Raw genomic sequence first — 114366 nt, 5'->3', positions numbered from 1 at the left:
AGGGAGCGCCCGAGAAGGGGCCCGAGGAACTGGACGCCGGGGAGCTGGTCCGCCGGGTGCGGGTGCGCGAGGAGGCGGGGGAGCGGCGCAAGGAGGCGATCGCTGCCGTCGCCGCCGAGGCCGGGCTGCCCAAGCGGACGGTGTTCGACGCGGTTGTGGCTGCGAAGAACGCCGCTGCCGCAAGTGGTTCGTGAGGGGCGTGTGAGGGGCTCGTACCGCCTCTGAGCACCGCGCATATCCGCTGAGCGCGCGCCCCGCGGGCAGGCAAAGGACTATCGTGGAGTGCAAAGCGCAGACCCCCTGACCGGGGCCGTTTTGGCAAGGAAAGTCCAAATCGGCTCCAACAGTCGACAGGCCTGATGCATTCGCGCCGGTAGAAGCGTCCACTGGACACAGGGACGCACCCGTCCCTGTGTCCAGCGGACAAGAGGAGCTGGCATGAGCGAGATCGCAGGGCAGCCCGGCCTCCGCGGTGCGGCGACCGCAGTCGTGCACGAGTCGTATTCCTTCGCCTGCATGCGCTGCGGGCACGGCTGGGAACAGTCGTACGAGATAGAGCACCACAAGGACGCCGACGGCCACGAGTTCGTGCTGTACGTCGCCGGCAACCGGATCGTCCCCTCCCCGCTGTCCAAGCCCACCTGCCAGAACTGCGACGGGCACAGCGTGCGGATCATGCGGGCGGGACAGGTCTCGTCGGCCCGCGACGCGGAGCTACGGCAGTACCACCGCACACCGCCGGCCCGGCCTGCCGAGATGCCGAAGACGCGGCGGTCGGCCAAGGAGGCGGCGGCCGCGGAGGGCGGCGGGACGGCCGGGGCGGCACGAACTCCTGAGGCCACGGGGGCCTCCCAGACGGCCGAGGCTTCCCCGGCGGCCGGGGCTTCTCAGGCCGCCGAGCCCGAGCGGCAGGGCCACCACTGGCACCTGTCCGATCTCTGGCACCCCTTCCACCACAAGGCGGGCTGACCGCTCCTGCGGTCCGGGCATGCCCCTTTCGTAGGATCGGGGCATGCCTTCGAACAGCTCCGGCCCCCGTGAGAAGAACGCGGCACCGCCGCTCCCCGAACCCCTGCGGGTGGCCGTCGCCGACTCCCACACCCACCTCGACATGCAGTCCGGCACGGTGGAGGAGGGGCTCGCGAAGGCCGCCTCGGTCGGCGTGACGACCGTCGTGCAGGTCGGCTGCGACGTCCGGGGATCGCGGTGGGCGGCCGAGACGGCGGAGGCGTACGACTCCGTGCACGCGACCGTGGCCCTGCACCCGAACGAGGCGCCCCGCATCGTGCACGGCGACCCCGACGGCTGGTCCCGGCAGGGCGCGCGCGAGCCGGGGGGTACGGCGGCGCTCGACGAGGCGCTCGACGAGATCGCGCGCCTGGCCGCGCTCCCGCAGGTCAAGGGCGTCGGCGAGACCGGCCTCGACTTCTTCCGCACCGGGCCCGAGGGCAAGGACGCCCAGGAGGCCTCCTTCCGCGCCCACATCGAGATCGCCAAGCGGTACGGCAAGGCCCTGGTCATCCACGACCGCGACGCCCACGCGGACGTGCTGCGCGTGCTCAAGGAGGAGGGCGCCCCCGAGCGGACGGTGTTCCACTGCTACTCCGGCGACGCCGAGATGGCCGAGGTGTGCGCCCGCGCGGGATACTTCATGTCCTTCGCCGGCAACGTCACCTTCAAGAACGCCCAGAATCTGCGGGACGCGCTCGCCGTGGCCCCCCTGGAACTGGTCCTCGTGGAGACCGACGCGCCCTTCCTGACGCCCGCGCCGTACCGCGGACGGCCCAATGCGCCGTATCTCATTCCGGTCACGGTGCGCGCCATGGCGGCCGTGCGCGGCATCGACGAGGACGCGCTGGCGACAGCCCTCGCGGCGAACACGGCCCGCGCCTTCGGCTACTGAGGGTGGATGGTTCATAACCCTCCGATAACACTGATGGGGTTCGATCCTGGGCCCCGTCACCACCCTGTGTAGTTGCGCGGCTTTGGAGAGTGACGCACCCTCCGCTAGGTTCTGGTGGCCCGATTCCGGACCCTTCTGGACCCCTTGGCCCCTGGAGCGTGTCGGCGTGAGCAAGTCGCAGTACGAGACGTACGAGATGTACGAGGCGATGTACGAGGCACAGGGCCCGGACCCGGCGTACCGGCCGCCGGAGTACGAGGGGTTCGACGTGCACAGCGCACGGACGCTGGGGTACGGGGTGTCGGGGGCGTACGACGACACCTACCGGCCCGCCTACGAGGCTGCGACCACGCCCGCCGGGGCGCCGGTCGGTGAGGGGGCGCCTGTCGGTGAGGGGGTGCCCGGTGGTGAGGGGGTGCCCGGTGGTGAGGGGGTGCCCGGCGGTGAGGGAATGCCCGCGGACGTCACGCGGGACGGGACCGGCCGCCGGGGCGCGCGGCGCCGCAAGGCGCGCTACGGCGAGCGCACGGACCGCCCTGTGCGCCGGCTGTTGCCGCAGGCGCTGGTCGTCGCGTTCCTCGCCGGCGGCACCACCGCGTTCGTCGCCAAGGACAAGGCGATCGAGCTGACCGTCGACGGCAAGCCGCGCACGCTGCACACCTTCGCCGACGACGTGACCGAACTGCTCGCGCAGGAGAGCGTCGAGGTGGGCGCGCACGACGTGGTCGTACCGGCACCCGGCACGGAACTCGCCAGCGGTGACGAGGTCGCCGTGCACTACGGGCGGCCCGTCCGGCTCACCCTGGACGGGCAGCGGCACGAGGTGTGGACCACGGCGCACACCGTGCAGGGGGCGCTCGAAGAGCTGGGGGTGCGTGCGCAGGGCGCATATCTGTCCACCTCGCGCTCGCTGCCCATCGGGCGCCACGGGCTCGCGCTCGACGTGCGCACCGAGCGCTCCGTGACGGTCATGGCCGACGGGCGCACCCGTACCGTCCGCACCAACGCGGCGACCGTGCGGGAGGTCGTCGAGGAGGCCGGGATCACCCTGCACGGCCAGGACACCACCTCCGTCCCGGCGGACAGCTTCCCGCGCGACGGGCAGACGGTCACCGTGCTGAGGATCCGGGGCAGCAAGGAGGTCCGCGAGGAGGCGATCCCGTACGACGTGGAGCGCACCGAGGACCCCTCGCTGTTCAAGGGCACGGAGGTCGTCGAGCGGGCGGGCCGACCGGGGCTGCGGCGGGTCACGTACCTGCTGCGCACCGTCAACGGCGTGCAGCAGAAGCCGCGCAGGACCCACTCGGAGCTGGTGCGCGAACCGAGGACCCAGGTCGTCAAGGTGGGCACCAAGCCGATGCCGACCTCCGTACACGGCGCCGACCACCTGAACTGGCGCGGCCTCGCAGCCTGCGAATCGGGCGGCCGCCCCGACGCCGTGGACCCCTCCGGCACCTACGGCGGCCTCTACCAACTCGACTCCCGCACCTGGCACACCCTCGGCGGCACCGGCCGCCCCGAGAACGCCTCGGCCGAAGAACAGACCCTGCGCGCCAAGAAGCTGTACGTCCGCCGGGGGGCGGGGCCCTGGCCGCATTGCGGGGCACGACTGCACGGGTGAGCGGTGCCTGGGCGCGGCGGGTCGCCGGTGACCCGAGCCGGGCGATGCCTGGCCCTTGCGCCCCGGCGGCGCTTGTCGGCTGTTGCCTGGCTTTCGGGTTCCGACCCCGGCCCGAGTGGCCTTGTCGCCCGGCGCCCGGCGCTCGGGTCTCGGCCCCGACCCGTTGACGCTGTCGACCGGCATCTGGCGCCCGGGTACCAGCCCCGGCCCTGGTCGTGCCGTCGGTCGGCGTCTGGCGGCCCCGGCCCGGCCCCGATGGCGTCCGTCGTCGATGTCCGGCGCTCGTGCCGGGCGCCAGCCGTAGCGGCGGCTGTCGACCGACCCCCGGTACTCGGGTCCGGGGCGAGCCCCGGTAGCGCCCGGCGGCCGACGTCCCACCCCCCATTGTCGCCCCGTACCCTTGACGCGTGAGTAGCAGCCCCGTTCCCGACGCCCTTCTGGGTCCCGCCGATGTTCGTGAGCTTGCGGCGGTTCTTGGTGTTCGGCCGACCAAGCAGCGTGGTCAGAACTTCGTGATCGACGCGAACACGGTCCGGCGGATCGTGCGGACCGCGGATGTGCGGCCGGACGACGTGGTGGTGGAGGTCGGGCCGGGGCTCGGTTCCCTCACCCTGGCGCTGCTGGAGGCCGCCGACCGTGTCGTCGCCGTGGAGATCGACGACGTCCTGGCGGCGGCGCTGCCCGCCACCGTCGCGGCCCGGATGCCGCAGCGGGCGGAGCGCTTCGCGCTGGTGCACTCCGACGCGATGCAGGTGACCGAGCTGCCGGGCCCCGCCCCGACGGCGCTGGTCGCGAACCTCCCCTACAACGTCGCCGTGCCCGTCCTGCTGCACATGCTCGACACCTTCCCGACCATCGAGCGCACCCTCGTCATGGTCCAGTCCGAGGTCGCCGACCGCCTCGCCGCGGCGCCCGGCTCGAAGGTGTACGGCGTCCCCTCCGTGAAGGCCAACTGGTACGCCGAGGTCAAGCGGGCCGGCGCCATCGGACGCAACGTCTTCTGGCCCGCCCCGAACGTCGACAGCGGGCTCGTCTCGCTCGTCCGCCGGACCGAACCGATCAAGACCACCGCCACGCGCCGCGAGGTCTTCGCCGTCGTGGACGCCGCGTTCGCCCAGCGCCGCAAGACGCTGCGGGCCGCCCTCGCCGGATGGGCCGGTTCGGCCGCGGCGGCGGAGGAGGCCCTGGTGGCCGCCGGGGTGTCGCCGCAGGCGCGGGGCGAGGCCCTGGGCGTCGAGGAGTTCGTGCGCATCGCGGAGCACGCCCGGCACACCGGGAACCACGCCGAGACGGCTGAGATCGCCGAGAACGCCGAGAACAAGGAGCCCGGTCCCCAGTGAGCGTCACCGTACGCGTCCCCGCCAAGGTCAACGTCCAGCTCGCTGTGGGTGCCGCCCGCCCCTACGGCTTCCACGACCTGGCCAACATCTTCCTGGCGGTCGGCCTTTACGACGAGGTCACCGTGACGCCCGCCGACGCACTGCGCGTCACCTGCGAGGGCCCCGACGCCGACCAGGTGCCCCTGGACACCAGCAACCTGGCGGCCCGCGCGGCCCTCGCGCTCGCCGAGCGGCGCGGCTTCGAGCCGAACGTCCACATCCACATCGCCAAGGACATCCCCGTCGCCGGCGGCATGGCGGGCGGCAGCGCGGACGGCGCGGGCGCCCTGCTGGCCTGCAACACGCTCTGGCAGACGGGCGCCTCCCGGGCCGAACTCCTCTCCATCTGCGCCGAGTTGGGCAGCGACGTCCCCTTCAGCCTGGTCGGCGGGGCGGCCCTCGGCACCGGGCGCGGCGAGAAGCTGCGCACCCTCGACGTCGGTGGAACCTTCCACTGGGTCTTCGCGATGGCGGGGCGCGGGCTGTCGACCCCGGCCGTCTTCCGTGAGTTCGACCGCCTCGGCGAGGGCACCGACATCCCCGAGCCCGTCGCCTCGCAGGAGATCGTCGAGGCGCTCGCCAAGGGCGACGCGGACGCGCTCGCCGCGTCCGTCTCCAACGACCTGCAGCCCGCCGCCCTCTCCCTTTTCCCGGAACTGGCGGACACCCTCGCGGCAGGTCGCGCCGCCGGCGCCCTCGCCGCCGTGGTCTCCGGCTCCGGCCCGACTACGGCTTTCCTCGCACGGGACAAGGAGTCGGCAGCGAAAGTGGCCCAGGCCCTGGAGACCTCGGGCACCTGCCAAAAAGTGCGCGCCGCCTCGAGTCCGGCGCCGGGGGCGACGGTTCTCTGAGGAGCTCAGCCCTTGACGATCGCGGTCAGGTCGATGTCGACGGGGTAGGGCTTGTCAACCGTGATCCGCTCGCGGTGGATGCCCATGTGCACGTAGGAGCTGCTGAGTTGTTCGAGCTCGTAGACGTGGATGATGGGCCCGCCCGTGGTTCCGTCCTGCTCGACGCGCCAGTAGTTGGGGATCCCGGCGGCGGCGTATTTGTGCGGCTTGGTCGTACGGTCGCGGGACTCGGAGTCCGGGGACACGACCTCGACGGTGAGCAGTACGTCCTCCGCCTGGAACCTGGTCTGCTCCAGCCCGGTGACCGCGTCGGCCCGTACCACGCTGACATCGGGTTCAGGGCCGTTGCGCTTGTCGAGGACGACGGTCATCTCCCGTTCGACATTGAACTCCGGCGTGAGCGAGCTGCGAAGCCCGTTGAACAGCAGGTCGATCACAAGGTAGTGGAAACGGCGCTGCGGACTCACGAAAACCAGGCTCCCGTCGATCAGCTCGGTGTGCGGCGGGAGATCAGGCAGCGTGAACAGGTCGTCCACGGTGTATCCGTCCAGCGGCGGCACCGGCCAGCGCACGTGGTGCCCTGCGGACTCGGCGGTCATCGTTCCTCCCATGGACGGGATCCTGCTGCCTGCCCTTCACGGTAGCCGTCCGTTCCCGATCACGTCATCACAAAGAGTGACAACCCCCTCGCGCCCCGCTCTCACCCCCGCAGGCCCTAGGCTAGAAGGCTGACCGACCCCCGTACGCAGGAGAGTAATGGCCGTCAACCTGGTCAATGTCGAGAACGTCAGCAAGGTGTACGGCACCCGTGCCCTCCTCGACGGCGTGTCCCTCGGCGTCTCCGAAGGTGACCGGATCGGGGTGGTCGGGCGCAACGGCGACGGCAAGACGACCCTCATCCGGATGCTGGCGAAGCTGGAGGAGGCCGACTCCGGGCGGGTCACCCACTCCGGCGGGCTGCGCGCGGGTGTGCTCACCCAGCACGACTCGCTCGACCCCGCCGCCACCGTCCGTCACGAGGTCATCCGGGACCTGGCCGACCACGAGTGGGCGGGCAACGCCAAGATCCGCGACGTCCTCACCGGACTGTTCGGCGGCCTCGACCTGCCCGGCTTCCCGCAGGGCCTGGACACCGTCATCGGCCCCCTGTCCGGCGGCGAGCGGCGTCGTATCGCGCTCGCCAAGCTGCTCATCGAGGAGCAGGACCTGCTCGTCCTGGACGAGCCCACCAACCATCTCGACGTCGAGGGCATCGCCTGGCTCGCCCGGCATCTGCGCGAGCGCCGCTCGGCGCTCGTCTGCGTCACCCACGACCGCTGGTTCCTCGACCAGGTCTGCACCCGCATGTGGGACGTGCAGCGCGGCGCGGTCTACGAGTACGAGGGCGGCTACTCCGACTACGTCTTCGCCCGCGCCGAGCGCGAGCGCATCGCCGCCACCGAGGAGACCAAGCGGCAGAACCTCGTGCGCAAGGAGCTGGCCTGGCTGCGCCGCGGTGCTCCGGCCCGTACGTCCAAGCCCCGCTTCCGGGTCGAGGCCGCCAACGAACTGATCAAGGACGTACCGCCGCCCCGGGACAGCAGCGAGCTGATGCGGTTCGCCTCCACGCGGCTCGGCAAGACCGTCTTCGACCTGGAGGACGTCACCGTCCAGGCGGGCCCCAAGGTGCTGCTCAAGCACGTCACCTGGCAGCTGGGCCCCGGCGACCGGATCGGTCTGGTCGGGGTCAACGGCGCGGGCAAGACCTCCCTGCTGCGCGCGATGGCGGACGCGGCCCGCAGTGAGGGCGAGACCCAGCCGGCCGGCGGGCGGATCGCCGTCGGCAAGACCGTCAAGCTCGCCTACCTCTCCCAGGAGGTCGCCGAACTCAGCCCGCAGCTGCGGGTGTTGGAGGCCGTCCAGCAGGTGCGCGAGCGCGTCGACCTCGGCAAGGGCCGGGAGATGACCGCCGGGCAGCTGTGCGAGACGTTCGGGTTCAACAAGGAGAAGCAGTGGACGCCGGTCGGGGACCTCTCCGGCGGTGAGCGGCGCAGGCTCCAGCTGCTGCGGCTGCTGATGGACGAGCCCAACGTCCTCTTCCTCGACGAGCCCACCAACGACCTCGACATCGAGACCCTGACGCAGCTGGAGGACGTCCTCGACGGCTGGCCCGGCTCGATGATCGTCATCTCCCACGACCGCTTCTTCGTCGAGCGCACCACCGACCGGGTGTTCGCGCTGCTGGGCGACGCCACCCTGCGGATGCTGCCGCGCGGCATCGACGAGTACCTGGAGCGGCGCCGGCGGATGGAGGAGGCGGTCGCGGCCGCCGCGGCGCCCGTCGCGCAGAAGGCCGTGCCCGACAGGAGCGCGGCGGACCAGCGTGCCGCGAAGAAGGAGCTGCAGAAGATCGAGCGCCGGCTCGACAAGATCTCCGAGCGGGAGACGACGCTGCACGCGCAGATCGCCGAGAACGCCACGGACTTCGCGAAGGTCGGGGAACTGGACGCGGAGCTGCGGGAGCTGGCCGGCGAGCGCGAGGAACTGGAGCTGCGCTGGCTGGAACTCGCCGAGGACGCGTGAAGGGTGCGTGAAGGCGCATAACGGGGGCGTCACGGCCCGGTCCTCCCTTGGGAACAGGGAGTGACACGGCTCGGTGGGCTGCCGGGCCCGAGTGATAGAAAGAGCCGTCTGAGAACTTTCTGAGTACGACTCTGGGTCCGTCACACAGCTCAGGGCGTGGCTAAAAATCAGTGAACGAGGGGGAGACGCGCTGATGACTCAGCCGCCCAGTCAGCCGCCCAACCAGCCGCCGCAGCAGCAGCCGCAGGGCGGTTTCGGAGCTCCACAGACTCCGCCGCCGCCCCAGGGTCCGCCCCAGACGCCGCCGCCACCGCAGTCCCCGCCGTCCGGCGCCCCGCAGCCCGGCTACGGCTACCCGCAGGCGCCCCAGCAGCCGGGCCCCTACGGCCAGCAGCCCGGCCCGTACGCCCAGCCCGGACCCTACGGTCAGCAGCCCGGACCCTACGGCCAGCCGCAGCAGCCGGGTCCGTACGGCCAGCAGCCGGGTTACGGCTACCCCCAGCCCCAGTACCCGGGCGGCCCCGGCACCCCGCCGCCCGGCTCCGGCTCCAAGAACCCCTTCAAGGGCAAGCCGGGCCTCGCCATCGGTGCGGCCGTCGTCGCGCTGGCCGTCATCGGCGGCACCGTCTTCGCCCTGACCAGCGGTGGCGACGACGACAAGAAGCCGGTGGCCGACAAGAGCGACGACCCCAAGCCCACCGCCAGCGCCCCGGTCAACCCCGGTGACGGCAGCGGCGACGGCGGCGAGGACCCCGAGGACCTCAACTCCGGCCGCCAGCCCGGCGAGGCGAAGGTGCTCTGGTACAAGGAGGCGCCGGACGCGCCCGGTTCGGGAGCCGACGCCCCCGGTATGTGGATCACCGACAAGACGGCGGTGAAGGCGGCGTACAAGCAGCTCTTCGCCTACAACACCGGCGACGGCAACCCCACCTGGGACCCGATCACCTTCCCGCAGAAGATCTGCGCGGTCACCCCGCAGCAGACGGCCGACGACAAGGTCGTGGTGGCCTACGAGAGCGGCACCAGCGACCGCGCCAAGTGCAACCAGCTGCAGCAGATCGACCTCAACACCGGTGAGAAGGGCTGGAAGACGGAGCTCGCCGACGGCGCGCTGTTCGACAGCGCCATCACGATCTCCATGTCGATCACCGGCAAGACGCTGATGGTCGGGCGCTCGCAGTCCGGTGTGGCCTACAACGTCGACTCCGGCAAGAAGCTCTTCGACAAGAAGAAGTACGGCGACGCCTGCTTCCCGACCGCGTTCGCGGGCGGCAGCAAGCTGATCGCCGTGTCCTCCTGCGACGCCACCGGGTCGAACGAGCACGACGAGATGCAGGAGCTCGACCCCACCACCGGCAAGGCCAAGTGGACGCAGAAGTTCGACAAGGGCTGGTCGGTCGCGCGGACGTACTCCCTCGACCCGCTGGTGGTCTACAGCACGAACGAGGACAAGAAAGCGTGGAACATCTCCACCTTCGGCTCCGACGGCAAGTACAAGTCGCAGGTGAGCTTCGACGAGGACTTCGCCCCCCAGTGCGGCTGGGCGATCCTCCAGCGTGATCTGCAGGGCTGCAAGGGCGTCGCCGCGGACTCGACCACGCTCTATCTGCCGACCGAGGCCACCAGCGGCGCGAACGAGGTCGTCGCGATCAACCTCGCCAACGGCAAGGAGAAGTGGCGGGTGAAGTCCCCGGCGGACGAGTCGATGCTGCCCATCAGGACCGAGGGCGGCAAGCTCATCGCCTATGTGGAGCCGTCGTACGACGCGGGCGGCCAGGTCGTGTCGATCCCGACCGGCGGCTCGTCCCACAAGCCGGTGAAGCTGCTGCAGAACCCCGCCGGTGCGGCGGAGGTCGAGAACGGCTTCTTCTCCAAGGACTTCGACTGGGTCGACGGACGCTTCTACCTCTCGACCACCCGGCTCAACGGCAACGACGACACGAAGGAGAAGTTGATGCTCGCCTACGGCAAGTGACTCCTCCTCCGCCCCTGTCCACCCCGTCGTCCGTCCCCGAGGTAGTGAAGCCATGACCCAGCCGCCGCCCCCGCCGCCCAACCAGCCTCCGCAGCAGGGGGGTTTCGGTCCGCCGCAGGACCCGCCGCCGTCCCTGGACAAGCCCGGGGCCCCGCAGCCGCCGCCCACCCCGCCGCAGCAGCCCGGCTTCGGCGCCCCGCAGCAGCCGGGCTACGGCTACCCCCAGGCGCCCCAGGCCCCGCAGACACCCCCGGGCTACGGCTACCCGAACCAGCAGCCGAACCAGCCGAACCCGTACGCCCAGAGCCCGAACCCCTATGGCCAGCAGCCCGGTTACGGCTACCCGCAGGGGACCATGCCGCTGCAGCCGCAGCCCGCGCCGCCCGCCGGCCGCAAGGGCATCAACGCGCAGCTGGCCATCATCGTGTCCGCGGTCGTCGCGATCGCGCTGATCGTCGGCGGCGGCATCTGGTACGCCAACTCCGGCAAGGGCGACGACAAGAAGGACGACACCGCCAGCTCCAGCGGCGGCACCGGCGGCAAGGACGGCAAGGGCGACACCGGCGGCACCTCCACCAAGGGCGAGGAGAAGGTGCCCTCGGACCCCGCCTCCCACGTCCTGTACCAGGTGCCGGAGCCCAAGGTCGACGACAGCACCGTCGTGTCCGGCTCCTGGCTCACCGACAAGGCGTACGTCAAGGCCGGTGTCGCCGAGATCAACGGCTACGACCCCGACAAGGGCACCAAGCTGTGGACCATCAAGCTGTCCGGGCCGGTCTGCGAGGCCAGTTCGCACACCACCTCGGACAACAAGACAGCGGTCGTCTACCAGCCGAAGATGCCGGCGAAGAACAGCTCGGCGGGCTGCAGCAAGGTCTCCGCGATCGACCTGAACGCGGGCAAGATGCTGTGGACGAAGTCGGTCAACTCCGGTGACCGGCCGATCAGCCTGGACAATGTCACGGTCAGCGCGAACACCGTCGCCGCGGGCAGCACCAGCGGCGGCGCGGCCTGGGACATCACCTCCGGCAAGTCCCTGTGGGCGCCCAAGCCCACCGACACCTGCTACGACGCCGGCTACGGCGGCGGCGAGAAGCTGGTCGCGGTGCGCAAGTGCGGCTCCTACGACCAGCGTCAGCTGCACATCCAGACCATCGACCCGAAGTCCGGGAAGGTGATCTCGGAGTACAAGATGACCTCGGGCATCGAGTACGCCTCCGTGGTGTCGACGAACCCGCTGGTGGTGGCCGCCGACGTGGGCGACAGCGCGGGCGACGGCAGCGGCATCTCGGACTTCTTCTCCATCGACAACAAGACCGGCAAGCTGATCACCCGGATCTCCGCGCCGGGCGACCAGTTCGCGGCCAAGTGCGACGGCATCACGAAGATCGAGGCCTGCACCGGCCTGGCGGTCGGCAAGGACCGGCTGTACGTCCCGACCGAGGAGCACGACGGCACCGGGGAGTACAGCCAGACCAACGAGATCGTCGCGTTCGACCTGGCCACCGGCAAGCAGACCGGGCAGCGCGCGGACGCCGGCGACGGCTACACGATCTACCCGCTGCGCATGGACGGCGCCAACGTGATCGCGTACAAGCGCCCGCCGTACGACAAGGGCGGACAGGTCGTCAGCATCGACGGCGGCTCGTTCAAGGAGACCAAGCTGCTGGAGAACCCGGCGACGGAGCAGGTGCGGGACGCGGAGACCAGCATGTCCCCGGAGTACTCCGAGCTGCTCTACAGCCAGGGCCACCTGTACATGTCCGGGGTCTACGCGGACAAGCCGTCCGGCGCCGGCGACAAGGAGTATCTGGCGATCGCCTTCGGCACCGGCGCCTGAGTCCGCCCAGCGTTCGCCGTCACGGCCCCGCCCCTGCTCAGGGGCGGGGCCGTGCGCATACCGCCCGGCGTCCCCGCAGGCCAGAAATTCCGCCGATCCGGGGCACTTCTCACCGGTAGGGGGAGCGCAACGTCGAACAAGCGTGTAGCTTCCGGGGGCATGAAGAGCGGGGGAGCCGGGTGGGGGCTTTCGTCCGCGCGGACCAGTGGGCACGCATAGTGGTGCATTCACGGGGATCCATTGGGGGGACTGGGGGGTTGCTCGATGGGAGTGCGGCTCATGGTGGTCGACGACCACCGACTGCTCGCCGAGGCGCTCGCCTCGGCGCTGAAGCTGCGCGGGCACCGGGTGCTCGCGGCGGCGGCGCCCGCCGCGGGGGCGGCGGAGCTGGTGATCACGCGCGCACCCGAGGTGTGCCTGCTGGGTACGGCGACACCGGCGGAGCCGGGCATCTTCGACCCGGTGGTGAAGATCAAACGGGAGCGCCCGCAGGTGGCGGTGCTGGTGCTGGGCCCGGTGCCGAGCCCGCGCGGCATCGCCGCCGCCTTCGCCTCCGGGGCGTCGGGCTACGTACGTCATGACGAACGCATAGAGGGCGTGGAGCGCGCCATCATGAAGGCCCGGGCGGGCGAGGCGGCGGTGGCGCCGCAGCTGCTGCAGGGAGCCTTCAGTGAACTGCTCAACCCCGCGGCCCAGCCCGACGACGAGGGGCAGCGCCTGCTGCAGATGCTCACCCCGCGCGAGGTCGAGGTCCTGGTCAGGGTGGCCGACGGCGAGGACACCCGGCTGATAGCGGCCGGGATGGGCATAGCCCCGTCCACCGCCCGCACCCATGTCCAGCGTGTCCTGATGAAGCTGGGCGTCGGCTCCCGGCTGGAGGCGGCGGCCCTGGCCGCGCGCACGGGGCTGCTGGACAGAGCGGGCCCGGTGCCGAACGCGAAGCCTGTGGAGATGGAACCGGGGCCGGAGGCGTCATAGCCTCCGCCCCCGGGGCCGTCAGTGCGCCGGTCCGGCCGGCTCGTCCTCCGCTCCCGGAGCGGTGTCCGGGGTCGGGGGCGGTGTCGGCCGCAGCTTCAGCCAGGCCAGGAAGAAGACGCCGAGGACCAGCATGGCGATGCCGGTCCACAGGTTGATGTTGACGCCCTGGGCCTTGTCGATGGCGGCCTGGTCGTCGGTGATGCCGGTGATGGTGACGATGATCCCGTACAGCACGAACAGGCCGCCGATGATGCGGCGGAGGTCGAAGATGCGGGCCGCGGTCGCGGACTTCTCCTGCAGCTCGGTGACCTCGCGGTGGACGTCCTTCTCGGAGTATCCGGAGGGTCCGGGGTACTGATCGGACATGGTGGTTCGAACTCCTCAGTCGGCCGTCAGAACGAGAACGGGATGTAGCAGGCGGCGGCGATGATCACGGCACCCCAGCCCAGCAGGGCGGGCTTGCGGTACCAGGCGTCGTCGCCCGCGGCGGGCGGCTCGTCCATGCCGGGGGAGCGGGTGCCGTAGACCAGGCCCTGCAGTTCCTCGGTCGGCTTGGGCTTGGTGAACAGGGACACGGCGACCATCACCACGGCGCCGGCCACGAAGCCGACGATCGCGGAGACGAAGTTGGCGCCCTGGTCGGAGGGGATGTCGATGATGCCCTCCTTGTAGATGACGAAGTAGTTCACCATCGCGGCCACGGTGCCGGCGAGCAGGCCCCAGAAGCCGGACTTGGCGGACGCACGCTTCCAGAACATGCCGACGATGAAGACCACGAACATCGGCACGTTGAAGAAGGAGAACAGCGTCTGCAGGTAGCTCATGATGTTGGAGAACGACGACGCCAGGAAGGCCGTGCCGACCGAGGCGCAGACGCCGATCACCGTGATCAGGCGGCCGAAGCGGACGTAGTACTCGTCCTCGCGGCCCTTGACGATGTACCGGGCCCAGATGTCGTTGGTGAACACCGTGTTGAACGACGACACGTTGGCCGCCATGCCCGCCATGAACGCGGCCAGCAGACCGGTCACGGCGATGCCGAGGACGCCGTTGGGCAGCAGTTCCTGCATCAGGTAGGGGATGGCGTCGTTGTACTGGTAGCCCGACTTGGCGGTGCCGAAGTTCGGCACGAGGGCCGCGGCGACCAGGCCCGGGATCATCACCAGGAAGACGATGAAGATCTTCGGGTACGCGGCGATCAGCGGGGTGCGCTGACCCGCGGAGAGGTTCTTCGCGGACAGGGCGCGCTGCACCTCGGCGAAGTTGGTGGTCCAGTAGCCGAAGGACAGCACGAAGCCGAGGCCGAGCACGATGGTCAGCCAGTTGGCGCCCAGCGGGTTGGAGCTGCCGATGCCGGTGCCGCCCCAGGCGGTGGTGAAGTTCGCTCCGTGTGTCGCGGTGAGCTTGTCGGTCAGACCGCCCCAGCCGCCGACCTTCTTCAGGCCCAGCACCACGATCGGGATGAGCGCCGCGAGGATCACGAAGAACTGCAGCACCTCGTTGTAGATCGCGGAGGAGAGACCGCCGAGGGTGATGTACGCCAGCACGAACGCGCCCGCGACCACGATCGCCACCCACTGCGGCCAGCCCAGCAGGGCCTCGACCACGATCGCGAGGGCGTACAGGTTCACACCGGCGATCAGAACCGCGGCGAAGGCGAACAGGATCGAACTCAGCAGATGTGCCCACTTGTCGAAGCGCAGCAGCAGCATCTCGGGGACCGAGCGCACCTTGCTTCCGTAGTAGAAGGGCATCATGACCAGGCCGAGGAAGACCATGGCCGGGATGGCGCCGATCCAGTACCAGTGCACGGTGTACGCGCCGTACTGTGCGCTGTTGGCCGCCATGCCCAGGATCTCGGTGGCGGCGAGGTTGGCCGAGATGAACGCGAGCCCGGTGATCCAGGCGGGCAGTGACCGCCCGGAGAGGAAGAAGTCGAGGCTGGTCTTCACCGATCTACGGGCGGCGAAGCCGATGCCGAGGACCACGGCGAAGTAGATGCCGAGGATCGTGTAGTCGAGCCCGTTCGTGGGGAGACGTAGCTCGGCGGCCAGCTGCATGGCTGGGTATGTGGGGGTTTGCATAAAAGCTCGCTTCGTCGCGTGAACTGTCCAGAGCGGAACCTACGCCTGCGCCTTCAGGAATTGAACACTTCTGTTGATGCTCTTTGTTGGATTGTGATGTTGACGAGTGTGGGTGCGCATGTTCCAATGTGTTCGGTTATGTTTGATGGTTGAGTGGCTCGAATAGGGAGTCCGCAGTGAAGAAGACCTCGACCCGCCTGGCCGACGGTCGCGAACTGATCTACTACGACCTGCGCGACGACCATGTGCGCGACGCGGTGGACCGCCGTCCCCTGGAGCGGACCGTCACGACCTCCGAGATCCGCCGTGACCCGCTGCTCGGCGACGCGATCGCCGTGGCCTCGCACCGCCAGGGCCGCACCTACCACCCGCCGGCCGACGAGTGCCCGCTGTGCCCCTCCAAGGGCGACCGGCTGAGCGAGATCCCGGACTCCTCGTACGACGTGGTCGTCTTCGAGAACCGCTTCCCCTCCCTGGCCGGCGACTCCGGCCGCTGCGAGGTCGTCTGCTTCACCTCCGACCACAACGCCTCCTTCGCGGATCTCTCCGAGGAGCAGGCGCGCCTGGTCCTGGAGGCCTGGACGGACCGGACATCCGAGCTGTCGCATCTCCCCTCCGTGGAGCAGGTGTTCTGCTTCGAGAACCGTGGCGAGGAGATCGGCGTGACGCTCGGTCACCCGCACGGCCAGATCTACGCCTACCCCTTCACCACCCCGCGCACCGCGCTGATGCTCCGTTCGCTCGCGGCCCACAAGGAGGCGACGGGCGGCGAGAACCTCTTCGACGCCGTCCTGGAGCGTGAGCTCGCCGGTGAGCGGGTCGTCCTGGAGGGTGAACACTGGGCGGCCTTCGTGCCGTACGCGGCGCACTGGCCCTACGAGGTCCACCTGTACCCCAAGCGCCGGGTGCCCGATCTGCTCGGGCTCGACGAGGCCGCGCGCACAGAGTTCCCCCAGGTCTATCTGGAACTGTTGAGGCGCTTCGACCGGATCTTCGGCGAAGGTGAACCGCCGACGCCGTACATCTCGGCCTGGCACCAGGCACCGTTCGGCGCGCTGGAGGACTTCGAGGGCGTCAACCGCGACGACTTCGCGCTCCACCTCGAGCTTTTCACCATCCGCCGAACCTCCGGCAAGCTGAAGTTCCTCGCGGGTTCCGAGTCCGGCATGAGTGTGTTCATCAACGACGTGCCGCCGGAGCGCGCGGCCGAGCGACTGCGAGAGGTAGCGAGTTGATGAGCGGTAAGTACCTGGTGACGGGCGGGGCGGGCTACGTCGGCAGTGTGGTCGCCCAGCACCTGCTGGAGGCAGGGCACGAGGTCGTCGTGCTCGACAACCTCTCCACCGGCTTCCGGGAGGGCGTCCCGGCCGGCGCCGCCTTCATCGAGGGCGACATCCGCGACGCCGCCAAGTGGCTGGACGCCTCCTTCGACGCCGTCCTGCACTTCGCCGCGTTCTCGCAGGTCGGCGAGTCCGTCGTCAAGCCCGAGAAGTACTGGGACAACAACGTCGCCGGCACCATGGCGCTGCTCGGCGCGATGCGCGAGGCGGGCGTGCGCACGCTGGTCTTCTCCTCCACCGCGGCCACCTACGGCGAGCCGCAGCAGGTCCCGATCACCGAGTCCGCGCCGACCGCCCCGACCAACCCCTACGGCGCCTCCAAGCTCGCCGTGGACCACATGATCTCCGGCGAGGCGGCGGCGCACGGCCTGGGCGCGGTCTCGCTGCGCTACTTCAACGTGGCGGGCGCCTACGGCAAGCAGGGCGAGCGGCACGACCCCGAGTCGCACCTGATCCCGCTGGTGCTGCAGGTCGCCCAGGGCAGGCGGGACGCGATCTCCGTCTACGGCGACGACTACCCGACCCCGGACGGCACCTGCGTACGCGACTACATCCACGTCGCGGACCTCGCCGAGGCGCACCTGCTCGCGCTGAAGGCCGCCACCCCGGGCGAGCACCTCATCTGCAACCTCGGCAACGGCGAGGGCTTCTCGGTCCGCGAGGTCATCGAGACCGTCCGCCGGGTCACCGGCCACCCGATCCCGGAGGTCGTGGCCCCGCGCCGCGGCGGCGACCCGGCCGTCCTGGTGGCGTCGGCGGCCGCCGCCCGCGAGAAGCTGGGCTGGAACCCGTCCCGCGCGGACCTCGCGGGGATCGTCGCGGACGCGTGGGAGTTCGCGCAGAACATCACAAGGGAGCACTAGTGGCGGCACAGCAGGTGCAAGGCGGTTTCCAGGAGCTGTACGGAGCCGCCCCCGAGGGTGTCTGGTCGGCGCCGGGCCGCGTCAACCTCATCGGTGAGCACACCGACTACAACGACGGCTTCGTGATGCCCTTCGCGCTGCCGCACACCACCGTCGCGGCCGTCTCCCGGCGCACCGACGGCCGTCTGCGCCTGCACTCGGCGGACGTCGAGGGCGGTGTCGAGGAGTTGCGCCTGGACGAGCTGGCGCCCGAGTCGGACCGGAACTGGACGGCGTACCCGGCGGGTGTCGTGTGGGCCCTGCGCGAGGCCGGTCACGCGGTGACCGGCGCGGACGTCCACCTCGCCTCGACGGTCCCCTCCGGCGCGGGCCTGTCCTCGTCGGCGGCGCTGGAGGTCGTGATCGCGCTCGCGCTGAACGACCTCTACGAACTCGGCCTGCAGCGCTGGCAGCTGGCCCGGCTGTGCCAGCGCGCCGAGAACGTCTACGTCGGCGCCCCCACCGGCATCATGGACCAGACGGCCTCCGCCTGCTGCGAGGAGGGCCACGCGCTCTTCCTCGACACCCGGGACCTCTCCCAGCAGCAGATCCCCTTCGACCTGGCCGCCGAGGGCATGCGGCTGCTGGTGGTGGACACCCGCGTCAAGCACGCCCACAGCGACGGCGAGTACGGCAAGCGGCGCGCGGGCTGCGAGCGCGGCGCGGCGCTGCTCGGCGTCGACGCGCTGCGGGACATCCCCTACGACGGGCTCGACGCGGCGCTCGCGCGGCTGGGCGACGACGAGGAGGCGGTCCGCCTGGTCCGCCACATCGTCACCGAGGACGAGCGGGTGGAGCGGACCGTCGCCCTGCTGAGGGCGGGCGAGACCCGGGCGATCGGCCCGGTCCTGGTGGCCGGCCACGCCTCCCTGCGCGACGACTTCCGTATCTCCTGCCCGGAGCTGGACCTGGTCGTCGACACCGCGCTGGCCTCCGGCGCGCTCGGCGCGCGGATGACCGGCGGCGGCTTCGGCGGCTCCGCGATCGTCCTGGTGGAGGCGTCCGACGTGGACACCGTCACCAAGGCGGTCGAGGAGGCCTTCGCCGGGGCGGGCTTCACCGCTCCGCGGGTGTTCGAGGCGGTGCCGTCGGCGGGCGCGCGCAGGCTCAGCTGAGCCGCTTGGTCAGCGTGTACTCCGTGATCCCCGGCGGATAGTCGGGGATCACGCACACCACGTCGTACCCCTGCTTCTTGTAGAAGCCGGGCGCCTGGAAGTCCCAGGTCTCCAGCCGGACCGCGGTGCAGCCGCGTTCGCGGGCGCGGCGCTCCGCCTCCGCGAGCAGTTGCGAACCGAGGCCCGCGCCGCGGTGGCGTTCGTGCACCCACAGATAGGTCACGTGCAGCCACGACGTCCAGGTGTGACCGACCAGTCCGGCGACCAGTTCACCGCTGTCGTCCAACACCCACAGATGGAGCGGAACTTCGCGTTCACCTGGGGTTCCGCGCAGGGCGCGCAGCACGGGTGAGGCCGCTGTGTTCGCCTCCCGCAGCCGCCTCCGGAGAAGATCGCACCGGGCTTTGTCGACTTCTGTCTCCAGACGAAACATGGGGCTCACGATAAACGCGCTGGACTGCCAGTTCTGCAAATAACCTTCCGCTCCTGCCCCCCGGCCGTACCCTGATGAACAGCACCGGTGGGGGCCGGTGCCGATCAGGGGGCGAGACAGTCGGGTACGACGCCCGAAGTGGGGGTAGCAGATTCCGCATGGCGGCGGCCGTGCGGTGTGCCGTTCCGGTCCCGGGTGGTTCCACGCGATCCGGGACACTTCGGGCGCCGTACCTGCGCCTGTGACGTCTCCCGACGATGGGGTATCCCCTGCTCTTCGAGAGCTTGGGGAAGGGGGTTTCGTGGTTCGCATCCGAGTCCTGGTCGTGGACGACCATCGCATCTTCGCCGAGTCCCTCGCCGCGGCGCTCGCGGCCGAGCCCGACGTCGACGTCTCCGCGGCCGGCAGCGGTCCCGCCGCACTGCGCAGCCTGGAGCGCGCGGCAGCCGAGGGACGGCGGTTCGACGTGCTGCTCGTCGACTCCGACCTGGGCGGCAACGTGCCCGGGGTCCGGCCCGCCCTGCCCGTCCAGGAGGTGGGAGAGGACGGACTCGTCGACGGGATCTCGCTGGTCGCGGGCGTGCGCACCGCACAGCCGGGCGTACGGATCGTCGTGCTGGCCGAGAAGGACGATCCGCGGCGCGCGGCCCTGGCCCTGCAGGCCGGGGCGTCCGGCTGGGTGGCCAAGGACTGCTCGCTGTCCCGGCTGCTCAATGTCATACGGGGAGTGCTGCGCGACGAGACGCATCTGCCGCCGGCCCTGCTCACCGGTGTGCTCAGGGAACTGACCGCCGCCCGCAAGCACCGCACCGAGAGCGAGCGGCTGGTGGAGTCCCTGACGCCGCGGGAGCGGGAGGTGCTGCGCTGCATGGTCGCGGGACTCGGCAGAAAGGCGGTCGCGGAGCGGCTGTTCCTCTCGCCCCACACCGTGCGCACCCATATGCAGAACGTCCTGGGCAAGCTCGGGGTCCACTCGACCCTCGCCGCGGTCGCGCTCGCGCGCCGGGCGGGCGTCGGACCCGTCGACCTAGCCGGGGATGTTGTCGAACGGGGCGGTCAACTGGCGTAGCAGCGCGGCGAGTTCACCCCGCTGGGCGCGCGAGAGCTCGGCGAGGATGGCCCGCTCCTGGTCCAGCAGTCCGGCCAGGGCCTGGTCCGCGCGGTCCTGGCCCTCGTCCGTGAGCCGCACCAGCACACCGCGCCGGTCGCTCGGGTCGGGCAGCCGCTCCACCAGGCCCTTCTTGGTCAGGCGGTCGATGCGGTTCGTCATCGTGCCCGAGGTGACCAGGGTCTGCGTCAGCAGCTGCCCCGGCGAGAGCTGGTACGGCGTGCCCGCGCGTCTGAGCGCGGTGAGCACGTCGAACTCCCAGGGCTCCAGGCTGTGTTCGGCGAAGGCCAGCCGGCGTGCCCGGTCCAGGTGCCGGGCCAGTCTGCTGACCCGGCTGAGGACCTCGAGCGGTTCCACGTCGAGGTCCGGGCGCTCCCGGCGCCACGCAGCGACCAGCCGATCGACCTCGTCCTCCATGGCGATCAGTGTAGTGGTTGTGTCGATGTGAAGTCTCTTGATGTCGAGTTTCTTGACATCGAGGCATTATGCGGGCCAGGGTGGACAGCAGTCCAGTACGCCGAGGAGGCCTGCCATGTCCGCCGCCCCCACCTGGGACCCCGCCCAGTACCTGCGTCACGCCGATCACCGCGCCCGCCCCTTCGCCGACCTCGTGGCCCGCATCCCCGAGCTGCCCGGGCGCCCGCCGCGCATCGCCGACCTCGGCTGCGGGCCCGGCAACGTCACGGCCCTCCTCGCCGACCGCTGGCCCACCGCGCACATCACCGGGTACGACAACTCGTCCGAGATGCTGGACAAGGCGCACGTCGACCACGCGGGACCCACACCCGGCGGCGGCCGGCTCGACTTCGACCACGGCGACGCACGCACCTGGACGCCCGGGCAGCCGCACGACCTGATCGTCAGCAACGCCACCCTGCAGTGGGTGCCCGGGCACGCCGAGCGGTTCGCCGACTGGATCGCGGGCCTCGCGCCCGGCGGCACCTTCGCCTTCCAGGTGCCCGGGAACTTCGGCGCCCCCAGCCATGTGCTGATGCGCGAACTCGCCGACTCCGCCCGCTGGAAGGACCGCCTCGGCGGTCTGCTGCGCCACGACGACGCCGTCCTCGCACCCGGCGCCTACCTGGAGCGCCTGGCCTCGCTCGGCTGCACGGTGGACGTGTGGGAGACGACCTATCTGCATCTGCTCACCGGCGAGGACCCGGTGCTGGACTGGGTGAAGGGGACCGGGCTGCGGCCCGTCCTGACCGCCCTCGCCGACGACCCGCCGGCCCGCGATGACTTCATCCACGAGTACCGCACCGCCCTGCGCGAGGCCTACCCCGCCACCGGACACGGCACCCCGTTCCCCTTCCGCCGCATCTTCGCCGTCGCCCGCAAGGAGGCGTAGCCAGATGATCACGGCAGTCGACCACGTCCAACTGGCCGCACCGCCCGGCTCGGAGGACCGGCTGCGGGCGTACTACGTCGACGTCCTCGCCATGAGCGAGCTGCCCAAGCCGCATCCGCTCGCGGCCCGCGGAGGCTGCTGGTTCCAGTCGGGCACCGCGCAGGTCCACCTGGGGGTCGAGGAGGACTTCCGCCCGACGAGAAAGGCCCACCCGGGGCTGCGCGTCACCGGCATCGAGCACTACGCCGCCCGGCTCCGGGCCCATGGGGCGCCGGTGCAGTGGGACGAGAACCTGCCCGGGTACCGGCGGTTCTACTCCTACGACCCGGTCGGCAACCGCCTGGAGTTCCTGGAGCCGCTGGGCGCGGCCTGAACGGCGCGGTTTGAGGGGGCGTCGGCCGGTCACCCGTTGCGGTGAGACCGACATCTAGCCTCTTGGGGAGTTGAGCGACGTGGCGAAGGAAGAAAAGGGCCGGGCCAAGAAGGAACAGATGAAGGGCAAGGCCAAGGAAGCCATGGGCAAGATGGTCGGCAACGAGCGGATGACCGCCGAAGGCAAGGCCGACCAGATGAAGGGCGACGCCCGCCAGGCCAAGGAGAAGGGGAAGGACACCTTCAAGCACTGAGCGGCACTGAACGTGTTACTGCCCGAGGGCGCCGGAATCAGTTCTTCCGGCGCCCTATCAGATGCGGCTTCGCCTCCAGCCCGTCCAGCCCGTGCCACGCCAGGTTCACCAGGTGCGCGGCGACCTCCGCCTTCTTCGGCCGGCGCACGTCCAGCCACCACTGACCGGTCAGGGCCACCATGCCCACCAGCGCCTGCGCGTACAGCGGCGCCAGCTTGGGATCGAAGCCGCGGCTCTTGAACTCACGGCCCAGAATGTCCTCCACCTGGGTCGCGATGTCCGAGATCAGCGACGCGAAGGACCCCGTCGACTGCGGGATGGGCGAGTCACGGACCAGGATGCGGAAGCCGTCCGTGGACTCCTCGATGTAGTCCAGCAGCGCGAACGCCGCCTGCTCGCACAGCTCGCGGGGGTGCCCGGCGGTCAGCGAACTGGTCACCATGTCCAGCAGGCGCCGCATCTCACGGTCCACCACCACCGCGTACAGCCCCTCCTTGCCGCCGAAGTGCTCGTAGACCACCGGCTTGGAGACCCCGGCCTTCGCCGCGATCTCCTCCACCGACGTGCCCTCGAACCCCTTGGCGGCGAACAGGGTGCGACCGATCTCCAGCAGCTGCTGGCGTCGCTCGGCGCCCGTCATCCGGGTACGGCGCGCCCGCCTCGGCTTCTCATTGCTCGGGGTGCTGCTCGGATCGGTCGCCACGGCGTCAATCATGCCGCCTCGGCGGTCTCCTTCCGGCGCCCTGAGCCCTCTTCGCCGGTCTTACGGCGTGAATCGATACGTGAGCGTGACGGCCAGCGCACGTCGTACGCCCAGCCGAGCTGCTCGCACCAGCGGATGATCCGCGCCGAGGAGTCCAGCTGCCAGCGCTCCACACCGTGCCGCGCGGAGGTCGGGTCGGCGTGGTGCAGGTTGTGCCAGGACTCGCCGCAGGAGAGCACGGCCAGCCACCACACGTTGCCCGAGCGGTCCCGCGACTTGAAGGGCCGCTTGCCGACCGCGTGGCAGATCGAGTTGATCGACCACGTCACATGGTGCAGCAGAGCCACCCGGACGAGGGACCCCCAGAAGAACCCGGTGAACGCACCCCACCACGACCAGGTGACCAGACCGCCGATCAGGGCGGGCAGGGCCAGCGAGAGGCTCGTCCAGTAGACGAACTGCCGGGAGATCGCGCGGATCGCCGGATCCTTGATCAGGTCCGGGGCGTACTTGTCCTGAGGCGTCTGCTCCTCGTCGAACATCCAGCCGATGTGCGCCCACCACAGGCCCTTCATCAGCGCCGGGAGGGTCTCGCCGAACCGCCACGGGGAGTGCGGGTCGCCCTCCGCGTCGGAGAACTTGTGGTGCTTGCGGTGATCGGCCACCCACCGCACGATCGGCCCCTCCACGGCCATGGAGCCCGCGATCGCCAGCGCGATCCTGAGCGGCCGCTTCGCCTTGAACGAGCCATGGGTGAAGTAGCGGTGGAAACCGATCGTGATGCCGTGACAGCCGAGGTAGTAGAAGAACACCAGCAGGCCCAGGTCGAGCCAGCTCACGCCCCAGCCCCAGGCCAGTGGAACCGCGGCGACGAGTGCGATGAACGGGACGACGATGAAGAGCAGGAGCGCGAGCTGTTCGATCGACCGCTTCTTCTCGCCGCCCAGGGTGGCCGAGGCGACCGAGGTGTCGTTCGCCTGCGGGGCGTCGTCGATCACATCGGAACTTGTGGTCATGGGCGTCCCCTGTGGGGTCGAGGGTGGAGGCAGATGCCGGGTCGGCTGCGGGAACCGTGCCCAGGTCCCGTTACAACGGTCCCTACGGTTCCGTAACCTACGGCGTCGTAAGTATGGCAGCGAGTCGCCCGACGGCAAGAGCCCAAAATTCTGCGCGTCCGCATGGACACCTATCCTGGAGTTGGTCGGACAGCGCGGTCCGCTCTGATTCATTTCCCGGATGACAGGGTCGTATGCGGCGCTCGCCGCGCGGCCCGCAGTGCCGGGTTCCCCCTCCGGACGAGCTTCAACACTGCAAGGAGCCGCACCTGTGAGCAGTGCCGACGACCAGACTGTGCCGCAGACGATGTCCGGCAGCGAGCTTCGCGCCGACATCAGGCGCCTCGGCGACCTCCTCGGCGAGACCCTCGTACGCCAGGAGGGCCCCGAGCTCCTCGACCTCGTCGAGAAGGTCCGCCGCCTCACCCGCGAGGACGGAGAGGCCGCCGCCGAACTGCTGCGCGGCACCGAACTGGAGACCGCGGCCAAGCTGGTCCGCGCCTTCTCCACCTACTTCCACCTGGCCAACGTCACCGAACAGGTCCACCGCGGCCGCGAACTGCGCGAGCGGCGCGCCGCCGAGGGCGGACTGCTCGCCCGCACCGCCGACCGGCTCAAGGACGCCGACCCCGAGCACCTGCGCCAGACCGTCCGGCACCTCAACGTCCGGCCCGTCTTCACCGCACACCCCACCGAGGCAGCACGCCGCTCGGTCCTCAACAAGCTCAGGCGCATCGCCGCACTCCTGGAGACCCCGGTCATCGAGGCCGACCGGCGCCGCCACGACACCCGGCTGGCCGAGAACATCGACCTCGTCTGGCAGACCGACGAACTGCGCGTCGTACGCCCCGAACCCGCCGACGAGGCCCGCAACGCCATCTACTACCTCGACGAACTGCACGCCGGCGCCGTCGGCGACGTCCTGGAGGACCTGACCGCCGAACTGGAACGCGTCGGCGTCCACATCCCCGACGACACCCGCCCCCTCACCTTCGGCACCTGGATCGGCGGCGACCGCGACGGCAACCCGAACGTCACCCCCCAGGTCACCTGGGACGTCCTGATCCTCCAGCACGAGCACGGCATCAACGACGCGCTGGAGATGATCGACGAACTGCGCGGCTTCCTCTCCAACTCCATCCGCTACACCGGCGCCACCGAGGAACTCCTCACCTCCCTGCGCACCGACCTGGACAACCTCCCCGAGATCAGCCCCCGCTACAAGCGCCTCAACGCCGAGGAGCCCTACCGCCTCAAGGCCACCTGCATCCGGCAGAAGCTGGAGAACACCAAGCAGCGCCTGGCCAAGGGCACCCCGCACGAGCCGGGCCGCGACTACCTCGGCACCGGCGAGCTGCTCAAGGACCTCACCCTCATCCAGACCTCCCTGCGCGAACACCGCGGCGGGCTCTTCGCCGACGGCCGGATGAACCGCACCATCCGCACCCTGGCCGCCTTCGGCCTCCAGCTCGCCACCATGGACGTACGCGAACACGCCGACGCCCACCACCACGCCCTCGGCCAGCTCTTCGACCGCCTCGGCGAGGAGTCCTGGCGCTACGTCGACATGCCCCGCGAATACCGCGCCAAGCTCCTCGCCAAGGAGCTGCGCTCGCGCAGGCCGCTCGCCCCCACCCCGGCGCCCGTGGACGCCGCCGGAGAGAAGACCCTCGGCGTCTTCGAGACCGTCAAGCGGGCCCTCGCCGTCTTCGGACCCGAGGTCGTGGAGTCGTACATCATCTCCATGTGCCAGGGCGCCGACGACGTCTTCGCCGCCGCCGTCCTCGCCCGCGAGGCCGGCCTCATCGACCTGCACGCCGGCTGGGCGAAGATCGGCATCGTGCCCCTCCTGGAGACCACCGACGAGCTCAAGGCCGCCGACACCATCCTCGAGGACATGCTCGCCGACCCGTCCTACCGGCGCCTCGTCGCCCTGCGCGGCGACGTCCAGGAGGTCATGCTCGGCTACTCCGACTCCTCCAAGTTCGGCGGCATCACCACCTCCCAGTGGGAGATCCACCGCGCCCAGCGCCGGCTGCGCGACGTCGCCCACCGCTACGGCGTCCGGCTGCGGCTCTTCCACGGCCGCGGCGGCACCGTCGGCCGCGGCGGCGGCCCCTCCCACGACGCGATCCTCGCCCAGCCCTGGGGCACCCTGGAGGGCGAGATCAAGGTCACCGAGCAGGGCGAGGTCATCTCCGACAAGTACCTCGTGCCGTCGCTGGCCCGCGAAAACCTGGAACTGACCGTCGCGGCCACACTGCAGGCCTCCGCCCTGCACACCGCCCCGCGCCAGTCCGTCGAGGCCCTCGCCCGCTGGGACGCCGCCATGGACGTCGTCTCCGACGCCGCCCACGCCGCCTACCGCAGGCTCGTCGAGGACCCCGACCTGCCCACGTACTTCCTCGCCTCCACACCCGTCGACCAGCTCGCCGACCTGCACCTGGGCTCACGGCCCTCCCGCCGCCCCGGCTCCGGCGTCTCGCTCGACGGACTGCGCGCCATCCCCTGGGTGTTCGGCTGGACCCAGTCCCGGCAGATCGTCCCCGGCTGGTTCGGCGTCGGCTCCGGCCTCAAGGCGCTGCGCGAAGCGGGCCTCGACACCGTGCTCGACGAGATGCACGAACAGTGGCACTTCTTCCGCAACTTCATCTCCAACGTCGAGATGACGCTCGCCAAGACCGACCTGCGCATCGCCGCCCACTACGTCGACACCCTCGTCCCCGACGAGCTCAGGCACATCTTCGACACCATCAAGGCCGAGCACGAGCTCACCGTGCGCGAGGTGCTGAAGGTGACCGGCGAGGACGAACTCCTCGACGCCCAGCCCGTGCTGAAGCAGACCTTCGCCATCCGCGACGCCTACCTGGACCCGATCTCCTACCTCCAGGTGACCCTCCTCAAGCGCCAGCGCGACGCCGCGGCCGCAGGCCAGGAGCCCGACCCCCTGCTCGCCCGCGCCCTGCTCCTGACGGTCAACGGCGTGGCGGCCGGCCTGCGCAACACCGGCTGACACCCCCGCACACACGGGTGCCCCCGGGCTTCGTACGAGCCCGGGGGCACCCCTGTGTGGTGCGCTGGATACGTCAGGCCCGGCGCCGCCTGGCCACCAGGTAGCCGCCGCCCGCCACCAGCGCGGCCGCCAGCCCGGCCAGCAGACCCACCGGGGCGCCGTTGCCCGTCTCGGCGAGATCACCGGAGCCACCGCCCTGGGCCGACGGCGAGGCGGACGCAGACGCGGAGGGTGCGGGCGCCTCGGACCCCTGGGCGGACGGGGACGGCGCCGACGCGGACGGCGCGGGCGTCGAGCCGCCGCCCTGCGAGGTGCCGCAGTCCGTCCAGAAGACCTTGTGCTTGGCGGACCCCTTCTCACCATCGAAGTTCCAGAACAGCTTGTAGTGGCCGTCGGGCAGCGACAGGTTCTCCGTACGGCCGTGGCCCTCGGCGTCGAGCGTGAGGGCGCCGGTCTTCACCGTCTCGCCCTTGGTGTGGGCGGTCGGCGCCCAGGCCTCGATGTGCCAGTCGACCTGCTGGACGCCGTCGAAGCCGAAGGCGTCCAGGTAGAACGTGCAGACGTGCGGCTCGTTGCGCCGCAGCTCGTCGCCGGTCTTCGCGTCGTGGATCTTCACCGTGCCGTTGTCACCGGGCGCGGTGGCGTGAGCGGCGACGGGGGCGCAGAGCAGCGCGGCCGCGGCGACGGCGGACAGGGCGCCGAAGCGAGAGAGGGTACGCATGGGGTAGTCCATCTTCGAGTGCCGAAAGGGAAGATGTGGAGGGGGCGGCTCAGCTTCCAGCCGGCACTGACCAAAGGTCAATCACGAACGGAGAACACTCAGTTTCTCCGCGAACGTGGAGAACGGAGAAAGACATCACAGCGCCGCAAAAGCCGCCGTGAGCAGCGCCGCACCGGACAACGCCATCACCCACGCGACCCGCGTCCTGCGCAGCCCGCCCGCCACGACCACCGACGCGAGCAGCAGCGCACCGCCCATCGGCACCCACGCGTACAGCACCCCGGCCGGACCCGACCGGACGGCCACCTCACCGCCCGGCTTCATCACCACCGCGTACGTCCGCCCCTTGCGCACCGCGACCGTCTTCTCGATGACGACCCGGTCGGGAACCGAAGCGCCGGGCGAGGACGGGGTGAACGGGCCCGTGCAGACGTCACCCTCGCACCGGGTCACCTCGATCGTGCCGCGCTCCCGCCCCTTGGTGAGCATCACGTACGGCGCCGTCTTCCACGACCCCCACACCCCGGCGATCAGAATCAGCGCCGCCACCGCACCCATCGCCGCGAGCCGCCCGAACCGCAGCGCGGCGACCGAGGCCTGGCGGGAGGAACGGGCAGAGGCGGACATGGCCGGGATCATTGGCCATGCCCCTGCGAACGGTCAACTCGACCGGGCGACAAGTCAGGAGTTGTACGTGCTTTGCGCCCGCTCCAACCCCTCGATCACCAGACACTCCACCGCATCCGCCGCCCGGTCCACGAAATAGTCCAGCTCCTTGCGCTCCGCGGCCGAGAAATCCTTCAGCACGAAGTCCGCCACCTGCATCCGCCCCGGCGGCCGCCCGATCCCGAACCGCACCCGGTGATAGTCCGCGCCCATCGCCTTCGTCATCGACTTCAGACCGTTGTGCCCGTTGTCCCCACCACCGAGCTTCAGCCGCAACGTGCCGTAGTCGATGTCCAGTTCGTCATGCACGGCCACGACATTCGCCACCGGCACCTTGTAGAAGTCCCGCAGCGCGTTCACCGGACCACCGGACAGATTCATGTACGACATCGGCTTGGCGAGCACCACACGCCGGTTCGCCGGCCCCGGCGGCCCGATCCGCCCCTCCACGACCTGCGCCTGCGCCTTGCCCGCACGCTTGAACCTCCCCCCGATCCGCTCGGCCAGCAGATCGGCCACCATGAACCCGACGTTGTGCCGGTTCCGGGCGTACTCGGGCCCCGGATTACCGAGACCGACGACCAGCCAGGGGCCGCCCACGGGGGTGCTCACGTCCATGTCTCCTTGATACGCGCCAGCCGCCGCCCCGGCCATGAACGACCGGAAGCAGCGGCTGACGAACGACGAAACGGGTGAGGATCAGGCCTCGGCGACCTCGTCGCCCTCCGCGGCCTCCTCGCCCTCGCCGGCCTCCTCGGCCTGCGCGGCCAGAACCTGCAGCACGACGGCGTCCTCGTCCACGGCCAGCGTCGCGCCGGACGGCAGCGTGATGTCCTTGGCGTGGATGGAGGCACCCGCCTCCAGGCCCTCGATGGAGACCGTGACGGACTCGGGGATGTGCGTGGCCTCGGCCTCGACCGGCAGCGCGTTCAGGACGTGCTCCAGCAGGTAGCCACCCGGGGCCAGCTCGCCCTCGGTGTGCACCGGGATCTCGACCGTGACCTTCTCGCCGCGCTTGACCAGCAGCAGGTCCACGTGCTCCAGGAAGCCCTTGATCGGGTCGCGCTGCACGGACTTCGGGATCGCCAGCTCGTTGGTCTTGCCGTCGATGTCCAGGGAGATCAGGACGTTCGGCGTACGCAGCGCGAGCAGCAGGTCGTGACCCGGAAGGGTCAGGTGCAGCGGGTCGGAACCGTGGCCGTACAGCACACCGGGCACCTTGCTGTCACGGCGGATACGGCGGGCGGCACCCTTGCCGAACTCGGTGCGCGTCTCGGCGGTGAGCTTCACCTCGGACATGATCACTCCTCGTAGAAAAATCAGGAACGGACGTGGTCACCCGGCCACGAACGGCCTGCTACGAAGAGCGCGTCGATAACGGACAGCCGACCTCGCGGAACGAGACGGCCTCCCTCGCCGAGCAACTGGGGAAGTCTACTCGGCGCGGGAGGCCACAGAAAAATCGATCATGCAGAAGCGTTAAACCGCATGCGGCGGCTCACTGCTCGTCGAACAGGCTCGTCACCGAACCATCCTCGAACACCTCACGCACCGCACTCGCGATCGTCGGAGCGATCGACAACACCGTGATCTTGTCCAGCTCCAGCTCACTCGGCGTCGGCAGCGTATTGGTGAAGACGAACTCGCTCACCTTCGAGTTCTTGAGCCGATCCGCCGCCGGACCCGACAGCACACCATGCGTCGCCGTCACGATCACGTCCTCCGCACCATGCGCGAAAAGGGCGTCCGCGGCCGCACAGATCGTGCCACCCGTGTCGATCATGTCGTCGACCAGGACGCACACACGCCCCTTCACCTCACCGACCACCTCATGCACGGTGACCTGGTTCGCGATGTCCTTGTCCCGGCGCTTGTGCACGATCGCCAGCGGCGCACCCAACCGGTCGCACCAGCGGTCCGCGACCCGCACCCGACCCGCGTCCGGCGACACCACCGTCAACTTGTCCCGGTCGACCTTCGCCCCCACATAGTCCGCCAGCAGCGGCAGCGCGAAGAGATGATCCACCGGACCGTCGAAGAAACCCTGAATCTGATCCGTGTGCAGATCCACCGTCAAAATCCGGTCCGCACCCGCCGTCTTCATCAGATCCGCGACCAGACGCGCCGAAATCGGTTCACGACCACGGTGCTTCTTGTCCTGCCGCGCGTAACCGTAGAACGGCACGATGACCGTGATGGAGCGCGCCGACGCACGCTTCAACGCGTCGATCATGATCAACTGCTCCATGATCCACTTGTTGATCGGAGCCGTATGGCTCTGGATCAGGAAACAGTCCGCACCACGCGCCGACTCCTGATACCGCACATAGATCTCACCGTTGGCGAAGTCGAAGGCCTTCGTCGGAACGACCCCGACACCCAGCTGGTGGGCGACCTCCTCGGCAAGCTCGGGGTGGGCGCGGCCGGAGAAGAACATCATCTTCTTCTCGCCGGTCGTCTTGATCCCGGTCACAGCACTGTCTCCTCAGAGGTGTCTCAGCTGGGGGCCGTACGCGATGTCACAGCTGGTGGCGGTACGGCTGTGTGCAGATATCACGGTACGCCGACTTTGACGCACCCGAATCCGGTCAGTCTTCGCTCTCGCCCTGCCGGGCCGTCGCCTCGGCCGCCTTCGCCGCGGCACTCCCCGGACGCTTACGAGCCACCCAACCCTCGATATTCCGCTGCTGACCGCGGGCCACGGCCAGCGAACCGGGCGGCACATCCTTCGTGATCACGGAGCCGGCAGCGGTGTACGCACCGTCCCCGATCGTGACAGGCGCCACAAACATATTGTCCGAACCCGTACGGCAATGCGACCCCACCGTCGTGTGGTGCTTCTCCTGCCCGTCGTAGTTCACGAACACGCTCGCCGCACCGATGTTGGTGTACTCACCGATCGTCGCGTCACCCACATAGGACAGATGCGGGACCTTCGTACCCTCACCGATCGAGGCGTTCTTCGTCTCGACGTACGTGCCCACCTTCGCCTTCAGCCCAAGGCGCGTACCCGGCCGCAGATAGGCGAAGGGCCCCACGGTCGCCTGCGGCCCGACATGCGCACCGTCGGCCACCGTGTTGTCCACCCGCGCACCGGCATCCACCCGCGTGTCCTTCAGCCGGCTGTTCGGCCCGACCTCCGCACCCTCACCCAGATGCGTGGAGCCGTGCAGCTGCGTGCCCGGGTGAACGATCGCGTCCTGCTCGAAGGTGACGGTGACGTCGACCCAGGTGGTCGCCGGATCCACGACCGTGACGCCGGCCAGCATCGCGGACGTCAGCAACCGGTCGTTGAGAATCCGCCGGGCCTCGCTCAACTGCACCCGGTTGTTGATCCCGGCGATCTCGTGATGGTCACCGGCAACCGACGCACCCACGCGATGACCGGCCTCCCGCAGAATGCCGAGCACATCGGTCAGGTACTCCTCGCCCTGACTGTTGTCCGTACGGATCTTCTTCAACGCATCCGCCAGCAACTGCCCGTCGAACGCGAAGACACCCGAATTGATCTCACGGATGGCGCGCTGCGCCTCCGTGGCGTCCTTGTGCTCGACGATCTCGGTGACGGCACCCGTGTTCTCGTCGCGCACGATCCGGCCGTAGCCCGTCGCGTCCGGGACCTCGGCGGTGAGGACCGTCACGGCGTTGCCGTCGGACGCGTGGGTCGCGGCGAGGCCGCGCAGGGTCCCGCCGGTGAGCAGGGGGGTGTCGCCGCACACGACGACGACCGTTCCGTCGACGCTGCCGCCGAGCTCCTCGAGCGCGATCCGTACGGCGTGCCCCGTGCCGTTCTGCTCGGCCTGCACGGCAGTGCGTACGGCCGGGTCGATCTCGGCGAGATGCGCACCCACCTTCTCGCGCGCGTGACCGACCACGACGACGAGGTTCTCGGGCTCCAACTCACGCGCGGCGGCGAGCACATGGCCCACGAGACTGCGTCCGCAGATCTCATGGAGGACCTTGGGTGTGGCCGATTTCATACGGGTGCCCTCACCCGCTGCGAGAACGACGACGGCTGCCGGGCGAATGGCGCTCACGGGGTTGCCCTTCGGCTTTTGGACGGGTGGGGACATCCGCAGGATACCGGGGCGTTTCGCGGGGGACATGGGAGTGGGCCCTGACTGTGGGGTCAGGGCCCGAACTCAAGGGTTGTGCGCTGTAGCTCCCCCGCAAGGATTCGAACCTTGACCTGCCAAGACCAAAACTTGGTGTGCTGCCTGGTTACACCACGGGGGACAGCGCCTCAGACCTTACCGGAGTCGCGCGGTGGCGCCAGCAACTATGGCGCTCCACCAGCCCTCGATGCGGCAGTACAGCTCGGCTCCTTGTTGGACTCGGACGACAAGACAACCGCGATAGTCCTCCCCGGTGTTCTTGCGAACGGTCTTGGGGTTGTGGCTTTTCAGTGTCGTCCGTTGCAGGGCGGATGCCTCGATCCCGACAAGAGCGGCCCAGTACTGCTCGGCACCGGCCACGTCCGCGCTCTCGTGAATCATCACCCGGAACCTCAGGCGCTCGCGCGCCACCCCCACCAGGTCCAGCCAGGCGAGGAAGACCTGGATCACGGCCGGGTCGCTGTTGACGAAGTTGACCACCTCCCGACGCTGGTACGGCTTGCTCTTCTGCCCCTCGGCCCAGTAGAGCGCGACGCCGGCGATGAACAGGTCCCGTTCGCCGAGACTGCCGACCTCCTTGGCGGCGTTGTCCTTGACCCTCTCGCGTTCCTGATCCTGGGCGTTGCGCAGACGCGCCAGCCCGGCCTGCATGAGCGCTCGCTGTTCCTCAGGTGTGTACCGAGGCTCCGGCTTCGGTAGGTCCCGTACCCAGAGCGAGACCGAGCTCCTGGAACACCCCAGCTCCGCCTCGATCTGGTCGTACGTCCAGCCCTGCAGCCGGAGCTCCCGTGCCTTCGCGCGGAGGTCGTCCTTCGCTTGCGGTCGCTTCGTCCAGTCCGGTGGCGGCTCCCCTTTCACCAGTTGGCTGAGGATCTCGTTGTTGAACACCTTCAGCTCGTCCCTGATCCGCCGAAGGCTGTAGCCCTGCCGCCGCAGCGCCACCGCCCGCTCCCGCAAGCCCTCGAAGTCGGCGGACTTGCCAAGTGAATGTGCCATGGGCATACCGTCCGGGCGGAATGGGCGGTTCCTGGGTCGAACAGTGGGCGATTCAGCAGTTCGAGGGAAAGTGGGTCGTATCGTGCGCGGACGGTCACGGAGTGTGGTGTAGATCCGTCGTGAAAACTCGCCGGAAAACGGGGCGCGGACGCCCGTAGGCTGGAGGCATGACCACGACGGGGGAAGACCACGCCGCGGCCCGGGGAGGGCCGTGGTGGTGGGCCAGGTGGCGGAGTGTCGCGCTCGATGTGGGGCTGGCGGCGGCCTCCGCGCTGGAGTGTGCGTTCGAGGGGGTTCATTTCGCGCGGGACGCGGGACTTCCGGTGGCTGTGGGGGTCGTCTTCGGGGTGCTGGCCGGTTCGGCGCTGGTGGTGCGGCGGCAGTGGCCGATTGCCGTCGTACTGGTCTCGATCGCGATCACCCCGGCCCAGATGGGCTATCTGATGGGCATCGTGGGCCTGTACACGCTCGCGGCGTCCGAGTTGCCGCGGCGGATCATCGCCTCGTTGGCGGGGATGTCGCTGGTGGGCATGTTGATCGTGATGTTCGTGCGGGTGCGGCAGGACATGGCGCGGGGGACGTGGGACCTGGGGGACTGGTTCGTTCCGTTCGCGGCGATCACGACGGCGATCGGGATGACCGCGCCGCCGTTGTTGCTGGGTCTGTATGTGGGGGCGCGGCGCCGGCTGATGGAGAGTCTGCGGGAGCGTGCGGACAGTCTTGAGCGTGAGTTGCAGTTGCTGGCCGAGCGGGCCGAGGAGCGGGCCGAGTGGGCGCGGGGTGAGGAGCGGACGCGGATCGCGCGGGAGATGCATGACGTCGTCGCGCATCGGGTGAGTCTGATGGTGGTGCATGCGGCGGCGTTGCAGGCGGTCGCGCGGAAGGACCCGGAGAAGGCCGTGAAGAATGCGGCGCTGGTGGGGGACATGGGGCGGCAGGCGTTGACCGAGTTGCGGGAGATGCTGGGGGTGCTGCGCAGTGGGGACGGGGCCCGGCGTGGTGAGCAGGCGGTGCCGCTGGCGGCGGTGGGGGTTGCTGCGGCGGAGGCGGCGGAGCGGGCCGCGGATGAGGGGGAGGGGCCGTGTCTGTCCGAGTTGGAGGAGTTGATCGGGCAGTCGGCGGCGGCCGGGATGGTGGTGGATCTGTCGGTCGAGGGTGACAGTCGTGGCTATGCGGCGGAGGTCGAGCAGACCGCGTATCGCGTGGTGCAGGAGGCGTTGACGAACGTCCACAAGCATGCGGCGGGTGCGAAGACGTATGTGCGGCTTGCGCATCGGGTGTCGGAGATCGCGATGCAGGTGGAGAACGAGCCGCCGCCTGAGGTGTCGTCGGCTGCGTCGGCGCGGTTGCCGTCCGGGGGCAATGGCCTGGTGGGGATGAAGGAGCGGGTGACCGCGCTGGGTGGGGTGTTCGTGTCGGGGCCGACCGATGCGGGGGGTTTCCGGGTGTCGGCGGTGATTCCGGCGGCGTAGTCCGGTGTCCTGGTCGTGGGTGCGGCGGCCCGCGATGTCCTTGGCCGGGGGGCGTGCGTCAGCCTGCGGTGAGGCGGGTGGGTTCGATGCCGGAGACGAGGCCGGCGAGGGCCTGGTCGATGTCGGGGCCGAGGTACCAGTCGCCTGTGTGGTCGAGGGCGTAGACGCGGCCTTCGGCGTCGACGGCGATGAGGGAGTCGCTGTCGGTCTCGGTGCCGAGGGGGCTGACTTCGGTGTCGAGTGCGCGGCCGAGGTCGGCGAGTGTGCGGGCCATGTGCAGGCCGTGGAGCGGGTCGATGTGGAGGGCGGTGGGGGCGACCTGGCGACCGGGTCCGGTGGGGGCGATGTGCAGGCCGCCGAATTCGGCCCAGGCTTCGACGGCGGCGGGGAAGACGGCGTGCCGGTGGCCTGCGGGTGAGATGTGGTCGCGCAGGGTGTCGGCCCAGATCTCGGCCTGTTTTATGTCCCAGCGTCCGGGCTGCCAGCCGGCGGCGCGCAGGGCGGCGTCGACGGGTACGGGGAAGCGGGTGGTGGAGGTGCGGTCGGGGTGCATCTGCCCTTCGATCGTCGAGTTCGCTTGAGTCGTGCCCGGCCCGGGCTTTCGGTTGGGTGGTCGGGTCAGTCGTCGCTCGCTGCGGGGTCGACGATGCGGACGCCGAAGTGGGCGCTGAGGGCGGTGCAGGCGCGGCAGGGGGTGGCGAAGCTGCCGTGCAGGGGGTCGCCGTCCTCGCGGATGTGGCGGGTGGTGAGTTTGGCTTGTTTGAGGGCTTTGCGGGCTTCGCCGTTGGTCATGGGTTTGCGTGCGGCGCGTTTGCTGCGGGCGGCGTCGGCGGCGGCTATGTGGCGTGAGATGAGGATGGTTTCGGCGCAGCGGCCGGTGTAGCGGTCGCGTTGGGCGCTGGTGAGGGTGTCGAGGAAGTCCTGTACGAGGGGGTGCAGGGTGGGGGGTTCCTCGCCGCGGGCGGCGGTGCCGGTGAGGGTGGCGCCGCGTACGGAGAGGGCGGCGGCGACGGTGGGGAGTATGCCGTCGCGGCGGTGGAGCAGGGTGGGGGCGTGCGGCGTCTCGGTGGCGCTCCAGCCGATGCGCGGGTCGCCGGACGTCCCTGTGTGCGGGGCCGCTTGCGGTCCCGTCTGCGTCGCGTTCATGATCGTCATCCCCTCCAGAGCATCCCCCGGAGGTCACAGAGTGCCAAATCGCGTGGCTGGTGCGGAAGCTGGGGCGGTGCGACACGCCCGGGTTTGGGCGGGCTGTCACGGTGGGGTGACGGCAGGTCACGGAAGCGGAGGGCGGCTGACCGGTGCCCGGTGACCGGTGCGGTCGTACCGCATAGGCTGTCGGCACCGCGGTCCACGCGGCGGTGCGTGGTGATCCACGCGATGGTGCGTGGTGTCGGGCGCGGTGAGGGTCGGGACGGAAGTCGCGACGGACGAGACAGTCGATACGGGGCGCAGTGGGTGGCTTGGAGCCGGTCACTGCGGGCCGTACCAGAATGCCGCAGGGGGCAACCGCCATGACGACAGGTCGGCTCGGGCAACAAGCCGCGCCGCCGAACGCGGCCTATGCCGGGCAGGTCGTGCATTTCCCGGATCCGGTCCGGGCCGCACGTCACCCGAGAGGGGTACGCATCGACGAGCGTGGCTACCCCGACTTCTCGCCCTATGCGCGTGCGGCTGCGGAGATCGCGGAGCCGCCGGAGGGTTTCGGGGTCGACGAGTTGCGGCTGACGGACTATGTGTCGGCGAACGCGGCGCTTGCGGCGTCGGGGCACGAGCTGTGGGACACGGTGCCCGCGGTGGCGACGCCGCACGGCTGGACCTGGCATCACGTGCTGGGTGCGCGGCGGCTGGAGCTGGTGCCGGTGGAGGTGAAGGCGCTGCTGCGGCATCACGGCGGGATAGCGACGGCCGCGGTGGACCAGGGCAAGCGGGGCACGCGGCCGTTGCAGGAGACGCGGCCGGCGCACTTCGGGTTGCCGAAGTCGGGCGTGGCGGTCACTGAGGCGCAGGTGCAGCAGGTCGAGGAGGATCTCGGGTACCGGCTGCCGGGTGCGTACCGTTCGTTTTTGAAGGCGGCGGGTGGTTGTGCGCCGGTGGGTGCGGCGCTGGACGCGGAGCTGGGGCTGCTGATCGACCAGCCGTTCTTCACGGTGCGCGAGGAGGCGGCCGTGAACGATCTGGTCTATGTCAACAAGTGTCTGCGTGACCATCTGACCAAGGACTATCTGGGCGTGGGTTTCGTCCAGGGGGGTCTGCTGGCCGTGAAGGTGAAGGGCGAGCGGATCGGTTCGGTGTGGTTCTGTGCCTACGACGATGCCCGGGACGTCGATCCCTCGTGGGCGCCGGCGGAGCGTGTGGAGCGGCTGTTGCTGCCGTGCGGTGAGGACTTCGACGGGTTCCTGTCCCGGTTGGCGGGCAATCCGCCGGAGCTGGAGACGGTGGCGAATCTGATGGTGGACGGCGGGTTCGCGCGGTCCGTCCCGGTGTCTTCGGTCTCTTCGGTGGGGGAGTGAGCGTCCGATGGTGACCTTCGCGCAGGCGCAGGAGCGCGCCGAGGAGTGGATCAACGGTGAGCTGCCGTCGTACCAGCATCGTGAGGTGCGGGTGCGGGAGTTCGAGCTGGGGTTCGTGGTGTGGGCCGAGGACCGGCCGGACGGGCCGCGTTCGGACGGCGGCCATCAGCGGCTGGTGATCGCCCGGGACAGCGGTGAGGCGACGTTGTGGCCGTCGTTGCCGGTGGGTGAGGTCATTCGCCGCTACGAGGAGGAGTACGGCCGTCCGGACGGGGTGGCCGAGCCTGCGCCGGCCGCGCCGGAGCGGGTGGATCTGAATCAGACGTCGTTCTTGTTGAGTCCGCCGGAGTGGCTGCAGGAGGCGGCGGACAAGCTGGGCATTCCGGATCGGCGCGGGGGTTCGGGTGCCGCTGCGGGTACGGGCGGTGGTGCTGCCGCGGCGGCGGGCGAGGGTGCGTCGGGGTCTGCCGCGCTGCCCGAGACGCAGGCCGGGACGCCGGTTCCGCCGGTCGCGCCGGCCGCCGGTGGCGGATGGCCGGAGGCCGGTGCGGGTGGTGCGGCCGGCAGCGGCGCCGGGGTGCCGCCCGCCGCGCCCGCAGGGGGGACGCCCTGGGCCGGTACGGACACCAACGCGGAGTCGGGCGAGGACCGTTCGGTGCCGCTGCCCGCGACCGTGTTCGCTCCGCCGCTGAGCAACCCCGACGACGGCGACGGCAGCACGGACACCCCGGCAGACGCCAAGACGGCCCTGATGTCGGGCGGCAGTCAGCTGCCGCGGACGACAGTGGCGCCGGCGGTCGGCCAGCCCGGGGCACCGGGCACGCCTGCTCCGGGCACGCCCGCGCCGGGCGCTCCGGCTCCCGGGGCCGTGCCGCCGCCCGCCCCGTCGACGTACGGCTATCCGCAGGGTGCGCCGGGCACGCCCGCGCCGGGGGCTCCCGCTCCCGGGACCGTGCCCCCGCCTCCGCCGTCGACGTACGGCTATCCGCAGGGCGGTGCCGCCGCTGCCGGGCCGGGTGCGCCGCCTCCGCCGCAGCCGCCCGCCGCTCCGGGACAGCCGGGCGGTCCGAACGCCGGGGACATCGCCGACGCCGCCACGAGCAAGGCGGGCCCGCCGCCGCGCCGTTCGACCACGCCGCCTCCGCCGAGCGCACCCGGCGCTCCGGGAGCCCGGCCGGGTGGCACGCCTCCGCCTCCGCCGGCGCCCGGCGCGGGCGGCTACGTACCGACGCAGCTGGTGTCGTCGCTCGGCCCGGAGGGGCCGCAGGGTGCCGCAGGTCCGGGCGCTCCGCAGGCTCCGGGCGCGCCGAACCCGCCCGGTGCGCCCCATCCGCCCGGCGCCCCCAACCCGCCCGGTCCGCCGAACACCCCCGGCGGTACTCCTCCGGGTGGTGTCCACCATGCGGCGACGATGCTCGCCGACCCGGGTCGGCCGGGCCAGGCGGGCGGTCCTCCGGGTCCTCCGCAGCCTCCGGCCCCGCCGGGTGCCCCTGGAGCACCCGGAGCGCCCGGTGTCCCCCAGCCCCCCGCTGCCCCCGGTGTGCCGGGTGGTTCGACGGGTGGCCGTGGGGCCGTCCATCACGCGGAGACCGTGCTGGCCTCGCCCTCCGTGGGCGGGCCCGGTGCGCCCCCGCCGCCGCAGGCTCCCGGTGTGCCCGGTGCGCCGCAGCCGCCCGGTGCCCCCGGGATGCCGCCGAACGTCGCGCCGTCCGTGCCGCCGCCCGGCGCGATGCCGCCGCCGGGGCAGGCGGCGCCCGGTCCGCAGCCGTCGTACGGCTATCCGCAGCCGCAGGGGCAGCCGACGGTGGGCCCCGGCTACCAGGCCGTGTTGCGCTATCGCGCCCAGGACGGCTCCGAGCAGCAGCTGATCCGGCGCTCCGCGCCGGGCACCCCGCACCCGGAGTGGCAGATCTTCCACGAGCTGCGCGCCATGAACGTGCCGCCGGACCAGGTGCTGGAGCTGCACACGGAGCTGGAGTCGTGCGCGCTGCCGGGTGCGTACTGCGCGCGGATGATCCGTGAGCAGTGGCCGCAGGCGCGGCTCGCGTCCATCGCCCCGTACGGCACGGATCATGCGAGCCGGCAGCAGGGCATGCAGCAACTGATCGCGCACCAGGGCGAGTTGCACCAGGTCGCGGACGGTCCGGCGCGTCCGGCGCCGGTGCGTGCGCCGCTGCCGCCGGTGCAGGCGGCGCCGCCGATTCCGCCGGAGGGCATCGCCCAGGAGCTGGCGGGCGCCTTCGGGCCGGGCATCTTCCGGTTCGAGCAGGTGGCCGTGGACCGGCAGGGCGTGCCGCCGGTCGTGGCGCAGGGGCTGGTCATGGGCGGCCTGCCGATGGACATGGGCCCGTTCTTCTGGGCGCAGGCCCAGCCGGGCCGACCCGTGCCGACGCTCGCCGAACTGGCGCAGGAGCGCGGTGTGCAGCCTGCCGCGGACGCGGGTTCGTACCTCGTCATGGGCAGCGACTTCGGCAAGGCGATCTGTGTGCAGTACGGCACGGCGAACATCGTGGCCGTGCCGGTGGAGGCGGGTCCGGGCGGGGCGCCGGTGCCGCCGCAGTTCGTGAACACGGGGCTGCCCGAGTTCCAGCGGTGCCTGGCGCTGCTGGGCCGGATGTGGCGGCTGAGGTTCGGGCTGAACCAGGAGCAGGCGGGCCGCTGGACCGTGGACTTCCAGGCCCAGCTGGCCTCGCTGGACCCGGCGGCGCTGGGTTCGCCGGAGAGCTGGTGGTCGGTGCTGCTGGAGCAGATGTGGGACGGGCTGCTGTGATGCGCCGCCGCTGACGCGTTCCGCGCTGATCCGACCCCGAGGGGCCGGGCCGGTCGTTTCGACGACGGGCCCGGCCCTTTCGCGTGCGACCGCATGTGAGCACTTGCGAGAGGTGCCCGGAGTGTCGCGTTATGAAGACTTCCGTCCGATATATCAAGATGTGCGCGAAATCATCATGTCGCGCCCGTTCGGCGGAGAGGGGTCCCAGGATGCGCAGCACGCCGGTCTCGCCCCACGGCTTCGGAGTCCTACGAGGGCGTGGCTACTGCCCCGAACAGGTCGAGGCCCTCGCCGAGGCGCTCTCGAAGGACCGGGACGCCGCCTGGGAGCGGGCGGCCCGGCTCACCGTGCTCGCCCGGGACATGGAGGTGGAGGCCGAGCTGCTGCAGGAGCATGTGGCGCAGCTGGCCCCGCAGTCGTACGAGACCCTCGGCGAGGGCGCGCGGCGGCTGTTCCAGTCGGCGCTGGAGGAGGCCGAGGCCGTGCGGGAGAGGGCGCGGCAGGAGGTCCGGCGGCTCGCCGAGGAGGCCGAGGAGCACGCGAACGGCGTGCGGGACGCGGCGCAGGCGCATGCCGACGCCGTGCGCGCCGAGGCCGAGGACCGCGCCCGTCACCGGCTCCTCGCGGCGCAGGCCGAGGCCGACGAGATCCGCGTCGAGGCCCGGCGCGCGGTGAAGGAGGGCCGCGGCGAGGCGCTGACCGCGCTGCGGGAGGTGCGGCAGCGTACGTCCGCGATGCTCACCGAGCAGGCCAGGGAGTGCGCGCGGCGGTGGGCCGAGGTGGAGCAGCTGGAGTCCGACCGGTTCGCCGGGCGCGATGCCCGGGGGGCCGAGCGCATGGCCCGCGCGGAGGCGGAACTGGCCGCGGCGGAGCGGGAGTTCGCGCAGGCGGAGGAGTTCGACCGGCGCAGCCAGGAGGAGGCGCGCGAGCGCGCCGCCGAGATCCTTGCGGCGGCCCGCGCGCACGAGGAGCAGATCGCCCGGGAGACGGAGCGGGTGCTGCGCGAGCACGAGGAGCGCTCCGGCGGCGTGCAGGCGGAGATGGACGTCGTACGCAACAGCCTCACGGCGCTGACGGGTTCGGCGTCGGGGGAGTGACGGGTGCAGTGACGGGCGAGCGGCCGGGGTGCGGGGACCCCGGCCGCTCGCCGTCGGCGTAACACCCGGTGCTCGGCCGCCCGGCTGCTCAGCCGCTCCTGCGCACCGCCCCCGCCAGGATCCAGCCCTCCACCGCCTCGTACTGGTGGCGCTGTTCCTCCGAGGCCCTGCGGCCGGAGATGACGGTGCCCAGCCAGCCGAAGGCGAAGCCCAGGGGGATCGTCACCAGGCCCGTCGTGGTGAACGGGAACCAGTTGACGTCGGCGTCGGGGAACGCCGAGATCGGTGAGCCGGAGACCAGGTTGGTGCCCGGCATCAGCAGCAGGACCGCCGCCGAGCCGCCGATGAGGGTCCACAGCAGGCCGCTGCGGGTGTAGCGGCGCCAGAAGAGGCTGTAGACCAGCGCGGGGGCGAGGGCGGAGGCGCCCAGGCAGAAGGAGAGCGTCACCAGGGGCTGCAGGCTGCGGTGCTGGACCAGGGTGGCCAGCAGGATCGCCGGGACGCCGACCGCGAGGGCCGAGACCCGGGCCAGGGTCATCTCGCGGCGCTCCGACATCTCCTGCACACGGGTCGCGAAGACGTCATGGGCGAGGGAGTTGGCGCAGGCGAGGATCATGCCCGCGACCGAGGCCAGCAGGGTCAGGAAGATCGCGGTCGTCACCGTGGTGAACAGGAACGTTTCGGCCGTGGAGATCTCCGGGCCGAAGGCCGCGCGCGAGCCCAGCAGGTAGGCCGTGTTGCCCTGCGGGTCCGCCCCCGCGATCACCGCACGCCCGATCAGCGCCGTGGCGCCGAAGCCGATCACCGTGATGATGAGGACGAACAGCACCACCAGCGACACCGCCCACGACATGGAACGCCGCACCTGGCGGGCGCTGCGCGCGGTGTACATGCGCATGGTGACGTGCGGCAGACAGGCGCCGCCGAGGACGACCGTCAGCTCCGAGGTGATCATGTCCAGGCGGGGGTGGGAGCTGCCGGTGAACTGCACCCCGGACTGCAGGAAGCGGGAGCCGACCCCGCTCTGCGCCGCGGCCGCGGTGAACAGCGCGCCCGGGTCCCAGTCGAAGCGGCGCAGCATCAGTACGGCGACCACGGCGCCCGATCCCAGGAGCATCACGATCTTCAGGATCTGGATGAGGGCGGTGCCCTTCATGCCGCCGATGGCCGCGTAGCTGATCATCAGGGCGCCGAGGCCGATGATGCAGCCCGTCTGCAGGGAATCGCCGGAGAAACCCAGGATGAAGGCCAGCAGCTGTCCCGTTCCGGCCAGTTGGACCAGCATCAGGGGCAGCAGTGCGGCGATGGTCACCGCGCAGGCGGCGATGCGCACGGAGCGGCCCGGCATGCGCCGTGCGATCGCGTCGCCCACGGTGAACCGGCCCGCGTTGCGCAGCGGTTCGGCCAGCAGGAACATCAGCAGCATCAGCGACAGCGCGGTGCTCAGGGCCAGCGCGATCCCGTCGTAGCCGCACAGGGCGATCACGCCGCCGGTGCCCAGCACGCTCGCCGCGGAGATGTAGTCGCCCGCGATCGCGAGGCCGTTGCGCATGGGGGAGAGGGAGCCGTAGCCGGTGTAGAACTCGTCGAGGTCGTCGCCGTCCGGGCCCGTCATCACGCACAGCAGCAGCGTGATCGTGGCGACGGCGGAGAAGGCGACGAGGGACATGGCCTGGGCGTTGCCGCTGAACCCGGTCATCGCGCCGCCTCCCGCTTGGCGTCCACCTCGGACTGCTTGCGGATACGGGCGGCGATCGGGTCGACGTAGCGGCCGGCCGTGTGCTCGTACAGCGCGATGGCCAGCCAGGTGACCGGGATCTGCAGCAGCGCGAGCAGCAGCCCGGCGGGCAGTCCGGAGGCGACCTCGTGTGTCATGAACGACGGCGCGAACGCCGAAAGGATCAAGAACAGCGTGAAGTAGCCGAGCGCGGTGAGGGTGGCGGTACGCCGCTGCCAGCGGTAGGCGCTGCGCAGGATCCGCAGATCGCTGTGGTGCCCGAGGGCGGGCTCGGCCGGTCGGCGCCGGTCGGTCGGCGCGGGATCGGTCAGGGGCGGCTGCCACGGGTACGTCATGTCGTACGCGGGTGACACGTGAGGGCGTGGCGGCGGGTGGGGGGACGGGTCGTAGGACATACCGGTGCTCCTTGAGCGGCTCGGGGCCGGTCCGGCGGAGGCTACTCGGCGGTACGGGCGGCGCGCGAGGTTTTCACCAAACTGATCGGTCGGTATGCGCTTACTTCGCTGACCTGCGGTGTTACCCCCGTTAACTCAGACTTTTGGCGGTCCGTCAGGGCGGTCAGCCGGTCAGGTCGGTCCGGTCGGTCCGTTCAGTCCTTGAGGACCGGGAATCGCCGGGGTGCGAGGAAGAGCAGGACGAAGAAAGCCGCGGCGGCCGCGCATCCCGCGCCGAGGTACACCGAGTGCACCGCGTCCGCGATCGCCCGCCGCGTCCCCTCCGGCACCGCGCCCGAATCCAGGTCCCGGGTCACCGAGTCCAGGTCGCCCGCGCCGCCGAGACGGGAGGCGAGCACGCCGTTGGCGACCGCGCCGAAGACCGAGGCGCCGATCGTCTGGCCGGTCTGCCGGCAGAAGAGGACGGACGCCGTCGTCGTCCCCCGCTCCGCCCACCGCACGGTGGACTGCACGCCCACGATCAGCGGGAGCTGGAAGAGGCCGAGGGCTGCGCCGAGGCACAGCATCAGCAGTGTCGGCTGCCAGGCGGCACCGGGATACGGCAGGAGCGGGAAGGCGAACAGGATCAGCGCGGCCGTCCCGATGCCGAGCATCGCGGTGTGGCGGAAGCCGATCCTGCGGTACACGTGCTGGCTCAGCGCCGCCGACACCGGCCAGCTCAACGTCCATACGGACAGCACGAATCCGGCGCTCACCGGAGCGAGACCGAGCACCGCCTGCGCATACGTCGGCAGGAAGACGCTCGGTGCCACCATGAGCAGCCCGAGCGCGGCCAGCGCCAGATTCACCGCCGCGATCGTCCGGCGGCGCCACACCCACCCGGGGATGATCGGCTCGGCCGCCCGGCGCTCGACCAGCACCACGACCGCGACCAGCACAAGTCCTGTACCGAACAGGGCCATTGAGGGCGCCGACAGCCAGGGCCAGGCCACCCCGCCCTGCACCAGCGCGGTCAGCAGCACACCCCCGCAGGCGAACACCGCCAGCGCGCCCGCCCAGTCGATACGGGGCCGGCCCGCCGACTCCCGCGCGGGCTCGTGGAGATGACGGACGATCAGCCACAACGCCACTGCCCCGATGGGGAGGTTGACCAGGAAGATCCAGCGCCAGTCGGCGTAGGCCGCGAGGATCCCGCCGAGTCCGGGCCCGGCCACCGCCGACACCGCCCACACCGTGGACAGCTTCGCCTGGATCCTGGGGCGGTCCTTGAGGGGGTAGAGGTCGGCGGCGAGCGTCTGGACGGTGCCCTGCAACGCCCCGCCGCCCAGTCCCTGCACGATCCGGAACGCGATCAGCGCGCCCATGTTCCACGCCACCGCGCACAGCAGCGAGCCGAGCAGGAAGACGGACGCGCCCGCGACCAGGACCGGCTTGCGGCCGAAGGTGTCGGACAGCTTGCCGTAGACCGGGAGGGTCACCGTCACCGCGAGCAGATAGCCGGAGAAGAGCCAGGAGAAGACCGAGAAGCCGCCGAGGTCCCCGACGATCTGGGGGACGGCCGTCGAGACGATGGTGGCGTCGAGGGCGGCGAGCGCCATCGCCAGCATCAGCGCGGCGACCACGGCCCCCCGTCTGCGGGCGTCCCGCGGTCGCTCGCCGGCCACCGACGCCCGTGTTTCCGTGTCCCCCTGGTCCACCGGATTCCTTCCCCATGCATCTATCTGCCCGGACCACTGTGCCACTTGACCCTCACGTCGCGGCAGGGTGCAGGGTGAGTGGGCCGGTGGGTGGACCGAACCCCTAGATCGGCTCCACCCGTCGGTGGAGACCCCTTAGGGGTTCCTCCGTACTACGGCTCGGGGAGGGTTCGTCCCGCTGGAGGACGAGACGGGCCGAGGGCGTCCTTAACCTGGCTTTACGCCGCTGGGGGGCGGCTGACCGAACCGACGGGGGTGGGGTTTTCCCCCGTAGAAGAGGGTGCTGGGCACCAGCGCGCCGGACCCCTTCGCAGGATCAGACTCATGCACGTACCAGTTCGAGCGATTCATCTGCTGCCCGACATAGGAGACTTACCATGACTTCGGCCGTGACCATTCCCAGGCACGGGGGTACTGGAGGGCGTACGGCCGTTGCCGCGCGAGCGCGACAGGTCGTCAAGGCGTACGGGTCCGGGGAGACCCGCGTCGTCGCCCTCGATCACGTAGACGTGGACATCGCCCGCGGCCAGTTCACCGCGATCATGGGCCCCTCGGGGTCCGGCAAGTCCACGCTGATGCACTGCCTCGCCGGGCTCGACACCGTGACCTCCGGTCAGATCTACCTGGACGAGACCGAGATCACCGGGCTCAATGACAAGAAGCTCACCCAGCTGCGCCGGGACCGGATCGGGTTCATCTTCCAGGCGTTCAACCTGCTGCCGACGCTGAACGCGCTGGAGAACATCACGCTGCCCATGGACATCGCCGGGCGCAAGCCCGACAAGCAGTGGCTGGCGCGGGTCGTCGACACCGTCGGGCTCTCCGACCGGCTCAGGCACCGGCCCACCCAGCTCTCCGGCGGCCAGCAGCAGCGCGTCGCCGTGGCCCGTGCGCTGGCCGCCCGGCCCGAGATCATCTTCGGTGACGAGCCGACCGGCAACCTGGACTCCCGGGCCGGCGCCGAGGTCCTCGGCTTCCTGCGGCGCTCCGTCGACGAGCTCGGACAGACCATCGTGATGGTCACGCACGACCCGGTCGCCGCCTCGTACGCGGACCGTGTCCTGTACCTCGCCGACGGCCGGATCGTCGACGAGATGTACAAGCCCACCGCGGACGCCGTCCTCGACCGCATGAAGGACTTCGACGCCCGGGGGCGTACGTCATGACCGTCCTGAAGACCTCGATGCGCAACTTCTTCGCGCACAAGGGCCGAATGGCCCTCTCGGCGATCGCCGTGCTGCTGTCGGTGGCCTTCGTCTGCGGGACGCTGGTGTTCACCGACACCATGAACACCACCTTCGACAAGCTGTTCCAGGCGACCTCCTCCGATGTGACGGTCAGCGCCAAGGGCGCCTCGGACAGCGGCGAGACCACCTCCGACAACGGCAGGCCGCCGGTCATGCCGGCCTCCGTGCTCGCCGAGGTGCGCGGGGCGCAGGGCGTGAAGTCGGCGGAGGGGACCGTCTTCTCGACCTCCGTCACGGTCGTCGACGACAAGAAGGACAACCTCTCGCCCTCCAGCGGCGCCCCGACCATCGTCGGCAGCTGGAACGGCAACGACGCCCGCACCATGAAGATCACCTCCGGTACGGCGCCCAAGGGCACGGACCAGGTGATGGTGGACGCCGACACCGCCGACAAGCACCACCTCGAGCTCGGCGACGAGCTCGGCGTGATCAGCGCGGTCGGCACGCACCACGCGAAGATCTCCGGCATCGCCGACTTCCAGGTCACCAACCCCGGCGCGGCGATCTTCTACCTGGACACGAAGACGGCGCAGCAGACGCTGGTCGGCCGGACGGGCGTCTACACGAACGTCAACGTCACGGCCGCCTCCGGGGTGAGCGACCCGCAGCTGAAGCAGAACGTCCGCGCGGCCCTCGGCGCCGGCTACAAGGTGCAGACCGCCAAGGAGACCGCCGACGCCAACCAGAAGGACGTCGAGGGCTTCATGAACGTCATGAAGTACGCGATGCTCGGCTTCGCCGGGATCGCCTTCCTCGTCGGCATCTTCCTGATCATCAACACCTTCTCGATGCTGGTCGCCCAGCGCACCCGTGAGATCGGCCTGATGCGGGCCATCGGCTCCAGCCGCAAGCAGGTCAACCGGTCCGTGCTGGTCGAGGCGACGCTGCTCGGAGTCTTCGGCTCGGTGCTGGGTGTCGGCGCGGGCGTCGGTCTCGCGGTCGGGCTGATGAAGCTCATGGGCAAGATGGGCATGCACCTGTCGACCAGCGATCTGACGGTCGCCTGGAGCACCCCGGTCGTCGGCCTGCTGCTCGGCGTCGTCGTCACCGTCCTCGCCGCCTATCTGCCCGCACGCCGGGCCGGCAAGGTCTCCCCGATGGCCGCGCTGCGCGACGCCGGAGCCCCGGCCGACGCGAAGGCCGGACGGATCCGTGCCCTGGTCGGCGTGGTGCTGACCGGCGCCGGCGGCTACTGCCTCTATCTGGCGGCGGGCGTCGACAAGGCCAAGGACGGCTCGCTGTGGCTCGGCCTCGGCGTGGTCCTCTCGCTCATCGGGTTCGTCGTCATCGGCCCGCTGCTCGCGGGAGGTGTCGTACGGGTCCTGGGCGCGGTGATCCTGCGGGTCTTCGGCCCGGTCGGCCGCATGGCCGAGCGCAACGCGCTGCGCAACCCGCGCCGCACCGGTGCCACGGGCGCCGCCCTGATGATCGGCCTCGCGCTGGTCGCGTGCCTGTCCGTGGTCGGCTCCTCCATGGTCGCCTCCGCCACCGACCAGCTCGACAAGACCGTCGGTACGGACTTCATCGTCCAGTCCGACAGCGGGCAGCTGATCACCCCGCAGGCCGTCAAAGCGGTCAAGGACACGCCGGGTCTGGAGCGGGTCACCGAGTACAAGACGTACGAGGGCGACTACACCACCCCCGACGGCAAGACGCTCAAGGACACCGACATCACGGCGGCCGACCCGTCGTACGCCACCGACCTGCGCACCAAGACGGTGGCCGGCAACCTCAAGGACGCCTACCTGCCGAACTCGATGTCGGTCCACGAGAAGTTCGCCAAGGCGCACGGCATCCACCTCGGCTCGAAGATCAGGATCGCGTTCAAGGACGGCGCGACCGCGAACCTGACGGTCCGGGCGATCACCAGCAGCGACGTCGTGATCGACGCGGGCGCCAAGTACATCTCCATCGCCACGCTCGCCACGTACGTGCCCGCCGACAAGATGCCGCTCGACGACCTGGTCTTCGCCACCGCCAAGGACGGGCAGCAGGACGCCGCTTACACCTCGCTGAAGTCGGCGTTGCACGACTACCCGCAGTACAAGGTGCGCGACCAGACCGACTACAAGCAGGCCCTGAAGGACCAGATCGGCCAGCTGCTGAACATGATCTACGGCCTGCTGGCACTGGCGATCATCGTCGCGATCCTGGGTGTGGTGAACACCCTGGCCCTGTCGGTGGTCGAGCGGACCCGTGAGATCGGCCTGATGCGGGCCATCGGACTCTCCCGCCGCCAGCTGCGCCGCATGATCCGCATGGAGTCGGTGGTCATCGCCCTCTTCGGCGCCCTGCTCGGCCTCGGCCTCGGCATGGGCTGGGGAGCCACCGCCCAGAAGCTGCTCGCCCTGGAGGGCCTGAAGGTCCTGGAGATCCCCTGGCCCACCCTGATCACGGTCTTCCTCGGCTCCGCCCTGGTCGGCCTGGTCGCCGCCCTGATCCCGGCGTTCCGGGCGGGCCGGATGAACGTACTGAACGCGATCGCCACCGAATAGGGGGCCCGGAGAACGGGGGAAACGGGGAAACGGGAAACGGGGGAACGGGGGAACGACCACCGCAGACGGGGGTTGCGGGGGAGCGCCCGGCGCCGGGGAGTCTTGGGGGACTCCTCGGCGCCGGGCTCTGTTTGCGCGCAGGCCTCTGTCTGTGCGCCGGGTTCGTTCGAGGCGCGGCGGCCCGCCATTGACCGGCGTTTTCCACAGCGACCGCGCCCTCGCGGAGCGCGACGTACGCTGGAGGGACCCCCGGCCCGCAGCGCGTGTCGGGCGGTTCGTGGTGCCCACCCCCGGACGAAAGCCGCCAAATGAGCCTGCACGGTCTGCTCGACGCCGTCGTCAAGGACCCCGCCCTCGCCGAAGCCGTCAAGGCCGCAGAGGGCGGCAACCGCATGCACGTCGACCTGGTCGGCCCCCCGGCGGCCCGCCCCTTCGCGGTGGCCGCGATGGCCCGCGAGACCGGCCGCACGGTGCTCGCGGTGACGGCGACCGGCCGGGAGGCGGAGGACCTGGCGGCGGCCCTCAGGACCCTGCTGCCACCCGACGGCGTCGTGGAGTTCCCGTCCTGGGAGACCCTGCCGCACGAGCGCCTGAGCCCGCGCAGCGACACCGTGGGCCGCCGCCTCGCGGTGCTGCGCCGCCTGACCCACCCGAGCCCCGACGACCCCGAGACCGGCCCGGTCTCCGTCGTCGTCGCGCCCGTGCGTTCCGTGCTGCAGCCCCAGGTCAAGGGCCTCGGCGACCTGGAGCCGGTCGCCCTGCGGACCGGCCGGAGCGCCGATCTGAACGACGTTGTGGACGCCCTCGCCGCCGCGGCGTACGCGCGCGTGGAGCTCGTGGAGAAGCGCGGCGAGTTCGCCGTACGGGGCGGCATCCTCGACGTTTTCCCGCCCACCGAGGAACACCCCCTGCGGGTCGAGTTCTGGGGCGACGACATCGAGGAGATCCGCTACTTCAAGGTCGCCGACCAGCGCTCCCTGGAGGTCGCCGAACACGGCCTGTGGGCGCCGCCCTGCCGCGAGCTGCTGCTGACGGACGACGTCCGCGCACGCGCGCGTGCCCTCGCCGAGGAGCACCCCGAGCTGGGCGAGCTGCTCGGGAAGATCGCCGAGGGCATCGCGGTCGAGGGCATGGAGTCCCTGGCCCCCGTGCTGGTCGACGACATGGAGCTGCTCCTGGACGTCCTGCCCAAGGGCGCCATGGCCCTGGTGTGCGACCCGGAGCGGGTCCGCACGCGCGCAGCCGACCTGGTGGCCACCTCCCAGGAGTTCCTGCAGGCCTCCTGGGCCGCCACCGCGGGCGGCGGCGAGGCCCCCATTGACGTCGGCGCGGCCTCCCTGTGGTCCATCGCGGACGTCCGGGAGCGGGCGCGCGAGCTGGACATGATGTGGTGGTCGGTGTCGCCCTTCGCCGCCGACCTGGAGCTGGAGGCGGACACCCTCAAGCTCGGCATGCACGCGCCCGAGACCTACCGCGGCGACACCGCCAAGGCCCTCGCCGACACCAAGGGCTGGCTCGCCGACGGCTGGCGCACGGTCTTCGTCACCGAGGGCCACGGCCCCGCGGCCCGCACGGTCGAGGTGCTCGGCGGCGAGGGCATCGCGGCCCGCCTGGACGCCGAGCTGGACACCATCTCCCCGTCCGTGGTGCACGTGGCGTGCGGCTCGATCGAGTACGGCTTCGTCGACCCGGCGCTCAGGCTCGCCGTCCTGACCGAGACCGACCTTTCGGGGCAGAAGGCGGCCGGCAAGGACGGCGCCCGGATGCCGGCCCGCCGCCGCAAGAGCATCGACCCGCTCACCCTGGAGGCGGGCGACTACATCGTCCACGAGCAGCACGGCGTGGGCCGCTACATCGAGATGGTGCAGCGCACCGTCCAGGGCGCCACCCGCGAGTACCTGGTCGTCGAGTACGCCCCCGCCAAGCGCGGCCAGCCCGGCGACCGGCTCTACATCCCCACCGACCAGCTGGAGCAGATCACCAAGTACGTCGGCGGGGAGGCGCCCACCCTGCACCGCCTGGGCGGCGCCGACTGGACCAAGACCAAGGCGCGCGCCAAGAAGGCCGTCAAGGAGATCGCGGCCGACCTCATCAAGCTCTACAGCGCGCGCATGGCGGCGCCCGGCCACACCTTCGGCCCGGACACCCCCTGGCAGCGCGAGCTGGAGGACGCCTTCCCGTACGTGGAGACGCCCGACCAGCTCACCACCATCGCCGAGGTCAAGGACGACATGGAGAAGTCGGTCCCGATGGACCGCCTGATCTGCGGCGACGTCGGATACGGCAAGACGGAGATCGCGGTGCGCGCCGCCTTCAAGGCGGTCCAGGACGGCAAGCAGGTGGCGGTCCTCGTGCCCACCACCCTGCTGGTGCAGCAGCACTTCGGGACGTTCTCCGAGCGCTACTCCCAATTCCCGGTCAACGTGCGGGCGCTCAGCCGCTTCCAGACGGACACCGAGGCCAAGGCGGTCCTGGAGGGCCTGCGCGAGGGCTCGGTCGACGTCGTCATCGGCACCCACCGGCTGTTCTCCTCCGAGACCAAGTTCAAGGACCTGGGCCTGGTCATCGTCGACGAGGAGCAGCGCTTCGGCGTCGAGCACAAGGAGCAGCTGAAGAAGCTGCGCGCCAACGTCGACGTCCTGACGATGTCCGCGACCCCGATCCCCAGGACCCTGGAGATGGCGGTCACCGGCATCCGCGAGATGTCGACCATCACCACCCCGCCCGAGGAGCGCCACCCGGTCCTCACCTTCGTCGGCCCGTACGAGGAGAAGCAGATCGGCGCGGCCATCCGCCGTGAACTGCTGCGCGAGGGCCAGGTCTTCTACATCCACAACCGGGTGGAGTCGATCGACCGGGCGGCCTCCCGGCTGCGGGAGATCGTCCCCGAGGCGCGCATCGCCACGGCCCACGGCCAGATGTCGGAGGCGGCGCTGGAGCAGGTCGTCGTCGACTTCTGGGAGAAGAGGTTCGACGTCCTCGTGTCGACCACGATCGTCGAGTCCGGCATCGACATCTCCAACGCCAACACCCTGATCGTGGAGCGCGGCGACAACTTCGGTCTCTCCCAGCTGCACCAGCTGCGCGGCCGGGTGGGCCGCGGCCGCGAGCGCGGCTACGCCTACTTCCTGTACCCGCCGGAGAAGCCGCTGACGGAGACGGCCCACGAGCGGCTCGCGACCATCGCCCAGCACACCGAGATGGGCGCGGGCATGTACGTCGCGATGAAGGACCTGGAGATCCGCGGCGCCGGCAACCTCCTCGGCGGCGAGCAGTCCGGCCATATCGCGGGCGTCGGCTTCGACCTGTACGTCCGCATGGTCGGCGAGGCCGTCGCCGACTACCGCGCCGCCCTGGAGGGCGGGGTGGAGGAGGAGCCGCCGCTGGAGGTCAAGATCGAGCTCCCGGTCGACGCGCACGTCCCGCACGACTACGCCCCCGGCGAGCGCCTGCGTCTGCAGGCCTACCGCGCCATCGCCTCCGCCAACACGGAGGAGGACATCGCGTCGGTGCGCGAGGAACTCGTCGACCGCTACGGCAAGTTGCCCGAGCCGGTGGAGAACCTGCTCCTGGTGGCGGGCCTGCGGATGCTCGCGCGCGCGTGCGGTGTCGGCGAGGTCGTGCTGCAGGGCAGCAACATCCGCTTCGCACCGGTGGAGTTGCGCGAGTCGCAGGAGCTGCGGGTCAAGCGGCTGTATCCCGGCGTCGTCATCAAGCCGGCGGTGCACCAGCTGCTCGTACCGCGTCCGAAGACCGCGAAGGTGGGCGGCAAGCCGCTGGTCGGGCGTGAACTGCTGGGCTGGGTCGGCGAGTTCCTGACGTCGATCCTGGGGTCGTAGACAGCACGGCCCGTGCGAAAGGCCGTCCGCGCGAGCACGTGCTCCGCTCGGACGGCCTTTCGCTGCCGTTCTCTGATCGCCGCCGTCCTAGGGTTGGTCCGGATTATCCCGGTTCATACCCATCCGGCCCTCGATCTTCTGCTGTGCGTCGTCGACCTGGCTCTCGTACTTGTTGCCGGTCCTCTCGTTGACCTTCTTCTCCGCCATGTCGGAGGCCTGCTTCGCCTTGTCCTGCAGCTGGCGGTTGCTCTTGAACCTGTCGAAGATGCCCATTCAGAGCTCCTTCCGGAGTCGCTCACCATCGACAGTACGACCGAATTGCACGGATCGACCACTTAAGCCCGAAGTGGTCTGGACCTCGTGCATGCCTCCGTGCGCCCTGTCGCTACCGTGTGCGCGAGTCGTACACAGGGAAGACGCCCAGCGGGGGCGGATCCGGGTGGCAGGGGAGGGCGCGCCGTGAGGCGTCTGAGGGGCGGGGCCGCGGCAGCCGTCGCGCTGGTGTTCGCGGTGACCGGATGCAAGGCGGAGACGACGACGGGCTCCGGCGGGCCCGAGCAGACCGGCAAGGGCGGGGGCGGGGGTGCCGCGCTCTCCGCGGCCGAGTCGCTGACCGTGAAGGGGCGGGCGCCGAAGACGGGGTACGCCCGCGACCGGTTCGGCACCGCCTGGGCGGACACCGACTCCAACAGCTGCGACACCCGCGACGACATCCTCAAACGGGACCTCGCGGACGTGAAGTTCACCGGCGGGACCTGCAAGGTCTCCTACGGCGTCCTGGAGTCGGACCCGTACTCGGGCAAGAAGGTCACCTACCGGCGCGGCCGCAGCCAGGTCGACATCGACCACATGGTCGCCCTCTCCGACGCCTGGCAGAAGGGCGCGAAGTACTGGGACGCGAGCAAGCGCATAGCCCTCGCCAACGACCCGCTCAACCTGCTCAGCGTCGACGCGAGCACCAACCGCTCCAAGGGCGACGGCGACACCGCGACCTGGCTGCCGCCCAACAAGGCCTTCCGGTGCACCTATGTCTCCGCGCAGGTCGCCGTGAAGAAGAAGTACGGGCTGTGGGTGACCGCCGCGGAGAAGGCGGCGATGGAGAAGGTCCTCAGGAGCTGCCCGGGACAGAAGCTGCCCTCCGGCGGCAACCCGACGAAGGCGCCCTCCCGCTTCCACGCGGACTGAACCGCGGCACTTCTGTGTGCGGAGCGGCGGGAAAACGGTGTGCGGCCGTGCGCCGCCCGCCTACGGTGGCCGCATGGAGCTGAAGGTGTCGAGCCTCGCCGAGCGTCCCGAGATGACCGGGCCCGTCGTCCACATGGCGAACAGCTGGCCGGAGTTCGTGACCCAGGACCTGGTGGGCGACGCCCACTACGGCCGGATCGCCGCCGAACTCCCGCAGTACGTCCTGTTCGCCGAGGACGAGCAGGACGTGGTCGTCGCCCACGCCTACAGCGTGCCCTTCGCGCTGGCCGCCGAGGGCCGCGGCGAACTGCCCGCCCGGGGCTGGGACCAGGTGCTCGTCTGGGCCTTCGAGGATCTGCGCCTCGGGGTGCGCCCCGACACCGTCAGCGCCATCGCGATCGTCGTCGCCCCCGAGGTCCAGGGCCGCGGGCTGTCCGCCCGGATGCTCTCCGCGCTGCGCGACAACGCCCGCTCCCTCGGCTTCCGTGAGGTCGTCGCCCCGGTCCGCCCGAGCGCCAAGCACCTGGAACCGCGCACCCCCATCGAGGAGTACGTCCGCCGGGTGCGCGCCGACGGGCTGCCGCACGACCCCTGGCTGCGGGTGCACGTGCGCGCGGGCGCCACCGTCGAGCGCGTGGCCACCGCCTCCATGACCGTCTCCGGCTCGCTCGCGCAGTGGCGCGCCTGGACGGGGCTGCCCTTCGACACCCGGGGGGATGTCGAGGTGCCCGGCGCCCTGGTGCCGGTGCGCTGCGAGCCGGAGCGGGACTACGCGGTGTACGTCGAGCCCAACGTGTGGATGCGGCACGCCCTTTGAGGGGTGGCACGCCCTGCGAGACGGCACGTCCTGCGAGACGGCACGTCCTTTGCAGGGGCGCGGGCGCGTCAGCCGCCCAGCGCGTCCAGGTCCAGGATCTTCCCGGCGGGCTTCTGCGCCGGGACCGGCTCGTCGAAGTCGCCGAAGGTGATCGAGCCCGGGTCCTTCGCGGTGCTGTCCAGGCGCAGCAGATACGGCTTGCCCTCGGTGGCGACGTACAGCGTGTAGCGCTCCTTGCCGTCCTTCACCTTCAGGACGGCCGCCTCCCTGCCGTCGACCTTCGCCGTGCCGGCCCGGGTCGCGGTGGGGTCCTCCGCGCTCCCCGAGGAGCCGCCCGAGCCGACGTCCTCGGCGCCCCCGAGCACCGTGTCGAGGTCGCAGAAGCTCGCGATGTCCTTGGCGTCCGAGCCCTTGGCGGACATCTTGGTCCACTTACCGGCCAGCATGTCGACGGCCGCGTCGACGTCCGCCTTCGCCTCGCCCTTGCTCTGCTCGCGCAGGAAGGCCTCGTCGTACTTCATGTAGACGGTGTCGCCGGTCTTGATCAGGTCGGCCTTGCCCTGAGCGCCCATGCCGAGCGTGCCGGCGCACTCGTTCTTCTTGTCCAGGGCCATGTCGATCCGGATCGTGCCGTCGCTCGCGTCGTCCTGGATGGTGCCCTTCATCCGGAGCGAGGAGGCTTCGGTGGTGGCCTTCATGGCCCGGTCGCCGATCTCGTCGGCGCTCAGACCCGCGAAGGGGTCCTTCGTCTTGCTCGCGGCGGCCGTGGCGGACGCCTTGCCGTCGGCCGTGTCATCGGCCGTGTCCTTGCCGGACTGGCAGCCGACGAGTCCGGTGGTGGCCGCGGCCAGCAGGCAGACGGCGGCAAGTGCGGTGCGACGCATGGGAATTCCTCGATGGTGGAGGTGAGTGTGGTGGTGCCGGCCGTGGTCAGCCGGTCTTCTTCCAGTCCTGGCAGCCGGTCGTCTTGAAGTAGCCGTCCGAGGAGCTGATCGTGACGACGGCCGTGCCGGTCACGTTGTTGTTCGCGATGATCGAGCCGAGCGTGTGGCCGGCGTCCTTGGCCCGCTCCCAGTAGCAGGTGCCGTCGCCGTTGCCCGTGGAGCGGTAGGTGCCGGGTTTGATGTCCGCGCCGACCCTGAACATGCCGCCGTCGCCCTTCATCCGGGGCGCGGGCGTGCCCTTGGCCTTGGCGTCGACGGCCTCCCAGTCCTTGCAGCCGTGGGACTTGAAGAGCCGGTCGGTGGCCTTGACGGTGACGTAACTGGTGCCGCTCACATTGTCGTTGGCGATGATCGAGTCCATCTCGCCCTTGGCGTCCCTGGCGCGCTCCCAGTAGCACATGCCGTCGGAGTTGCCGGTGGTGCGGTAGGTGCCGGGTTTGATGTCCGAGCCGACCCGGAAGTCGCCGTCGCCGGCGAACGCGGCCTTCTTCTCGGTGGCGGCCGCCTTGCTGCCGCCAGAGCCGTGCGGGGCGGACGCCGAGGAGCCCTTGCCGGTGCCGGATCCGGAGTCGGAGCCGCCGTCGCTCGTACCGCTGCCGCTGTTCGTCGACACGACAGCGATGACGGCGACCCCCACGACGGCGCCCAGCGCGATCTTGCCCTTCATACCCATGGTGTGTACCCCCCTTGAACCGCGGCCGCCGCCCTTCGGCAGCCGCTCGTTCGCTGGGTCAATAAGAGCAGAGCTTGTGAACCGAGTCAACACGATTCATGGATGGCAGTAAGTACACGGCCGTGAATCCGTAGATCTTGCGTGCGTCGGTATGCTCGCCCCACACACGGTGGGGACGACGAGGGGAGCCGCCGGTGCAGGACAACGCGACAGAGGTGACCGCCGCGGGGATCGCGCGGCTCGCCGGGGTCGGCCGCGCCGCCGTCAGCAACTGGCGCCGCCGCCACGCCGACTTCCCCAAACCGGTCGGCGGCACCGAGACCAGCCCGTCCTTCGCGCTCGCCGAGGTCGAGGCCTGGCTGCGCGACCAGGGAAAACTCGCCGAGGTCCCGCTGCGCGAACGGGTCTGGCAACAGCTCGCCGGACACCCCGAGGGCCCCGTCACCGCGCTCACGCACGCCGGCTGCGTCCTGCTGCTCATCCACGCCCGCCCCACCGTGTGGCTGGAGGTGAGCGCGGGGTCGGACGAACGGCTGGCCGCGATGCTGCCGCAGGCCCTGGACGAGGTGCTGACGCCGCGGTTCGGGGCGATGCCGGCAGCCGGGAAGGGGAGGGCGGCCGGAGGGGTGCCGGCTGCCGGCAGGGGGCCCGCGTCCGTGGCGCCGGGGCCCGCTGTGAACACCGCATCCGTGGCGCCGGGGCCCGCTGTGAACACCGCGTCCGTGGCAGCCGGGCCCGCTGTGAACACTCCGCCCGCCGTTCACGCCCCCGCGAGCCCCCAACTCCTGCCCTCCGCACCCCTGCTGCGCGGCGCCGCCGAACTCGCCGCCGAGACGGGCGCCCGGCAGGCCTTCGAGTTCCTGCTCGGCCGGCATCTCGACGCCAACCCGCGCCAGTACACGCTCACCCCCGCCGAACTCGCCGGGCTCATGGCCGACCTCGCCGGCCCCGCGCGCACCCTCTTGGACCCCGCCTGCGGCACCGGCGCCCTGCTGCGCGCCGTCGCGCCCCGCCCCGACCAGGAGCTGTACGCCCAGGACAGCGCCCCCGACCTCGCGGCGCTCACCGCGCTCCGGCTCGCCCTGCACACCCCGGCCGCCGTGCACGCCGCCGCGGGCGACACCCTGCGCGCCGACGCACACCCCGGGCTGCGCTCCGACGCCGTCCTGTGCCACCCGCCGTTCAACGAACGCAACTGGGGTCACGACGAACTCGCCTACGACCCCCGCTGGGAGTACGGCTTCCCCGCCCGCAACGAGTCCGAGCTGGCCTGGGTGCAGCACGCGCTCGCCCGCCTCAAGGACGGCGGCAGCGCCGTCCTGCTGATGCCGCCCGCCGCCGCCTCCCGGCGCTCGGGCCGCCGCATCCGCGCCGACCTGCTGCGCCGCGGCGCGCTGCGAGCCGTCGTGGCCCTGCCCGTCGGCGCGGCACCGCCGTACAACATCCCGCTCCACCTGTGGGTGCTGCGCCGGCCCGACCAGGCGCCCGTGCAGCCGGAGTTGCTGCTCGTGGACACCGGGCAGTACGCCACCGAGGGGCGCGGCGGGCCCGACTGGCGGGCCGTGCGGGAGAGCGTCCTGGACGCCTGGCAGGCCTGGGACCGGCCCCCCACGCGCGGGGGCACCTTCGAGGAACGCCCGGGCCTGGCCCGCTCCGTGCCCGTCATCGACCTCCTCGACGACGACGTCGACCTCGCCCCGGCCCGGCATCTGCCGCCCCCGGCGGCGGCCGACGGCGCGGGCGCGCTCACCGACGTACGCGAACGCCTCGGCGAGACCCTGCGGCTGACCGCCGACCTCACCCCGCCGCCCGTGGAGGCCGACCGGCCCGCGCGCTGGCCGCTGACCACGGTGGGCGAACTCGCGCGCGGCGGCGCCCTGGTGCTGCGCACCGGCGGAAACGGCGGCCACGCGCGCGTGCCCGTCCTCACCGACCACGACGTCCTCGCCGGCACCGCGCCCTCCGGCACCCTGCCCGAGAGCGACGAAGAGGCCGTGCTGACCGCACCCGGCGACATCGTCGTGCCGGTGCTCGGCGGCGGCTCGGTGGCGCGCGTGATCGACGACGCGACCGCGGGCGCCGCCCTGGGACGCAACCTCGTCCTGCTGCGCCCCGACCCCGCAGCCCTCGACCCCTGGTTCCTCGCCGGCTTCCTGCGCGGCACCGCCAACAACCGTCAGGCCAGCAGCTATGCGTCCACGGCCACCCGCCTCGACGTGCGCCGCCTGCAGCTCCCGCGGCTCCCCCTGGACGAACAGCGGCGCTACGGCGCCCGCTTCCGCGCCCTCGACGACTTCGAGCGCGCGCTGCGGCACGTGGGGCGGCTCGGGGAGCAACTCGTGCGCGGAATGTACGACGGACTGACCGACGGGACGGTGGCACCGGGCTGATCAGGACAACGGTTCGGTACAACCCGTGACCCGTTGTCCTTGTCGGCCTATACGCTCGGACTCGGCATCACGTTCGTCCCATCAGGTCTCCAGGAGCAGCCATGCAGGGCCACGGCTACGCCCCGCCCCCGCCGCGTCGACCCTCGACAGGGGTGTTGGTCCTGCTGCGCGTGATCTTCGCGGCGCTGCCGATCCTCAGCATCGGCTTCCTGGCCTGGGTGGCGACGCTGCGCGCCGCGATCGTGACCCGCAAGGGCTCCGACTGGTGGATCTTCGGCGGCTCGCTCGCGGTCCTCGGCGTCAGCTTCGGATTCCTCGCCACCGACAACACCGACGACTTCAGCACGGTCAACGGCAACATAGGGATGAGCATCCTGCTCCTCAACGCCGCCGCCTGCACCGGCTACTTCCTGTACGCGGACATCAGCCACTACCGGCCCCACCCCACGGGCCACCCGCTGCCCCCGGCCCACGGCCCGGTCTACGGCTACCCGCAGCCCCCGTCGCCGTACGCCGCGACCCACCCGCAGCCCCCGGTGATGCCCATGCCCGCGCCCGCCACCTCCACGCCCGTGCCGCCCCCGCCGCAGCGCCCCGCGCCCGCCCGCATCGACCAGGTGCGCGCCGAACTCGACGAGCTCAGCGACTATCTGCGCCAGCACCCGGGCCACACCGACGGCAACCACGAGGGCGGAAGGTGACCGTGGCGGCAGGACGTGTCGTCGCCGGCCGCTACGAGCTGTCCACGCTCATCGGCCAGGGCGGCATGGGACAGGTCTGGACGGCGTACGACAAGCGGCTCGACCGGCGCGTGGCGGTGAAGCTGCTACGCCCCGACAAGGTGGCCGGGCAGGAGGCCGACGAGCTGCGCCGCCGGTTCGTGCGCGAGTGCCGGGTGACCGCGCAGGTCGACCACCCCGGGCTGGTCACGGTGCACGACGCGGGCAGCGAGGGCGAGGAGCTGTTCCTCGTCATGCAGTACGTCGACGGCGCCGACCTCTCCGACCATCTCGCCGAGCACGACCCCTACCCCTGGCAGTGGGCGGTCGCGGTCGCCGCGCAGCTGTGCGCCGTGCTGAGCGCGGTGCACGCGGTGCCGATCGTGCACCGCGACCTCAAGCCGCGGAACGTGATGGTGAAGCAGGACGGCACGGTCACCGTCCTCGACCTCGGCGTCGCCTCCGTGATGGACACCGACACCACGCGCCTGACCCACACCGGCTCACCCATCGGCTCGCCCGCGTACATGGCACCCGAGCAGGCGATGGGCGGCGCGGTCGGCCCGTACACCGACCTGTACGCGCTCGGGGTGCTGCTCCACGAACTCCTCAGCGGCGACGTCCCGTTCGCGGGCTCCACCGCGCTCGGCGTGCTGCACCGGCACCTGTACGAACCGCCGGTCCCCGTGCGGCGCATCCGCCCCGAGGTCCCGGAGGCCCTCGAAGCCCTCGTGCTGCGCCTGCTCGCCAAGGACCCGCAGCACCGCCCGGCCTCCGCGCAGGAGGTGTACGAGCACCTGGCGCTGCTGCTGCCCGCGCGCGGCATGCCCACCGGCGGCCCCCTCGACCCCACCCGCCCCTTCGTGCGCCCGCACGCCCCCTGGCCGGACCGCGCCCGCACGCCCGCGCCGCAGCCCGCCCCGGCCGCGCAGGGCGTCGAGAAGGCCGAGAAGCCGGATGTCGCGCGCGCCGTCGACGAGGTCAAGCGCCTCCTCGGCGAGGGCCGTATCACCCAGGCCGTCGACATCCTCGGCGCGATCCTGCCCGCCGCAGCCGAACAGCACGGCGAGCACTCCCCGGTGGTGCGCACCCTGCGCAAGCAGTACGCCGCGACCCTCATGGACGACGGCCAGTACCGGCGCGCGCTGCCCGAACTGCGCCGCCTCGCGGACGAGCGCGCCGCCGAGGCCGGCCACGCCGACCCCCAGTCGCTGCGCTTCCGCTACGAGGCCGCCCAGTGCCTGGAGCAGCTCGGCGACCCGGCCGCGGCCCTCGCGGAGTACCGCGCGCTGCTGCCGTACTACGAGAACCAGTACGTGGCCGGCGACCCCGAGCTCTCCCACGACGTCCGCCGCCGCATCGGCCACCTCCTGCTCGCCCTCGGCGACCGCCCCGCCGCCCACGACACCCTCGCCCGGCTCCTCATGGACGTGGAACGACTGCGCGGCCCCGGCCACCCACTCGCAACCGAAATCCGCCGCACCCTGCAGTGGTTGGGCCAGGTGCGGGGTTAGCCGCGGGGCGCGGCGGTGGTGCCAGGCGCGGCGGTGGTGCCGGGCGCGGCGGTGCCCGAAGTCGTGGTGAATCGTTGGTCGAATGGGTTGGCCAGAGCTTGGCCGCTGCATACCATCGATCACCGCAAGACTTTGTGCACCGTCGCACAAGCTCCCCGGGAGGCTTCCTTGCACCGCCGCCGTCGCACCGCGCTCGTCCTCACCGCCGCGATCGCCGCGGCGGCACCCCTGCTCACCGCCTGTGGAAGCGACGCGCATCCCGGCGCGGCCGCCGTCGTCGGCGGGCAGCGGATCACCGTGGCGCAGCTGGAGAACCGGGTGAACGAGGTGCGCTCGGCGCAGCGCGCGGCCGTGAAGGACGAGGCGCAGTACCAGCAGGCCGTCGCACAGACCGGCAGCCTGACCCGCGACACCCTGCACAGCCTGGTCCTCGACCGGGTGCTGCACCGGGCCGCCCAGGACGCGGACATCACGGTCACCCCCAAGGAGATCCAGCAGATGCGCACCGGCCTGGAACAGCAGGTCGGCGGCTCCAAGGCCCTGGAGACGGCCTGGCTGCAGCAGTACGGCGTCGCCCCGCAGCGCCTCGACGACAATCTGCGCCTTCAGCTGGAGGCGCAGAAGCTCGCGCAGAGCCTCGGCACCGACACCAGCAAGCCCGCCTTCTGGAACGCCCTGTCCAAGGCCTCCAAGGAACTCAAGGTCGACCTGAACCCGCGCTACGGCGCATGGGACGTCCAGAAGAGCAGCCGCGTCGACGCCAAGACGCCGTGGGTGCGCGAGGTCACGGCGGCGGGGACGCAGCAGTCGGCGTGACGGTGGGTCGCCGGCTTGCCTGTGGACAACTTACGGGGCGGTCGGCGCCGTGAGTTACGTTCGGATCGTGAACGCAACCAGCCCCGAAGAGGCCCCCGGCCGCATCGTCCTGCTCACCACCAGCCATCGCGTCGCGCCCGGCCTGCTGTCCTGGCCCGCCTGGCAGGCGCTGCACGCCGCCGACCGTGTGCTGTGCGCGGACGGCGCCCACCCGCAGCTGCCGTATCTGCGCGAGGCGGGCACGGCGGTCGACGAGGCCTCGCCCACGGCCGAGGAGCTGGTCGCCCTGTGCGCGGGCGGACACACCGTCGTGGTCGTGGCCACCGGCGAGGGCGAGCCGGCGCTCACCGACGGCCTGGCCCGGCTCGCCGGCTCCGGGCGCGTGCAGATGCCGGAGCTGGAGCTGCTGCCCGCCTCCTACGACCTCCCGGGCGCCCGGCTCCTGGACCTCGTCCAGGTCATGGACCGGATCCGCGTCGAGTGCCCGTTCTCCTCCCAGCAGACCCACAAGGGCCTGGCGAAGTACAGCATCGAGGAGGTGTACGAACTCGTCGAGGCGATCGAGGAGGGCGACCGCGACGAACTGCGCGAGGAACTCGGCGACGTCCTGCTCCAGGTGATCTTCCACGCCCGCATAGCCGAGGACGACCCGGACGCCCCCTTCTCCGTGGACGACGTGGCCGCCGGAATCGTCGCCAAGCTCATCCGCCGCCACCCGCATGTCTTCGGCGACGAGACCGCCTCGACGCCGGAGGAGGTCAGGGAGCACTGGCTGCGCACCAAGGCGGCCGAGAAGCAGCGCTCCTCGGTGACCGAGGGAGTCCCCCTGACCCAGCCGGGCCTGGCCCTCGCCGCCAAGCTCGCGTCCCGCGTCCGTACAGCGGGCCTGGACGTCCCCCTGCCCCCCACCGAGGGCATCGGCTACGACCTCCTCGCCCTGGCGATCCACGCCGAATCCAAGGGCGTGGACCCAGAAGCAGCCCTCCGCGCAGCGGCCCGCGCCTACCGCGACGCAATCAGACGAACAGAAACCGAGAACGGCGAGTCTGCGGCCGCTGACGACTGATCGGCGGCTGGAGGGCGGCGGCGACTGCTTGACCGCCGACGGGGGCGGCTTGCGTGCCGCAGGCGACGACCACTCGTCCGCCCGCGGCCGAGGACCGATCGGCCGTCGGCGACGATCGCCGATCGGCCTCCAGCGGCGACGACGGCGTGACCGTCGGCGGCGAACCCACGGCTTGAGCGCCGCAGGCGACATCCACGCGGCCGCCGCCCCGACCCCCGTCAGGCCGGCGTGAACCGGACGGGCAGATCCCGGAGCCCGCGCATGATGAGGCCGCCGCGGCGGCGTAGGTCGGTGGGGGGTGTGGCGAGTTCGAGGTCGGGGAGGCGGAGCAGGAGGGTTTGCAGGGCGGTGCGGCCCTCCAAGCGGGCCAGGGGGGCGCCGAGGCAGTAGTGGATGCCGTGGCCGTATCCGAGGTGCTGGTTGTCCCGGCGGGAGAGGTCGAGTGTGTCGGGGTCCGGGAAGCGGGCGGGGTCGCGGTCGGCGGCGGCCAGGACGACCAGGACCGGGTCGCCGGTGGCGATGCGCTGCCCGCCGACGGTGAGCGGCTCGGTGGCGAAGCGCCAGGTCGCCAGCTCCACCGGGCCGTCGTAGCGCAGCAGTTCCTCCACGGCGGTGTCGAGCAGCGCGCCCTCGCCGCGCCGCAGCGACTCCTGGAGCCGCGCCCGCTGCCCGGGGTTGCGCAGCAGAGCGTAGGTGCCGTTGCCGATGAGATTGATGGTGGTCTCGAAGCCGGCGAAGAGGAGCACGAAGCACATCGCGGCGGCCTCGTTCTCGGTGAGGTGCTCGCCGTGGTCGGAGGCGCGGATGAGACCCGAGATCAGGTCGTCGCCGAGGTCGCCGCGCTTGCGGTGGATCAGCTCGGCGAGATAGTCGCGGATCTTCCTGACCGAGCGGGCGACCCCGCCGCGCGGCCCCCCGCCGTGCCGGATCATCATCCCCGCCCAGTCGCGGAAGTCGTCCTGGTCCTCGCGCGGGACGCCGAGCAGCTCGCAGATGGCGTAGATGGGGAGGGGGAAGGCGAACTCGTGGATCAGATCGGCCTCGCCGCGCGGCGCGAACCGGTCGATGAGATCGTCCGTCAACTCCTGCACCCGTGGCGCGAATTCCGCCACCCGGCGCGGGGTGAACGCCTTGGAGACCAGACGGCGCAGCCGGGTGTGGTCCGGCGGGTCGATGTTGAGCAGATGCGTCATCAGATTGGCGCTGCGCTCGCCTGGGATGCCGGTCCTGCTCTTGCCCTGCGCGTCCTCGGCGTGATGGTCGGGGTTCTTCGACAGCCGCCCGTCGGCCAGCGCCTGACGTGCGTCGTCGTAGCGGGTGACCAGCCAGGCCTCGACCCCGCTGGGCAGCGTCGTCCAGTGCACGGGGGAGTGTTCGCGCAGCCAGGCGTAGGCCGGGTACGGGTCGTCGGCGAACTCCCGGCTGAAGAGTTCGGGAGCGGCGTTCGGGAGGTTCACCCCACGACGGTAACCGCACGGCCGGCGACCGCGTCGCCGCAGGGAACCGGTCAAAGATGACACGCTTTCAACTATGTGATCTTCACGTGATCTGCGCGGCATTAACTTGTGACAAGTGATCGTCAGCCGCTACGTTCACCCACCAGCGCGGTCTCCAGCACCACGCGCCGCGCCGCTCAGTGCTGTCTCGCGAAAGGCTTCTGCATGCTCTCCGGGAACGGTCGACACCGTCGCCCCCGCCAGGCTCCGGCGATCCTCGTCGCCGCCGGAGTGACCGGCTCCGCCATCGCCATCCCGCTCCTCGGCGCCTCCGCCGCGAGCGCTGCCGACGGCACCGCGTGGGACAAGGTGGCGGAGTGCGAGACCGGCGGCGCCTGGAGCCAGAACGACGGCAACGGCTTCTACGGCGGGCTGAAGCTGAGCCAGGACGACTGGGACAAGTACGGCGGCCTCGACTACGCCTCCAGGCCCGACCTCGCCAGCCGCAACCAGCAGATAGCCGTCGCCGAGAAGATCCTCGACGACCAGGGCGTCGGCGCCTTCCACACCTGCGGGCTGACCTCGGGCCTGACCGAGGACTCGGGTTCGGACGACATCGACACCGGTGTGCTGGACGGCGGTTCGTCCGGCTCATCCGATTCATCCGGGTCGTACGGCTCCTCCGGTCTGTCCAACTCGCCGGGCGGAACGACCGATGAGTCCTCTTCGTACGGTTCATCCGATTCCTCCGGTTCATCGGACGCGTCCTCCGGTGCTTCCTCCAGCGCCTCTCCCTCGGCCTCTCCCGACAGGTCGGACGACTCCGCCAAGTCCGACACCTCGGCGTCGCCGTCCAGCTCGTCGCCCGACGCGACCCCGAGCGGCTCGCAGAGCGGTGACAACTCACCCGCAGAACGGGCGAAGGGTGACGACTCGGACAACTCCGAGCAGGCCGTGGGTTCTTGGAGCCTGGTGGACACCGGCGCGCTCGGCAGTGGCCGTCACCGCGGTGCGAGCGCCGACGAGACCCCGGCCGGCAGCCACGCGGACGACACCTACACCGTCCGCGCCGGCGACACCCTCGCCTCCATCGCCGACTCGCTTGGCCTGGACGGCGGGTGGCGCGCGCTCTACGACGCGAACAAGAAGGCGATCGGGGCCGACCCGAACCACATCTTCGCCGGTCAGACCCTCCGACTCAGTGGCGAATAGGGCGAAAACCAACGGGAGTTCACGTCACGCTTCGCCAGGGAATGTCCGGTTTGGTGAAAGTGTGGGATGAGTCTCAGAAGCCCTGATCGTCTTTGAAATTCGGCGGAACGCGTGTCTACGGTCTTCACCGCTCGTCACCACGAGCCCCGGCTGCCGCAACGCCGAATCCTGCCAGCGGCCGTACGGGAACAGTCGTCGCGTCAAGCGCCGTAGGCAGGAGCGGGGGACCCAAGGTAAGTGCCCCACCGGGAAGTTGCCGGTGGCGGCTTGGGGTGTAGCCGTGCCGAGCGAGAGCGAGGCACGGCCGGGCAACTCAACCGGCCCGAACCCGACAGCTCACCTCGCAGGCGTCGGTGAGGGGATCAACCATGCTGTTTTCCGGGCAGGGCAAGCACCGTCGTCCGTCCAAGGCCACCCGCGTCGCCGCGTTCGCCGGCATCACCGGTGTCGCCATCGCCGCCCCGCTGATGGCGGCCGGCAACGCCTCCGCCGCCACCGCCTCCGAGTGGGACAAGGTCGCCCAGTGCGAGTCGGGCGGCAACTGGTCCATCAACACCGGCAACGGCTACTACGGCGGCCTGCAGTTCTCCGCCTCCACCTGGGCCGCCTACGGCGGCACCGCCTACGCCCCGCAGGCCAACCAGGCCTCCAAGGCGCAGCAGATAGCCGTCGCCGAGAAGGTGCTCGCCTCCCAGGGCAAGGGCGCCTGGCCGGTCTGCGGCACGGGCCTGTCCTCCGCCGCCTACAACGGCGCCGCCGCCTCGAAGCCGAGCACCAGCACCCACTCCGACTCGCAGGCCGCCTCCCGCTCCTCCGAGCGTCCGGCCGCGAAGTCGCAGAAGACCCAGAAGACCGTCACCACCCCGACCGGCAAGAAGGTCAAGAAGGGCGACGGCGAGTACAAGGTCGTCAAGGGCGACACCCTCAGCACCATCGCCGCGAAGCACCACGTCGCCGGTGGCTGGTCGAAGCTGTTCAAGCTGAACAAGGACATCGTCCAGGACGCCGACCTGATCTACCCGGGTCAGCAGCTGCACCTGAAGTAGCAGCCCGCCCCCGTCCCCGCAGACTCCCCGCCTCGGTGCGTGTTCCCCCGTACGCACCGGGGCGGGGTCTTTTCTGCCCGCGCGTTCCGCTGCGCGTATCCGTGGTTCCGTGCGGGTTTTTGTTCCGTTCGGAAACAATTTACTCTCGGTTCTGCCCAAGGGGTGGGCGACCGGCTGGCCGATCGGCCCGGGCCGGTTAGGCTCGTCTCGCAGAGCCCACCGCGGCACTGCGTAGCCGCGTCACATTGAAGAAGGAGATGCTCGTGCCGTCCATCGACGTCGTCGTAGCCCGGGAAATCCTGGACTCCCGAGGCAACCCCACGGTCGAGGTCGAGGTCGGCCTCGACGACGGCAGCACGGGTCGTGCCGCCGTCCCGTCCGGCGCCTCCACGGGCGCCTTCGAGGCCATCGAGCTGCGTGACGGTGACCCCAACCGCTACCAGGGCAAGGGCGTCGAGAAGGCCGTCCTCGCCGTGATCGAGCAGATCGGCCCGGAGCTGGTCGGCTACGACGCCACCGAGCAGCGCCTGATCGACCAGGCGATGTTCGACCTGGACGCCACCGACAACAAGGGCTCCCTCGGCGCCAACGCCATCCTCGGCGTCTCCCTCGCCGTGGCCCACGCCGCCTCCGAGGCCAGCGACCTCCCGCTCTTCCGCTACCTGGGCGGCCCGAACGCGCACCTGCTGCCGGTGCCGATGATGAACATCCTGAACGGCGGCTCGCACGCCGACTCCAACGTGGACATCCAGGAGTTCATGATCGCCCCGATCGGCGCGGAGACCTTCTCCGAGGCCCTGCGCTGGGGCGCCGAGGTGTACCACACCCTGAAGAAGGTCCTGAAGTCCAAGGGCCTGTCCACCGGCCTCGGCGACGAGGGCGGCTTCGCCCCGAACCTCGAGTCCAACCGCGCCGCCCTCGACCTCATCCTCGAGGCCGTCAAGGAGGCCGGCTACATCCCCGGCCAGCAGATCGCCCTCGCGCTCGACGTCGCCGCCTCCGAGTTCTACAAGGACGGCAAGTACCTCTTCGAGGGCAAGGAGCGCTCCGCCGCCGAGATGACGGAGTACTACGAGGAGCTCGTGGCGGCCTACCCGCTCGTCTCCATCGAGGACCCGCTGTTCGAGGACGACTGGGCCGGCTGGAAGGTCATTACCGACCGCATCGGCGACAAGGTGCAGCTCGTCGGCGACGACCTGTTCGTCACCAACCCCGAGCGCCTCGCCCGCGGCATCGAGGAGGGCTCCGCCAACGCCCTGCTGGTGAAGGTGAACCAGATCGGTTCGCTGACCGAGACCCTGGACGCCGTCGAGCTCGCCCAGCGCAACGGATTCAAGTGCATGATGTCCCACCGCTCCGGCGAGACCGAGGACGTCACCATCGCCGACCTCGCCGTCGCCACCAACTGCGGCCAGATCAAGACCGGCGCCCCGGCCCGCTCCGAGCGCGTCGCCAAGTACAACCAGCTGCTGCGCATCGAGGAGATCCTCGACGACGCCGCGGTGTACGCCGGCCGCAGCGCCTTCCCGCGCTTCAAGGGCTGACCCTTCCGGGGTCAAGCACTAGCCAGTCGTACGTACGTCCTCGTACCGGTCCCGTACCGTGTGCGGGGACGTACGCACGTGTGCACGGGAGGCGGGGCTATGGCCGTCAAGGACCGGGACCGGTTCTCGACCGCGACCAGGATCAGGCTGCTCGGCGAGCAGACCGCGGCCCGTGTCTACCGTTCCCAGACCAAGCGCCAGGCCCGGCGCTCGCGGCTGACCGGCCGGGCCGCGCTGCTCGCGCTGGTCCTGTGCTCGCTGGTCGTCGCCCTCGCGTATCCCATAAGGCAGTACGTCTCCCAGCGCTCCGAGATCTCCGATCTGCAGCGGCAGAAGGAGCAGGCCCGTCAGCGCGTGGAGCAGCTGCGCGACCTCAAGGCGCGCTGGCAGGACGACGCCTACGCCGAGCAGCAGATCCGGCAGCGGCTGCACTATGTGATGCCGGGCGAGACGGGTTACATCGTCATCGACCCGCACGCGGGCAGGCAGTCGCGGACCGAGCTGGGCGCGGCCGACCGCCCCTGGTACACCAACGTCTGGGACGGGGTCGACAAGTCGGACGCCTCCGACCGGTGAACCGCACAACAGGCAAGCTGAACAAGCAGAGAGACAGGCATGGAAACGCCCCCGCCGCCCACCCCGCGCACCGAGCCCACCGCCGCGGACGTCGAGGCCTTCAAGCAGCAGCTCGGACGGCCGCCGCGCGGGCTGCGCGCCATCGCGCACCGCTGCCCGTGCGGGCAGCCGGACGTCGTGGAGACCGCGCCGCGGCTTCCCGACGGCACGCCCTTCCCGACGACGTACTACCTGACCTGCCCGCGCGCCGCCTCCGCGATCGGCACGCTGGAGGCCAACGGCGTCATGAAGGAGATGACCGAGCGACTGCAGACCGATCCGGAGCTGGCCGCCGCGTATCGCGCCGCGCACGAGGATTACATCCGGCGCCGTGACGAGATCGAGGTGCTGGAGGGCTTTCCCAGCGCCGGAGGCATGCCGGACCGGGTGAAGTGCCTGCACGTCCTGGTCGCGCACTCCCTGGCCGCGGGCCCCGGCGTCAACCCCCTCGGCGACGAGGCGATCGCGATGCTGCCGGAGTGGTGGCGCAAGGGGGCGTGTGTGGTGCCCGCCGCGCCGGCGGGGGAGGACGAGAAGTGACCCGCGTCGCCGCCATCGACTGCGGTACGAACTCCATCCGGCTGCTCGTCGCCGACGCCGACCCGGCGACCGGTGAACTGGTCGATCTGGACCGGCGTATGACCATCGTGCGGCTCGGGCAGGGCGTCGACCGGACCGGGCGGCTGGCTCCCGAGGCGCTGGAGCGGACGTTCGCCGCCTGCCGGGAGTACGCCGCGATCATCAAGGAGCACGGGGCCGAGCGGCTCCGCTTCGTGGCCACCTCGGCCTCGCGGGACGCCGAGAACCGCGACGAGTTCGTGCGCGGTGTCCTCGACATCCTCGGCGTCGAACCCGAGGTCATCACCGGTGATCAGGAGGCCGGGTTCTCCTTCACCGGCGCGACGAAGGAGCTGGCGGGCAGCGACCACCTCGACAAGCCCTACCTGGTGGTCGACATCGGCGGCGGCTCCACCGAGTTCGTCGTGGGCGACGACCAGGTGCGCGGGGCGCGCTCCGTCGACGTCGGCTGCGTCCGGATGACCGAGCGGCACCTCGTGCGGGACGGCGCGGTCACCGACCCGCCGACCGAGGAGCAGATCGCCGCCGTACGGGCCGACATCGAGCGGGCGCTCGACCTGGCCGAGGAGAGCGTCCCGCTGCGCGAGGCACGCACACTGGTCGGGCTCGCCGGGTCGGTCACGACCGTGTCGGCGATCGCGCAGGAGCTGCCCGAGTACGACTCGCGGCGCATCCACCACTCCCGCGTCCCGCGCCAGAAGGTCCGCGAGATCACCGAGTGGCTGCTGCACTCCACCCACGCCGAACGCGCGGCCGTCCCCTCCATGCACCCTGGCCGCGTCGACGTGATCGCCGCGGGCGCCCTCGTCCTGCTCTCGATCATGAACCGCATCGGCGCCGAGGAGGTCGTGGTCAGCGAGCACGACATCCTCGACGGCATCGCGTGGTCCCTGGCGTGACCGTTCCCAGGCCGGCCTTTACTACCGAGCGGTAGCTCTCTGACGAGCAGGTCGGATAGCGTATGAGCGTGATCGAGGGGCTTGCGGGGGGCTCTCGGCGGGGTGTCGCCGAGGAAGTTCGTGAAGTTCTTCACAAGAGATTCCGCCCTGTGGAAGCATGAAAAGCGCCCTGGTTGAGCTTTTCGGGGGTCAACAGGCCCTTGAACATGTTCAATCGGGGCGGCCGAGGGCGCTGCGGGAGGGTCTCGCGGAAGCGTGTTTCGGGGGGCTCACGGCGGCCGTCCGGAGGCGGAGAGCCAGCTCACGCGGCATTGACAACGGGACGTACCGCCCGCGTACCCCTCCCCGCGGAATGACGTCCGTCCAGCGGATCGCGGAGGATAACACACCCCCTGCAAGAGCTTGTGAAGGGGCGCACGAGGTACCCCCCTCGGCCAGGTGGATACTCGATGGCATGAGCACCACGGAGCGTCCCAGGATCCTCGTAGTAGGCGGTGGGTACGTAGGCCTGTACGCAGCTCGGCGCATCCAGAAGAAGATGCGCTACGGCGAGGCGACCGTCACGGTCGTCGACCCCCGGTCGTACATGACCTACCAGCCCTTCCTTCCCGAAACCGCCGCCGGCAACATCTCCCCGCGCCACGTCGTCGTCCCGCTGCGACGCGTGCTGCCGAAGGCGGAGGTTCTCACCGGCCGGGTCACCACCATCGACCAGGACCGCAAGGTCGCCACGATCGCGCCGCTGGTCGGCGAGGCGTACGAGCTGCCCTTCGACTACCTGGTGATCGCGCTCGGCGCGGTCTCCCGCACCTTCCCGATCCCCGGCCTCGCCGAGCAGGGCATCGGCATGAAGGGCATCGAGGAGGCCATCGGCCTGCGCAACCACGTCCTCGAGCAGCTCGACAAGGCCGACTCCACCACCGACGAGGAGATCCGCCGCAAGGCGCTCACCTTCGTCTTCATCGGCGGCGGCTTCGCCGGTGCGGAGACCATCGGTGAGGTCGAGGACCTGGCCCGCGACGCGGCCAAGTACTACAACAACGTGTCCCGCGAGGACATGCGCTTCATCCTCGTCGACGCCGCCGACAAGATCCTGCCCGAGGTCGGCCCGAAGCTGGGCGCCTACGGCAAGGAGCACCTGGAGAGCCGCGGCGTGGAGATCTACCTCTCCACCTCGATGGACTCCTGCGTCGACGGCCACGTGGTGCTGAAGAACGGCCTGGAGGTCGACTCCAACACCGTCGTCTGGACGGCCGGCGTCAAGCCGAACCCGGTCCTGTCCCGCTACGGCCTGCCGCTCGGCCCCCGCGGTCACGTCGACTGCGAGCCGACCCTCCAGGTCAAGGGCACCGACTACATCTGGGCCGCCGGCGACAACGCCCAGGTCCCGGACCTCGTAGGCCGCAAGGCGGGCAACGAGAACGCCTGGTGCCCGCCGAACGCCCAGCACGCGCTGCGCCAGGCCAAGGTCCTCGGCGACAACGTGATCTCCGGGATGCGCGGCTTCCCGCAGAAGGACTACAGCCACGCCAACAAGGGCGCGGTGGCCGGTCTCGGCCTCCACAAGGGCGTCGCGATGATCGTCATGGGCAAGATGAAGATCAAGCTCAAGGGCCGTCTGGCGTGGTACATGCACCGCGGCTACCACGGTCTGGCGATGCCGACCTGGAACCGCAAGGTCCGTGTCTTCGCCGACTGGACCCTCGGCATGTTCCTCAAGCGCGAGGTCGTCTCCCTCGGCGCGATGGAGCACCCGCGCGAGGAGTTCTACGAGGCCGCCAAGCCGGCGCCGGTCGCCGCCGCGCCCAAGGAGAAGACCGAGGCCAAGGCCTCCTGACCGGTTCCGGTCGCTGCACGAATCGAAGGGCCTCCCGCCATCCGTGGTGCGGGAGGCCCTTCGGCGTGTCCCGGTGTCGCAGTTCTCCGGGTATCACCCCGACCGAGTAGATGGTCCCTACACGTATTTTGCCGAGCCGTAACGCGCACGGGGGACTGTACAAGGGCTCCATCGGTGTTTACGTGTTGACTGAACGTTCCGGGATCGCTGTCACGGAGGTGTGCGCCATGGCTGACGCCGCGCTGCGGCTGAAGGGCCTCGTAGAACAGTTGCTGGGGGCGCCGTTGCCGGTGCGCATCCGCGCCTGGGACGGTTCGCAGGCCGGACCGCCCGACGCCCCCGCGCTCGTCGTGCGCAACCGCCGCGCACTGCGCCGCCTGCTGTGGAAACCCGGCGAGCTCGGACTGGCCCGGGCCTGGGTCGCCGGGGACCTGGACATCGAGGGGGACCTCTACGAGGGCCTCGACCTGATGGCGTCGCTGGTGTGGGAGCGCGGCGAGGACGCGCGGACCCTGCTGCAGGCACTCGGGGACCCGGAGGTGCGCTCGGCCGCCCGCGGACTGGTGCGGATGGCCGGGTTGCCGCTGCCGCCCGCCCCGCCGCCCGAGGAGGTCCGCAGGGCCCGCACCCATCTGCACACCAAACGCAGCGACAAGCGCGCCATCAGCCACCACTACGACGTCGGCAACGACTTCTACGAGATCGTCCTCGGCCCGTCCATGGTGTATTCCTGCGCCTACTGGGAGCAGGACGGCACCCTGGAGCAGGCCCAGCGCGACAAGCTCGAACTCGTCTGCACCAAGCTCGGCCTGACGCCCGGTCAGCGACTCCTCGACGTCGGCTGCGGCTGGGGCTCCATGGCCATCCACGCCGCCCGCGAGCACGGCGTCAGCGTCGTCGGCGTCACCCTCTCCCAGGAACAGGCCGCCTACGCCCGCAAGCGCGTCGCCGACGAGGGGCTGACCGACCGCGTGGAGATCCGGGTGCAGGACTACCGGGACGTCGCCGACGGGCCCTACGACGCGATCTCCTCCATCGGGATGGCCGAACACGTCGGCGCGGAGCGGTACCTGGAGTACGCACAGGACCTGCACGGCCTGCTGCGCCCCGGCGGCCGGCTGCTCAACCACCAGATCGCCCGGCGGCCGCAGAAGGACGAATCGGCGTACAGCGTCGACGAGTTCATCGACGCCTATGTGTTCCCCGACGGCGAGCTCGCCCCCATCGGCACCACCGTCACCCAGCTCGAACGCGCCGGGTTCGAGGTGCGCGACGTCGAGTCGATCCGCGAGCACTACGCCCTCACCCTGCGCCGCTGGGTGGCCAACCTGGAGACGGAGTGGGCGCGTGCGAAGCGGCTGGCCGGCGCGGGCCGCGCCCGTGTCTGGCGGCTCTACATGGCCGCGTGCGCCCTCTCCTTCGAGCGCAACCGCATCGGCGTCAACCAGGTGCTGGCGGTGAAGACCCCGGAGAGCGGCGCCTCGGGACTGCCGCTCAGGGCCCGCACCTGGGGCGCCCCGACGGCGTAGGAGCACAGAGGAAGGGGCCCCGCCCGGCGACCGGACGGGGCCCCAGTCACGTACGACTACTCCGACTTGATGGCCGTCAGCATGTTCAGACGTGCCGCCCGCCGGGCCGGCCAGAGGGCCGCCAGGACGCCGACCGCCGCGGCCAGCAGCAGGAAGACCCCCATCCGCGCCCAGGGCAGGACCAGTTCGTACGTCGCCATCTTGGTGCCGAGCAGTTCGCCGGCCGCCCAGCCGAAGAAGACGCCCAGGCCGATGCCGAGCACGCCGCCGAACAGGGAGATGACCAGGGACTCCAGGCGGACCATGCGCTTGATGCCCTTGCGGTCCAGGCCGATCGCCCGGAGCATGCCGATCTCCTGCGAGCGTTCGAAGACCGACATGGCCAGGGTGTTGATGACACCGAGGACCGCGACGATCACGGCCATCGCGAGCAGGCCGTAGAGCATGTTCAGCATCAGCGTGAACATCTTCGCGATGTCGTCGGACAGGTCCTGCTTGCTCTGGACCTTGATGGCCGGGTTGGAGCCTAGGGCCTTCTCCAGCTTGTCCTTGGTCGCGCCGGACGCGCCGTCCGCCGTCTTCACCAGGACCTGCATGTCACCCGGGTCGTCCATGTGCGGGGTGACGGTCCGGCTGTCGACCAGGATGCCGCGGATGAGCTCGTTGCCCTCGTAGATCCCGGCGACCGTCAGCGGGGTCGACTTCCCGTCCTCGTAGTGCGCGGTGAAGCTCGAACCCTGCTTCCAGCCATGGGACTTGGCGGTGTCCTCGTCGACGACGACCTGGTTGCCGCCCACCGTGAAGGCGCCGTTGTCCACCTTCAGGTCGGTCAGCTTCGCGATCGCGGTGCCGTTCACTCCGGTCAGGGACTCGCCCGAGCCGTCGATGCGCGAGTAGACGTTGCGCAGCGGGCTGGTGTCGGTCACCTCGCCGGTGGCCTTCAGCTTGTTGTCGACGTCCGGCGAGAGTTCGTTGCCGTTGGCCATGGAGACCACGTAGTCGGCCCTGATGGCGGACGACGCCATCTTGTCGATGGACTTCTGCAGGCTGCCCGCCATCACCGTCATGCCCGTGATGAGGGTGAGCCCGATCATCAGCGCGGAGGCGGTGGCGGCCGTGCGGCGCGGGTTGCGCACCGAGTTCTGCCGGGCCAGCTTGCCGGAGATGCCGAAGATCCTGAGGACCGGCGCCGCGGCCGCGATCAGGGGGCGCGAGAGCAGCGGCGTGAGGATGAAGACGCCGATGATGAGCAGGACCGCGCCGAGGCCCATCGGGGCCTGGCCGTCCGAGCCGTCCATGGTCGTGGCCGCGAGGACCACCGCGACGCCCGCACCCGTGAACAGCGCGCCCAGCGTGTTGCGCAGCACCAGGGACTTGGTCGTCGCCTTCGCGTGGATGCTGCTCATCGCGGCGACCGGCGGGATCTTCGCGGCCCGGCGGCCGGGCAGCCACGCCGCGAGCATGGTGATGACGACGCCGACCGCCAGGGCGGTCGCGACCGTGCCCGGCGTGATGATCAGCGGCCCGTCCGGGACGCTGCCGCCGAGCGTGCCCATCAGGGCGCGCAGACCCGCGCCGATGCCGATGCCCGCGACCAGACCGGTGCCGCCGGCGACCACCCCGACCACGAAGGCCTCGATGAGCACGGAGCGGGTGACCTGGCGGCGCGAGGCGCCGACGGCGCGCAGCAGGGCCAGTTCCTTGGTGCGCTGGGCGACCAGCATGGTGAAGGTGTTGGCGATGATGAACGTGCCGACGAAGAGCGCGATGCCGGCGAAGACCAGCAGCCCCTGCTTGAGCCCGCTCATCGACGCGGCGATCTGCTCGGCCTGGTCGTCGGCGAGCTTCTTGCCCGTGGTGGTCTCGACGAGCTTGGTGCCCAGCGCGTTGTCCAGGCCGGTCTTCAGCGCGACCTGGGAGGTGCCGGGGGCGGCCTGCACATCGATCTCGTCGTAGGTGCCGGGCTTGCCGAACAGCTTCTGGGCGGTGGCCGTGTCGTAGAGGGCGAGGCTGCCGCCGGCCGCGACATTGCCGTCGTCGGTGGTGAAGATGCCGCTGATGGTCGGCGTGAGGACCGGGCCGTTCACGGAGAGGCGGACCTTGTCGCCGACCTTGTACCCGGCGCGCTCGGCCGTCTTCGCGTCGATGGCGACCTGGTGCGCGCCGTGCGGTGCGCTGCCGGACTTCAGCGGGTAGCGGGGGTCCTTGTCGCCCCAGTAGTTGCCGCCCTGGGACTGGAAGCCGCCGCCGATCAGCTTGCCGTCCTTGTCGGCGATGGCGGTGAAGCCGCTGACGACACCCACGGCGTTCGCCGCGCCCGGCACCTTCGCGCTCCTGTCGAGCATGGCCTGGGTCAGCTCGGGCGTCTTGTTGATCGTATTGCCCTTGTCCGCCTGGGACTTGGCCTGTACGGCCACGTCGACCCGGTCGAAGCCCTTGGCCGAACTGTTCTGGAAGGCATCGGAGATGGTGTTGGTGAAGACCAGCGTCCCGGAGACGAACGCCACGCCGAGCATCACGGCGAGCACGGTCATCAGGAGCCGGGCCTTGTGCGCAAGGACGTTGCGCAGGGCGGTGCGGAACATCAGCTCGTACGGCCCTTCGCGTCGAACTGCTTCATGAAGTCGAGGACCGCGTCGGACGTCGGCCGGTACATCTCGTCGACGATGCGGCCGTCGGCGAGGAAGACCACCCGGTCCGCGTACGCCGCGGCCACCGGGTCGTGGGTCACCATCACGACGGTCTGCCCCAACTCCCTTACGGAGTTGCGCAGAAAGCCCAGCACCTCGGCGCCGGAGCGGGAGTCGAGGTTTCCGGTGGGCTCGTCGCCGAAGATGATGTCCGGCTTGGAGGCGAGGGCGCGGGCCACGGCGACACGCTGCTGCTGGCCGCCGGAGAGCTGGGAGGGGCGGTGGCCGAGGCGGTCCTTGAGACCGACCATCCGGATCACCGTCTCCAGCCACTGCTTGTCGGGTTTGCGGCCCGCGATGTCCATCGGGAGGGTGATGTTCTCCAGGGCCGTCAACGTCGGCAGCAGGTTGTACGCCTGGAAGATGAAGCCGATCTTGTCCCGGCGCAGCTTGGTGAGCTGCTTGTCCTTCAGGGAGCCGAGTTCGGTCTCGCCGATGCGCACCGAGCCGGAGGAGAAGGTGTCGAGACCGGCGACGCAGTGCATCAGCGTGGACTTGCCGGACCCCGAGGGGCCCATGATCGCGGTGAACTCTGCCTGCCGGAAGTCGACGGAGACCCGGTCGAGGGCGACCACCTGGGTCTCGCCCTGTCCGTAGATCTTCGAGAGATCCGTGGCGCGTGCGGCCGTGGTGGTGGCCCGGCCGACGACGGGTGTGGTGGTCACGGGTAGGAACTCCTCGCGGGAACGACGTCTTGAAGGGACGTGACCATCGTGCTGGCCGTGAGGGCCCGTGTAGTCAGCCGCTGTTCCGGTTCCCGGGGGCGACTCGGGTCGGACCGAACGCCGCGTAGTCATACCTCAGGATGACGGGGACCCCTGAGGGGGCCGCCTGGTCGGGTGCGCGTCGAGAACCGGTGGAGCACCCTCGTTCGGGCGGTGAAATTCCGTCATTCCGCATGCGCGGCAGAGCGTCGCACGCAAGGCTATTGGCAAGTGCGGATGGCGCGTACCACGGGCTGATGCACCCTCAGACGTCAATAAAATAAGACAACATCGGTCCACCGTTCGGCTGTTCGGGGGACGTATCCCGATAGGCTCGGGACGCTCGAAGCGGAGCCCATGGCCTGCCCGGATGGTGGAATGCAGACACGGCGAGCTTAAACCTCGCTGCCCCTTCGCGGGCGTGCCGGTTCAAGTCCGGCTCCGGGCACTTCCACTCCTTCATTGCTTGAACGTTGACAGCGGCCGTGTGCCGTCGGAGACTCCTTCCGGAAGCTGGTGAAGAAGTTTTCACCAGACGAACAATGGCCATGGTGCCTACCCGAAGGGAACGCCCGATGCGCACCACCGTCGGCATCGTCGGAGCCGGTCCGGCCGGGCTGCTCCTCGCTCGGCTGCTTCACCGTGCCGGGATCGACTCGGTCGTGCTGGAGAGCCGCGACCGCTCCTATGTCGAGCAGCGCCAGCGGGCCGGGATCCTGGAGCAGGGCACGGTGGACGTGCTGCGCGCGGCGGGCGCCGGGGAGCGCATGGACCGCGAGGGGCTCCGGCACGACGGCATCGAGCTCCGATACGACCGCAGACGCCATCGCGTCGACTTTCCCGCCCTCACCGGCGGGCGGTCCGTGATGGTCTACGCCCAGACCGAGGTGTGCAAGGACCTGATCGCCCTGCAGCTCAAGGAGGGCGGGCCGCTGCTGTTCGAGGCGGAGGCGCTGGCCGTCGAGGGGGCGGACACCGACAGCCCGCGGGTGCGGTTCCGGCACGAGGGCCGCGAGTCCGTCCTGGAGTGCGACTACGTCGTCGGCTGCGACGGGTTCTGGGGCGTCGCCCGCAAGGCGATCCCCGCCGGGCTGACCCGCACCTTCGAGCGGACGTACCCCTTCGCCTGGCTCGGCATCCTCGCCGACGTGCCGCCCTCGCACGACGAGCTCGTCTACGCCCGCCACGACCGCGGCTTCGCCCTGCTGTCCATGCGCTCCCCGTCCGTGTCCCGGCTCTACCTCCAGGTGCCCGAGGGCACCGACGCCGAGCAGTGGAGCGACGAGGAGATCTGGCAGGAGCTCCAGTACCGCTTCGAGACCGCGGACGGCTGGCGGCTGGAGCGCGGCCCGATCACCCAGAAGTCGGTGACACCCATGCGCTCCTACGTCCACGAGCCCATGCGGCACGGCCGGCTCTTCCTCGCCGGCGACGCGGCGCACATCGTGCCGCCGACGGGCGCCAAGGGACTGAATCTGGCCGTGGGCGACGTCGTCACCTTCGCGCGGGCGCTCGTGCATCTGCGCGAGACCGGTTCGGCGGAACGCCTCGACGCCTATTCGCAGACCTGCCTGCGCCGCGTGTGGCAGGCCGAGCGGTTCTCGTACGACATGACGACGATGCTGCACCGCGCCCCCGACGCGACGCCCTTCGACGACGGGCTGCAGCTCGCCCGGCTGGACCGCATCGCCTCCTCGCGGGCCGCCGCGACCGACCTCGCCGAGGGGTACACGGGCTTCCCGCTCGACTGAGCGATCTCCCGAGTGATCTCCGACCGGTTCCGGCCATGTCGCAGATTGGTCATGAATGGGCCCCTGTGGTGAGGGGAATCACGGATCCGCGTAGCGTGTTGCGCAGCACGACGAGGGAAAGATCCTCCCCAAGCACTAGGGTCAATCCTTTGCCTACCTATTACCCTTGATGCCAAGGCCGCGCCGCGGCCATGGAGGAGTGCAATGAGGAGCAGAAACCCGGTCTTCTCGCGACGGGGGTTCAGCCGCGACAACGGCTACGCGGGCTTCAACGCCGCGCCGCAGGCCGGGGGCCAGGCTGTCGGCACGCAGGGCAACCCCTATGCCCAGGGCAACCCCTACGGCCAGGGCAACCCGTACGCCCAGCCGGCCGGCGACCCCTACGCGCAGAACCCGTACGCGCAGAACCCCTACGCCCAGCAGGGCCTGCAGGGCGCACCGCCGCAGGCCCCGGCCACCACCGGCCGGATGACGATGGACGACGTCGTGCTGCGCACGGCGACGACCCTCGGCACGCTGATCGTGACGGCCGCGCTCGCCTGGGCGCTGCTGCCGGTCGACGACGCCAACATCAACCGCTCGTACGGCATCGGCATCGGTGCCGCGCTGATCGGCATGGTCCTGGCGTTCGTCCAGTCCTTCAAGCGCAAGGCCTCGCCGGCGCTGATCCTGTCGTACGCCGCGTTCGAGGGTGTCTTCCTCGGCGTCGTCTCCAGCATCGTCGACAACCGCATCGCGAGCGGCGCGGCCATGCAGGCCGTGATCGGCACGATGGCGGTCTTCGCCGGCGTCCTGGTGGCGTACAAGGCGGGCTGGATCCGCGTCAACCGCCGCTTCTACGGCTTCGTGATGGCGGCCGCGCTCGGCTTCGTCCTGCTGATGGTGGTGAACCTGCTGTTCGCCGTCTTCGGCGGCGGTGACGGCCTCGGCTTCCGCAGCGGTCCGCTCGGCATCGTCTTCGGCGTCATCGGCATCCTGCTCGGCGCCTGCTTCCTCGCCCTGGACTTCAAGCAGGTCGAGGACGGCATCGCCTACGGCGCGCCGAAGGACGAGGCATGGCTGGCCGCCTTCGGCCTGACCCTGACGCTGGTGTGGATCTACATGGAGTTCCTGAGGATCATCGCGATCCTCAACAGCAACGACTAGCCGTCGGCAACGACAGCGAAGGGCCCCGGGATTTCTTCCGGGGCCCTTCTGTGTCGTCCAGGTGCGCGCCTAGAGCAGTTTGCGCGCGGCCCTCCTCAGGTCGTACTCATGAACAATCGCCTTGGCGTGGCCGTACGCGAGGTTGTGCTCGTGGCGGAGCCAGCTGACCTTCTCCTCGAAGTTGAAGAGAGCCGGGCCTTCTTCGACGGCGCGAAGCCAGTCGGTGACTTCACGGCCGGTGCAGTGTGGGATGCGGGCGAGCAGGTTGCGATGGGTCTCCTCGGAGAAGACTTGGGACATCGGCGCCTCCGGACGAAAGGGGATGTAAGCCGGTCCTTCAGGTCACCGTGCCTGAGGGTTCGCCTGTTGGCAACAGTCCGGTGACGCGTACGCTCTGGCTCGTGGTTGATACGACGCCCTTGACCCGTGCCGTGGATCATTTCGCCGACCGTCTGCGGGCGGCGCCGCAGAGCCGTCTGCAGCGGGGCGGCGCAGCGGAAGCGCTGGCGCTGGCAAGAGAGTTGGCCCGGCGGGCGCAAGCTCTGGAGGAGCCCGGGACTGAGCCGCGTGAGATGCCGGATGCGGGGATGTTCGCTGCCGCTGATCAAATTACGGTCGCCGCTCATGACTTGGCCCTCGTGCTCAGTGACGAGGGCCAGGTCGAGGAAGCTGTGCGGTTGGTGGGGGAGGCTCAGTCGCGGGCGGGGGTGTGAGGCTCGGGGCGCGTTGGCGGGTGCGGGTTCGTTGTGGCTTGTCGCGCAGTTCCCCGCGCCCCTGGAAGCCTGCGCTCCACGGCGACCAAGAACGTCCCGCGTTCTACAGCGACGCTATGACCCTGTCCGCCAGGATGTAGACGTTCTCCTCGCCGCATTCGAAGGTCAGCGTGTATGCGCCCGAGATGCCCGAGCCGCCCAGCAGGACCGGGGTCTGGCCGGCGCGCAGGGCGGTGGCCAGGCGCTCCGCGGTCTCGCGGTGGCCCGGGGTCATGCACAGCGTGGTGCCGTCGGCGAAGACGTAGACGTCGAGGGTGCCGAGGGGTCCGGGGCGGACGTCGGCCAGTTCGACGCGGGAGGCGGCCAGTTCCTCCAGTGTGGCGACCGTGCGCTCATGGTCGTTCACGACGGGTGACTGGACCGGCACGAAGTCGGGGTGGGAGGGGTGGCGGCGGCGGGCCGCGGCCAGTTCGGGGGAGTCCCCCGTGAAGTCGTCGGGGTCCGGGCCCGGTTCGGCCACCGGCTCCAGACCCACGAAATCGGTCTGCCGGGGCATGAACAGCTCGCTGTCCGCGAGGCCCAGCAGCGAGGGCGCGTCGGAGGCGTCACGCGCCTCCTGGGCGGCCCAGAAGGCACGGGCCTCGGCGAGCTCGCGCTCCCGCTCCTCGGCGAGTGCCGCGGCTACGGCCGCGCGTATCTCGTCGGTCTCGGCGGAGCGGGCGGCCGGTACGAGACCGCGCGCGGAGTTGTTCTCGGCGAGCTGGGTGTGCAGTACCGCGACCTCACGACGCAGCACCATGAGCGTGCGCAGGACGGCGACGCCCACGGCGCCCGTGGCGGCCGTGATGACCAGCAAGGCGATCGGCATGGCGCTCACTGACGTACTCCCGGTTCAAAGTCGACCCCCGACTTCCTACATCAGCTTGAAGGGCGGACTAACCAGCTGTCAGTGCGTAACGTCACGAAACGGGCAGGACTTTGGGCCCGGCGCTTATCGGCGCAACAGCGCTGACCTGCGTAACTCCCTCCGCTTAGGGAGATAGGTCACATCCTGGGGGAGATTGGATCACAAAACGGCCCGGAGGCCCGGGGTTTCCCGGACTCCGGGCCACTGGCTCACGGTGTGTGCTACGGCGACTACCGAGAGGTCAGCTCAGCCGCTCGATGACCATCGCCATGCCCTGGCCGCCGCCGACGCACATCGTCTCCAGACCGAACTGCTTGTCGTGGAACTGCAGGGAGTTGATGAGCGTGCCGGTGATGCGGGCGCCGGTCATGCCGAAGGGGTGGCCGACGGCGATGGCGCCGCCGTTGACGTTCAGCTTCTCCAGCGGGATGTCCAGCTCGCGGTAGGAGGGGATCACCTGGGCGGCGAACGCCTCGTTGATCTCGACCAGGTCGATGTCGTCGATGGTGAGGCCGGCGCGGCCGAGGGCCTGCTTGGACGCCTCCACCGGGCCGAGGCCCATGATCTCGGGGGACAGGCCCGAGACGCCGGTCGACACGATGCGGGCGAGCGGGGTCAGGCCCAGCTCGCGGGCCTTGGTGTCGCTCATGATGACGACCGCGGCGGCGCCGTCGTTCAGCGGGCAGCAGTTGCCGGCCGTGACCAGGCCGTCGGGGCGGAAGACCGGCTTGAGGCCGGCGACGCCCTCCATGGTGACGCCCGCGCGCGGGCCGTCGTCCTTGGCGACGACCGTGCCGTCGGGCAGCGTCACCGGGGTGATCTCGCGCTCCCAGAAGCCGTTCTTGATGGCTTCCTCGGCGAGGTTCTGCGAGCGGACGCCGAACTCGTCCATGTCCTGGCGGGTGACGCCCTTGAGGCGGGCCAGGTTCTCGGCGGTCTGGCCCATCGCGATGTACGGGTCGGGGACCAGGCCGTCCTCGCGCGGGTCGTGCCAGGTGGTGCCCTCCTGCTGGGCGACCTCGGCGGTGCGGGCCTCGGCCTCGGCGAAGAGGGGGTTGTGCGTGTCGGGGAGGCTGTCGGAGTTCCCCTTCGTGTAGCGGGAGACCATCTCGACGCCGGCCGAGATGAAGACGTCGCCCTCGCCGGCCTTGATGGCGTGCAGGGCCATGCGGGAGGTCTGCAGGGAGGACGAGCAGTACCGGGTGATGGTGCAGCCCGGGAGGTGGTCCATTCCCATCTGTACGGCCACGATGCGGCCGAGGTTGTTGCCCTGCTCGCCGCCGGGCAGGCCGCAGCCGAGCATCAGGTCCTCGATGTCCTTCGGGTCCAGCTCGGGGACCTTGGCGAGGGCGGCCTGGATGATCGTGGCGGTCAGGTCGTCGGGTCGCAGATCCTTGAGGGAGCCCTTGAAGGCGCGGCCGATGGGGGAGCGGGCGGTCGAGACGATCACGGCTTCGGGCATCACGGCTCCATTGGCATACGGGGGCGACGGACGGGGCTGCTTGGGAAGCTACCCGCACGTAGCTGCCGGGTCACGGGTGTCGCGGTGTGACCCTGGCCGCAATTTTCTAAGCGCTTGCTTTTCTGCTGCCCGGAGCGGCCTGTGTGGCCTCCGTCTCCGTCTCCGTCTCCGTCTCCGGCTCCTGCACCCGGCGCCTGCGCCTGCGCTTGAGCAGGGCCCACGGTCCGCGCGGCCCCGTCGGCATGGCCGCCGTGACCTCCGTACCGGCCTCGGACGCGGCCTCCGCCGCCGCCCGTGCGACCGGCAGGAAGCCCTCGCGGCGGGAGACGTCCGGGCGCTCCTCCTCCGGCCACACGCCGAGCGCCGCGCACACCGTGGGCAGGACCGCCATCGCCGCCGTCGCATATCCCTCGGCGGAGGGGTGGTAGTTGTCGGGGCCGAACAGCTCACGCGGGTTGGCCTCGAACTCGGGGCCCAGCAGGTCGCCCAGCGACACCGTGCGGCCGCCCTGCGCGACGGTGCCGATCGTCTGGGCGGCCGCCAGCTGGCGGGAGGAGCGGCGGGCGAGCCAGCGCAGCGGCTGCTGGACGCGCTCCACCGTGCCCAGGTCGGGGCACGTGCCGACCACCACCTCCGCGCCGGCCGTGCGCAGCCGCCGTACCGCCGCCGAGAGATGGCGCACCGAGCGGGTCGGCGGCATCCGGTGGGTGACGTCGTTCGCGCCGATCATGATCACGCAGATGTCCGGCACCAGGGTCGGGTTGGCCAGGACCAGGGCGACCTGGCGGTCCAGATCGTCGGAGGTGGCCCCCGGCAGGGCCACGTTGTGCAGGACCACCGGGCGCTCCGCCACCGCCGACAGGCCCGAGGCGAGCAGGGCGCCCGGGGTCTGGCCCGCCCGGTGGACGCCCTGTCCCGCGGCCGTGGAGTCACCGAGCATCGTCAGGCGCAGGGGAGGTTCGTCGGGGACGGTGTACGTGGTGCCGTACAGGCCGTCCGCGACCGGGACCCGGCCGCTGGTGCCGTTGCCCACATGGCGCCTGGCCATGTGGACCTCCGCCAGCACCAGACCGACCGCGGCCGCGCCCGCAAGGCCGATGCCGCCACCGCCGTATGCCGCTCCGGCCGCGATCCGCCGGGCCACCCGCGCCCTCGACATGCTCGTCATAGGCCGCCGCCACCTCCTCGTTGCCGTACAACCACTCCTTGCCCCGTACAGACGGTCGGCCAATCTCAACAGGGAGTGAACGACCGTTGCGGGCCGTAGGCTGGCGGAACCATCACGGCCACTTCTTTTGCAAGCATCCGGAGACAACGGTGCAATTCCACGACTCGATGATCAGCCTCGTCGGCAACACCCCGCTGGTGCGGCTCAACAGCGTGACCAAGGGCATCAGGGCCACCGTCCTGGCCAAGGTCGAGTACTTCAACCCGGGCGGCTCGGTCAAGGACCGCATCGCCCTGCGCATGATCGAGGCGGCCGAGCAGAGCGGCGAGCTGAAGCCGGGCGGCACCATCGTCGAGCCGACCAGCGGCAACACCGGCGTCGGGCTCGCCATCGTGGCGCAGCAGAAGGGGTACAAGTGCATCTTCGTGTGCCCCGACAAGGTGAGCACCGACAAGATCAACGTGCTGCGGGCGTACGGCGCCGAGGTGGTCGTCTGCCCGACCGCCGTGGACCCCGAGCACCCGGACTCGTACTACAACGTCTCCGACCGCCTGGTGCGCGAGACGCCCGGCGCCTGGAAGCCCGACCAGTACTCCAACCCCAACAACCCGCTCTCCCACTACCACTCCACGGGCCCCGAGCTGTGGGAGCAGACGGAAGGGAAGATCACCCACTTCGTGGCGGGCGTGGGGACCGGCGGGACCATCTCCGGCACCGGCCGCTATCTGAAGGACATCAGCGACGGCAAGGTCAAGGTCGTCGGCGCCGACCCCGAGGGCTCCGTGTACTCCGGCGGGTCCGGGCGGCCGTATCTCGTCGAGGGCGTCGGTGAGGACTTCTGGCCGACCGCCTACGACCGCACCGTCGCCGACGAGATCGTCCCGGTGTCCGACAAGGACTCCTTCCAGATGACCCGGCGCCTGGCCAAGGAGGAGGGGCTGCTCGTCGGCGGCTCCTGCGGGATGGCGGTCGTCGCGGCCCTGGAGGTCGCCTCCCGGCTCGGCGAGGACGACGTCGTGGTCGTGCTGCTGCCCGACAGCGGGCGCGGCTACCTCAGCAAGATCTTCAACGACGAGTGGATGGCCGACTACGGCTTCCTGGAGGACTCGGGGCCGAGCGCGCGCGTCGGCGACGTCCTCGACGACAAGGAGCACGGCGCCATCCCGTCGCTCGTCCACATGCACCCGGACGAGACCGTCGGCGAGGCCATCGAGGTGCTGCGCGAGTACGGCGTCTCGCAGATGCCGATCGTGAAGCCCGGCGCCGGCCACCCGGACGTCATGGCCGCCGAGGTCGTGGGCTCGGTGGTGGAACGGGAGCTGCTCGACGCCCTGTTCGCCAAGCGTGCCTCCCTGGAGGACCCGCTGGAGAAGCACATGTCCGCCCCGCTGCCGCAGGTCGGCTCCGGCGAGCCGGTCGCCGACCTGATGTCCGTGCTCGGCCGCGCGGACGCGGCGATCGTCCTCGTCGAGGGCAAGCCGACCGGCGTGATCGGCCGCCAGGACCTGCTGGCCTTCCTGGCCAAGGGGAAGTAGCGTCCGCGGACTTCGCGGAAGTGGTACGCGCGTGTCACGTCCGCGCAGCACTCGCTTAACAAGGGTCCGGCAGATTGGAGTCGTCGGCAGGGCGGTGGGGCAGGCTCCCCGCCCGGGCCGGCGCCGAACGTCCAAGGACCTCCGGAGCGGCTCCCGGACCTCCATGGACGCCCGGACGCGCACACCGGCCCTGCCGGTCAGCGTCCCTCGCGGGGACCGCCGTCGTCCCGCCCCCCGTACGCGGGGGTGCGGCGGTCCCCGCGCACATGTATCTCAGGTCCGTCGGCTCACGCCTGACGGCTCATTCCTCCCAGCGGTCCCCGTCCTTGGCCCGCTTGTCGCGGTGGCCGAACAGGCCGGGGTTGGTGCGCACCGCCTGGACGAGGTTCACTCCGACGATGCCCGCCCAGCTGGCGAACAGGCCCGGCAGATCGCCGAGCGAGCCGCCGATCGCGGAGAGCGGGATCGCGAGGACCAGGGAGACCAGGCCGAAGCCGAACCGCTCACCCCAGGAGTCCGTCGACCGGGGCGCCCGGGAGCCCCGGGCCACCACCATCTGCTGCTCCGCCAGCTGCCGCCGCACCCGGCGCTCGACCGCGCCGTCGATGCGCTGGTCGACCTTCTCCAGGAACGAGTCGACCAGTGCGGACTCGTACTCCTCGCCGAGTTCCCTGCGCGCCTGCAGGGTGGCGTTCAGTTCCTTCTTGAGCTCGGCGTCCCGCGCGTCCATACCGGTCTCCCATCCCGTCATGGAACACCACGGTAAGGAGCCGTGCGCGGGCCCGCACTGGGGTTAGCCCCCCTGTTGGGGGCGGGGGTGGCCCGCCGTCCGGGACACCCCGCGCGGGTCACTTCGCCAGGCCGTGCCGCTTCGCGTAGTCGTCGGCCACCTCCTCGGGGTCCTTCTTGTCCTTGTCGACCAGCCGGTTGAGCTCGGTGAGCTGGGCGGTGGTCAGGACGTTGCCGAGGCGGGCGAGCGCCTTGCGGACCGTGTCGTCGGCCTTGCGGTCGGCGACGAGCGGGACGATGTGCTGACTGGGGATGAGGTTCGCGGGGTCGGCGAGGACCACCCAGTCGTTGGCCTCGATGTCGGTGTCGGTGGTGAAGAGGTTCGCCACGTCCACGTCGCCCTTCTTCAGGGCGCCCTTGACCAGCGGGCCGTCGGAGTCGAGCGACTTGAACTCCTTGAACTCCACGCCGTAGACGTCCTTCAGGCCGACCGCGCCCACCCGGCGCTTCTTCACCTCGGGGGCCGCGCCGAGGACCAGCCTGCCGTTCTGTTTCTTCAGGTCGGCGAGCGAGGTCAGGCCGTACTTCTTCGCCGTCTCGCGGGTGACCACGAAGGCGTCGGAGTCCTCGGCCGCGCCGTAGGGGAGGATCTGCAGGCCCTTGGGCAGGGCCAGGGTGAGGGCGTTCTGCATGGCGCCCTCCTCCGCGGCGGTGGCCTTCGGGTCGAGGTAGTTGAGCAGGGCGCCCTGGTACTCGGGCAGCAGGTCGATGTCGCCGCTCCTGAGGGCGGGGATCACGATCTCGCGGGTGCCGAGGTTGGGGCGGACGGTGACCTTCACGCCGGCCTGCTTCAGCACGGCGGCGTAGAGGTAGCCCAGTACCTGGTTCTCGGTGAAGTTGGCGGTGCCGATGGTGACCCCGCCCTTGCTGGAGCCGCCGCCACCGGAGGCGGAGCCCGAGCCGTCGAGGGAGGTGACGCCGCTCGCGCAGGCGGAGAGGGCGGGGACGGAGGCGGCCGCGAACAGGCCGCCGAGGAGGGTGCGTCGGTTCATGGTCTTCTGGGTCCCTAGGCGGTGCGGTGTCGGAAGAGGAGGCGCTGGAGGCCGGAGAGCAGCAGGTCCAGGGCGATGGCGACCACGGCGACCAGCACCGCGCCGCCGAGCACCTGCACCAGGTCGCGCTGGGCGAGCCCGTCGAAGACGTAGCGGCCCAGGCCCCCGAAGGAGACGTACGCGGCGATCGTGGCGGTCGCGACGACCTGGATGAGCGCGAGGCGCAGGCCGGTCATGATCAGCGGGAGCGCGAGCGGCAGTTCGACCTGGAACAGGACCTGGTGGCCGCGCATGCCCTGGCCGCGCGCCGCGTCCCGTACGTCCGGGTCGACGGCCGTCATCCCGGCGTAGGTGTTGGTGACGATCGCCGGGACGGCGAGGGCGACCAGGGCCACGTAGACCGGCAGCATCGACAGGCCGCCGGCCAGGAAGACCAGGACGACCAGGCCGACGGTGGGCAGGGCGCGGCCGAAGGACGAGAGGTTGATGGCGACGAAGGCGCCCTTGCCGGTGTGGCCGATGAGCAGGCCGATCGGGAGGCCGATGGCGGCCGCGATCAGGGTCGCGAGGAGCGAGTACTGCAGGTGCTCGGCGAGGCGGTGGGCGATGCCGTCGGAGCCGGACCAACTGGCGCCGCTGGTCAGCCAGTCGGCGAGGTTCTTGAAGAGCTCGTACATCTCAGGTACGCCTCCTGCGCCAGGGGGTCAGCACGTACTGCAGGGCAACAAGCAGCGCGTCCGCCACGACCGCGAGCAGGATCGTGAGGACCACGCCGACGATCACGGGGGTGGGGAAGTTGCGCTGGAAGCCGTCGGTGAACAGCTGGCCGAGGCCGCCGTCGCCGATGTAGGTCGCGACCGAGACCAGCGAGATCGACATGACCGTGGCGATCCGGACGCCGGCCATGATCACGGGGAGCGCGAGCGGGAACTCGACGGTCAGCAGCGTGCGCAGGGGGCGCGTGCCCATGGCCTTGGCCGCCTCCTTGGTCTTCGCGGGGACCGAGTCCAGGCCCTCGACCGTGTTCCGCAGCAGCACGACCAGGGTGTAGATGGTCAGGCCGATGACCGTGGTGGTGCGGGTCAGACCGCTGACCGGGAGCAGCAGCACGAAGATCGCGATCGACGGGATCGTGAACAGGACGTTGGAGATGCCGAGCAGCAGGCCGCGCAGCGGGCGGATGCGGTGGGCGATCACCGCGAGCGGGAGCGAGATCAGGACGCCGAAGAAGACGGCGCTGAGGGCGGCCTGGAGGTGGGAGACCGTGAGGCTGGTGAGCTCGTCGGTGTGGTCGCCTATCCACGACCAGTCGACGCTCATGCCGCCACCCGCGCCTGCGTGTGCGCCCGGCCCGCGTGCTCGTGGATGTCGTCGCGGGAGGAGACGCCGGTGAGGACGCCGTCCGCGTCGACGCGGACGATCAGGCCGGTGGGGGAGGCGACCGACTCGTCGAGGGCGGCGAGGAGGGAGTCGGTGTCCTTCAGCGGGCGCAGGGGGATCTCGGTCTCCTTCGACGCCCAGTGCAGGGGGCGGTTCGCCTCGTCGAGGACGAGGGTCCAGACGCCGCCCTCGGGGGCCGGGCCGCGCGGCACGTCCGCGAGGGTCTTCAGCGACAGCAGCTTCAGGCCGCGTTCGGCGCCGAGGAAGTCGGCCACGAAGTCGTCGGCGGGCCGGGCGAGGAGCTCGGCGGGCGAGGCGCACTGCACCAGATGGCCGCCGGTGCGGAAGACCGCGATCTGGTCGCCGAGCCGCACCGCCTCGTCGATGTCGTGCGTGACGAAGACGATGGTCTTGCTCAACTCCTGCTGCAGGCGCAGCAGTTCGTCCTGGAGCTGGGCGCGCACGACCGGGTCGACGGCGCCGAAGGGCTCGTCCATGAGCAGCACCGGCGGGTCGGCGGCCAGGGCGCGGGCCACGCCCACGCGCTGCTGCTGGCCGCCGGAGAGCTGGTGCGGGTAGCGCCGGCCGGCGTCTGCGGTCAGGCCCACCGTCTCCAGCAGTTCGGCGGCCCTGGCACGGGCCTTCTTCCGGTTCCAGCCGAGCAGCAACGGGACGGTGGCGATGTTGTCCAGGACGGTGCGGTGCGGGAACAGGCCCGCCTGCTGGATGACGTAGCCGATGGAGCGGCGCAGTTCGGCGGCGTCCTGCCGGGTCACGTCCCGGCCGCCGACCCGGATGGTGCCGGAGGTCGGTTCGACCATCCGGTTGATCATCCGCAGGGTGGTCGTCTTGCCGCAACCGGAGGTCCCGACGAGGACGGTCACGCCCCCTTCGGGCATCTCCAGGGTGAGATCGTGAACTGCTGTCGTGCCGTTGGGGAAGCGTTTGTGGACCGCGTCGAACTGGATCATGAGTTGTCCCTTGCCCGGCTGTATAACGTCATGCAGAGTTCTTGGTATCTGAATAGGTTGTCAACGTCTCGGCGGTAATCCGTGGGAATTGATGACCGGTAGGCAAGATCGGATGTCCGGAATGATTGGGGTTTGAGCTGTATGTCGTCTCGGATCGTGGACACTCCGGATGTCGCGTCGGCGGGGCACACCGGCCTGGTGGTCCTCGACGGGATCGGGCTCGGCGTCGTCGACGTGGTGCGGCTGGCCGAGGGCACCGCCCGGCCGGTCCCCGGCACCGACGCGATGAAGCGGGTGACGGAGTCCTGGGACGCCGCCCGGCAGATCGCCGCGACCGGGCGCGTCTACGGCCGCTCCACCGGTGTCGGCGCCAACCGGAACGAGGACGTGCCCACCGAAGCCGCCGCCGAGCACGGGCTCAGGCTGCTGCGCAGCCACGCCGGCGCGATCGGCGAGGAGCTGCCCGCGCGGGAGGTCCGGGCGATGCTCGCCGTCCGCGCCAACCAGCTCCTCGCGGGAGGGGCGGGCCTTCGGCCGACCGTCATCACCGCGCTGTGCGAGGCGCTGGAGAGCGGCGCCCACCCGGTCGTGAACGAGTTCGGCTCCGTCGGCACCGGCGACATCGCCGCCCTCGCGCAGGCCGGGCTCGCCCTCGCCGGCGAGCACCCCTGGCGGGGGCCCGGCGCGCCCAAGGCGCAGCAGCTCGACAACAACGACGCGCTGGCCTTCATCAGCAGCAACGCCCTCACCCTCGGCCAGGCCGCGCTGGCCCTCGACGAACTGCGCGCACTCGTGCAGGCCACCCAGGTGGTCGCCGCGCTCTCCCTGCTGGCCGTCGACGGCTCGCACGAGGCCTACGCCGCCCCCGTGCACGCCGCCCGCCCGCACCGCGGCTCCAGCGAGGTGGCCCGCCGGATGCGCGCCCTGATCGGCGCGGCCGACCGGCCCACCCCGCCGCTCGGCCGGATTCAGGACCCGTACGGCTTCCGCTGCGTGCCCCAGATACACGGCCCGGCGCTGGACGCTGCGGACGCCCTGGAGGAGGTGCTGCGCATCGAGATCAACGCGGCCGCCGAGAACCCGCTGATCTCCGCCGAGGACATGGCGGCCTACCACCACGGCGGCTTCTACCAAGCCCAACTCGCCCTCGCCCTGGACCACTTCAGGCTCGCCCTGACCCAGGTCGCCCGGCTGTCGACCTCCCGGCTGTCCACACTCAACGAGCCCGGCTTCACCCGGCTGCGGCCCTTCCTCGCCAACGAGGAGGCCGCCGCCTCCGGCGTGATGATCCTCGAGTACGCCGCCGGGGCCGCCCTCGGCGATCTGCGGGCCTTCTCCGCTCCCGCCTCCCTCGGTCACGCTGTACTCTCCCGGGGCGTCGAGGAACAGGCCAGCTTCGCCTCGCTCGCCGCACGCCAGACGCTGCGCGCCTGTCGCGCGTACCGTCTCGTCGTCGGCTGCGAACTCGTCGCCGCCGTACGGGCGTTGCGCCAGCGCGGCCTGCGTCCCGAGCCGGACCTGCCGGTGGGCCACGCACTGGAGCTCGCCGAGTCGGCCCTGTCCGAGGACCAGACCGACCGCCCGCTCACCGAGGACGTGACGGCAGCGGCCGCGATGCTGGACCGGTTCACGGACATCTGGAGGGGGAGTGGGGCATGAGCGGGCGGTGCGTTGTGGAGGATCGGGGGGCCTGGGGTGGGTGGCGAGTCGTGAGCGGGCGGCGGGCCTTGGACGGGCGGCGGGTCGCGAGCGGCCAGGGGGCCACGAGCGGGCGACGGAGCATGGGCGGGGGCGAGTCATGAGCGGTCAGCGGACCTTGGGCGGTCGGCGAGCCGTGGGTGGTCATGGGGCTGCGAGCGGGCGACGGTGCATGGGCGGTCGGCGGGGTGCGGGCGGTCAGCGGGGCGTGGGTGGTAAGCGGGGCGTGGGTGGTCAGCGGGGCGTGGGTGGTCAGGGGAGCACGAGCGGGCGATGGAGTATGGGCGGGCGGCGAGTTATGAGTGGGAAGAGGGCGTGAGCGTGGTGGACAGTCCTGCGGGGCGCCTGCAGGCGCTCTTCGAGGGGCATCGGCTGACGCCGACCCAGCGGCGGATCGCGCACAGCATGGTGCGCCGGGCCGCCGACGTGCCGTTCCTGTCCAGCGTGGAACTGGCCGAGCTGGCCGGGGTGAGCCAGCCGTCCGTGACCCGCTTCGCGGTCGCCCTCGGCTTCGACGGCTACCCGGCGCTGCGCCGGCATCTGCGCGAGGTCGCGCCCGCCGAACAGACGGCCGAGACGGGCTCGTACAACGAGTACCAGCAGGCCGTCGAGGCCGAGATCGAGAACCTGCGGCACCTCGCGGAGCTGCTGGCCGACCCGCGCGCGGTGCAGAAGGCGGGCCGCCTGCTCGCGGCCTCCCGCCCCCTGCCCGTCCTGGGCCTGCGCGCCGCCGCCTCCCAGGCCTACGGCTTCTCGTACTTCGCCGCCAAGGTCCACCCGGACGTCCGGCTGCTCGACGAGGGCGGCACGATGATCCAGGACCGTATCGAGGCCGCCGTACGCGCCGGCGCGAGCGCCCTGCTCTGCTTCGCGCTGCCCCGGCACCCCCGCGAGGTCGTGGACACCCTCGCCTTCGCCAAGCGGGCCGGGCTGACGGTCGTGACCGTCGCCGACTCCGCCTTCGCGCCGGTCGCCAAGGTCTCCGACCTGCTGCTGCCCGCCGCCGTCGGCACGGGTCTCGCCTTCGACACGGCGTGTGCGCCGATGCTGCTGGGCCGGGTCCTGCTGGAGGCGATGTGCGACGACCTGCCGGAGGCGCAGGCCCGGCTGGAGGAGTTCGACGCGCGGGCGGCGGCGCGGGGGTTGTTCGTGGAGTGACGCGCGGCTTGGCGTGCTCTCAGACTGGTCTCACGTTCCCTCGCTAGCGTGCGTCTCACACATGCCGCACAGACGTGAGACGGGAGGCCGAAAGGTGGCACGCGGAGTTCGTGAGGCGCGCGGAGGGCGGGGTCTGGCCCGGGTGGCCGTCGTCGTACGGGCCGGAGCGGCGCCGCTGTGGTGGGCCGGTGTGTTCGCCGCGGGCGTCGGGGTGCTGGTGCCGGGGATCACCGGCCGCCGGATCGGGGTGCTCGCCGGAGCCGCGCTGTTCATCGTCGCGGCGGCCGTGGTGTCGTACGCACGCCGCAGGCGCTACACCGCTCTGGCCCGCTCGGCCGCCCGCGCGGGCAAGCACGACGTGCTCCAGGACCGTGCGGTGAGCGTGCGCAACTGGCGCCGCGGACACCGCTGGTGGCTGCTGCTCGCCTTCGTGGCGGCGCTCGCGAGCGCGTTCGCCGTGCCCGCGGCGGGAGGCATGCTGCTGGCCGGCTGCGGCACCGGGCTGCGGCTGAAGGCCGCCTGGCTCGGGCGGCGCGAACGGGCCGAGGACGGACTGCTGTGGGTGCGGGTCGACTGGCTCGCCGCGAACGGCGGCCGCCCGGTCGGCAAGGCGGTCAAGGCGTACCGCAGCACGGGCATCGCGGCGGGCGACGCGGCCCCGGGCGGGGCGCGCCGCCGCACCGCGGCACTCGTCTGACCTCAACCTCAGACCTGAGACCTCAGGCCCCAGATCTCAGGCCCCAGATCTCAGACCTCAAAACCTCAGACCTCAGACCTCCAGATCCGCCTCGATCCCCCTCAGCTGGTGGCGGGCCATCGCGAGATTGGACCTCTTGGCGTCCAGCACCAGGTACAGGAACAGGCCGTTGCCCCCGCGGCCGCTGATCAGGCGGATCAGGTGGTACTGGTCGGACAGGGTGATCAGGATGTCCTCGATCTGGCCCTTGAGCCCGAGGTGTTCCATGGTGCGCATCTTGGCGCGGACGACGTCGGTGTTGCCGGCGGCGGCGACGTTCAGGTCGAAGCTCTTGCTGCCGCCCAGCGGGCCCAGCGCCATCCCGCTGGTGTAGTCGACGAGCGCGACGCCGGTGGCGCCCTCGATGGAGGCGAGCGCCTCTTTCAGTGCGGTTTCGGTATTGGCCATGTCGTTTCTCGGTCCTTTCAGCTTTCCGTGGTGGTGCGCGCGTCGGTGGTGCTGGTTCGGGTGGCGCGCGGTGTTCTGGTCCGTGCGGCGGCGGCCTTGGCGGCCGGCCTGGCGTGGCGTGCGGGCTTGCGGACGTCGCCGAGTTCGCCGAGTTCGCCGATGCGGGCGGCCGCCCGCCGGCCCTCCAGCAGGAGCCGCCCGGTGTTCACGCGGTCCTGGGCGAGCAGAGTCAGTACGGCGCCGTCGCCCGCCGCGTAGGTCGCGACGAAGCCGTGCAGGCCCCGCACGAGCAGTTCGCGGAACTCGCCCTGCCCCGTCGCGTCCGCCAGCTTCACGGCCGCCCCGTGCGCGGATTCGATGAGCGCGGCGACGGCGTCGCCGTCGACGCCGGGGGTGTCCTGGGCGAGGACGCGGCCGTCGACGCCGGTCGCGAGGGCGCCCGTGAGCTGGGGGACGCGAGCCCTCAGCCGCCGCAACTCGTCGAGCACGTGGGGGTCGGCAGGCATCCGGTGTCTCCTCTCAAAGGGCCTCCAGCGCATCCCTGAGCCTTCGCAGCAACGTGATGTGGGGGTCGGGCACCGGTGGTGCGAGAACCACCGGCGGTTCTCGCACCACCGGCGGTGGCGGCTCACCGCGGGCCCGGACGAGCCCCGCCGCCGTCAGCCGGCGCACGTCCACCAGGGTGTGGAAGGCAGGTCGGCCCAGTTCGCGGGCGATGTCCGGTGCCGTACGGGCGCCGTCCACCCGGTCCAGCACGGCCCGCCGGCGCCGGGTGAGGGCGGGGGCCGCGACGGGATGCGCGCGGGCCAGGGGCGCCGTGTCCGCCCGGGCCTCGGGCCAGATGCGCCGGAGGAGGTCGCGGCGGCGCAGCGTCTCGCGCTCCAGGGCGGCCACCGGCACGGCGTGCAGCGGGCCGAACCGGTGGGCGGTGCCGTAACGGAACCGGCCCGGCGTGCTGCTGGGAGCCAGCGCGAAGTACGCGGCGTCGTACAGCGCCGTCAGATGGCACACCTCCAGCGCGCCCGGCGCGACCAGACCGCCCTCGACCAGTCGGCAGCCGATGCCGTGGCCGTCCTCCGCGTCCGCCAGCGCCCGCTGCCACTCCTCGGACGAGAGCGTGCCGCGGGCCGTGAGCAGGGTGCCCAGGCCGGGCGCGCTCGGGCTCTCGGCGTGCACGACCAGACCGTCGTGGAGATGCAGCGTGCCGTGCTCGCGCAGCAGCACTCCGGTGGCGTGCTCGGCGGCGAGCCGGGTCAGCATCGGCGAGACGCCGCTCCACGCCCGTGACGCGGCCGCTGCCTTGTCCCGCACGGGCAGGCGCGGATGGTCGGTCGTGCGCACGGTGGTCATGCCGGCACCAGCCGTTCGGCCATCTCGCCCAGCCGGATGCGGGCGAGCGCCAGATTGCCCTCCGCGCGGGCCAGCCACAGGTGCAGGAACACACTGCCGTCGAACGACGCCCCGACGAAGCGCAGTACGTGATAGCTGTCGCGGTTGCTGATGATCAGGTCCTCGACCGGCGGGCCGGCGTCGGCGGGGGCACCGGCCCCGGCGGCACCGGCGCCTGCGTCGTCGTCCGGCGCGAACGCGTGCTGCTCGGCGGCGAGCCGGGCGATCTCGGCCGCCTCCACCGCGGCCGTCTCCTGGTCGCCGCCCGGGGAGTCCCCGACGGTGCCCAGGGCCAGCCCGCTCGTCCAGTCGATCAGTGCCGCCCCCCCTGGCACCTGGCAGCCGCATGGCCTCCAGCAGACACTCGTCGATTCCGGGCACCGTGCTTCCCCTCCCGCATGGGGTTCGGCTGAGTGACGCCGAAACTACGCAACGTGTGCACGAGGGGTGAGGGATCTGGCATTTTCCGGTGGAACATGCGCCGGGCGACTAGGGTGGGTCAACTTGCCTTGATTTCTGCTTAGTTGACCATCGAGTCGGCCGGGCCGTGTCAACGGCGGTCGGGAGCCCGGAGGGTGGTGAGCGAGTCCGCGTGTGCCCCTCCGGATTCGGCCACGATCTCGTCGATGCTCTGCGGCTCGCGCACCGTCGCGAAGGCGACCCCTCCGCTCCCGTCCGGGGCGAAGCCGTAGATCCCGGGCCGGGCAAGGGAGTTGTAGGCGTAGTGGTGCGCGAAGTAGTACGCCCCCGTGTCCAGCGCCGCCGCGTAGTCCCCCTGCTCCAGCAGGGGCAGTGTGCGGCCCTCGGCCAGCAGGTCGCCCGCGAAGCAGGCGGGTCCGGCGACGTCCTGTACGACCCCGGGCCCCTCCTTGGGCCGGCCCTTGCCGTCGTAGGCGGCGATCCGCAGCGGCCAGGACGCCGGCGCGTACACCGTCCGCGTCGCCACCTGCACACCCGCGTGCGTGACCGCGACCGGCCGCCCGCCCGCGCTCTTGGCGTACTCCACCCGGGCCACCACCGTCCCGTGCTTGGCCAGCAGGGAGCGCCCGAACTCCGTGACCAGCCCGTACCGCCCGGAGAACAGGCCCGGCACCGCCTCGCCCAGCAGTCGCGCGTACTGCGCGTAGGTCGGTGTCGTCTCGTCCGAGCCGAAGTTCACCGGCAGGCCGCCGCCGATGTCGAGCGTGTCGATCTGCGGGCGCCCGAGCCGCCGGTTGATCTCCTCGGCCAGCGCGTACGTCTCGGCCACCCCCTGCGCCATCAGCGACAGCGGAATGCCCTGGGAGCCGGTGTGCGCATGCAGCCGCGTCAGCCACGGGCGGTCCGCGTACGCCCGTACGACCCACTCCCGCGCCCCCTCGTCGCGCAGCGCCACCCCGAACTTCGAGGTCGCCGTCGCGGTCGACAGGGCCTCGATGGAACCGCCGCCCACCTGCGGATTCACCCGGATCCCGATGGGGGAGCGGCTGGTGGCCGACCGCATCAGGCCGTCGATGCGGTCCAGCTCCTGCGGGTTGTCCGCGTTGACGGCGATACCGAGGGCCAGCGCGTCGCGCAGCTCGGCCGGGGTCTTCGCGGGCGAGTCGAGCACCGTACGGGCCGGCGGTATCCCGGCCGCGCGCGCCAGCGCCAGCTCGCCCGGGCTCGCCACCTCGGCGCCGATGCCCTCGCGGTACAGCAGCCGCAGCACCGGCACCAGCGGTGTCGCCTTCACCGCGAAGGCGTGCAGCACCGGTGTGCCGGGTGCCACCACGGCGTCGAACGCCGCGCGCAGTTCTGTGGCCGCCTCCCGGATGCCGGTGATGTCGAGCAGCCCCACGATGGGGGTGCCGGGTCCCAGCAGCCCCTGGTCCACGGCGGCCCGCACCGCCTCGTCGCGCCGGTCCGCCCGGTCGTGGCCGCTCATCCGCCTGCCCATGCCGCTCTCCACCGCGTCCCCCGTGATCTCGTGGCCGGCGCCGAAGTCACCCTCCGGTGCGGGCGGCCGACCTGTTCCGTGCTTCCAGCCAAACATCCGCAGCTCGCCCGCGCTGGCTCACGGATGTATTGACTAGGTCTATTCAGGAAGCGAAGATGTGAATAACGGCAGCAACAATCCGCTAGGAGGCAGACCATGTCAGGACCCCGCCCCGTACGAGCGCCGCGCGGTACGGAACTGAGCGCCCTGGGATGGCAGCAGGAAGCCGCCCTGCGGATGCTGCAGAACAACCTCGACCCCGAGGTCGCCGAACACCCCGACAAGCTCGTCGTCTACGGCGGCACGGGCAAGGCGGCCCGCGACTGGCGCTCCTTCGACGCGATGGTGCGCACGCTGCGCACCCTGAAGCAGGACGAGACGATGCTCGTCCAGTCCGGCCGCCCCGTCGGCGTCATGCAGACCCACGAGTGGGCCCCGCGCGTCCTGATCGCCAACTCCAACCTCGTCGGCGAGTGGGCCAACTGGGAGGAGTTCCGCCGCCTGGAGGCCCTCGGCCTGACCATGTACGGCCAGATGACGGCCGGTTCCTGGATCTACATCGGCACCCAGGGCATCCTCCAGGGCACCTACGAGACCTTCGCCGCCGTCGCCGCGAAGAAGTTCAACGGCACGCTCGCGGGCACCATCACCCTGACCGCCGGCCTCGGCGGCATGGGCGGCGCCCAGCCGCTCGCCGTCACCATGAACGACGGCGTCGCGATCTGCATCGACTGCGACCCCCGCGCCATCGAGCGCCGTATCGAGCACCGCTACCTGGACGTGAAGGCCGACAGCCTGGAGCACGCCCTCCAGCTCGCGGTCGAGGCCCGCGACGCCCGCCGCCCGCTCTCCATCGGCCTGCTGGGCAACGCCGCCGAGCTGCTGCCGCGCATGCTCGCCGAGGGCGCCCCCATCGACATCGTCACCGACCAGACCTCCGCCCACGACCCGCTGGCGTATCTGCCGCTCGGCATGGACTTCGACGACATGGCGTCCGAGGCGGCCAAGGACCCGGCCGGCTTCACCACCCGCGCCCGTGAGTCCATGGCCCGGCACGTGGAGGCGATGGTCGGCTTCATGGACGCGGGCGCCGAGGTCTTCGACTACGGCAACTCGATCCGGGGCGAGGCCCAACTCGCCGGCTACGAGCGGGCGTTCGCCTTCCCCGGCTTCGTCCCCGCCTACATCCGGCCGCTGTTCTGCGAGGGCAAGGGCCCCTTCCGCTGGGCCGCGCTGTCCGGCGAGGCGTCCGACATCGCGAAGACCGACAAGGCGATCCTCGACCTGTTCCCCGAGAACGAGTCGCTGGCCCGCTGGATCCGGATGGCGGGCGAGCGGGTCCACTTCCAGGGCCTGCCCGCGCGCATCTGCTGGCTCGGGTACGGCGAGCGGGACCGGGCCGGGGAGCGCTTCAACGACATGGTGGCCTCGGGTGAGCTGGCGGCGCCGCTCGCCATCGGCCGCGACCACCTGGACTGCGGGTCCGTCGCGTCCCCGTACCGCGAGACCGAGGCCATGCTCGACGGGTCGGACGCGATCGCGGACTGGCCGCTGCTAAACGCGATGGTGAACGTCGCCTCCGGGGCGTCCTGGGTGTCCATCCACCACGGGGGTGGGGTGGGGATGGGGCGGTCCATCCACGCCGGGCAGGTGACGGTGGCGGACGGGACGGTGCTGGCCGGGGAGAAGGTGCGGCGGGTGTTGACCAATGACCCCGGGATGGGGGTGATCCGGCATGTGGATGCCGGGTACGACATCGCAGAGGCCGTTGCCGGGGAGCGGGATGTGCGGGTTCCCATGCGCGAGGGTGGGGACGCGTGAGCCTTCCTGGAGACGAGCGGGGCGGCGACCGTCCGGCGGGGGCTGGTGCTCCGTCGCCGGGTGCGGGTCCGGCTGTGCCCACCCGTTCCGCCCTGCGGAACGACTGCCCACAGCCTGGGCAGGGTGCCGGGGGGCGGGGTGACGGCCGACAGCCTGAGGCTGGTGCCGGGGGGCGGGCTGACTGCCCACAGCCTGAGCCGGGTGCCGGTGGGCGGGCTGACTGCCCACAGCCTGAGCCGGGTGCCGGTGGGCCGGCTGACTGCCCACAGCCGGAGTCGGCTGGGCAGCCTGGGACGGGTGGGCGGTCTGGGCGGGCTGACTGCCCACAGCCTGAGTCGGGTGGGCAGCCTGGGCTGGCTGGGCAGTCTGGGACGGGTGGGCAGTCTGGGTCGGCTGGCTGTCCGCAGGCTGGGGCGGGTGGGTCGTTTCACTCCATGTGGGGGGAGTTGCTGCCCATCGGGCGGAACGCCGGCTCCCGTGGATATCGGCGGTTCGCCTGGAGTGGGGCCGATGGTGAGTGTCGGGCCTGGTTCAAGGAGCAGGCCGAGGGGCGGGGGCTGGCGTACGAGGTCGACCGTAACGGGAATCAGTGGGCCTGGCTGGGGGACAAGGACGCCGGGGATGCCGTGGTCACCGGGTCGCATCTCGACTCCGTGCCCGACGGGGGTGCCTTCGACGGGCCGCTCGGGGTCGTGTCCTCCTTCGCCGCCCTGGATGAACTGCGCGGCAGGGGCGTGGAGTTCAGGAGGCCGCTCGCGCTCGTGAATTTCGGGGACGAGGAAGGTGCGCGGTTCGGGCTGGCGTGTGTCGGGTCGCGGCTCACCTCCGGGCAGCTGAGTATCGAGGACGCGCACAGGCTGACCGACGGCGACGGGATCAGCCTGCCGAGGGCCATGGAGGCCGCCGGATACGACCCCGACGCCATCGGCGCGGACCCCGAACGGCTCGCCCGCATCGGCGCCTTCGTCGAACTGCATGTCGAGCAGGGGCGGGCGCTGGACCTGTCCGGCGACCGGGTCGGCATCGCGAGCGCCATCTGGCCGCACGGGCGCTGGCGGTTCGACTTCCGGGGCGAGGCCAACCACGCCGGCACGACCCGTCTCGTCGACCGGCGCGACCCCATGCTGTCGTACGCCGAGACCGTGCTCGCCGCCCGGCGCGAGGCCGAACTCGCCGGAGCCGTCGCCACGTTCGGCAAGATCGCCGTCGAGCCGAACGGCGTCAACGCCATCCCCTCCCTGGTCCGCGGCTGGCTCGACTCCCGCGCCGCCGACCAGTCGAGCCTCGACCAGGTGGTCGGCGGCGTCGAGAAGGCGGCGCGCGAGTACGCCGCCGCGCACGGCGTCGACCTCGACGTCGTCCGTGAGTCCTTCACGCCCGTTGTCGAGTTCGACCACGCCCTGCGGGACGAACTGGCCCGCATCCTGGGCAAGGACACCGACCTCACCGTCCCCGTGCTCGGCACGGGTGCCGGACACGACGCCGGGATCCTCTCCGGGAGCATCCCGACCGCCATGCTGTTCGTGCGCAACCCCACCGGTGTCTCGCACTCCCCGGCCGAGTTCGCCGCCGAGGACGACTGCGTGGCCGGGGTGCTCGCACTCGCCGACGTACTGGAAGGGCTGGCCTGCAGGTGACGCACCCCCACACGCGGACGTACTGGCTGGAGCAGGCCTGGCTCGACACCCACGTCGAGCCGGGCGTGGTCCTGGAGGTCGCCGACGGCCGGATCGCGGCCCTCCGCACCGGCGTCCCCACTCCGCCTCCGGGTGCCGAGATCCTGCGCGGACTGACCCTCCCGGGGCTCGCGAACGCCCACTCGCACGCCTTCCACCGGGCCCTGCGCTCCACCGTCCAGGTCGGCTCCGGCACCTTCTGGACCTGGCGCGAGGTCATGTACTCGATCGCCGACAGGCTGACCCCCGAGACGTACCACGCGCTCGCCCGCGCGGTGTACGCCGAGATGGCCCTGGCGGGCGTCACCGCCGTAGGAGAGTTCCACTACGTCCACCACGCCCCCGGCGGCACCCCCTACGCCGACCCCAACGCGATGGGCGAGGCCCTGATCGCCGCCGCCGCCGAGGCCGGCATCCGCATCACCCTCCTCGACACCGTCTATCTCTCCTCCGGCCTCCGCAGCGAGCACAGCGGGGAGCCGCCCAACAGCCATCAACTGCGCTTCTCCGACGGCAGTGCCGAGGCCTGGGCCGAACGCTGTTCAGTTCTCAAGGAACAAGATCACGCGCGGATCGGAGCGGCGATCCACTCCGTACGAGCCGTGCCCGCGGGCCAGTTGGCGACCGTGGCGCGCTGGGCCGAGGAGCGGCGGGCCCCGCTGCATGTGCACCTGTCCGAGCAGACCGCGGAGAACGACGCGTGCCTGGCCGCACACGGCTGCACCCCGGCCCGGCTGCTCGCCGACCACGGCGTCCTCGGGCCGCGCACCACCGGCGTCCACAACACCCATCTGACGGACGACGACATCGCCCTGATCGGCGGGTCCGGGACCGGCACCTGCATGTGCCCGACGACCGAGCGGGACCTCGCGGACGGCATCGGACCGGCGGTCGCCCTGCAGAGGGCGGGCTCTCCGCTCTCCCTGGGCTCCGACAGCCACGCCGTGATCGACCTGCTCGAAGAGGCACGCGCCATGGAGCTCAACGAGCGCCTGCGCACCCGCACCCGCGGGCACTGGACCGCCGCGGCCCTGCTGCGCGCGGCGTCCGCCGACGGGCACGCGGCCCTCGGCTGGCAGGACGCGGGCGTCCTGGAACCGGGCGCGCTCGCCGACTTCACCACGATCGCGCTCGACTCGGTCAGAACGGCCGGACCTCTGCCGCGACTCGGTGCGGAGACAGCCGTATTCGCCGCCTCGGCGGCCGATGTGCGCCATACGGTCGTGGGAGGACGTCATGTCGTGCGGGACGGCGCCCACGCCCTCGTACCCGATGTGCCGGCCGCGCTGGCGGACGCCGTCGCAGCCCTGCGTGCCTGACACCCACAGCCATCCCCGAGGACGCCATGAGCAGCAGCACCGCCATCACCAACATCGCCACACTCGTCACCAACGACCCCTCCCTCGGCGACAACTCCCCTCTCGGACTGGTCCAGGACGCGGCCGTCGTCATCGACGGCGACCAGGTCGTCTGGGCCGGTGAATCAAGGAAAGCACCCGCCACTGACAACCGGGTCGACGCCGGTGGGCGGGCGGTCCTGCCGGGCTTCGTGGACTCGCACTCGCACCTGGTCTTCGCGGGGGACCGGACGCAGGAGTTCAACGCCCGGATGTCCGGGCGGGCCTACAGCGCGGGCGGCATCCGTACGACGGTCGCGGCGACCCGGGCGGCCACGGACGCCGAGCTGGAGGCGAACCTCACCCGTTATCTCGACGAGGCCCTGCGCCAGGGCACGACCACCTTCGAGACCAAGTCCGGCTACGGCCTGACCACCGAGGACGAGGCCCGCGCCCTGCGCATCGCCGCCGCGCACACCGACGAGGTCACCTATCTCGGCGCGCACATCGTGTCGCCCGACTTCGCCGACGACCCGGCCGCCTACGTCGCCCTGGTCACCGGCGAGATGCTCGACGCCTGTGCGCCGTACGCCCGTTGGATCGACGTGTTCTGCGAGAAGGGCGCCTTCGACGGCGACCAGGCCCGCGCGGTGCTCACCGCGGGCCGGGCCAAGGGACTGCACCCGCGCATCCACGCCAACCAGCTCTCCTACGGCCCCGGCGTCCAACTGGCCGTCGAACTCGACGCCGCCAGCGCCGACCACTGCACCCACCTCACCGACGCGGACGTGGACGCCCTCGCGGGCAGCCGTACGGTCGCGACGCTGCTGCCCGGTGCCGAGTTCTCCACCCGCGCCGAGTGGCCGGACGCCCGCCGCCTCCTGGACGCCGGCGCCACGGTCGCCCTGTCCACCGACTGCAACCCCGGCTCGTCCTTCACCTCGTCCGTCCCCTTCTGCATCGCGCTCGCGGTGCGGGAGATGGGGATGACGCCCGACGAGGCGGTCTGGTCGGCCACCGCGGGCGGGGCACGGGCCCTGCGCCGCGACGACATCGGCCGACTCGCCCCCGGCGCCCGCGCCGACCTACTACTCCTGAACGCCCCCAGCCACGTCCACCTCGCCTACCGCCCGGGCGTCCCACTGGTCACCGGCGTGTGGCGGCGGGGGGTGCGGGTGGTGTGACCCGGCCGGGCGGCGCGACCGGGAGCGGCTCGCGGTGTACGAGGACCGCGACCGGCACCGCCCACGCGCGGGCGCCGGGGCGTGCGGGATGTCGGGATGCTCCGGGAGGTGCGGCTGGTTCGACCAGGTCGCGCAGGGTGTCGACGGATGTGCCGGGGCGTTGCGCGAGGTCTGGCCGGGTCAGGCACGGGCCCGGAGGTGGTGCCGGGTCTGAGCGGGTCGAGTGCGGCGCGGGGGTGCTGTCGTGGCCGAGCGGGCCGAACACGGCGCGGAGAAGGCGTCGGGTCTGAGCGGGCCGAACAGGGGCGCAGAGGGGGCGTCATTCTGGAGCGCGCCAAGCACGGCGCGGATGCGGCGCCAGGTCTGAGTGGCCCGTGTACCTGCGCGGAGGGAGGGCGTCGGGTCTGAGCGGGTCGGGCACCTGCGCGGCGGGGGCGTCAGGTCTGAGCGCGCCGAGCTCGGCCCGGAGGTGGTGGAGCCGAGCAACTTGCGCGGAGGGAGAGCGCCAGGTCTGACTGGGCCGAGTACCTGCGCGGAGGGGGGCGTCAGGTCTGAGTGGGCCGAGTACCTGCGCGGAGGGGGGCGTCAGGTCTGAGTGGGCCGGGCACCTGGGTGGCGAGGGCCCCAGGTCTGAGCGCGCCGAGCTCGGCCCGGAGGTGGTGGAGCCGAGCAACCTGCGCGAAGGGAGAGCGCGAGGTCTTAGTGGGCCAGCACCTGCGCGAAGGGAGAGCGCCAGGTCTGAGTGGGCCAGCACCTGCGCGAAGAAGAGGGTGTCAGGTCTGAGCGGGTCGGGCACCTGCGTGGCGAGGGCCCCAGGTCTGAGCGCGCCGAGCTCGGCCCGGAGGTGGTGGAGCCGAGCAACTTGCGCGAAGAAAGAGCGCCAGGTCTGAGTGGGCCGAGTACCTGCGCGAAGAAGAGGGTGTCAGGTCTGAGCGGGTCGGGCACCTGCGTGGCGAGGGCCCCAGGTCTGAGCGCGCCAAGCTCGGCCCGGAGGTGGTGGAGCCGAGCAACCTGCGCGAAGGGAGAGCGCCAGGTCTGAGTGGGCCGAGTACCTGCGCGAAGAAGAGGGCGTCAGGTCTGAGCGGGTCGGGCACCTGCGTGGCGGGGGCGTCAGGTCTGAGTGAGCCGAGCAGGGGGCGTCGAAGAGGGCGGCCGGGCTGGTCAGTTCCGGCCTGCTTGCCAGCGTTGGGTGGGTGTCCCGTTCAGGGGGCGTAGGAAGGTTCCGTCGCCGTTGAAGGGGGTCAGGGCGGTTTCGATGGCGATGGCCGGGCGGATGACGCCGTCGGGGTCGACGGTGAAGCGCAGGTTCTCGCCGTGGTCGCCGTCGAGGGAGTCGCAGTCCCAGATGCCCACGCCGCGGTCGACGTCGCCGCGGCTGTCGAGGCAGAAGCCGGGGTCGGCGGACGAGCGCACCACGGAGTGTTCGGCGTCGACGCGCCAGCGCTGGGTGCGGGAGGAGGAACAGGGGGCCGTCACCACGTCGGTGCCGTTGTCCAGGTCGCCGTCGCGGATGTCCAGGCAGAAGCCGGTGCCGACGTTCACGACCTGGGCGGAGGTGCCGTTGGGGGCATGAGCGGGAGGCGCGGAGGGGCGCGGTGACTTCGAGGGCGGCCGGGAGGAGGAACTGCGCGTCGGGGAAGGGGACTTGACGGTACGCGAGGGCGAGGGGGACGGCGTGGGGGACACCGTGGGTGTGCTCGCGACCGGTGGGCGGCTCGTCGGTGTGCGGACCGCGCCCACCGCCTGCGACGACGACGAGGACGGTGAACCGCCCTGCGTGAGCAGGAAGATGAGCAGCGGAGTGAGCGCCACACCGGCGGCGAGCGAGACCAGCAGGAAGCGCCGGGAGGCCGGCCAGGCCGCCGCGTCCGCGCGGGCGGTCGGGCGCGGCGCGTCGCTCCTGACGTAGGCCGTGCCCGCCCACGGCAGCAGCCCCTCGGCCAGTGCGGTGCGCGGGGAGTCCCGCAGCGCCGACAGCTCGGCGTGGGCCGCCGTGCAGTGGGTGCAGTGCACCATGTGGGCGTGCAGATCGGGGCTGTTGCGCGGCGAGTCGGGCCGTACCGACTCCTCGATGAGCCGGCCGAAGTTGCCGCAGCTCGGGTCGTCCGAGGTGCTGAGACGGGTGCGCAGACAGGCCTGCGCCATGGCCGCCGCCGCGCGACCGGTCTCGTGGGCGACGTCCTCGCGGGTCAGGCCGAGCAGGACGGCCGTACGCTGTGCCGGTTCCCGCTCCACCACGCCGTACCAGACGAGGCCCTGCACACGGGAGGGCAGCGACTGGAAGGCGGCGAGCATGGGCGGTACGGGACCTCCCGGGCCGGCCGTGCTCAGGGCGAGCAGCAGAGCGGGGTCGAGGCCCGCGGACCGTTCGTCGGTCGCCCACTCCGCGGCCAACTGCCCGGTCAGCAGCAGGAGTTGCAGTCGTAGCGGCACAAGTGGCTCGGTGCCGCGCGCGGTCTGACGGGCCGCCAGGGTGATCGCCTGCGCGGCCAGCTGCCCGGCGGCGGACTCGCTCGCCGTGCACAGCCGGGCGTAGGCGAGGACCGCCGGCTGGTGGCGGGCGCGCAGTTCCTGCAGAGCCGCGTAGACGGTGGGGGTGCTGGTGCGCAGCAGTGCGGTCAGCCGCGCGTCGGACGCACCCTCGTGCGCCCCGCCCGCGGTCTCGACACCCGTGTCGGTCCCGTCGGCCCGAGCCATCTGCACGCCTCCTTGCACCTTGCCGCCCGCCGGGGCTGTGACCTACCGGCTGGTATGGGGGCCCATGGTGAAGGAAGGAAACCTCTGGGGAAAGGGTTTCTGCGGGTAACACGGCAAACGCCCCGCGGGCAGCCCCACTGACCCACAAACGCCGAGCGCGGCACACCCGACTCGGGTGCACCGCGCTCGGCGGAAGCGTCTGAGACTCACTCGGCAGAGGCGTCTCGAAAAGGCCCAGGGCCCATTGCCCGGAGGGCAGGTCACTCCTCGAGCGTCAGCCCCTTGCGCAACCGCAGCAACGTCCTGGACAGCAGCCGTGACACATGCATCTGCGAGATGCCGAGCTCGTCCCCTATTTCCGACTGGGTCAGACCGGCGACGAAGCGCAACGACAGGATCTTCCGGTCCCGCGGCGGGAGTTCGGCGATCAGCGGCTTGAGCGACTCGACGTACTCGATGCCCTCGAGCCCGTGGTCCTCGTAACCGATCCGGTCCGCGAGCGCGCCCTCGGCGTCGTCCTCCTCGGGCTGGGCGTCCAGGGAGGAGGCGGTGTACGCGTTCGACGCCGCCATGCCCTCGACGACCTCGTCCTTGGTCAGGCCGAGGCGCTCCGCGAGCTCCGCCACGGTCGGCGCGCGGTCCAGCTTCTGGGCCAGCTCGTCGCCGGCCTTGGCCAGGTCGAGCCGCAGCTCCTGCAGCCTGCGCGGGACGCGCACGGACCACGACGTGTCACGGAAGAAGCGCTTGATCTCCCCGACGATGGTTGGCATCGCGAACGTGGGGAACTCCACACCCCGGGCGAGCTCGAACCGGTCGATCGCCTTGATCAGGCCTATGGTGCCGACCTGGATGATGTCCTCCATCGGCTCGCTGCGCGAACGGAAGCGGGAGGCCGCGAACTTCACCAGTGCGAGGTTGAGTTCGACGAGGGTGTTACGGACGTACGAGTACTCGTGCGTGCCTTCCTCGAGGGACTCGAGCCGTTCGAAGAGGGTCTTGGAGAGCGCTCGGGCGTCTACCGGTCCCACTTCGTCGTACGGGGGGATCTCCGGGAGTCCTGCGAGCCCTGAAAGTCCTGCGAGCCCGGCAAGCGCGTCCGCGTCATTGCCCTCGATGGGATCCAGATGTTCCGGGGCGGAAGCCGACGTCGCCTCCTGGGTGTGCGATGCGTCGAGCCGGGGTGACATGATGTCCTCCATCGTTCTCGGCATATGGCTGCCGAAGCCAGTGCGTGCACTACGGTGTGCGGCGCCTCCAAAGCCGGCCGTGGTCGGTTACGTATCTCTACTAGCCCTACCCGCTTTCCTGCACCCGCCGCAAGTGCGTTCTGTGGGGATATGTCCGTTTGTGGGCGGTTGTTCGGGTGTCAGAGAGTGTGAGGAAGGCGTAGTGTTCGAGGGCGTGAGTCAGCAGCCACGACGTCGGGAGAAAGACGGCATGGACCGCGGGACGGTCGGTAGCGCACAGTCTGGCCGCCTACTGGTGGAGGTCAGGGAAGAAGGCGCCAGTGCGGTCGTGACGCCGGCGGGTGAGCTCGATCACCACACCGCCGATCTGTTGCGCGAGCCGCTGGAGGAGTGCCTCGCCAAGGGTTTCAGTCGGCTTGTCGTGGACTGCACACGGCTGGAGTTCTGCGACTCCACCGGGCTCAATGTGCTGCTCGGCGCGCGCCTCAAGGCGGAGGCCGAGGGGGGCGGGGTGCACCTCGCGGGCATGCAGCCCGTGGTGGCCCGTGTCTTCGAGATCACCGGGGCGGAAGCGGTCTTCACCGTCCATGACACGCTCGAGGCGGCCCTGGCCGACACGGCCGGCTGATCCGCCGCTCGTTCGAGCGGGTGTTCTGCCCTGGACCTCCCCGTGTGACCGGCACTTTTTGGGCGTCTGGCCCTCGGTGCGGAATAAGGGGGTGTTCTGCCCGTTCGGTCGGGCAGGAGACATCCTGAACAGGTCGGCGGCGCAGCGACGGATCCACCGTCGAGCTACGTAATGACTCTTGAATCGTGAACGGTGAATCGGTGAGGTGAAGCGCTGATGAGCACCACCCGGCCTTACTCGCCGGGCGACCGCGGCCCCGAGCCCAGCGGCGCTTCCGGGGTGCCCGAGGGGGATGCGGCCGCGTCGGCGGCTGCGCCGGCATCGCCCGCGTCGGCGTCGTCCGCGTCGGCGCCGCCCGGGGACGGGCAGATCCGCAGGCTGAGCTTCGAAGGCGCGAGCGGCGTCGTGCCGCTCGCTCGCGACTTCACCCGCCAGGCGCTGTACGCGTGGGGCTGGCTGCCCGCCGCCACGGCCGATCAGCGGGCCGCCGCCGAGGACGTTCTGCTGGTCGTCTCCGAGCTGGTCACCAACGCCTGTCTGCATGCGGAGGGCCCGGACGACCTGTGGATCTCCTGCGACAAGAAGGTGATCCGCATCGAGGTCTCCGACAAGGGAGCGGGCCAGCCGACTCCCCGGACCCCGCACCGCGCGAGCCGCCCCGGCGGCCACGGCATGTTCATAGTGCAGCGGCTCTGCCTGGACTGGGGGGTCGTGCGCTCGGCGGGGGTGCCGGGCAAGACCGTGTGGGCGGAGCTGGGCGCGCCCGCGTAAATCGCTTGGCGGGCCGGGCGCGGCTGCCTACTCTCTCCTGCAACGCGCTGAAGGAGACAAGTAGCCGGGGTCCACGCGGGCCGAGAGAGCTGCCGGAAGGTGTGAGGGCAGCCCCGCGTGCCGAGGCGAATCCACTCCCGAGTGCGGGGAGGAAATGCCCCGCCGGCCGGCCCCCGTCATCGGGCCAGAACGAGACCGTCCTACGGCCGTGTATCGCATACGCGCGATCGCCTGCGTACGACGGTGAAGGCGTGGTGGCACCGCGAGCACCCTCTCGCCCACGCCCCGAGGGAATCACCCCGGGGCGGCCCCTGCCGTCCCGGACGACAGGACGGAGCGAGCACCATGCTCGACGTCACCCTCATCCGAAACCACCCCGACCACGTCCACGACGCCCTCCGCAAACGCGGCCTCGACGTGGACATCCCCGCCTTCCTCACCCTGGACACCCAGCTCCGCGAGACCCGCACCACAGTGGAACGCCTACGCGCCGAACGCCGCCGCATCTCGACAGAGATCGCAGCACGACGCCGGATGGGCGGGGCCGCGGAGGCGGCGGATGATCTGCACGTAGCGGACTTGCAGACTCAGGCCAAAGCGCTGGCCCAGCGGCTGGCTCAGGCTGAGGTGGGGTTGAAGCGGGTGGAGGGGGTTTGGCGGGAGTTTCTTGATGGGCTGCCGAATCTGCCGGATGAGGATGTGGTCGCGGGGGGTAAGGAGAACAACCGGGTTCTGCGGACCGTGGGGGATCCGCCCGGCTTCGGCTTCGTGCCCAAGGATCATGTGCGGATCGCGGAGGACCTGCGGCTTGTGGACCACAGGCGGGGGGTCGCGCTGGCCGGCAGCGGTCATTGGGTCTACCGGGGAGAGGGTGCCGCCCTGGAGTGGGCGCTCCTCAACCACTTCCTCGACACGCACCGCAGGGCGGGCTACGAGTTCGTGCTGCCGCCGCATCTGCTGACGCGCGAGGCGGGGTACGCGGCGGGTCAGTTCCCGAAGTTCGCCGACGAGGTGTTCCAGGTCGACGACCACTTCCTGCTGCCGACCGCCGAGACCGCGCTGGCGAGCCTGCACCGCGGCGAGACGCTCGACGAGCGCGAGCTGCCGCTCAAGTACGTTGCCTACACGCCCTGTTACCGCAAGGAGAGCGGCGGCTACCGCACCGCGGAGCGCGGCACTCTGCGCGGCCACCAGTTCAACAAGGTCGAGCTGTTCCAGTACACGCGCCCCGCGGACTCGGAGGCGGCCCAGCTCGAACTGCTCGCCCGCGCGGAGGAGTTGGTCGCCGGGCTCGGCCTGCACTACCGCGTCACCCAGCTCGCCGCCGCGGACACCAGCCCCGCCCAGGCCAAGACGTACGACGTGGAGGTCTGGCTGCCCAGCCTCGGCGGCTACACCGAGGTCAGCTCGGTCTCGAACGCCCGCGCCTACCAGGCCCGGCGCGGCGGTGTCCGCTACCGGCCGCAGAACGGCGGAAAACCCGCGTACGTCCACACGCTCAACGCCTCGGGCCTGGCCACCAGCCGTCTGCTGCCCGCGATCCTGGAGCAGCACCAGCGGGCCGACGGCACGGTGGCGGTGCCCGAGGCGCTGTGGCGCTGGGGTCTGCCGGAGGTGCTGGGCGCGGCCATGCGCTGACCCAGGCGAACCCAAGGGCACGGCCCGACCCTGAGTTACCGAGGGTCACCCTCTCCACTCGACGCCTCTGCCGTGCGCGCCGGATCCCCACAACTCCGGCGCGCACCGTCTCTTCCCTCCGCAGGACCCCGGGCGTACCTTGACGGCCAAATCTGATGTGCCGTCAGGAACTCGCAGAGGGAGCGGAACCGTGTCGTACCGGAAACGAACCGCCGCACTCGCGTCCGCCGCGGCCCTGGCCGGCTCCGCGGTGCTGCTCGCCGCCCCCGCCGCCGAGGCCAAGGTCGTCGACGTCGACTACCAGTGCAAGACCCCGATCGGCAACAAGAGCGCCGTCTCGCCCATCGACATCAAGGGCGTCAAGAGCGGCAGCGGCTACAAGCTCACCATGTCCTGGCAGAAGGGCGTCTCCTCCAGCCCGGTCGAGCTGGGCAAGGGCGCGATGAACCCGAGCGCCGTCATCAAGGTGGGCGGCGCCGACAGCGGCACCGTGAACGTCAGCGGGCCCGCCAACCAGGCGGCCATCCCGGCCAACACCCCCATCAAGATCAGCGACTTGACGGGCACGTACACACCGAAGAAGTCCGGCAGCGTCACCTTCACACCGGGCGTGCTCACCATCAAGGCGCTGGGCACCACCACCACGTGCACGCCCTCCAACAGCCCCGGCCCGGCACTGACGCTGGACGTGACGGCGGCGAGTGGCGGCTCCTCGGGCGGCACCAGCCAGAGCGGCAGCGAGTCGGGCGCCTCCCTCCCGCAGACCGGCCCCGCCGACTCCGCGGTCGCCCTCGGCACGCTCGGCGGCACGGTGCTCCTCGCGGGCGCGGCGGGCGCGCTGTGGATCACGCGGAGGAACCAGCAGGCCGGCCGCTGAACCACCGCCCCACGATCGCTGGAGCCGCCGGATGTCGCCCGCCGCCCGTGTCCTGTTCGCCTCGGCCTCCCTGCTGCTGGTGCTGGGTGCCGCCCCGTCGGCGCGCGCCGACGGCGGCTGGTCCCTCGCGCCGTCCGGTACCGGCCGGTCGCTCGTCTACGCCGAGGGCGCGCCGGGCGCGGTCCTGCAGGACACGGTGTCCGTGACCAACCGCGGCGCGCGGGCGGTCACCGTACGGCTGAGCGGCAGCGGCGTGGCGGTCACCTTCGCCGAGAGCCGGGTACGGGTGCCGGCCCGCACCCGCGCCGACGTCCCGTTCACTCTGAGCGCGCGCGACGACCGCACCGGCTCGATCGTCGCCCGCGGCAGCGACGGCCGCACGGCCACGGTCCCGGTCCGGCTGCGGGTCGGCGGACCGGCCCTGTCGGCGCTGACCGTCGAGCAGATCTCCGTACGGCGCGACGGCATCGCGTACGAGCTGGTCAACCGCGGTACGACCACCCTCGTACCGCGGCTGGCCGTGCACGCGGACGGCCTATTCGGACCGGTGCTCGACCGCGGCCCGCGCACCCTGCCGGTACACCTCGCGCCCGGCCGCCGCATGCGGCTCACCGAGCCCTGGCGCGACCGGCCCGCCCTGGACTCGGTGCGGGTGCGGCTCACCGTGACGGCGGCGGGCGGCGCGCACGACACGGCCGCCTCGTCGGCACGGTTCGTGCCCTGGGGCGCGGTGACCGGGGCCGCGGGGACGGCGGCGGCCGGGGCAGCGCTGCTTCTCGTACGACGTCGCAGGCGCCGTACGCCCGAGGAAGCGGGACCCGAATCCCCGCGTACGGAAGTCGAGTTGACGGGAGCGGTGACGTGACGGGCAAGGTGCGCATGGCGGCGCTGCTGACGGTGCTCGCCCTGCTGTTGCTGCCCCTTTCGACGGGGACGGCCACGGCGGACGGGCCGAGCGTGAAGCTGTCCAAGTCCCAGGCGGGGACGGGTGGTTCGATCACCGTCAGGGGCAGCGGCTGGCGGTCGCACGCGCTGCTGATGCTGCTGATCTGCGGGCAGTCCGTGCCCTCGCGCGGTGTCATCGGCGGCACCAACTCCTGTGCCAACGCCGACGGCAGGGCCGTCACCACCGACGCCAAGGGCCGCTTCAGCAAGGAACTGCCGGTGGCCGAGCCGCCGGTGCCCTGCCCGTGCGTGGTGCACGTGGCCACCGTGACCGGCGCCAAGGCCGACGCCGACGCGATCTTCCAGGTGGCCGGGCACGCGGTCGAGCCGCTGCCCGCCGAATCGGCCGGCGGCCGGCTGACGGTCCTCACCGACACCCGGCTCGACGGTTCGAGCGGACTGCTCACCTGGTTCGGCGCACCGCCCTCGCGCACCCTGGTCTTCACCGTCGGCAACGTCGGCACGACCGCGATCAAGAACCCGGTCTTCCAGATCGGCACCTCCCACGGCGTGTTCGCCCCGCAGTGGGAGGACCAGCAGTGGCGCGGCACCATCGCGCCCGGCAAGAAGGCGCAGATGAAGCTGCCCGTCGAGCTCACCGCGGGCGCGCACGGCGACTACACCGTCTCGCTCAAGTACTCCGGGAAGGTGCTCGCCGAGCAGCCCTGGGGCGTGAGCCGCCCCTGGGGCGTGACCGTGTTCTGGATCCTGGTCTGCCTGGTGGTCCCGGCCGCGGTGTTCCGCGCCGGGATGGCGGTCGTGGACCGGGTACGGCCGCGGCGCGCCGGAGGCATCCGGCACCGCGGGCTGCGCATGCCCGAACTGACCCTGCATCTGCCGAAGTTCACCTCCCGGGCGCCACAGGCGCCCTCCTCTGCTTCGACCCTGCCGTGGTTCACCCCGGACTCCGATCCGGGGGGCGCGGACGGTCGGCTCTCCGCACCGCACGACGACAGCCCGACGAGTCGTACGACTCCCACCAGGAAGGGACCCACGTGAGAAAGCGAAGGAGAGTCACACCGGCCGGTCCGGGCAGGCTCGGCGCGGCAGGTGCCGCGCTGGTGCTCGGCGGCGCGGGCGCCCTGCTGGGGCTGACCGCCGGGCCCGCGCAGGCCGCGGAGGTGTCGTTCGCGACGCACTGCGTGCCGCCCGCGGGCATCGATCCCGTCGACGGCACCACCAAGGTCGAGATCACCGCGCCGGCGACGGCCAAGGTGGGCGACACGGTGGACGTCGTATGGAAGTTCGTCCAGGCCGCCTCCAAGAACCCGGACATCATCGACCTGCCCGCCGACTCGGTGCAGCCGTCCGGGACTCTCAAGGCGGCCGGTGCGCAGGCCGCGTCGATCGCGATGCAGGGGGAGCGCAAGAACCCGGCCATCCCCAAGGGCGCCGCGATGGTGCTGTCCGACATGAAGGGCACCCTGAAGCTGACGGCGCCCGGCGAGGTCACCCTCACCCCGGACGCGTACACCGTCAACGCCATGTCGACGGACACGAAGTGCACGCCGACCGAGACGGTGCAGAAGGCGGCGACGATCGAGGTGTCGCCGGGCGACGGCGGCTCGTCGAGCACGCCGCCCGACCCCACGGACTCGGCCTCGCAGCCGTCGTCCCCCTCGGCCCCGGAGCCGTCCGACCCGTCGGCGTCCGCCAGTGACGGCACCGGCAGCGAGCAGAGCGACTTCACGGGCAAGGAGGTCGACATCCCCTACACCTGCCAGTCGCCCATCGGCGAGAAGAAGGCGACCTCGCCCATCCAGATCAACGCCAAGAAGAACGGCGGCAGTTACGACCTCACCGTGCAGTTCAAGAAGTCGGTGATGGACAGCCCGGCCGACATCCCCAAGGACTCGGTCAAGCCGTCGATGGAGGTCGTCCTGGGCGGTGCGGACAAGGGCTCGGTGCATGTCGAGGGCCCGACCAACTCCGAGGACATCAAGTCCGGCGACCCGATCGAGATCCCGGATCTGACCGGCACCTACAAGCCGGGCGCCGACGGCAGCTCGACCCTGTCCCCGGGCGTCCTGACCATCAACGCCCTGGGCACGACCACCACCTGCAAGCCCGACAAGACGGAGGTCTCCCTCACCCTGGACACCTCCGCCCAGGCGAGCGGCGCCTCGGGCGGCGGCTCCTCCACATCGGGCGGCGGCACCTCGTCGTCATCCTCGAACGGCGGCCTCGCAGCCACGGGTTCGGACGACCACGGCGCCCTGAAGGCCCTGGGCCTGGTGGCAGGCACGGCGGTCCTGCTGGGCGGAGCGGTCTTCACCTTCATGCCGAAACGAAGGGTGCGCTGAAACGCCCTCAGGGGCGCGGGGAACTGCGCGCCCAGCCACCCCCCGATCCGCAGCCGAAAGGGCCGCCGCACCCACCTAGTGGTGCAGCGGCCCTTTCGATGAAGCAGACCTCAGCGCACGTCCCCCATAAGAGACTTCACCTTGCGCCGGTACATCCACACCGCGAACCCGGCAAGCGCCGCGAGAGCCGCCTCCCCGAACACGGCAGCGGTCCCGCTGAGATCCACCCCCGCGATCGCCGGGTTGGACAGCAGGCTCGTGATGGAGTCGCCCGCGGTGACCGCGAGGAACCACACGCCCATCATCTGCGAGGCGTACTTGGCGGGAGCCATC

Annotated in this window: 99 protein-coding genes, 2 tRNA genes, 1 pseudogene and 1 riboswitch (2 of these 103 running past the window's edge); of the genes and pseudogenes, 59 read left to right on the top strand and 43 right to left on the bottom strand. The window is 71.1% G+C overall.

Going from position 1 to position 114366, the window contains the following annotated elements:
* The 6 genes from rsmI to MQN93_RS15275 form a co-directional block, all read left to right on the top strand.
* Positions 1 to 194, top strand: the 3' end of a protein-coding gene (gene rsmI, locus MQN93_RS15300; protein WP_242709895.1) for a 16S rRNA (cytidine(1402)-2'-O)-methyltransferase. 667 nt of this gene lie to the left of the window's left edge; 194 of the gene's 861 nt are visible here — the last part of the coding sequence; its start codon lies off the left edge, out of view; its stop codon occupies positions 192 to 194.
* 244 nt (positions 195 to 438) lie between these two features.
* Positions 439 to 969: a hypothetical protein gene (locus MQN93_RS15295; protein ID WP_242709894.1), complete on the top strand. Its 531-nt coding sequence runs from the start codon at positions 439 to 441 to the stop codon at positions 967 to 969.
* A 43-nt stretch (positions 970 to 1012) separates the two neighbouring features.
* Positions 1013 to 1903, top strand: coding sequence for a TatD family hydrolase (locus MQN93_RS15290; protein ID WP_242709893.1), 891 nt, complete (start codon positions 1013 to 1015; stop codon positions 1901 to 1903).
* Positions 1904 to 2069: 166 nt separating this feature from the next.
* Positions 2070 to 3524, top strand: coding sequence for a resuscitation-promoting factor (locus MQN93_RS15285; protein ID WP_372504363.1), 1455 nt, complete (start codon positions 2070 to 2072; stop codon positions 3522 to 3524).
* Positions 3525 to 3931: 407 nt separating this feature from the next.
* Positions 3932 to 4864: a 16S rRNA (adenine(1518)-N(6)/adenine(1519)-N(6))-dimethyltransferase RsmA gene (gene rsmA / locus MQN93_RS15280; protein ID WP_242709892.1), complete on the top strand. Its 933-nt coding sequence runs from the start codon at positions 3932 to 3934 to the stop codon at positions 4862 to 4864.
* Positions 4861 to 5754: a 4-(cytidine 5'-diphospho)-2-C-methyl-D-erythritol kinase gene (locus tag MQN93_RS15275; protein WP_242709891.1), complete on the top strand. Its 894-nt coding sequence runs from the start codon at positions 4861 to 4863 to the stop codon at positions 5752 to 5754. Before rsmA ends, MQN93_RS15275 begins: the two co-directional genes overlap by 4 nt.
* 5 nt (positions 5755 to 5759) lie before the next feature.
* Here MQN93_RS15275 and MQN93_RS15270 read toward each other — a convergent pair whose 3' ends face one another.
* The gene (locus MQN93_RS15270; RefSeq protein WP_242710162.1) at positions 5760 to 6353 is read right to left on the bottom strand and encodes a Uma2 family endonuclease; all 594 of its coding nucleotides are present in this window, start codon (positions 6351 to 6353) and stop codon (positions 5760 to 5762) included.
* A 157-nt stretch (positions 6354 to 6510) separates the two neighbouring features.
* Here MQN93_RS15270 and MQN93_RS15265 point away from each other — a divergent pair, with 157 nt between their 5' ends.
* The 4 genes from MQN93_RS15265 to MQN93_RS15250 all read left to right on the top strand — a co-directional run bounded on the left by MQN93_RS15265 (position 6511) and on the right by MQN93_RS15250 (position 13109).
* The gene (locus MQN93_RS15265; protein WP_016436438.1) at positions 6511 to 8316 is read left to right on the top strand and encodes an ABC-F family ATP-binding cassette domain-containing protein; all 1806 of its coding nucleotides are present in this window, start codon (positions 6511 to 6513) and stop codon (positions 8314 to 8316) included.
* Positions 8317 to 8509: 193 nt separating this feature from the next.
* A complete protein-coding gene (locus MQN93_RS15260) occupies positions 8510 to 10291 on the top strand; it encodes an outer membrane protein assembly factor BamB family protein (protein ID WP_242709890.1) in 1782 nt (593 codons plus the stop codon).
* A gap of 52 nt (positions 10292 to 10343) precedes the next feature.
* Positions 10344 to 12131, top strand: coding sequence for an outer membrane protein assembly factor BamB family protein (locus MQN93_RS15255; RefSeq protein ID WP_242709889.1), 1788 nt, complete (start codon positions 10344 to 10346; stop codon positions 12129 to 12131).
* 264 nt (positions 12132 to 12395) lie between these two features.
* Positions 12396 to 13109: a helix-turn-helix transcriptional regulator gene (locus MQN93_RS15250; RefSeq protein WP_078516700.1), complete on the top strand. Its 714-nt coding sequence runs from the start codon at positions 12396 to 12398 to the stop codon at positions 13107 to 13109.
* Between the two features lie 18 nt (positions 13110 to 13127).
* On the opposite strand, the gene MQN93_RS15245 is transcribed toward MQN93_RS15250, so the two are convergent.
* A complete protein-coding gene (locus MQN93_RS15245; protein WP_016436434.1) occupies positions 13128 to 13475 on the bottom strand; it encodes a hypothetical protein in 348 nt (115 codons plus the stop codon).
* Between the two features lie 26 nt (positions 13476 to 13501).
* On the bottom strand, positions 13502 to 15193 hold the full coding sequence (locus tag MQN93_RS15240; protein WP_016436433.1) for a sodium:solute symporter family protein: 1692 nt from the start codon (positions 15191 to 15193) through the stop codon (positions 13502 to 13504).
* Positions 15194 to 15369: 176 nt separating this feature from the next.
* Here MQN93_RS15240 and galT point away from each other — a divergent pair, with 176 nt between their 5' ends.
* Genes galT through galK form a run of 3 tightly spaced genes read left to right on the top strand, consistent with a single transcriptional unit; the run spans position 15370 to position 18550 of the window.
* On the top strand, positions 15370 to 16428 hold the full coding sequence (gene galT / locus MQN93_RS15235) for a galactose-1-phosphate uridylyltransferase (protein ID WP_242709888.1): 1059 nt from the start codon (positions 15370 to 15372) through the stop codon (positions 16426 to 16428).
* Positions 16428 to 17396: a UDP-glucose 4-epimerase GalE gene (gene galE / locus MQN93_RS15230; protein WP_016436431.1), complete on the top strand. Its 969-nt coding sequence runs from the start codon at positions 16428 to 16430 to the stop codon at positions 17394 to 17396. The genes galT and galE overlap by 1 nt, the downstream gene beginning before the upstream one ends.
* Entirely contained in the window at positions 17396 to 18550 is a 1155-nt protein-coding gene (gene galK / locus MQN93_RS15225) for a galactokinase (protein WP_242709887.1), read from the top strand. Before galE ends, galK begins: the two co-directional genes overlap by 1 nt.
* Here the strand turns inward: galK and MQN93_RS15220 are convergent.
* Positions 18543 to 18983 carry a GNAT family N-acetyltransferase gene (locus tag MQN93_RS15220; protein ID WP_051183659.1) on the bottom strand — a complete coding sequence of 147 codons (441 nt, stop codon included), beginning with the start codon at positions 18981 to 18983 and terminating at the stop codon, positions 18543 to 18545. The genes galK and MQN93_RS15220 overlap by 8 nt on opposite strands.
* 301 nt (positions 18984 to 19284) lie before the next feature.
* Here MQN93_RS15220 and MQN93_RS15215 point away from each other — a divergent pair, with 301 nt between their 5' ends.
* Positions 19285 to 20052, top strand: a complete 768-nt coding sequence (locus tag MQN93_RS15215; RefSeq protein ID WP_242709886.1) for a LuxR C-terminal-related transcriptional regulator — start codon at positions 19285 to 19287, stop codon at positions 20050 to 20052.
* Here the strand turns inward: MQN93_RS15215 and tamR are convergent.
* Positions 20011 to 20508 carry a MarR family transcriptional regulator TamR gene (tamR, locus tag MQN93_RS15210; RefSeq protein ID WP_016436427.1) on the bottom strand — a complete coding sequence of 166 codons (498 nt, stop codon included), beginning with the start codon at positions 20506 to 20508 and terminating at the stop codon, positions 20011 to 20013. The genes MQN93_RS15215 and tamR overlap by 42 nt on opposite strands.
* 115 nt (positions 20509 to 20623) lie before the next feature.
* Between tamR and MQN93_RS15205 the strand changes: the two genes are divergently transcribed.
* The 3 genes from MQN93_RS15205 to MQN93_RS15195 all read left to right on the top strand — a co-directional run bounded on the left by MQN93_RS15205 (position 20624) and on the right by MQN93_RS15195 (position 22065).
* Complete coding sequence (locus MQN93_RS15205) at positions 20624 to 21439, top strand: trans-aconitate 2-methyltransferase (protein ID WP_016436426.1); 816 nt, start codon at positions 20624 to 20626, stop codon at positions 21437 to 21439.
* 4 nt (positions 21440 to 21443) lie between these two features.
* The gene (locus tag MQN93_RS15200) at positions 21444 to 21812 is read left to right on the top strand and encodes a VOC family protein (RefSeq protein WP_242709885.1); all 369 of its coding nucleotides are present in this window, start codon (positions 21444 to 21446) and stop codon (positions 21810 to 21812) included.
* Positions 21813 to 21891: 79 nt separating this feature from the next.
* The gene (locus MQN93_RS15195; protein WP_016436424.1) at positions 21892 to 22065 is read left to right on the top strand and encodes a CsbD family protein; all 174 of its coding nucleotides are present in this window, start codon (positions 21892 to 21894) and stop codon (positions 22063 to 22065) included.
* A 37-nt stretch (positions 22066 to 22102) separates the two neighbouring features.
* On the opposite strand, the gene MQN93_RS15190 is transcribed toward MQN93_RS15195, so the two are convergent.
* Complete coding sequence (locus MQN93_RS15190; protein ID WP_016436423.1) at positions 22103 to 22780, bottom strand: TetR/AcrR family transcriptional regulator; 678 nt, start codon at positions 22778 to 22780, stop codon at positions 22103 to 22105.
* The gene (locus tag MQN93_RS15185) at positions 22777 to 23784 is read right to left on the bottom strand and encodes an acyl-CoA desaturase (RefSeq protein WP_242709884.1); all 1008 of its coding nucleotides are present in this window, start codon (positions 23782 to 23784) and stop codon (positions 22777 to 22779) included. Before MQN93_RS15185 ends, MQN93_RS15190 begins: the two co-directional genes overlap by 4 nt.
* A gap of 310 nt (positions 23785 to 24094) precedes the next feature.
* Here MQN93_RS15185 and ppc point away from each other — a divergent pair, with 310 nt between their 5' ends.
* Positions 24095 to 26836 carry a phosphoenolpyruvate carboxylase gene (gene ppc / locus MQN93_RS15180; protein WP_016436421.1) on the top strand — a complete coding sequence of 914 codons (2742 nt, stop codon included), beginning with the start codon at positions 24095 to 24097 and terminating at the stop codon, positions 26834 to 26836.
* A 73-nt stretch (positions 26837 to 26909) separates the two neighbouring features.
* Here the strand turns inward: ppc and MQN93_RS15175 are convergent, their stop codons facing one another.
* The 8 genes from MQN93_RS15175 to MQN93_RS15140 all read right to left on the bottom strand — a co-directional run bounded on the left by MQN93_RS15175 (position 26910) and on the right by MQN93_RS15140 (position 33334).
* Positions 26910 to 27557 (bottom strand): LPXTG cell wall anchor domain-containing protein, encoded by a 648-nt coding sequence (locus MQN93_RS15175; RefSeq protein WP_242709883.1) that lies wholly within the window; start codon positions 27555 to 27557, stop codon positions 26910 to 26912.
* Positions 27558 to 27692: 135 nt separating this feature from the next.
* On the bottom strand, positions 27693 to 28196 hold the full coding sequence (locus MQN93_RS15170; protein WP_242709882.1) for a hypothetical protein: 504 nt from the start codon (positions 28194 to 28196) through the stop codon (positions 27693 to 27695).
* Positions 28197 to 28238: 42 nt separating this feature from the next.
* A complete protein-coding gene (gene pth / locus MQN93_RS15165; RefSeq protein WP_037783119.1) occupies positions 28239 to 28841 on the bottom strand; it encodes an aminoacyl-tRNA hydrolase in 603 nt (200 codons plus the stop codon).
* Positions 28842 to 28922: 81 nt separating this feature from the next.
* Positions 28923 to 29522: a 50S ribosomal protein L25/general stress protein Ctc gene (locus tag MQN93_RS15160; protein ID WP_016436417.1), complete on the bottom strand. Its 600-nt coding sequence runs from the start codon at positions 29520 to 29522 to the stop codon at positions 28923 to 28925.
* Positions 29523 to 29721: 199 nt separating this feature from the next.
* Complete coding sequence (locus MQN93_RS15155) at positions 29722 to 30696, bottom strand: ribose-phosphate diphosphokinase (protein WP_016436416.1); 975 nt, start codon at positions 30694 to 30696, stop codon at positions 29722 to 29724.
* Positions 30697 to 30811: 115 nt separating this feature from the next.
* Entirely contained in the window at positions 30812 to 32260 is a 1449-nt protein-coding gene (gene glmU / locus MQN93_RS15150; RefSeq protein WP_242709881.1) for a bifunctional UDP-N-acetylglucosamine diphosphorylase/glucosamine-1-phosphate N-acetyltransferase GlmU, read from the bottom strand.
* Between the two features lie 125 nt (positions 32261 to 32385).
* A tRNA-Gln gene (locus MQN93_RS15145) sits at positions 32386 to 32459 on the bottom strand.
* 14 nt (positions 32460 to 32473) lie between these two features.
* Positions 32474 to 33334 (bottom strand): hypothetical protein, encoded by an 861-nt coding sequence (locus MQN93_RS15140; RefSeq protein ID WP_242709880.1) that lies wholly within the window; start codon positions 33332 to 33334, stop codon positions 32474 to 32476.
* 167 nt (positions 33335 to 33501) lie between these two features.
* Here MQN93_RS15140 and MQN93_RS15135 point away from each other — a divergent pair, with 167 nt between their 5' ends.
* Positions 33502 to 34806 carry a sensor histidine kinase gene (locus tag MQN93_RS15135; RefSeq protein WP_242709879.1) on the top strand — a complete coding sequence of 435 codons (1305 nt, stop codon included), beginning with the start codon at positions 33502 to 33504 and terminating at the stop codon, positions 34804 to 34806.
* A 58-nt stretch (positions 34807 to 34864) separates the two neighbouring features.
* On the opposite strand, the gene MQN93_RS15130 is transcribed toward MQN93_RS15135, so the two are convergent.
* Positions 34865 to 35359: an SUKH-3 domain-containing protein gene (locus MQN93_RS15130; protein WP_242709878.1), complete on the bottom strand. Its 495-nt coding sequence runs from the start codon at positions 35357 to 35359 to the stop codon at positions 34865 to 34867.
* Between the two features lie 65 nt (positions 35360 to 35424).
* Complete coding sequence (locus tag MQN93_RS15125) at positions 35425 to 35961, bottom strand: YwqJ-related putative deaminase (protein ID WP_242709877.1); 537 nt, start codon at positions 35959 to 35961, stop codon at positions 35425 to 35427.
* Between the two features lie 356 nt (positions 35962 to 36317).
* Here MQN93_RS15125 and MQN93_RS15120 point away from each other — a divergent pair, with 356 nt between their 5' ends.
* The 3 genes from MQN93_RS15120 (at position 36318) to MQN93_RS15110 (ending at position 41183) form a co-directional block, all read left to right on the top strand.
* A complete protein-coding gene (locus tag MQN93_RS15120) occupies positions 36318 to 37316 on the top strand; it encodes an SMI1/KNR4 family protein (protein ID WP_016436410.1) in 999 nt (332 codons plus the stop codon).
* 7 nt (positions 37317 to 37323) lie between these two features.
* Complete coding sequence (locus tag MQN93_RS15115) at positions 37324 to 40086, top strand: SUKH-4 family immunity protein (protein WP_242709876.1); 2763 nt, start codon at positions 37324 to 37326, stop codon at positions 40084 to 40086.
* A 209-nt stretch (positions 40087 to 40295) separates the two neighbouring features.
* A complete protein-coding gene (locus MQN93_RS15110; RefSeq protein ID WP_242709875.1) occupies positions 40296 to 41183 on the top strand; it encodes a coiled-coil domain-containing protein in 888 nt (295 codons plus the stop codon).
* 88 nt (positions 41184 to 41271) lie between these two features.
* On the opposite strand, the gene MQN93_RS15105 is transcribed toward MQN93_RS15110, so the two are convergent.
* The 3 genes from MQN93_RS15105 to MQN93_RS15095 form a co-directional block, all read right to left on the bottom strand.
* Positions 41272 to 42882, bottom strand: coding sequence for a sodium/solute symporter (locus MQN93_RS15105; protein WP_242709874.1), 1611 nt, complete (start codon positions 42880 to 42882; stop codon positions 41272 to 41274).
* Positions 42879 to 43316 (bottom strand): DUF485 domain-containing protein, encoded by a 438-nt coding sequence (locus MQN93_RS15100; RefSeq protein ID WP_242709873.1) that lies wholly within the window; start codon positions 43314 to 43316, stop codon positions 42879 to 42881. The genes MQN93_RS15105 and MQN93_RS15100 overlap by 4 nt, the downstream gene beginning before the upstream one ends.
* A 194-nt stretch (positions 43317 to 43510) precedes the next feature.
* The gene (locus MQN93_RS15095) at positions 43511 to 45013 is read right to left on the bottom strand and encodes an MFS transporter (protein WP_308404322.1); all 1503 of its coding nucleotides are present in this window, start codon (positions 45011 to 45013) and stop codon (positions 43511 to 43513) included.
* A 377-nt stretch (positions 45014 to 45390) separates the two neighbouring features.
* Here MQN93_RS15095 and MQN93_RS15090 point away from each other — a divergent pair, with 377 nt between their 5' ends.
* From MQN93_RS15090 to mfd, 3 genes are all read left to right on the top strand, one after another.
* Positions 45391 to 46179 (top strand): ABC transporter ATP-binding protein, encoded by a 789-nt coding sequence (locus MQN93_RS15090; RefSeq protein ID WP_242709872.1) that lies wholly within the window; start codon positions 45391 to 45393, stop codon positions 46177 to 46179.
* Positions 46176 to 48755: an ABC transporter permease gene (locus tag MQN93_RS15085; RefSeq protein ID WP_242709871.1), complete on the top strand. Its 2580-nt coding sequence runs from the start codon at positions 46176 to 46178 to the stop codon at positions 48753 to 48755. The genes MQN93_RS15090 and MQN93_RS15085 overlap by 4 nt, the downstream gene beginning before the upstream one ends.
* A 308-nt stretch (positions 48756 to 49063) precedes the next feature.
* The gene (gene mfd, locus MQN93_RS15080) at positions 49064 to 52594 is read left to right on the top strand and encodes a transcription-repair coupling factor (RefSeq protein ID WP_242709870.1); all 3531 of its coding nucleotides are present in this window, start codon (positions 49064 to 49066) and stop codon (positions 52592 to 52594) included.
* An 87-nt stretch (positions 52595 to 52681) separates the two neighbouring features.
* On the opposite strand, the gene MQN93_RS15075 is transcribed toward mfd, so the two are convergent.
* Entirely contained in the window at positions 52682 to 52867 is a 186-nt protein-coding gene (locus tag MQN93_RS15075; protein WP_016436401.1) for an antitoxin, read from the bottom strand.
* 186 nt (positions 52868 to 53053) lie between these two features.
* Here MQN93_RS15075 and MQN93_RS15070 point away from each other — a divergent pair, with 186 nt between their 5' ends.
* Together MQN93_RS15070 and MQN93_RS15065 are read left to right on the top strand one after the other, a co-directional pair.
* Entirely contained in the window at positions 53054 to 53779 is a 726-nt protein-coding gene (locus MQN93_RS15070; protein ID WP_016436400.1) for an HNH endonuclease family protein, read from the top strand.
* A gap of 73 nt (positions 53780 to 53852) precedes the next feature.
* Entirely contained in the window at positions 53853 to 54596 is a 744-nt protein-coding gene (locus MQN93_RS15065; protein WP_016436399.1) for a GNAT family N-acetyltransferase, read from the top strand.
* 68 nt (positions 54597 to 54664) lie between these two features.
* Here MQN93_RS15065 and MQN93_RS15060 read toward each other — a convergent pair whose 3' ends face one another.
* Both MQN93_RS15060 and MQN93_RS15055 read right to left on the bottom strand, forming a co-directional pair.
* Entirely contained in the window at positions 54665 to 55480 is an 816-nt protein-coding gene (locus MQN93_RS15060; RefSeq protein WP_016436398.1) for a hypothetical protein, read from the bottom strand.
* 46 nt (positions 55481 to 55526) lie between these two features.
* A complete protein-coding gene (locus MQN93_RS15055) occupies positions 55527 to 56213 on the bottom strand; it encodes an Rv1352/Rv1906c domain-containing protein (RefSeq protein ID WP_016436397.1) in 687 nt (228 codons plus the stop codon).
* Positions 56214 to 56407: 194 nt separating this feature from the next.
* Between MQN93_RS15055 and MQN93_RS15050 the strand changes: the two genes are divergently transcribed.
* The 5 genes from MQN93_RS15050 to MQN93_RS15030 all read left to right on the top strand — a co-directional run bounded on the left by MQN93_RS15050 (position 56408) and on the right by MQN93_RS15030 (position 62718).
* Positions 56408 to 58603, top strand: a complete 2196-nt coding sequence (locus MQN93_RS15050; protein ID WP_242709869.1) for an N-6 DNA methylase — start codon at positions 56408 to 56410, stop codon at positions 58601 to 58603.
* A gap of 101 nt (positions 58604 to 58704) precedes the next feature.
* Positions 58705 to 59304, top strand: a complete 600-nt coding sequence (locus tag MQN93_RS15045) for a hypothetical protein (protein ID WP_016436395.1) — start codon at positions 58705 to 58707, stop codon at positions 59302 to 59304.
* 38 nt (positions 59305 to 59342) lie between these two features.
* Positions 59343 to 60836, top strand: coding sequence for a serine/threonine-protein kinase (locus MQN93_RS15040; RefSeq protein ID WP_278190838.1), 1494 nt, complete (start codon positions 59343 to 59345; stop codon positions 60834 to 60836).
* A 168-nt stretch (positions 60837 to 61004) separates the two neighbouring features.
* On the top strand, positions 61005 to 61652 hold the full coding sequence (locus tag MQN93_RS15035) for a SurA N-terminal domain-containing protein (protein WP_016436393.1): 648 nt from the start codon (positions 61005 to 61007) through the stop codon (positions 61650 to 61652).
* A gap of 67 nt (positions 61653 to 61719) precedes the next feature.
* On the top strand, positions 61720 to 62718 hold the full coding sequence (locus tag MQN93_RS15030) for a nucleoside triphosphate pyrophosphohydrolase (RefSeq protein WP_242709868.1): 999 nt from the start codon (positions 61720 to 61722) through the stop codon (positions 62716 to 62718).
* 218 nt (positions 62719 to 62936) lie between these two features.
* On the opposite strand, the gene MQN93_RS15025 is transcribed toward MQN93_RS15030, so the two are convergent.
* Positions 62937 to 64175, bottom strand: coding sequence for a cytochrome P450 family protein (locus tag MQN93_RS15025; protein ID WP_242709867.1), 1239 nt, complete (start codon positions 64173 to 64175; stop codon positions 62937 to 62939).
* A gap of 204 nt (positions 64176 to 64379) precedes the next feature.
* Here MQN93_RS15025 and MQN93_RS15020 point away from each other — a divergent pair, with 204 nt between their 5' ends.
* The 8 genes from MQN93_RS15020 to MQN93_RS14985 all read left to right on the top strand — a co-directional run bounded on the left by MQN93_RS15020 (position 64380) and on the right by MQN93_RS14985 (position 73415).
* Positions 64380 to 65366 carry a LysM peptidoglycan-binding domain-containing protein gene (locus tag MQN93_RS15020; protein ID WP_242709866.1) on the top strand — a complete coding sequence of 329 codons (987 nt, stop codon included), beginning with the start codon at positions 64380 to 64382 and terminating at the stop codon, positions 65364 to 65366.
* A gap of 195 nt (positions 65367 to 65561) precedes the next feature.
* Positions 65562 to 65731: riboswitch (cyclic di-AMP (ydaO/yuaA leader) on the top strand.
* A gap of 3 nt (positions 65732 to 65734) precedes the next feature.
* Positions 65735 to 66412 (top strand): transglycosylase family protein, encoded by a 678-nt coding sequence (locus tag MQN93_RS15015; protein WP_016436389.1) that lies wholly within the window; start codon positions 65735 to 65737, stop codon positions 66410 to 66412.
* 257 nt (positions 66413 to 66669) lie between these two features.
* On the top strand, positions 66670 to 67956 hold the full coding sequence (gene eno, locus MQN93_RS15010) for a phosphopyruvate hydratase (protein WP_037783109.1): 1287 nt from the start codon (positions 66670 to 66672) through the stop codon (positions 67954 to 67956).
* A 99-nt stretch (positions 67957 to 68055) separates the two neighbouring features.
* Complete coding sequence (locus tag MQN93_RS15005) at positions 68056 to 68532, top strand: FtsB family cell division protein (protein ID WP_016436387.1); 477 nt, start codon at positions 68056 to 68058, stop codon at positions 68530 to 68532.
* A gap of 39 nt (positions 68533 to 68571) precedes the next feature.
* Positions 68572 to 69111, top strand: a complete 540-nt coding sequence (locus tag MQN93_RS15000) for a DUF501 domain-containing protein (protein WP_016436386.1) — start codon at positions 68572 to 68574, stop codon at positions 69109 to 69111.
* Positions 69108 to 70049, top strand: coding sequence for a Ppx/GppA phosphatase family protein (locus MQN93_RS14995; protein WP_242709865.1), 942 nt, complete (start codon positions 69108 to 69110; stop codon positions 70047 to 70049). The genes MQN93_RS15000 and MQN93_RS14995 overlap by 4 nt, the downstream gene beginning before the upstream one ends.
* A gap of 454 nt (positions 70050 to 70503) precedes the next feature.
* Positions 70504 to 71886, top strand: coding sequence for an NAD(P)/FAD-dependent oxidoreductase (locus MQN93_RS14990; protein WP_016436384.1), 1383 nt, complete (start codon positions 70504 to 70506; stop codon positions 71884 to 71886).
* A gap of 227 nt (positions 71887 to 72113) precedes the next feature.
* Positions 72114 to 73415 (top strand): class I SAM-dependent methyltransferase, encoded by a 1302-nt coding sequence (locus MQN93_RS14985; protein WP_016436383.1) that lies wholly within the window; start codon positions 72114 to 72116, stop codon positions 73413 to 73415.
* A 56-nt stretch (positions 73416 to 73471) separates the two neighbouring features.
* Here MQN93_RS14985 and MQN93_RS14980 read toward each other — a convergent pair whose 3' ends face one another.
* Positions 73472 to 76000, bottom strand: a complete 2529-nt coding sequence (locus tag MQN93_RS14980; protein WP_242709864.1) for an ABC transporter permease — start codon at positions 75998 to 76000, stop codon at positions 73472 to 73474.
* Positions 76000 to 76770, bottom strand: coding sequence for an ABC transporter ATP-binding protein (locus MQN93_RS14975; protein ID WP_242709863.1), 771 nt, complete (start codon positions 76768 to 76770; stop codon positions 76000 to 76002). The genes MQN93_RS14980 and MQN93_RS14975 overlap by 1 nt, the downstream gene beginning before the upstream one ends.
* 403 nt (positions 76771 to 77173) lie before the next feature.
* On the opposite strand from MQN93_RS14975, the gene MQN93_RS14970 reads away from it, so the two are divergent.
* From MQN93_RS14970 to MQN93_RS14960, 3 genes are all read left to right on the top strand, one after another.
* Positions 77174 to 77257: transfer RNA gene (locus tag MQN93_RS14970), tRNA-Leu, on the top strand.
* 127 nt (positions 77258 to 77384) lie between these two features.
* Positions 77385 to 78560, top strand: a complete 1176-nt coding sequence (locus tag MQN93_RS14965; RefSeq protein ID WP_242709862.1) for a 4-hydroxybenzoate 3-monooxygenase — start codon at positions 77385 to 77387, stop codon at positions 78558 to 78560.
* A 204-nt stretch (positions 78561 to 78764) separates the two neighbouring features.
* Positions 78765 to 79706 carry a Bax inhibitor-1/YccA family protein gene (locus tag MQN93_RS14960; protein WP_016436379.1) on the top strand — a complete coding sequence of 314 codons (942 nt, stop codon included), beginning with the start codon at positions 78765 to 78767 and terminating at the stop codon, positions 79704 to 79706.
* Between the two features lie 69 nt (positions 79707 to 79775).
* Here the strand turns inward: MQN93_RS14960 and MQN93_RS14955 are convergent, their stop codons facing one another.
* On the bottom strand, positions 79776 to 80006 hold the full coding sequence (locus MQN93_RS14955; protein ID WP_016436378.1) for a DUF4287 domain-containing protein: 231 nt from the start codon (positions 80004 to 80006) through the stop codon (positions 79776 to 79778).
* A gap of 101 nt (positions 80007 to 80107) precedes the next feature.
* On the opposite strand from MQN93_RS14955, the gene MQN93_RS14950 reads away from it, so the two are divergent.
* The gene (locus MQN93_RS14950) at positions 80108 to 80419 is read left to right on the top strand and encodes a hypothetical protein (RefSeq protein ID WP_242709861.1); all 312 of its coding nucleotides are present in this window, start codon (positions 80108 to 80110) and stop codon (positions 80417 to 80419) included.
* Between the two features lie 103 nt (positions 80420 to 80522).
* On the opposite strand, the gene MQN93_RS14945 is transcribed toward MQN93_RS14950, so the two are convergent.
* The 3 genes from MQN93_RS14945 to MQN93_RS14935 all read right to left on the bottom strand — a co-directional run bounded on the left by MQN93_RS14945 (position 80523) and on the right by MQN93_RS14935 (position 83956).
* Positions 80523 to 81296 carry a hypothetical protein gene (locus tag MQN93_RS14945; RefSeq protein ID WP_016436377.1) on the bottom strand — a complete coding sequence of 258 codons (774 nt, stop codon included), beginning with the start codon at positions 81294 to 81296 and terminating at the stop codon, positions 80523 to 80525.
* Positions 81297 to 81567: 271 nt separating this feature from the next.
* Complete coding sequence (locus MQN93_RS14940; RefSeq protein ID WP_242709860.1) at positions 81568 to 82788, bottom strand: acetyl-CoA C-acetyltransferase; 1221 nt, start codon at positions 82786 to 82788, stop codon at positions 81568 to 81570.
* Between the two features lie 106 nt (positions 82789 to 82894).
* Positions 82895 to 83956, bottom strand: a complete 1062-nt coding sequence (locus MQN93_RS14935) for an SGNH/GDSL hydrolase family protein (protein WP_242709859.1) — start codon at positions 83954 to 83956, stop codon at positions 82895 to 82897.
* A gap of 149 nt (positions 83957 to 84105) precedes the next feature.
* Here MQN93_RS14935 and MQN93_RS14930 point away from each other — a divergent pair, with 149 nt between their 5' ends.
* Positions 84106 to 85491 carry a cystathionine beta-synthase gene (locus MQN93_RS14930; protein WP_242709858.1) on the top strand — a complete coding sequence of 462 codons (1386 nt, stop codon included), beginning with the start codon at positions 84106 to 84108 and terminating at the stop codon, positions 85489 to 85491.
* 301 nt (positions 85492 to 85792) lie between these two features.
* Here MQN93_RS14930 and MQN93_RS14925 read toward each other — a convergent pair whose 3' ends face one another.
* From MQN93_RS14925 to MQN93_RS14905, 5 genes are all read right to left on the bottom strand, one after another.
* Positions 85793 to 86221 carry a hypothetical protein gene (locus MQN93_RS14925; protein ID WP_016436373.1) on the bottom strand — a complete coding sequence of 143 codons (429 nt, stop codon included), beginning with the start codon at positions 86219 to 86221 and terminating at the stop codon, positions 85793 to 85795.
* A 118-nt stretch (positions 86222 to 86339) separates the two neighbouring features.
* Entirely contained in the window at positions 86340 to 87272 is a 933-nt protein-coding gene (locus tag MQN93_RS14920; RefSeq protein WP_242709857.1) for an ABC transporter substrate-binding protein, read from the bottom strand.
* A 14-nt stretch (positions 87273 to 87286) separates the two neighbouring features.
* Positions 87287 to 87949 (bottom strand): ABC transporter permease, encoded by a 663-nt coding sequence (locus MQN93_RS14915; protein ID WP_242709856.1) that lies wholly within the window; start codon positions 87947 to 87949, stop codon positions 87287 to 87289.
* Between the two features lies 1 nt (position 87950).
* Complete coding sequence (locus MQN93_RS14910) at positions 87951 to 88592, bottom strand: ABC transporter permease (RefSeq protein ID WP_016436370.1); 642 nt, start codon at positions 88590 to 88592, stop codon at positions 87951 to 87953.
* Positions 88589 to 89623, bottom strand: coding sequence for an ABC transporter ATP-binding protein (locus MQN93_RS14905; RefSeq protein WP_242709855.1), 1035 nt, complete (start codon positions 89621 to 89623; stop codon positions 88589 to 88591). Before MQN93_RS14905 ends, MQN93_RS14910 begins: the two co-directional genes overlap by 4 nt.
* Before the next feature lie 141 nt (positions 89624 to 89764).
* On the opposite strand from MQN93_RS14905, the gene MQN93_RS14900 reads away from it, so the two are divergent.
* From MQN93_RS14900 to MQN93_RS14890, 3 genes are all read left to right on the top strand, one after another.
* Positions 89765 to 91282 carry an aromatic amino acid ammonia-lyase gene (locus MQN93_RS14900; protein WP_242709854.1) on the top strand — a complete coding sequence of 506 codons (1518 nt, stop codon included), beginning with the start codon at positions 89765 to 89767 and terminating at the stop codon, positions 91280 to 91282.
* Between the two features lie 312 nt (positions 91283 to 91594).
* A complete protein-coding gene (locus tag MQN93_RS14895) occupies positions 91595 to 92479 on the top strand; it encodes a MurR/RpiR family transcriptional regulator (protein ID WP_242709853.1) in 885 nt (294 codons plus the stop codon).
* A gap of 142 nt (positions 92480 to 92621) precedes the next feature.
* Positions 92622 to 93176 (top strand): hypothetical protein, encoded by a 555-nt coding sequence (locus tag MQN93_RS14890; protein WP_037783102.1) that lies wholly within the window; start codon positions 92622 to 92624, stop codon positions 93174 to 93176.
* Between the two features lie 72 nt (positions 93177 to 93248).
* On the opposite strand, the gene MQN93_RS14885 is transcribed toward MQN93_RS14890, so the two are convergent.
* The 5 genes and pseudogenes from MQN93_RS14885 to MQN93_RS14865 all read right to left on the bottom strand — a co-directional run bounded on the left by MQN93_RS14885 (position 93249) and on the right by MQN93_RS14865 (position 96930).
* Entirely contained in the window at positions 93249 to 93623 is a 375-nt protein-coding gene (locus tag MQN93_RS14885) for a beta/alpha barrel domain-containing protein (RefSeq protein WP_242709852.1), read from the bottom strand.
* A 17-nt stretch (positions 93624 to 93640) separates the two neighbouring features.
* Positions 93641 to 94129 (bottom strand): roadblock/LC7 domain-containing protein, encoded by a 489-nt coding sequence (locus MQN93_RS14880; protein ID WP_242709851.1) that lies wholly within the window; start codon positions 94127 to 94129, stop codon positions 93641 to 93643.
* Positions 94130 to 94142: 13 nt separating this feature from the next.
* Positions 94143 to 94973: a transcriptional regulator gene (locus MQN93_RS14875; protein ID WP_242709850.1), complete on the bottom strand. Its 831-nt coding sequence runs from the start codon at positions 94971 to 94973 to the stop codon at positions 94143 to 94145.
* Positions 94970 to 95393, bottom strand: a pseudogene (locus tag MQN93_RS14870) (hypothetical protein). Before MQN93_RS14870 ends, MQN93_RS14875 begins: the two are co-directional and overlap by 4 nt.
* 169 nt (positions 95394 to 95562) lie before the next feature.
* Positions 95563 to 96930, bottom strand: coding sequence for a type III PLP-dependent enzyme domain-containing protein (locus MQN93_RS14865; protein WP_242709849.1), 1368 nt, complete (start codon positions 96928 to 96930; stop codon positions 95563 to 95565).
* Between the two features lie 195 nt (positions 96931 to 97125).
* Between MQN93_RS14865 and hutU the strand changes: the two genes are divergently transcribed.
* From hutU to hutI, 4 genes are all read left to right on the top strand, one after another.
* Positions 97126 to 98790 (top strand): urocanate hydratase, encoded by a 1665-nt coding sequence (gene hutU / locus MQN93_RS14860; protein WP_242709848.1) that lies wholly within the window; start codon positions 97126 to 97128, stop codon positions 98788 to 98790.
* Between the two features lie 434 nt (positions 98791 to 99224).
* On the top strand, positions 99225 to 100427 hold the full coding sequence (locus tag MQN93_RS14855; protein ID WP_242709847.1) for an allantoate amidohydrolase: 1203 nt from the start codon (positions 99225 to 99227) through the stop codon (positions 100425 to 100427).
* Positions 100424 to 101785: a formimidoylglutamate deiminase gene (locus MQN93_RS14850; RefSeq protein WP_242709846.1), complete on the top strand. Its 1362-nt coding sequence runs from the start codon at positions 100424 to 100426 to the stop codon at positions 101783 to 101785. Before MQN93_RS14855 ends, MQN93_RS14850 begins: the two co-directional genes overlap by 4 nt.
* A gap of 26 nt (positions 101786 to 101811) precedes the next feature.
* Entirely contained in the window at positions 101812 to 102987 is a 1176-nt protein-coding gene (gene hutI / locus MQN93_RS14845) for an imidazolonepropionase (protein WP_242709845.1), read from the top strand.
* Between the two features lie 1161 nt (positions 102988 to 104148).
* Here the strand turns inward: hutI and MQN93_RS14840 are convergent.
* Positions 104149 to 105684, bottom strand: coding sequence for a ricin-type beta-trefoil lectin domain protein (locus tag MQN93_RS14840; protein ID WP_242709844.1), 1536 nt, complete (start codon positions 105682 to 105684; stop codon positions 104149 to 104151).
* 260 nt (positions 105685 to 105944) lie between these two features.
* On the bottom strand, positions 105945 to 106883 hold the full coding sequence (locus MQN93_RS14835) for an RNA polymerase sigma factor SigF (RefSeq protein WP_037783099.1): 939 nt from the start codon (positions 106881 to 106883) through the stop codon (positions 105945 to 105947).
* 238 nt (positions 106884 to 107121) lie between these two features.
* Between MQN93_RS14835 and MQN93_RS14830 the strand changes: the two genes are divergently transcribed.
* The 7 genes from MQN93_RS14830 to MQN93_RS14800 all read left to right on the top strand — a co-directional run bounded on the left by MQN93_RS14830 (position 107122) and on the right by MQN93_RS14800 (position 114033).
* The gene (locus MQN93_RS14830; RefSeq protein ID WP_016436354.1) at positions 107122 to 107499 is read left to right on the top strand and encodes an STAS domain-containing protein; all 378 of its coding nucleotides are present in this window, start codon (positions 107122 to 107124) and stop codon (positions 107497 to 107499) included.
* Between the two features lie 216 nt (positions 107500 to 107715).
* Positions 107716 to 108270 (top strand): ATP-binding protein, encoded by a 555-nt coding sequence (locus MQN93_RS14825; protein WP_242709843.1) that lies wholly within the window; start codon positions 107716 to 107718, stop codon positions 108268 to 108270.
* Positions 108271 to 108615: 345 nt separating this feature from the next.
* Positions 108616 to 109908 carry a serine--tRNA ligase gene (gene serS, locus MQN93_RS14820; RefSeq protein ID WP_242709842.1) on the top strand — a complete coding sequence of 431 codons (1293 nt, stop codon included), beginning with the start codon at positions 108616 to 108618 and terminating at the stop codon, positions 109906 to 109908.
* A gap of 190 nt (positions 109909 to 110098) precedes the next feature.
* Positions 110099 to 110785, top strand: coding sequence for an LPXTG cell wall anchor domain-containing protein (locus tag MQN93_RS14815; protein WP_016436351.1), 687 nt, complete (start codon positions 110099 to 110101; stop codon positions 110783 to 110785).
* Between the two features lie 31 nt (positions 110786 to 110816).
* Complete coding sequence (locus MQN93_RS14810; protein WP_242709841.1) at positions 110817 to 111650, top strand: hypothetical protein; 834 nt, start codon at positions 110817 to 110819, stop codon at positions 111648 to 111650.
* A gap of 14 nt (positions 111651 to 111664) precedes the next feature.
* Positions 111665 to 112729, top strand: coding sequence for a hypothetical protein (locus MQN93_RS14805; RefSeq protein ID WP_278190829.1), 1065 nt, complete (start codon positions 111665 to 111667; stop codon positions 112727 to 112729).
* 62 nt (positions 112730 to 112791) lie between these two features.
* Positions 112792 to 114033, top strand: coding sequence for a hypothetical protein (locus tag MQN93_RS14800; RefSeq protein ID WP_242710159.1), 1242 nt, complete (start codon positions 112792 to 112794; stop codon positions 114031 to 114033).
* A 110-nt stretch (positions 114034 to 114143) separates the two neighbouring features.
* On the opposite strand, the gene MQN93_RS14795 is transcribed toward MQN93_RS14800, so the two are convergent.
* Positions 114144 to 114366, bottom strand: partial view of a peptide MFS transporter gene (locus MQN93_RS14795; RefSeq protein WP_016436347.1) — the final stretch only. Its footprint extends 1316 nt past the window's final position; 223 of the gene's 1539 nt are visible here — the last part of the coding sequence; the start codon falls outside the window, past its right edge — the gene reads right to left on this strand; it ends in the stop codon at positions 114144 to 114146.

The organism is Streptomyces spinosisporus, assembly GCF_022698145.1.
Taxonomy (GTDB): domain Bacteria; phylum Actinomycetota; class Actinomycetes; order Streptomycetales; family Streptomycetaceae; genus Streptomyces; species Streptomyces spinosisporus.
Note: the sequence above shows the minus strand (reverse complement) of the source record. Positions and strands in the feature narration are given on the sequence as shown.

Bases quoted from the DNA above. Each gene is read 5' to 3' on its own strand.
- galE (WP_016436431.1), top strand. From the start codon at position 16,428: ATGAGCGGTAAGTACCTGGTGACGGGCGGGGCGGGCTACGTCGGCAGT.
- hutI (WP_242709845.1), top strand. From the start codon at position 101,812: ATGAGCAGCAGCACCGCCATCACCAACATCGCCACACTCGTCACCAAC.
- MQN93_RS14885 (WP_242709852.1), bottom strand. From the start codon at position 93,623: ATGGCCAATACCGAAACCGCACTGAAAGAGGCGCTCGCCTCCATCGAG.
- MQN93_RS15175 (WP_242709883.1), bottom strand. From the start codon at position 27,557: ATGCGTACCCTCTCTCGCTTCGGCGCCCTGTCCGCCGTCGCCGCGGCC.
- MQN93_RS14925 (WP_016436373.1), bottom strand. From the start codon at position 86,221: ATGGACGCGCGGGACGCCGAGCTCAAGAAGGAACTGAACGCCACCCTG.
- MQN93_RS14980 (WP_242709864.1), bottom strand. From the start codon at position 76,000: ATGTTCCGCACCGCCCTGCGCAACGTCCTTGCGCACAAGGCCCGGCTC.
- MQN93_RS15135 (WP_242709879.1), top strand. From the start codon at position 33,502: ATGACCACGACGGGGGAAGACCACGCCGCGGCCCGGGGAGGGCCGTGG.
- MQN93_RS15265 (WP_016436438.1), top strand. From the start codon at position 6,511: ATGGCCGTCAACCTGGTCAATGTCGAGAACGTCAGCAAGGTGTACGGC.
- MQN93_RS15245 (WP_016436434.1), bottom strand. From the start codon at position 13,475: ATGTCCGATCAGTACCCCGGACCCTCCGGATACTCCGAGAAGGACGTC.
- MQN93_RS15220 (WP_051183659.1), bottom strand. From the start codon at position 18,983: ATGTTTCGTCTGGAGACAGAAGTCGACAAAGCCCGGTGCGATCTTCTC.
- MQN93_RS15250 (WP_078516700.1), top strand. From the start codon at position 12,396: ATGGGAGTGCGGCTCATGGTGGTCGACGACCACCGACTGCTCGCCGAG.
- MQN93_RS15130 (WP_242709878.1), bottom strand. From the start codon at position 35,359: ATGCACCCCGACCGCACCTCCACCACCCGCTTCCCCGTACCCGTCGAC.
- MQN93_RS15115 (WP_242709876.1), top strand. From the start codon at position 37,324: ATGGTGACCTTCGCGCAGGCGCAGGAGCGCGCCGAGGAGTGGATCAAC.
- MQN93_RS14985 (WP_016436383.1), top strand. From the start codon at position 72,114: ATGGCTGACGCCGCGCTGCGGCTGAAGGGCCTCGTAGAACAGTTGCTG.
- MQN93_RS14920 (WP_242709857.1), bottom strand. From the start codon at position 87,272: ATGAACCGACGCACCCTCCTCGGCGGCCTGTTCGCGGCCGCCTCCGTC.
- MQN93_RS15000 (WP_016436386.1), top strand. From the start codon at position 68,572: ATGGAAACGCCCCCGCCGCCCACCCCGCGCACCGAGCCCACCGCCGCG.
- MQN93_RS15295 (WP_242709894.1), top strand. From the start codon at position 439: ATGAGCGAGATCGCAGGGCAGCCCGGCCTCCGCGGTGCGGCGACCGCA.
- eno (WP_037783109.1), top strand. From the start codon at position 66,670: ATGCTCGTGCCGTCCATCGACGTCGTCGTAGCCCGGGAAATCCTGGAC.
- MQN93_RS15045 (WP_016436395.1), top strand. From the start codon at position 58,705: ATGCAGGGCCACGGCTACGCCCCGCCCCCGCCGCGTCGACCCTCGACA.
- pth (WP_037783119.1), bottom strand. From the start codon at position 28,841: ATGGACGTGAGCACCCCCGTGGGCGGCCCCTGGCTGGTCGTCGGTCTC.
- MQN93_RS15085 (WP_242709871.1), top strand. From the start codon at position 46,176: ATGACCGTCCTGAAGACCTCGATGCGCAACTTCTTCGCGCACAAGGGC.
- MQN93_RS15140 (WP_242709880.1), bottom strand. From the start codon at position 33,334: ATGGCACATTCACTTGGCAAGTCCGCCGACTTCGAGGGCTTGCGGGAG.
- MQN93_RS14960 (WP_016436379.1), top strand. From the start codon at position 78,765: ATGAGGAGCAGAAACCCGGTCTTCTCGCGACGGGGGTTCAGCCGCGAC.
- MQN93_RS14895 (WP_242709853.1), top strand. From the start codon at position 91,595: ATGGAGTATGGGCGGGCGGCGAGTTATGAGTGGGAAGAGGGCGTGAGC.
- MQN93_RS14875 (WP_242709850.1), bottom strand. From the start codon at position 94,973: ATGACCACCGTGCGCACGACCGACCATCCGCGCCTGCCCGTGCGGGAC.
- MQN93_RS14830 (WP_016436354.1), top strand. From the start codon at position 107,122: ATGGACCGCGGGACGGTCGGTAGCGCACAGTCTGGCCGCCTACTGGTG.
- MQN93_RS15125 (WP_242709877.1), bottom strand. From the start codon at position 35,961: ATGACGATCATGAACGCGACGCAGACGGGACCGCAAGCGGCCCCGCAC.
- MQN93_RS15120 (WP_016436410.1), top strand. From the start codon at position 36,318: ATGACGACAGGTCGGCTCGGGCAACAAGCCGCGCCGCCGAACGCGGCC.
- MQN93_RS14965 (WP_242709862.1), top strand. From the start codon at position 77,385: ATGCGCACCACCGTCGGCATCGTCGGAGCCGGTCCGGCCGGGCTGCTC.
- MQN93_RS14880 (WP_242709851.1), bottom strand. From the start codon at position 94,129: ATGCCTGCCGACCCCCACGTGCTCGACGAGTTGCGGCGGCTGAGGGCT.
- mfd (WP_242709870.1), top strand. From the start codon at position 49,064: ATGAGCCTGCACGGTCTGCTCGACGCCGTCGTCAAGGACCCCGCCCTC.
- MQN93_RS15105 (WP_242709874.1), bottom strand. From the start codon at position 42,882: ATGACCGGGTTCAGCGGCAACGCCCAGGCCATGTCCCTCGTCGCCTTC.
- MQN93_RS15205 (WP_016436426.1), top strand. From the start codon at position 20,624: ATGTCCGCCGCCCCCACCTGGGACCCCGCCCAGTACCTGCGTCACGCC.
- MQN93_RS15170 (WP_242709882.1), bottom strand. From the start codon at position 28,196: ATGATCCCGGCCATGTCCGCCTCTGCCCGTTCCTCCCGCCAGGCCTCG.
- MQN93_RS15240 (WP_016436433.1), bottom strand. From the start codon at position 15,193: ATGCAAACCCCCACATACCCAGCCATGCAGCTGGCCGCCGAGCTACGT.
- MQN93_RS14840 (WP_242709844.1), bottom strand. From the start codon at position 105,684: ATGGCTCGGGCCGACGGGACCGACACGGGTGTCGAGACCGCGGGCGGG.
- MQN93_RS14990 (WP_016436384.1), top strand. From the start codon at position 70,504: ATGAGCACCACGGAGCGTCCCAGGATCCTCGTAGTAGGCGGTGGGTAC.
- MQN93_RS15065 (WP_016436399.1), top strand. From the start codon at position 53,853: ATGGAGCTGAAGGTGTCGAGCCTCGCCGAGCGTCCCGAGATGACCGGG.
- MQN93_RS14810 (WP_242709841.1), top strand. From the start codon at position 110,817: ATGTCGCCCGCCGCCCGTGTCCTGTTCGCCTCGGCCTCCCTGCTGCTG.
- MQN93_RS14900 (WP_242709854.1), top strand. From the start codon at position 89,765: ATGTCGTCTCGGATCGTGGACACTCCGGATGTCGCGTCGGCGGGGCAC.
- MQN93_RS15290 (WP_242709893.1), top strand. From the start codon at position 1,013: ATGCCTTCGAACAGCTCCGGCCCCCGTGAGAAGAACGCGGCACCGCCG.
- serS (WP_242709842.1), top strand. From the start codon at position 108,616: ATGCTCGACGTCACCCTCATCCGAAACCACCCCGACCACGTCCACGAC.
- MQN93_RS15100 (WP_242709873.1), bottom strand. From the start codon at position 43,316: ATGTCCTACGACCCGTCCCCCCACCCGCCGCCACGCCCTCACGTGTCA.
- MQN93_RS14805 (WP_278190829.1), top strand. From the start codon at position 111,665: ATGGCGGCGCTGCTGACGGTGCTCGCCCTGCTGTTGCTGCCCCTTTCG.
- tamR (WP_016436427.1), bottom strand. From the start codon at position 20,508: ATGGAGGACGAGGTCGATCGGCTGGTCGCTGCGTGGCGCCGGGAGCGC.
- MQN93_RS15075 (WP_016436401.1), bottom strand. From the start codon at position 52,867: ATGGGCATCTTCGACAGGTTCAAGAGCAACCGCCAGCTGCAGGACAAG.
- MQN93_RS14935 (WP_242709859.1), bottom strand. From the start codon at position 83,956: ATGACGAGCATGTCGAGGGCGCGGGTGGCCCGGCGGATCGCGGCCGGA.
- MQN93_RS15020 (WP_242709866.1), top strand. From the start codon at position 64,380: ATGCTCTCCGGGAACGGTCGACACCGTCGCCCCCGCCAGGCTCCGGCG.
- MQN93_RS15260 (WP_242709890.1), top strand. From the start codon at position 8,510: ATGACTCAGCCGCCCAGTCAGCCGCCCAACCAGCCGCCGCAGCAGCAG.
- MQN93_RS15200 (WP_242709885.1), top strand. From the start codon at position 21,444: ATGATCACGGCAGTCGACCACGTCCAACTGGCCGCACCGCCCGGCTCG.
- MQN93_RS15090 (WP_242709872.1), top strand. From the start codon at position 45,391: ATGACTTCGGCCGTGACCATTCCCAGGCACGGGGGTACTGGAGGGCGT.
- MQN93_RS14910 (WP_016436370.1), bottom strand. From the start codon at position 88,592: ATGAGCGTCGACTGGTCGTGGATAGGCGACCACACCGACGAGCTCACC.
- MQN93_RS15160 (WP_016436417.1), bottom strand. From the start codon at position 29,522: ATGTCCGAGGTGAAGCTCACCGCCGAGACGCGCACCGAGTTCGGCAAG.
- MQN93_RS14825 (WP_242709843.1), top strand. From the start codon at position 107,716: ATGAGCACCACCCGGCCTTACTCGCCGGGCGACCGCGGCCCCGAGCCC.
- MQN93_RS14940 (WP_242709860.1), bottom strand. From the start codon at position 82,788: ATGCCCGAAGCCGTGATCGTCTCGACCGCCCGCTCCCCCATCGGCCGC.
- MQN93_RS14955 (WP_016436378.1), bottom strand. From the start codon at position 80,006: ATGTCCCAAGTCTTCTCCGAGGAGACCCATCGCAACCTGCTCGCCCGC.
- MQN93_RS15005 (WP_016436387.1), top strand. From the start codon at position 68,056: ATGGCCGTCAAGGACCGGGACCGGTTCTCGACCGCGACCAGGATCAGG.
- MQN93_RS14835 (WP_037783099.1), bottom strand. From the start codon at position 106,883: ATGGAGGACATCATGTCACCCCGGCTCGACGCATCGCACACCCAGGAG.
- MQN93_RS15255 (WP_242709889.1), top strand. From the start codon at position 10,344: ATGACCCAGCCGCCGCCCCCGCCGCCCAACCAGCCTCCGCAGCAGGGG.
- MQN93_RS15270 (WP_242710162.1), bottom strand. From the start codon at position 6,353: ATGACCGCCGAGTCCGCAGGGCACCACGTGCGCTGGCCGGTGCCGCCG.
- MQN93_RS15190 (WP_016436423.1), bottom strand. From the start codon at position 22,780: ATGATTGACGCCGTGGCGACCGATCCGAGCAGCACCCCGAGCAATGAG.
- MQN93_RS14905 (WP_242709855.1), bottom strand. From the start codon at position 89,623: ATGATCCAGTTCGACGCGGTCCACAAACGCTTCCCCAACGGCACGACA.
- hutU (WP_242709848.1), top strand. From the start codon at position 97,126: ATGTCAGGACCCCGCCCCGTACGAGCGCCGCGCGGTACGGAACTGAGC.
- MQN93_RS14865 (WP_242709849.1), bottom strand. From the start codon at position 96,930: ATGGGCAGGCGGATGAGCGGCCACGACCGGGCGGACCGGCGCGACGAG.
- MQN93_RS14855 (WP_242709847.1), top strand. From the start codon at position 99,225: ATGTGGGGGGAGTTGCTGCCCATCGGGCGGAACGCCGGCTCCCGTGGA.
- MQN93_RS15055 (WP_016436397.1), bottom strand. From the start codon at position 56,213: ATGGGTATGAAGGGCAAGATCGCGCTGGGCGCCGTCGTGGGGGTCGCC.
- MQN93_RS15185 (WP_242709884.1), bottom strand. From the start codon at position 23,784: ATGACCACAAGTTCCGATGTGATCGACGACGCCCCGCAGGCGAACGAC.
- MQN93_RS14915 (WP_242709856.1), bottom strand. From the start codon at position 87,949: ATGTACGAGCTCTTCAAGAACCTCGCCGACTGGCTGACCAGCGGCGCC.
- MQN93_RS15015 (WP_016436389.1), top strand. From the start codon at position 65,735: ATGCTGTTTTCCGGGCAGGGCAAGCACCGTCGTCCGTCCAAGGCCACC.
- MQN93_RS15110 (WP_242709875.1), top strand. From the start codon at position 40,296: ATGCGCAGCACGCCGGTCTCGCCCCACGGCTTCGGAGTCCTACGAGGG.
- MQN93_RS15060 (WP_016436398.1), bottom strand. From the start codon at position 55,480: ATGCGTCGCACCGCACTTGCCGCCGTCTGCCTGCTGGCCGCGGCCACC.